This is a genomic window from Microbulbifer maximicatervae (SeqCode) (assembly GCF_052468155.1).
This window is the reverse complement of the sequence record NZ_CP174335.1, coordinates 115,343-230,685: the sequence shown is the minus strand read 5'-3', so window position 1 is coordinate 230,685 and position 115,343 is coordinate 115,343. Positions and strand designations below refer to the sequence as shown.

Sequence of the window (115,343 nt, the reverse complement as noted above, 5' to 3'; positions counted from 1 at the left end):
TAGTCTTCCAGGGACAGGTCCTCACGGGGGTCGGTGTGCAGGCTGCGGGGGCGCGGGATGCCGTCGGTCTCTTCGATCGGCACCAGGTCCAGATCGATATCCAGGGTTTTGTGGTCGATCTCGCGGCTGTTCTTATCCGTCAGGATTACAGCGCGCTGGATGGCGTTCTCCAATTCGCGCACGTTACCGGGCCAGGTGTAGGTGGTAACAGCCTGGATGGCCTCCGGTGACAGGCGCAATAAGGGGCGCTCGATCTTAGTGCAGAACTTTTCCAACAGGTGCTCTGCCAGTGCTAGGACGTCTCTGCCTCGCTCGCGCAAGGGGGCAAGCGTCATTTGCACCACATTGATGCGGTAGTAGAGGTCTTCCCGGAATTTACGCTCCGCTGACAGCTGGCGCAGGTTGCGGTGGGTGGCTGTTACCAGGCGCACATCCACTTTGCGGGATTCGATCGAGCCGATTGGCCGCACTTCGCCCTCTTGCAGCACACGCAGCAGGCGGGCCTGTGCCTCCAGGGGCAGCTCACCAATTTCGTCGAGGAACAGGGTTCCTCCATCGGCTGCCGCTACCAGTCCCTCGCGGGAACTCTGGGCACCGGTAAATGCACCTTTCTCGTAGCCGAACAGCTCAGATTCAATCAGTGTATCGGGAATCGCGGCGCAGTTGACGGAGATCAGCGGTTTGTTGGCCCGGCGGCTCTCCTCGTGAATAGCCCGGGCGACCAGTTCCTTACCGGTGCCGGTTTCACCGTGCACCAGGACGGTGGCGTCTGTGGGGGCAACTTTATGGATGCGACCATAGAGCTCCCTCATCACTGGGCTGCTGCCAATCATGCCGGCGATAGTGCCGGTATTCTCTTTCTCGTTGATGGGCTGGGCGCGATTCTGCTCCGCTTTGCCTATGACCCGGCGGACGGTTGCGAGCATTTCGTCGTGGTCAAAGGGCTTGGCGATATAGTCTGCGGCCCCCATACGCATGGAGTCCACCGCGGAGCGGAGGCTGGCGTAACTGGTCATGATCAGTACCGGAATATCACCGGCGTGCTTGAGCAGGTCGGTGCCCGGTGCGCCGGGCAGGCGCAAATCGGAAATAACCAGGTCAACTTCATTGAGGCGGTACTTGGTGAGCGCCTCCTTTACCGAACCCGCTTCACTGATTTTGTAGCGGTGCCGCTCTAAAAGCTTGCGCAGCGCCGTTCGGATAATGGCTTCATCTTCGACGATGAGGATGTGGCTCATATGTTACGCCTGGTTACAAAATGCTCAGTAAGCGCCTAGTTTTACCCGGGCGCCGTTTCGATGCAACTCAAAAACGGTTAATCGGGTTATTTTTGCACAAATAATGATCGATATGGGTGTCCAGCCATCTCAGTCGCCCAGGGGGAGTTGCACAATAAAGCGGGCGCCAGTCCCGGTTTCCGGGTTGGCGGGACTGACCAATTCCAGCTGGCCGCCGTGCTCCTCGACAATGCTGTAAACCATTGCCAGGCCCAGTCCTGTACCCTCGCCGGGCTCTTTCGTTGTGAAGAAGGGCTCCAGAATCCGTTCACGATGCTGAGCTGAAATTCCCGGTCCGCTGTCGGTGACAGAGACACAGGCGCTGCCGCTCTTGCGATAGCCCTCAATTAGAATCTGGCCGCCATCGGGGCTGGCATCGCGGGCATTGCTGAGCAGGTTGATAAACACCTGGATCAGGCGCTGGTTGTCTCCCGGGGCGATCAGGTCTTCGGGTACCCGATTCTCAAACTGGACCTCGGTCTTATCCCGTTGCAGGGACAGCAGGTTGACCGCCTCCTGCACACAGGCATAGAGATCTACCGGGGCCCGCTCGCTGTCTTCTTGGTTGCCGCTGTGAGAGAAGTTGACCAGGGAGTGGACGATACGGCTGATGCGCTGGGTCTGGCTCAAGATCTGGTCGGCGGTTTCCAGGACCTCCGGGTTGTCACAGTCGTACTGGAGGTTTTGTGCCAGGCAGGCGATTCCCGTTACCGGGTTACCCACTTCATGGGCTACGCCGGCGGCCAGGCGACCCACAGAGGCCAGGCGCTCGCTGTGGATAAGTTCCTGTTCCAAGACCTGTGTTTCGGTAATGTCCTCCAGCAACAACATTTGTGCATCGCCGCGCTCGTCGCGGGAGCGGTCGCTGCGGCTGCGTTTTTGCCGTGCCTTGTGCAGGTTGAGCCAGTGGCTATTGCCGTCGAGGCTCACCTGTTGCTTAAAGCGGCTGGCATCAGTGGATAGGGCGAATTCCCCCAGCAGGCTGCGCCAGGGTTCCGCCAAGTATTCCAGTTTCGAGCCGATTACCTCGCTGGCACTGATACCGGTGAGGTCCTGCATGGCGTAGTTCCACAGCAGGACTTCTCCGTCGCGCCCCAGGGAGCAAGCGGCCATCGGCAGCTCTTCCAGCATTTGGCGGTGATACAGACGCAGGTTATTGAGTTCTGCGGCCAGGCCAGTGAGCTGGTGCTTATAACGGCCCAACCGGGTCTCGATCAGGTGAATGTCCTTGTTTGCCGGCTGATCGCTGTTCTGGAACGGGAAGTGTCGATCAATAATTTGCACCGCCAGAACACGCCCCAGCAGGCCGGAGAGATTGGACTCCAGCTTGTTGCGCAGTTGACGCAGGGCGTAGGGGCGGCGCTCGTTGTCCGGCAGATTGAGAGCGGCGAGAGCGCGTTTAACTTCTTTATTCGCAGTAGCGGCTCCGAGGCTTTCAGCCAAGCGCAGGCGAAAATCTGCGGCGGATTCCACATCCAGTCCCAAGCGCAGAGCCTGGGCGATGGTGTCGTCGCTACACAGGTCAGCGGCGTACTGCTCCAGGCTGCTGGTGCGGGTGAACAGAGACAGGCCGACAAATAACAGGACATTGACCCCCAGTGACAGGGTGGTGATCTGTGTCCAGATAGACATTCCCAGGGGAATTTGGAGGGAAGTGCCGGGCAGGGTGATGCCGGTAATCCCAAAAATTGACGGAATTAACAGGCCGCCCCCCCAAAGCAGCATGCCCGCCAGCAGGCCACCGACAAATCCGCGTCGATTACCTCGCGGCCAGTGGATTACAGCAAAAATCCCAGGCAGAAATTGGAGTGATCCGATAAATGCCAGCAGGGCCAGGTCCGACAGGGAGAGTCGGTTGTTGAGTAACAGGTAAAAGGCAAAGCCGGCAATAAATAGAGCGGCGATCAGCGCGCGGCGCAGCCACACCAGCTGCCGGTACATATTGTCCTCAGAGTGCCAGCGGGTGCCGGGTAGCAGCCAGTGGTTCATCACCATGGTGGCGAGGGCCAGGGTAATCATAATCAGTGCGCCAGTGGCTGCCGACAGGCCGCCGATAAAGGCCAGGGTGGTGAGCAGTGCTGAGCCACTGGCGCGGGGAACCGCCAGGGAGAAGTACTGCACCGGGCCGGCCACATCCAGGGCAAAGCCTGCCCACATGATGGGGAAGATGGGCAGGGCCATCAGCAGCAGGAACAGGGGGAAGCCCCAGCTGGCGGTGCGCATTGCCTGTCCAGTGGGGCGCTCGGCAATACTCAGGTAAAAAATATGTGGCATAGCCACGGCAGTGGCGACAAACACCAGTAGCAGGGTATGGGATGAGCCCTGCTTGATGGGGGTGTAGAGCAGCTGGTGCATATCGGGGTTCTCCAGCAGCCACTCATCCAGGCCGGAAAATCCACCGAAGACGCCGTAAATGGCATAGCCGCCCACTGCGGTGAGCGCCACCAGTTTTACCAGGGACTCCAGGGCCATGGCGCTGGCCAGGCCCTCGCCACGCTCGCGGGTAGCGCCGTACATACTGGTGAATACCGCCAGCAGCACGCAGTAGAAAAATGCGATTAAATTTTTGCTCGATACACCGCTGTCCGGCAGTGCCAGGGCAGCCACACTATCCCGCGACAAAAGGGCCAGGGTCTCAGATACCGCCTGGATTTGCAGGGCGATCAGGGGGAGCAGCGCCAACAGCATAAACAGAGTGGCGAGAGTCCCCGCCTGGCGGCTGTGATAGCGGAACACCAGAAGATCTGCCGGGGAGTAAAGCTGGTAGCGCTGTGCCAGGCGCGCCAGTGGCTCCAGGGCTACTGGCGCAAACAGGAACATGGCGCCGGTGCCCAGATAGTAGGCGAGTACCCCGTAACCATATTGCCAGGCCAGGTCGACGATACCGTAGAAGGTCCAGGCCGATAGCGATACGCCCAGGGAGAGCACATAAACCAGTGGATGCCGCACCCAGCGGGAAGGCAGCCAGCCCTTGGAGGTGGCGAAGGCGACAAAAAACAGGGTGGCGATATAGGCCACTCCCACCAGGGCAATGTGGGCAATATCAAAGCTCATTCGATTTGCGCCTCCACTGGATAAAAATCGCCAGTAGGATCAGCACGAACCAGAGGATAAAAGGCCGGTACCAGGCGCCGACGGGATTGATCATCCAGGTAAAGATGGTGGGGGAGAATACATAACCCACCAGCACCAGCAGAATTAATAGTGTGCGGTTACTCATAGATCGCCTTGGAAACCCGCTAGAGAAATTTGTTGCCCGCGCACTGTACCGGTGAGAAGTCATCCCTGTGTAATCGTCAACGCGGGTTATCAGCCGGACCCCTAAGGACGGCTGGCGCGGAAATGGTAAGTGCAGCTTGGAATCAGTGCAATTGGCGGTTGCGCATATCTATCTGATGGCGGCGCCAGCGCGCGGTAGCCCACTTGAGAATATGCTCGGGGGATTCTGTTGGGGCAGTGTTTGGCAGTTTGAAGCCGAGGAACTGTAAAGCCTTACACAGGTTACCGGAAGCCATGTTGTCGTCGATAGCCGGCGCGTGATTTTGTTTGCTGAGTTTTTGCCTGTCGTCAGGGCCCATCACCAGCGGCAGATGGCCGAACTGGGGCGGGGTGGCGCCGAGGATTTTAAATAGGCGCTGTTGTGCACCAGTGGTATCCAATAGATCTGAGCCGCGTACCACCTGGTTGATCTGTTGATCGATATCGTCGACAACGACTGCCAGTTGGTAGGCATAGAGGCCGTCGCGGCGCTTGAGAATCGTGTCTTCGCGGATGAATTGCCGTTGCTCTCCGTGCCAAATATCCACAAAGCCTTCCTCGCCGCCTGCGCATTGCAACCGCAGCGCTGAGGGTTCGCTCACATCGTATTTAAGGCGACAGAAGTCGTTCGCATGTCCACCATTTTTCTTAATCTGGCTGCGTGAGCAGTCGCAGGGGTAAATCAGTTGCCGTTGGCGTAGTGTGGACAGGGTTTCCTCGTAGAGTGCGTAGCGCTTGCTCTGCCATTCGACGGGGCCGTGCCAGTGCAGTCCGTGGGCTTCCAGGGATTTCAGAATGCGGATTGCCGCGCCGGGCTCTTCCCGGGGAGGGTCGAGGTCTTCCATGCGCAGGAGCCAGTGTCCGCCATGTGCGAGGGCGTCAAGGTAGCTGCCGACGGCGCACACCAGTGAGCCGAAGTGGAGCGGTCCACTCGGGGAGGGTGCGAAGCGACCAATATAGGGAGTTGTGCTGTTCAAAATGAATAGGGGCGATACATTGATCGCCCCCTCCGAGCAGGGCGATCGCAAGCGAACGCCGTGCCGCTATCGGTTGTGGATCAGCCGGAGATCTGCCGTTCCTTGATTTCCGCGAGGGTTTTGCAGTCCACGCACAGAGTGGCGGTTGGACGGGCTTCCAGGCGGCGAATGCCGATATCAACACCACAGGCTTCGCAGAAACCGTAGTCATCCTGGTCGATAAGCTCCAGGGTGGCATCGATCTTCTTGATCAGCTTGCGCTCGCGATCGCGGGTGCGCAATTCCAGGCTAAATTCTTCTTCCTGGCTGGCGCGGTCTGCGGGATCGGGGAAGTTTGCGGCCTCGTCTTTCATGTGGGAAACGGTGCGGTCCACTTCCGCCATCAGCTCGGCCTTCCAGGCCAACAGCAAGTTGCGGAAATGCTCCTGCTGCTTCTCATTCATGTACTCTTCGCCCTGCGTCTCCTTGTAGGGCTCAAAGCCGTGCAGAGATTCGGTGCTCGCAGCAGTTTTGGGCATAGTCGTTGCCTCTCTTTCTATACGGGCCCCCCTTTATGGGGGCGATACCACCAAATTCAATCTAGCCTAGACCGGAATCTTTCTAAGTGATGCTTTTTTCACCTATCAAATTCGCTGCGGTGTCAGGCTAATCCTGTTCTCGGTACCGATACCCCTGGCGACCGAGAGCGAGGAAGCTATCAAATCTGCGCGATTCGCGCCACAAATAGTTGTCTGCTATTTTGTGGCGCCTGAAATTACAGCCAAGTGGTCCAGCCCGTGAAATTTACCCCTCCGTTGCAAAAGGCAACACTTTTGCGCCGATACAAGCGCTTTCTCGCCGATGTGGAATCTGCCAGTGGCGAAGTGTTTACCATCCACTGCCCAAATACGGGGTCTATGAAGAATTGTTGGGTGGAGGGGGGAGACTGCTGGTACTCCGATTCTGGCAACCCCAAGCGCAAGTATCGCCACACTCTGGAAATCTGTACGACCCCGGATGGAGCCCTGGCGGGGGTGAACACAGGCCGCGCCAATGCTCTGGTTGAAGAGGCCATTCTGTCTGGCGTAGTCAGCGAGTTACAGGGCTATGAATCCCTGCGCAGGGAAGTGCGCTACGGCGAGGAAAACAGCCGTATCGATCTGTTGTTGTCCGGCGCCGATGGGGACTGCTACGTGGAAGTGAAAAATGTGACCCTGGCAGATGGGGCACAGGGTTACTTCCCTGATGCGGTAAGTGCCCGGGGCGCCAAGCACCTGCGCGAGCTGCAAAAGCTGGCTGAGAGCGGTGTGCGGGCGGTACTTTTTTACTGCGTTCAACACAGCGGTATCGAGACGGTGCAGGCGGCGCGGGAAATTGATCCCGCTTATGCTGAGGCCCTGGATTCCGCTGTCGATGCTGGTGTGCAAGTGCTCGCATACCGCGCAAAGCTCGGTGCTGAAGGCGTCGAGCTGGTGGAGGCCCTGCCTTTTCTCCCGTAAGGGAAAGGCAGGGGGCTGTCAGTCGGCCAGTAATGCGTAGAGACCGTCCTGCGCATATTCCACCGGTACTGGCGTAAGGGCATCACCAGTACAGGGCCCGGCGATACACTCCCCAGATTCAATCAGGAATAGCGCGCCGTGGGAGGCGCACTGAATAAGTGCGCCATCGGGATCGAGGAACTGGTCTTCCTGCCAGTCCAGATTGATGCCCCGGTGAGGGCAGGTGTTTTTGTAGGCGTAGACCTCGCCATCTTTCATCACAGCAAACACATTGTCAGTGCCGGCGGCAGTGTCTCCGAGGGAGAACCCTTTGGATCGACCTTCGCTTAATTCGTCATAGCGACACAGGAAGTACTTCTGCATAGGTTTTCGGCTCCCGGCCTAATTCTTGTTCAGGGCGCAAGCGCCTGCTTATTCGGGTGCCGCGAGTCTAATGGACGTGTAGCGAATTGTCCCGTCACGCAGTATGCCGATAGTGATTTCGTCACCGGCTCTGTGTTTTTCCAGGGCATTGAGCAGATCGTCGTAGCTGCGAATCGGCTGCTGTTCTATTTCTACAATCACATCGCCCAATTCCCAGCCTCCACCCCGGGTGCGGTGGATACCGCGCAAGCCGGCTTTCTCTGCGGGAAGCCCGGGAGCGGTACGCAATACGGCGACCCCTTCAAAGCCGTAGCGGCTACTCCACTGGTCCGGGGCGGATTCGATACCAATAATCGGGCGTACCAGGCGGCCGTGATTGATCAGTTCCGGCACAATTTTTTTGACCGTATCCACTGGAATCGCAAAGCCAATACCGACACTGGCGCCACTGGGACTGTAAATTGCGGTGTTGACCCCGATTAAACGCGCCTGGGAATCCAGCAACGGGCCGCCGGAGTTACCTGGATTAATAGCCGCATCTGTTTGGATAACATTGCGAATGGTGCGGTTGTTGGCGGCTTCAATTTCCCGCCCCAGGGCGCTGACCACCCCGGTGGTGAGAGTGGTATCTAGGCCGAACGGGTTGCCGATAGCCAGTACTTTACGGCCTACCGCGAGATTGCTGGAGGTGCCCACAACCAGCGGTTTTAGCAACTCCCTGGGAGCGTTAATTTTCAGAACTGCCAGATCTTTTTCCGGCGCAGATCCCACCAGTTCGGCCGGCCACTCGCTGCGATCCTGCAAAGTAATAGTGATTTGCCGCGCACCCTCAATAACGTGAAAATTGGTGACAATATGGCCCTGAGTGTCCCAGATAAATCCGCTGCCGGCGCCTTTGGGCACTGAGTGGAGGCGCAGGGTCCTGCGATCCCGCACCAGGGTTTCATTGGTGACATAGACCACTGACGGACTGGCAAAATTGAACACCTGCATGGTGTTGCGCTCGTCGTCGGTGGCAAAGGTTTCCGCCTGTGCAGATATTGCCGGGGTAAGTAGTAAAAAGACTGAGATGAAGCTGGCGCGTAGAGTTTTAAGTAGAGTCATTAATACAATCCTCCCTTTGAACTGCCGGATTGGAAGAGACATCTGTAATTGTCGCCTTCCTTTTTGTTTGTTGCTGTTTTGAAAGTGTATCTTATTTGCAATCGTTATGCGGTGTTGGCTGTTTATTGGGGGCTGCGGGCGAGATTTAAAGTGGAGGTAGTTTAGTCGTACAACATCAGCGGCCCGGCAACCACTGTTTGCTAGATTGCTCCGGTGTGAATAAGGCAATTAAAAAATACAAGATTGTGTACTGATGTTCTTTTCTTGTAATAGCGGTTATTTGATAGTCCTCGAGGCTTTGTCCTGTTTTTAGTGTGTTAAGCCTAAGTCGAGGTGATTCTCAACTGAGGCCATAGTCTTTATCGAGTTATTCACTTGTGTTGATGATCGCTTCACCGTTGAGGGCACATCGATTACACCAGGACTAGTTATCCTGAGAGCTAGCTTTGCTAATTGAGGAAGTCTCATTGATGCAGAATTGCATTGGTCGGGTTAACTCTGATATCCAGAACCACTGGGTGAATACAAGCCCAATTTCTGTTTCTGAGAATATGATGTAAAGCCCCGAAATCGAAAGCTACCCCGGGACTTTGTGTAAGGAGTAGCCAGTTTGGAATTGCTGTATAGGAGACACTCTTGTCTAGTCTCGATATATTTAACTCCGTTTTTGATTATGGTGTGGTTGTCAGTCGAGGGTTTTGCGAGTCCTCCTGACGTTTTCCTGACTCGAGTGACGTCAACATCTTTTTTAAGAGCTGCATAGTTACTTCATCTCCGGGTCTTACTTCCAAAGCCTTTTCCAAGTATGCCCTTGCAATTTCTTGATTTAAAGGTTCAATTAGTTTGGCACTAAGTTTATATGCTGTAAAACTAATCCCTCGAGATACCTGTGCCCACTGCTCTATCACTGCCATTGCATTTTCAAGGTTACCCTGATCAATATGAATTGAAATCAGTTCCTTCCAGATTGAGTGGTTACGTAGCTTTGGCTCAATAAAGGGCTCCAGTATCTCTCTGGCCTTTTCAAACTGTCTTAATCCGCGCAACGCTTGCGCTTTAATAGCTGCGGTATTTGCATCTGTTTTAACGACACTTAATGCTTTATCAGCCTCTTCGTAATTTCCGGTTTTATTCAGGTATCGAGCAAACTGTAGTGCAAAGTCGGGGAACTCTTTATACATTGAGCGATACTTGGAAAAGAGAGCTTCTTTGGCGGACATTGGTGTTGATGGTGTACGAAGTTGTTCTAATACGCTCTCTCTTGATAAATCTCCTACAGGTTGGCAATACTTATCAATAAGCCTGGAAACCTGAATTCGTACCATTTCATCTCGCACGTGTACTTGATCATCCATCCAGGCGATACTACGATCTGTCAATAATATCGATTCATAGCTGGGATAATAGAAAACATTAGAATTTGAGTACACCAGTGCTTCAGCAGCAGCTCTCAATACGGACTTTGAATACGAATTTGAAATAGAGATATCTTGATTTCTGTATGTAAGCGACATCGGGACGGGTGAAATTGTGATCAGTATATTCTGCTGAACTTTCGCATTGGCTTTCAACAGCTGTATGGTTTTGTCGAGATGATCATAGACTTCATTATAATTTAATACATGAAGCTCAAATCTTCCGGGCCACAATTCTATAACTTTTTGCAGTGGTACTGTGTTTAGATATAAGTTGGTTTTTTTGTCGAACCAGACTTCCGACAACCCTAGGGTAATAATAATTGTCTCGGCTTTTTGGACCGATTTATAAAATCTAGTAATGGCCTCTCTTCTTGTCTTTACTGTCTCTAGTGAGGCGGGGCGTATAGAGGATAATACATTTAGGTCGCAATATTTTCCTTCGTTCACCTCAACAATGCACTCTTCTGGCATCCCGCTATTTTCATCCAGTGCCCATTTGAATTCATTGTAGATGGATGCAACTCCAAAGTTAGTGATTGAATCTAGTTTGGGGTCTTCAAATTCTGGCAATTCAAATATCTCACTCGATGGAATGTGAAAGCCAAGTTCAATCAGTTTGGTTTCGACATTTCGGGCGAAGCAGGAACCAACCGAAAAAACACATGATCCAGGTCGAAATTGAAAGCCAGCCATAAAGTCAGGTCTTGCGATAGGTTCATACCTGTTGTCCGCTGAACGATTAGGCCAGTGTCCGGCACGATTATTTTTCTTAATATTGACAGCCTCTTTATCAGATAAGATTTGTATAGGCATAATCGACTCCGAATTGATTTCAGCTTATGAGTTAAAGTTCGCTAATGTTTTTGGCGGGCTGCTAGAATAAGGCCAAAAAATTACCGTAAATATTGGGAGAGGGGTTCCTGAGGTCTTTGTTATTTAGTCCATACTAGACTGTTTTCAATAAGTAATCGCTATATCTATGAGAAAATCTCATGTTTGGCGTCCTTATCCACTTGGTGGGTAAGTTTATTTATAAATTGTTAATTCAGGATGGGTTTTTCCTGAAGTTATAAATTTAAAAGCAATGTCCCATTGGTATGGCTTGTAAAGTATGGATATGTAATGACGGGTTATTATTTTGTAATAGGCATTTGGGATCGTTTGGATTGTGTGAGGTGCAGCGCCCGAGTCGCTGAGAGGATCTGCTAATCCTCTGGTGCTATAAATAGATTGGGTGCTGTTTCTCTCTTGATGATTTATGTGAATTGACGTATTGCATTATTAATTTAATTGTTGAGGGCTCCGTTTTGATTTTCCCCAAGTGGCTACTTTCGTTTTATTGCTACAGGGCGCCTGTTGGCTCTTGGGTCTAAAGTGGTGGTTGATTAAAGAGTATCATTTCTATTTTTCTTACAAAAAAAATTATACTAATCAATGCATTTTCTCCCTGGGTTCTCTATTGGATTTGTGGGTTGAAAATTTTTCTATGAAGCCCCTGAATCAGGAGCTTTAGCGGCGTTGTAATGCTTTTTTAGAAGTCTAGGGTTGTTCGGTTGCCTCGCCACGGGCCTGGTGATTAAAAAACAGTACCAGGTTCCGGACCGTTGTTACCTTGCCAAAATAGGGGTTGCTTTGATAGTCCTCAAGGGTTCGCCCGGTTCTTTGTGCGATCTCCTCAATTAAGTCCAGATAGAGATCATCTTCATCCAGTTTTAGGGTCTTAAAGAAATCATCTGATGTTTGAATTGGAACCAGTTGTTTGGTGGGAAGTGCCGCTTGTAGTTGCTCATACACCGCTCAAATAATCCATGTGTCTACAATTTTGCGATCAAACTCCCGGGAAAATTCACAAATGGATAAACCTTTGCGTTTGTCACATAGTCGTTGGAAATGCCTGTCAATTTTGCGCTGTTCGACAGTGCCCCAAATTATGGCCAATAATGCTAAGCCAGCTAAAGATAAAAAGAACATTGGCTGGTAAATAAGGGGAGCTAACATTGCTGCGAGAAAACAAACAACGTAGCTTTACTTGCCTTTTCAGTTTTGTATTTAGGCATAAATCTTGATGCTTTTCTCATGTTTTTATTATTGCTCCAGTTTTGGTAGTTGTAGCTTTTGTTCCAATTGAACAAAGGTCTTTTCTGTGTAGGGGCCAAAAACAAACTCGGAAGAATCTGCAAATTTGTGGTCTTTAAGTCGATCTATGTAATAGTAAGCGCAGGCACCCTCAGGGCAAGCGTAGACTGAGACGAACATCTCGTTTGCACTGATATGATGTGGTTCATCGATACGGCGTATATAGGCATCGTCCCCCAAATTAAAACCAAGGGCTTTTTCGCCATCTATCCAATAAATCTCGTAAGGGCCATCACTCCATGAAGGAGAACACCCAATTAAAAATATGGCGATGAGTAGTGGGATGTACTTCAGGACACTTCTTTGCATAAATGCTTTTACTTTGCATCTGTCCACATAGAAAGTAACTACGTTTTAGTGGCAGCTCTGTGAGAAATTGAAACTACAGCTCTGATCACTTATCTATCCAATTAGACACTAATTACGGAAGTTTTGCAGGGCGAGAATACGATCATCCAGTGGTGGGTGCGTGGCCATAAGTGCTCCCATACTGCCGAATATACCGAAGGCTTTCATATTGCCGGGTAGGGGTTCCTCGTGGCCGCGATCGGACTCCACCTTGAGCCGTTGCAGCGCGGCAATCATGGATTGGGGGCTGGCCAGTGTGGCGCCGGCATGGTCGGCCCGATATTCACGGCGGCGACTGAACCAGGCGACAATCATCATGGCAAAGAAGCCGAATATGATGTCCATAACAATGGATGTGACAAAATAGCCGATGCCCAACCCCTCTTCGTTGCGCAAGATAACCCGGTCTACGAAGAACCCAACCAAGCGGGCGAGGAACATCACAAAGGTATTTACCACGCCCTGGATCAGTGCCAGCGTTACCATATCGCCATTGGCCACGTGACCAATTTCATGGCCAATTACGGCGCGGGCTTCCTCTCGGCTGAAGCGCTGCAACAGACCGGCACTGACAGAGACCAGAGCGCTGTTGCGATTCCAGCCTGTGGCGAAGGCATTCGCCTGGGGCATTGGAAATATCCCCACATCTGGCATACCGATGCCCGCTTTGCGGGAGAGTTCCCGTACGGTTTCTACCAGCCACTGTTCATCAGCACTGCGGGGTTGCTCGATAATTTGTGTGCGGGTACTGACCCGTGCGATGGTTTTCGATAAGAGCAGGGAAATAAAAGATCCGCCAAAACCAAAAATTGCGCACATCAGCAACAAGGCGCCGAGGTTGAGATCGACACCGTTTGCCTGAAGGATTCCCCCAATTCCAAAAATATTGAAAATAATGCCAACCAATACAAGGACAGCAAGGTTGGTCAGCAGGAATAGCCCAATGCGCAACATCGGATCTCTCCTTTGAGTGAGTGTCTTTACGGAATTATTCCGCGGCTCCACCGGTAAGTTTAGATAGGGTTGGCGCAACTTGCCTTACTGTAGATCGGCACAGCTTGGCCTGCTGTGCCGAGTCCGTCGAGTGCGCGTGTCTGCGACTCTTTCCGTGGTGCTTGAGGGGAATTACTAGTCAGAGTTTTGGGTGGCAAGGAGGCGGTCGACCTCGCTGGTGAGGTGTTGTTTCAGCTCCGGCTCTAGGTCGTTCCAGTGCACATCCATCAGGGCGCCCTGGAGAGCGTAGAGCATTACTTTGGAGGCGTTAATCCCCCGGTTGCGAATACTGATAAAGGCCTCGACAGGCCCAACCCTGCGCAGGTCATCGTGGGAGCGAATGCCAATAGAGTGGAGAATATTGACCGAGGCCAGGCCCAGGTTTTTTAGTTTTAATAGTTCTGATTGACTCGGGTGCATTCGGTTTTCCCTACCAGTTTGAGCGTCCGTTGTCGCAGCCAACCCCTCGACTGCGGCTTTGAACTTAACATAAATTAACAGGTGGCTAACAAACATTACCGCCAGATTATTGTGCGGCGCGCCTGCTTTTGGTGCCCCTGCTTTGGTGCCATAGTTAAGGGCGACTGTCTGCGCTCTGTTAAAGTAGGCATAGCCTGTTGAATAATTTAGCCTGCCCTTTGGAGTTCGCCTAATAATGAGATGCAAATGTTATCGACACCGCTGAAGAGTATGTTATTTGGACTCGGCGATGAGCATGTCATTGTCGACCCTGCTTCTGACCAGCTTTTACATCCCGAGGCACTGATCGCCTTCCAGCGCTTGAGTCGGGATGCCCGTGAAGAGGGGTTTGCCCCTAAAATCGTGTCCGGTTTTCGCGCCTTTGATCGACAACTGTTGATTTGGAATGCCAAAGCACAGGGTCACCGCCCGGTTCTCGATAGTCACGGTACTCCCCTGGATATTGAACAGTTAAGCGAGCGGGAGCTGATCTTCGCCATTCTGCGCTGGTCTGCATTGCCGGGAGCATCCCGTCACCACTGGGGTACCGATTTCGATATTATCGATGCGGCGGCAGTCCCCGCTGACTATGCAGTCCAGCTCACACCCCAGGAGGTGGCGGACGACGGAGTTTTTGGCGCCTTCCACCGCTGGCTGGATAACCAAATCAGCACGGGTAATGGTTATGGGCTGTTCCGACCCTATGCAGAGGATCGCGGCGGAGTCGCACCGGAACGCTGGCACCTGAGCTATGCCCCCAGGGCCCGAGAGCTTCAGGAACTTCTCAGCGTGGAGCGCCTGTCCGAGTTGCTGCAGGAGTCAGAACTATCCCTGGGCACTGCGGTTTGCGAGCACCTTCAGGAGATCTATACGTGCTATATCTGGGTTCCGGATCACTGCTACCCCCCATTTAATGGGCAACTATAGCGGCCTGTTGAGATAGGTTGGTTACAGTTCATTACCACCTCAATGGGGGGTGGCAAGAAAGCTACTTTGCGATGGAGGCTTCCTCTTGAAAGGGGCTAGTGATCCTGCCAAGCTGCGCCGCAGTGAATGCCCTGGGGAATATAAGGGAGATGAATTATGGGTGAGGAAGCGGCCGTTCAAGGGCAGCGGGATATTTGGCAGGCGATGCGGGCTGAAGCCTCAGAGGCGGCTGCTGGCGAACCTATCCTGGCAAGTTATTTCCACAATACCATTTTGCGCCACAAGTCTCTGGGTGATGCTATGGCGGATCACCTGGCTTCGGTGTTGGAGCACAATGCCCTCACGGCAACCGCACTTCAGGAAGTGATTGCCACGGCTCTGGCTAATGATCCGAGTATTTCCCACTGTATGAGCGAGGATATTTGCGCTTGGTATGACCGGGACCCGGCTTGCGACCAGTACCTGACGCCTTTCCTGTATTTTAAGGGTTTTCACGCCCTGCAATCCCACCGGATAGCGCACTGGTTGTGGAATCAAGGCCGCCATACCTTGGCGCTCTATTTCCAGAGCCAGGTATCGGAACAGTTCTCGGTGGATATCCACCCAGCAGCGCGATTTGGCTGCGGGATTATGATCGATCACGCCACTGGATTAGTGGTGGGGGAGACCTGTGTGGTTGAGGACAATGTCTCGATTCTCCACTCGGTGACATTGGGTGGCAGTGGCTGCGGCAGTGGCGATCGCCATCCGAAAATTGGCCCCGGAGTGATGATTGGCGCCGGTGCTAAAGTATTGGGTCCGGTTAAGGTGGGAGAGGACGTCAAAATTGCCGCCGGTAGCCTGGTCTTGCACGATGTGCCGGCCCATACAACCGTCGCCGGTGTTCCCGCCCGCCAGGTAGGAGGGCGTGTAGAAGGGGCTCCGGCTTATACCATGGACCAGACTCTGGATTCGGAAGAGTAACTCAGGGAAATATTATTGATGTCGCAATCTGCCTACAGTTTGGTTTTTCGCGGTGATTTGGTGGCGGGTTTTACCGCCGGTGATGTAAAGGCCAGTATGGTGCGCCTGTTTAAAAGCAATCCCCAGGCGATAGAGAAATTATTCAGTGGGCGCCCGCTGGTACTGAAGAAAGGGTTATCTCTGCCCCAGGCACAGCAGTTTCGTGCAAACCTGGCCAAAATAGGCGCACAGGTCACTATTAAGGACGAAAGCAGCGGCGCAGCTGTTGCTGAGCAAACCAAGCCCAAGATGGAAGCTGCGGCTAGCCCGAAGTGGACCTTGGCGCCCATGGAGGGAAACTTGGTTAAGGAGCACGAACGCAAGTCGGTGGAACCGGTCAGCGTTGAGGTAGAGCACCTCAGTTTGCGTGCAGCGGAAGGCCAGCTTCTGGATGAGAGTGAGCGCAAAGGGGAGGAGCTATCTCCTGTCTCTGTTCCCAATTGGGAAGTTAACTGACAGGGTCTCTCCTAACAGGCAGTAAAAAACCGGCACTAGGCCGGTTTTTTATTGCTCAGAGTCTGCTGAAAGAAGAGGGGATTAGCCTTCTTCTTTCAGGTAGCGCTCGCGGGAAGCCATAACTTCTTTGCGTGCAGCTTCGGCGTCAGCCCAGCCTTCTACTTTAACCCACTTGCCCGCTTCCAGGGCTTTGTAGTTTTCGAAGTAGTGCTCGATCTGCTTGATCAGCAGCTCGGGCAGGTCGCTGATTTCTTCAACGTGATCGTACAGCTTGGTCAGCTTGGTGTGCGGTACGGCCAGCAGTTTGGCATCAACACCGGATTCGTCGGTCATGTTCAGAACGCCAACAACACGAGAGCGGATTACAGAACCAACCATTACCGGGTAAGGCGCTACAACCAGCACGTCCAGGGGGTCACCGTCTTCAGACAGAGTCTGGGGCACGTAGCCGTAGTTTGCTGGGTAGAACATCGGAGTGGCAACGAAGCGATCCACAAATACTGCGTCAGAGTCCTTGTCCACTTCGTATTTGATCGGGTCGTGGTTGGCAGGGATCTCGATGATTACGTTGATATCGTTGGGCAGTTCTTTACCTGCCGGGATCTTTTCGAAGCTCATTGCTGGTCCTGAATGAATAGATAACTGAAAATCTGGAGCGCGGATTATATATGCTGAGGGGCTCGGCTGAAAGTCACGCCTGCGCCGGGTTTATGGCGTCGAAGCTCGTCTGGCGGGTCTATCCTGTAACTCGGAGATAACAACAACGGGGCAGGACCAGTCATGGTAAAGGCACGGGAGGTAAAAACCGCTCACGAGGCCCGCGCAATTGTCGAAGAACGAGGCCTCAGTCATGTCAAAGTGGGCTTATTCGATACCGATGGTGTAATGCGTGGCAAATATATGAGCCGCGCCAAATTCCTCTCATCCCTGGAAAAGGGCTTCTCGTTTTGCGATGTGGTCCTGGGCTGGGATGTTAAGGATCAGCTCTACGACAACACTCGATATACCGGTTGGCATACCGGATATCCAGACGCCCCGGTACGCATACTCCCCGATAGCTGCCGTGATGTGCCTTTTGAAGGCGATATGTTGTTGTTTCTCGCGGAGTTTGATGGTCGAGCCCAGGCGCTGTGCCCCCGCGCAGTTCTGCGCAGGGTGATCGAACGCTGTCGCTCATTGGGATTTGATCCCTGTGCCGCCCTGGAGTACGAATTTTTCCTGTTTGACGAAACGCCCGATTCAGTGCGGAACAAGGGTTTCCGCAATTTAAAGCCTTTTACCCCCGATGTGTTTGGCTATTCCATACTGCGAAATTCCGTACACGGAGAGCTGTATCGGGAAATCCTGGAGCTGAGTGAGCGCATGGATTTCCCCTTGGAGGGCTTACACACAGAAACAGGCCCGGGAGTTTTAGAGGCGGCTATTGCAGTGGATGGTGCTGAGGCCGCTGGAGACAAAGCTGCCCTGTTTAAAACCTTTATAAAAGTGCTGGCACAGCGGATGGGTTTGATGGCTACTTTTATGTCCCGCTGGTCCAGTGAGTACCCGGGGCAAAGTGGACATATTCATTTGTCACTGCGCAATAGTGGCAGCGGTGATTCCGCCTTTCTCGATTCGAGCCAGCCAGATGGTATCAGCCAGATAATGCGTCAGTTCATAACTGGGCAGCAAAGGTTGATGCCGCAATTCCTTGCCCTGATGGCTCCGACCGTTAACAGTTATCGCCGCCTGGTACCAGGTTTTTGGGCGCCGACGGGAGCCAATTGGGGGGTGGAAAACCGCACAACGGCACTGCGTGCTATCCCCGGCGGCGACACTTCCCAGCGCGTCGAATATCGCTTGGGGGCCGCCGATGCAAACCCCTATTTAGCACTGGCAGCAGCTTTGGGCTCGGGTCTTTACGGTGTTATGCAGCAGTGGCAGCCCAGTGAGCCTGTTGCCGGTAATGCTTACTCGCTGGAGTTGGAAAACGAACAAGTGCTGCCGGGCACACTGTGGGAATCCACGCAGCAATTTAAGGCATCAGAAGCAGCACAGGAATTATTTGGCAGCGACTTTGTTGAACACTTTTCTGCCAGTCGCGAGTGGGAGGAGCGGGAATATCGCCGCCATGTGAGTGACTGGGAGTTGGAGCGGTACTTCGAAATTATTTAATTGGGAGTATCGACGCCGATGAAGACTACAAAAATCATGCACCACCTTCAGTGTATTTCTCCTATTGATAACAGTGTTTATGTAGAGCGCGCTCTGGCGGGAGAGGTGGAAATCCGTGTAGTGCTGGATCGGGCCAGTAAAGCACAAAAAGCATGGAGGCGAACTCCCCTCAATGAGCGCATCGCTATTATCGAGCGGGCTGTGGAAATATTTGCCGTTAAGAAAGAGCGTTTGGGGCGGGAGCTGTGTTGGATGATGGGGCGTCCAATCCGTTATGCAGGAGGAGAAATTAACGGGTTTATGGATCGTGCGCAGACCATGGCACAGCTTGCTACTGAAGCCCTCGCTGACATTCAGTTACCTGAGAAGCCGGGTTTTACCCGGTTTATCCGCCGCGAGCCCTTAGGGGTCTCCCTGGTAATTGCCCCGTGGAATTACCCTTACCTAACGGCGGTTAATGCAGTGGTACCGGCACTGCTATCGGGCAATGCAGTGATTTTAAAACACTCGGCGCAGACACCGCTGTGTGCTGAGCGAATGGTGGAGATTTTTCGCGAGGCGGGACTGCCCTACGGTGTTTTTCAGTTTCTTCATTTAAATCATGCTTATACCCAGCGATTAGCTTGTGCGGGGGAAATCCAGCATGTTGCCTTCACCGGCTCGGTTGGCGCTGGCGCGAACCTAGAACGCACAGTTGCCGGTCGATTTATTCAAGTGGGACTTGAACTGGGGGGAAAAGATCCAGCTTATGTCCGCGCCGACGCCGATATTAACCAAGCTGTGGCTGCGGTAGTCGACGGCGCCTATTTTAATTCCGGGCAGTCCTGTTGCGGTATTGAGCGGGCCTATGTGCATGAAGATATTTTTTCTGAGTTTATTTCCCAAGCGGTCGACTTACTGCGTGACTATCGACTGGGGCGCCCGGATCAAGTGGAAACCACTTTGGGGCCTTTGGTGCGTGCGGAAGCTGCAGACCGGGCTCGCGCACAGGTGGATGAAGCGATAGCGGAGGGCGCAAAGGTCCACTTGGATGTGAATGAATTCCCAATGGACAAGCGGGGTACCCAATATATGGCACCGCAACTGTTAACCCGGGTGCGACACCACATGCGAGTGATGCGCGAGGAGACTTTTGGGCCGGTGCTGGGGGTGCAGAAAGTGCACGATGATGGCGAAGCTCTAGAATTTATGAATAACAGCCCATTTGGTCTCACTGCGGCTATTTTTACCCGCGATGAAGATGTTGCAATGGAGATGGGAGGGTATTTAGAGGCCGGCACTGTTTTTTTAAATCGTTGTGATTACCTGGATCCGGAATTGGCCTGGACGGGTGTTAAGCAATCTGGTCGTGGATGTACGCTTTCTAAAATTGGATTTGAGAATTTAACCCGCCCCAAGTCATTTCATTTTAAATATGATGGTTAGCGGGAACGATTGCCGGATGCAGAAAGTGAAATTGTCTGCCTGTTTTCCGAAAGGTCACAGCCTATTTTGAATATGCAAAAGTGACAGAGCGTCAGAGAGGAAATTGTGGATAAATACCATGTCAACTGGAATTATCCCACGACCGTTTGGGTTGGCCCCGGTCGCATTACTGAATTGGCTGAAGCTTGCCTGGAGCTGAATATTCACAAGCCTCTGTTAGTTACTGATCCTACAGTCGCCGCATTGCCACTGGTCGATAGTGCGATTAACCCATGCCAACAGGTGGGTCTGGAAGTTAGCGTTTTTTCCAAAATCAAAGGTAATCCCAATGAGATAAATATCGCCGATGGGGTGGCCAAGCTGCGTGAGCAGAAGTGCGATGGGGTTATTGCCTTGGGCGGGGGCTCAGCCCTGGATGCGGGCAAAGCCATTGCCCTTATGGCGGGACAGCAGCACAGTATTTGGGATTTTGAGGATATTGGCGACAACTACAGGCGTGTGGACCCAGAGGGTATTTTACCGTTGATTGCCATTCCCACGACGGCTGGCACAGGTTCTGAAGTTGGTCGGGTTGCGGTAATTACCGATGAGAAAGCACAGGTTAAGAGGCTGATTTTCCATCCGCGCATGATGCCGGATATCGTTATTCTCGATGCTCAATTGACTATGGGGTTGCCCCCAGACCTCACCGCAGCGACGGGAATGGATGCGCTGTCACACAATCTGGAGTCTTTTTACTCCCCTCAATACCATCCTATGGCCGAGGGAATTGCCCTAGAGGGGATGCGCCTGATCAAGGAGTATTTGCCTCGAGCTTATGCTATAGGCGCAGAACTCGAGGCGCGCCAGCAAATGTTGGTAGCTTCCTGTATGGGGGCTACAGCTTTCCAGCGGGGCTTGGGCGCTATCCACGCCCTGGCACATCCATTGGGGGCCCTGTATGACAAGCACCATGGTTTGTTAAATGCGATATTGATGCCCTACGTTCTGATCGCCAACCGTCCAGCCATCCAGGTGCCTATGGGGCATCTGGCACTTTATCTACAACTGGCCGGTAATGAGATGTTTGATAGCGGATTTGATGCGGTACTCAACTGGTTGCTCGGATTGCGCAAACAGCTGGGGATTCCCCACAGCCTGTCGGAGATTGGAATTGATGACACTGATGCCGACAGAGTTGGGAAAATGGCATCGGTGGAGCCTTCCGCTAGTACTAACCCGATGCGTTTTAACGGGATAGAGTATCGGGATATTTTCTTGCGCGCCTGTGAAGGTACCGTCACCCTGTAATAAATTCCTGCGAATAGACGACAGAAGAGAATGTGTTCCATCGACAATCGGTAAAGGACTGAATGATGCGCAGTATTATTGCTCTCTTGTTCCTCTCATTGGCCAGTATTTCCCTGGCTCAGGATTCATCGAATATTCGCACGGCTATTTTTGCAGGAGGGTGTTTCTGGTGCATGGAGCTGCCATTTGACAAGGTCGATGGCGTCCTGGAAACCACCTCAGGATACAGCGGTGGCCATGTCAAAAACCCGACCTATGAACAGGTATCTTCCGGTGGTACGGGGCATGCGGAAGTTGTTCAGGTAAAGTACGATGCGAATAAAGTCAGCTATTCCGACTTACTGAATATTTTTTGGCACAACGTTGACCCTTTTGATTCCGGTGGTCAATTTTGCGATCGCGGTGATCAGTACCGAGCCGAGATTTTTTACGGCAGTCAAGAAGAAAAGGTGTTAGCAGAGGAGAGCAAGAAAAAGGTAGAAGCGGAGTTGGGTAAAAAGGTGGTGACACAAATAAAACCCGCTGCAACCTTTTATCCCGCAGAGGCCTACCATCAGGACTATTACCAACGTAATCCTCTGCGTTACAAGTATTATCGCTACCGCTGTGGGCGTGATAAGCGCTTAGAGGAGGTCTGGGGGAAAGCGCCAAGTTAACGGATTGCCTCTCCGCAGGGTGAATATGGCACCGAGTCCCACTTTGTTTGACGGGGAAGTCCTGGAAACAATCAATGATTTTCCAGTGCTTTACCGTTATATACCGGCGGTTAGTACCAGTCCGCTAATGGTATTTATTCCAGGCACAGCACATCTAGCGCGTATTTTCTACGGCTATCCCGGTGGCCGCCCAGATGATTTTATAAGTCACTGGGTCAATCTAGCGGGTTTTCCCTTCCTTGCTATTTCTTACCCTATGGAAAATGCGGTTTTTTGCAGTACTCACCCGGAGTTTACAATTCAAGATTGGGGAGATCAGGCTGCAGAAATTATTGCCAAGATTTTGTCTGAATATAACCTTCCAAATTCGGTAGTGGTGTGCGGCTGGAGTATGGGAGGGAAAATCGCTGGGGCTCTAGCGAGGGCAGCGAAAGCCTTGAATTTTTCGATTGAATGCTTTGTGGCTATGGCCGCAGAACCCGCGTTGCCGGGCTTTCTTCCCGAAGCTAATGCCAAGGCCATCGAAATGACAGTTGATGGGATGGCCAGTCGAAAGGGCATATATCCTGCCTTTTTGGCCGCGCTTGATGAGCAGAACACCTTGAACCAACACACAATTATCCCCAAAGATATCTATCTGGAGGCGTTCCTTGGAGCAATTCCCATCGCGCTTATTGGCACTGGATTAATGTATGATGGGCAAGGGTTTAAGGAAGATCTTTCCAGGGCATTGAAAACGGCAAACACTTTTGACTTCTGGGACTATCCAATTCCTGTTGTTATTCAGAGTGATTCAATGGGGGATTTGGAAAATGTGCTGTGCAATATTGATGATTGGGCATTTATTCGCAATCGAGTTCTTGCCAGTAAACTTTTAAAGGGTGCATCTCCAGAGCAGATTCCAAGGGAAAGATGGGAGCTAGTACAGCTTATAATCCGCTCGTCTTCCGCTTATTTTTCACAGACCGTTATAGGTAACCATTTCTTCTTTGTTGGCGCTATTGGGGCGCGCACCACTGTTGATAGTATCGAAAAGCTTTTGGCCAGAGTGAGAAGTATCCAGTCCTAATAAAGCACTTCTTAATAGCCACATGGTGCTCTGGTTAAGCCGTCAGAGATTTTTAAATTAACATTTTGGTTACTTTACGATCCGCTCTACTTGTTTAAGACTTACTACTGGGGTGGAGGGAAAGAATACACTGCACTCGAGGCTCACTGCGAATACATCCCTGTAAGCTCCTAATCGGCATTCATGCCTCATAGGGTCCAAGCGCGGTGTATTCTTCCCTTCTCCCTTTTTAGTAGGCTATGCGGGTTGTAAGGCTTTTTCATGCTGATATTGGGTGAAATAGAGTTTCTCAGAAAGCTCGGTAATGAAATCGATGTTTTCGACCTTGTCGGCCATGCTTTCCATTCGGTCTTCTCCATTTAATGCCCCCCAGATGCTAGCAGCCATGGCACCCAAGGTATCTGTGTCACCACCTAGAGAAAAAATATTAGCTAATACAGACGTTAAAGGAGAGTTTCGATACTTAAGTCCAAAGTAAATGGCGGTGATACAGGACTCTGGCGCGGTAATGCCATTACCTAGCCATTGCTTGATTTGCTGCGGATGTGGGATTTTCTGGTTAAACAGTAGAGTCGCACACTTTTCCAGTTTGTAGCGATATATTTCGGACTTACAACTTACTTCAAGTTTGTTCAATATCTCTCTGTTTGAATGGTCTTGCAGGGATTCACAGATGGCGATAGCGATCAAGTATGCTCCCTCGACAGCAACTGGATGGGCGTGGGTGATTTCAGACACCGATTGTACATATTGCTTGAGGCGGTAGTCATTTTGGGGATGGCAGAGGGCAATAATAGGTGCCCTCATGGCGGCCCCATTGCCGATAGAACCGTGCTTAAATTTTTTTCGGTTTAAATCTTGCCAGCGTTTACCGTCCCTGACGCCTTTTAGTAGTTTCGCTGCACTGGGACCATATCCTCTGCTCCAGCGATAACTTTGGGCAAATTTTTTGGCTATGTGATCTTGATCAAGGTAATTATGTTCAAGAAAGGAGGTCGCAATATCAATAGACATTTGCGTGTCATCGGTGTAGCGCTTTTTACCCTGTTCGGTTTTCCCGATAATTTTCCAGAGTTGTCTTTCTAGAATGCCGCCCTCGTACGGGGCGCCAAATGAATCGCCGATGGCTATTCCTTTAAAGCAACCTCTGTATTTATTGAGCTTTATCATTTATTGATTTTTATACCTTATTCTCAGGGGAAGTTGCTACTAGCTATGAGGACCACTATTAATTGCTGTTATAAGTAACAATTTTATTCTAGAAAACACTTATTGGTAGTTAATGGCCCGCGAGGGGAAGGGTTTTGTTTAAGGTGAGAGCGAGCCGATATTTAAAACTAATCGGCTCGCCGCTAAAGTCGCTATATCATTTAATTAATACAGGCATCGTTAGCACTTCCAAAAGTATTTCTAATCCATACATTGCCAGTGCAAGCAGGGTGGTTGTGGTCAGCAAGATCTGCACCGGCATTATTTTCTGCGGTATTGCCAATGATCAAGTATCCGACTTGACCCAATCCCAACATCATAATGCCGTTAACGCCGTTATTATCTGATAGATTATTGGCAACAATGCCGCCATCCCCACTATCAATTACAATCCCACTCGATGTATTGAGAATCGTCTCATTGAATCTGATGAGAGTATTGTCACCAACGATCTTTATTCCTTGGAGACCGTTACTTGATGCATAAGAGTATCTCACACGATTACCGTCACCCATAACGCGTATACCCATTCCCCCATTGCCGCTAGCATCGGTGGCTTCAACTGTATTACCTGAACTCCAAAGTGCGATTCCTGCAATAGAGTTTGATGAAGTAGTGATATCAAAGATTTGATGGCTGCCATCACCTTCGGCTGATACGCCATTGTTACAGTTTGTGATAGTGCTTCCACCAACAGTATCCTCAAGGACTCTATCACTGTCTTTCAATTGAATGCCAATTCCGCTGCCATCGCAACTGAGGTGGTAACCCGCCATATCGAGTGATCCGCCAGCATCTATCACGAGTGCAGGATGGCTTGCGCAGCCAAGAATATCACCGGTGAGTACTTCTGCTGTTGTAATGGTATCTCCACAGCTGACAGCTGAAGCGACGGCGGAGAGCGATAGTGCTGCAATACCGGATACAGCGAGCAATGATGCTTTTATAGAATTCATATTTCTATTTTTCATATCAAATTTCCCTAATTATCTGAGTAATTAAAAAAGAGAGTGAACACCCAAAGCCATGGAGATTGTGACCTAGGTTTGAGAAAGAGCCATAGGAAATTCTTCCTAATTTATTGGGTTTTATTTGATATTTTGGTGATAATAGACTGTTTTTATTCTATTAAAATATTTACTTTTTTATTTTAGGTGGAGGTGCTTAATGCTGGTGCGAAAAATGAAGAAACCTGCATTATAAAAATAAGCGTTGTTTAGGTGTGTTATGGCTACTTTTTAAGATTTTTTGCGAGAATCTTTACGCAATCTGCCCTCTGTTCGAAAGTTGTATTGGCAAATCCGAGCACCAACCCTGAATCTTCATTTTTATTGGAATAGAAGAGCGATATTGGTGTGCTGCCAAATCCGTATTCACGTAGTTTCTTTGAAAGGGTGATGTCGTCGTGTCCCGGCGTGGATATAACCAAGTGCATACCAGCGCTATTGGCAATTAGTCCGGCTGGAGGTGGTATTTCTTCCCGAATAAGCTGACAGAGATGTTCCCATTTCTTCATATAACTAGCGCGCATTTTGCGAAGATGTCGCACAAAATGCCCCTCATCGAGAAAGTCTGCCACGACAGCTTGTGTGATTAAGGGGGAGTGGCCAGATAACATTTCTTTTGCTTGGGTAAATGCCGCTACGGTAGATTTAGGCACCACTAAATAGCCTAATCGTAGGCTGGGTAGCAAGGTCTTACTAAAGCTCCCCATGTAGAGTACAGGTGTATTTTCTCCCATCCCCTGGAGCGCCGCGACGGGTTTATGTTGGAATGAAAATTCACTGTCGTAATCATCTTCAATTATCCAGCAGTTCGCCTGTGTCGCCCAATCCAGCAGTTTAATCCGTTCACCTGCGGGCATAACACCACCCATTGGGTACTGATGTGTTGGCGTGGTAAAAAGTAACTTGGCTTCGGTTGTACTATTGACCAGCTTATCAACATCCAAGTACTTATCTTTCAGGTTCGCTGGTACGAGCTTTGCTCCAACAGATTGGAAAGCTACTCGAGCACGGCGATATCCCGGATTTTCTATATAAACTTTGTCTCCCTGGTTAATCGCGACTAGTGCACATAAATTCAGGGCCTCCTGAGCTCCATTGGTAATAATAATTTGTTCAGCATTACAGCGAACTCCCCGGGAGTTGCGTAAGTATTCAGTAAGTGCCATACGCAAAGGTAAATAACCTTGGCTTTGCCCGTAACCTGTGAGAGCTAACCTGGATTGGTGGCGGCGGTATAATTTGTTCCAAATAGTGAATGGAAATGCGCTTAGATCCGGTAGGCCGGGGGTGAAAGGAAGAGATTGATCTTCACTATTCTTATCCCAAGATAAAGTCTGTGCAAAATCACCATAGTGAGAAAGTGATGGTAAGTACCTATTCCTCTGTGCTTGCCAACCTTGCCTGTGTGTTTTATTTGTGTAGGCCGGCAATTCGGGAGATACAAATATGCCTTTCCCTGGATGGCTAGTAAGGAAGCCCTCCGCTTTCAGCTGGTCCAGAACTAATGTCACTGTATTGCGGCTGATAGAGAGGGATTCAGCCAACCGGCGCGAGGAGGGGAGCTTGGTACCAGCAGCCAGCCGGCCGTTGCAGATCCAATCTACCAATTGTCGATACAACTGTTCCTGTAGCGGCTGGCCTGATTCGAGAGTTAGGTCTGTAAGCTCGGCGGCACTCAAAACTGGCACCATGAAATAGTTAAAACTGGCGCTTATCAGCGTACCAGTAATATCCTACATTGGCGATATCTATTTCATACCAGAGTGAATTAAAGGAGGTTTTATGAATTTACATTCGCCAATCTCTGATGAATTGCCAACCTCAGCGAAGAGTCGTGTACGTCGTGCCCCGAAACGTGCCAGTTATCGGCGAGAGGATGTTTATAAGCTTGTCGATGAGCTAAAACTGGGCCATGTCGGTTTTATTGAAGACGGCGAAGTCATCATTATTCCCTTAACCATTTGGCGCCTGGGAGAGTTTTTGTATTTTCACCTGGCAAACAAGAGCCGGCTACAAAAACTATTGGAGGTAGGAGAACAGGTCTGTATTTCATTTGCCCGCTGCGATGAGTGGGTACTGGCAAAGTCAGCTTATCATCACAGTGCTAATTATCGCTCCGCGGTATTGTTTTGCCGAGGTGAGAGGGTCAAAGAGCAGCGGGAATTTGATGCGGTTTTTAAAGCGATTATTGACGATATAGAGCCGGGGCGCTGGGATCAGGTGCGCCTCCCCAGCCTACAGGAGCGCAAGGGAACAGCTTTGATGCGCCTGACCATAGTGGAGGGGGCTTTCAAAAGCCGAACTGGCGCACCATCAGATAATAAAGAGGACTTGGCTCTGCCTGTATGGAGTGGGGTCAAGCCTGTGTGCCCGTTTCGCTAGTGTTCAATTTAGCAAAGTAAAGGGAGCCTTATAGGGCCTCTGCCACTACTTTTAATGCGATTTGAATGATCTCCTGTTGGCCGGCTTCAATATCGGGGATCACACCCTGTCCTTCCCAGTTGGGGCGGCTGCCGGCAATCGTAGAAACCGGGCGTTTATCTGGGATACCGATTTCAAAGCCATAGGGGAGGGGTTGGGGAGACTCCATCATATGTGCCCCACCGGCGCTGGCATTACCGACAATCGTGGCTCGGCCCAGCTGTTGTAGTGCGAAGGCGGTACTCTCAGATGCAGAGAAGGATCTCCCATCAATCAGAATGACCATTGGTCTGTCACTCCCATAGCTGGGCCAGGGTTGAGGTGAAATACGTTTCGGTATTTCTCTCCCCTTGCGGCTTTCAATAACAAAGGGAAAGGGAGAATGGGGATCAATAAATGACTGCAGAACAGCATTGGCGGTTTCTTCGTCTCCGCCGCCATTACTGCGTAAATCGAGTATTAGGCCCTCGCTGTGGCGAAGCAGAGTGAAAGCAGCAGCGAGGGTATGGCGAGCATTTTCAAAGGTGTGGAAGGAGGAGAGGGAAAGGTAGCCAATGTTACCGGGAAGAATTTCAATTTTCTTAACGCCGTAGTTATTGCTGGGCGCTTCAGCCTGCCACTGTTCAATCCAATTATGGGCTTCTTTTTGGTTATCTATATGCTCTATATAGAAATGCTTATCACCGGAAAGGGTGCGAATTTCTTTGGTAAGTGCGCTGGCTAATTGTTGGTAGTCACTACAAAGATGATTAAAGTGTTTGGATTCTGCCAGTCTATTGAGTTGAGCGGATAGCGCCTGTCCTTTTTCCTCCAATATATAGTGCTTCTGAATAGCTACTGCAGCAGCTTTAATAACCGGGCCTGTCTCAAACTGGCAGGAACTCATTGCGCCGGAACTTGCCGCGAGAGAGATGGAAAAAAAACTGATTAATACCGCTAAACTCATCTTGAGTTGGCGTTTCATATTTATGTAGCCTCTATTGATAGATTTTCTTGTATCCGCTCTAAATAAGGACGTTTCTCTAAAGCTTGAATTGTTTGATTGAGCAGCTCTGATAGTTCTGTCGGTAATTCGCTATTGAGGGACTGCTCAGCTTCCAGAGTTGCTATCCACTGCTGTTTTAACTTGGGTATCAACGCACTGCCTTTGCGGGTCAAGCGTATTTTGCGCTGGCGAGCATCTTCTCCAGAAGAGGTCTGTACCAGCCCTTGTTTAATCATGTCTTTTACAGTTTGACTCACTGCGGGCTGGGAAATGTGGGTGCTCGCTACCACCTCACTAATGGTGATATCTCTCTTGTGGATAAGTGCACGCATTATCGGGGTGTAGCGGGGTTTGTAATTCTCCAGGCCACAGGCCCTATAGCTCTCTGCTACATCGCCATCCAGTAATTCCAGAATGTGACGAAGCTGAGTCCCCAGTTGGCTGTATTTCATAAAAGCTGCTCCATAAGCACTTATATAAGTGACTATATAATTTTTGGCGAACTTTTCAAGCTTCTTTGCCGCTATTCATCACCCCGCACAAATTCTTTGGCGCTTTTTTTGCATTGTGTGGCGAGTTTGGCGGGTTTTGTGTGAAATGGATTTTTGAACAAAGAGCTGAAATTTAAATTTCATATTTCATTCATCGAACTTTAGGAATTAACCGCCAATCTTTGCGCCGCGTGATCTGTGTCAGGTACGAGTGAAGAGAACCTTATGAAAGAGATTGGCTTGGCTGCCCTTGCAGCCCTGGGGTTACCATTTTTGGCTGAAGAGGTCCAAGCCAGCGACCTCATTATTTCTGAATATATCGAGGGCAGTAGCAATAATAAGGCCCTTGAAATTTACAATGGCACGGGTGCAGCGGTTGACCTCAGTAGCTACAGCATTGAACTTTACTTCAATGGCTCCTCTGCGGCGGCTTCAACCATCGCCCTAAGTGGCAGCTTGGCAGACGGCGATGTTTACGTATTCGCCCACGCTAGTGCTGATTCCTCAATCCTGTCAGTAGCCGATCAGATTTATACCAGCGGCCTGTTTAACGGGGATGATGCGGTTGCCCTGAGTGGCCCCAATGGATATGTGGATGTTATCGGCCAGATCGGTGTTGATCCCGGTAGCCAATGGGGCGATAGTGGCCTGGGCACCCAAAATCAAACCTTAATCCGCGACTGGGGTGTGAGCGAAGGCCGTGTTGATGGCAGCACGGATTTTGACCCAGGCTCAGAGTGGTCTAGCCTGGGGCAGGATGACTTTTCCAACCTCGGCTGGCACAGCGAAGACGGCACTGGTGGTGGAGATGACGGCGGTGATGACGATGTTGTTCTCGGCGATTGTGGAGATGTTTCTACATTAATCAGCCAGATTCAGGGTGATGAGTTTGAAAGCGCTCTGGAGAATGAGCGCCACGAAATTGAAGCCGTTGTTGTTGGTGATTTCCAAGATACCAGCACCGGCCTTTCCGGCTTCTTCCTGCAAGAGGAAGACAGTGATCAGGATGGCCAGATCAATACCTCTGAGGGACTGTTTGTACACGACAAAGGCTTCGGTGTAGATGTGCAAGTCGGGGATTTGGTTCGTGTCGGTGGTGTGGTTACTGAATACTATGACTTTACCGAGTTAGATGAGGTAGATGGCGTTACGGTTTGCGGTAGCGGCTACAGTGTGACTGCCGAGGAAGTCTCCCTGCCGTTTAGTTCTGCTGAAGAGCAGGAGCAATACGAGGGGATGTTGGTTGAGTTCCCGCAAGCCCTGATGGTGAATGACCACTATAACCTGGGGCGCTATGGTGAAGTCACCCTGGCCAATGGCCGTCTCTATATTCCCACCCACAACAATGAGCCTGGGGTTGCAGCCGTAGCACAGGAAAGTGCAAACGATCTTAACAGGATTGTGTTGGACGATGGTTCCAGTGTGCAGAACCCGGAAGCGGTGCCATACCCGGTCTCTGGCCTCAGTGCCAGTAATACCTTACGCAATGGCGATACGGTAGAGGGATTGCGCGGTGTAATGGGGTATAGCTACAGCGCCTACCGAGTACATCCCGTGGAGGCGCCAGAATTTGTTGCTGCCAACCTGCGTGAAAGCGCTCCACAATTACCGGGTAAGGGCAGTTTAAAGATCGCCAGCTTTAATGTTCTGAATTATTTTAATGGCGATGGTTATGGCGGCGGTTTCCCTACTTCCCGTGGGGCTGATACTGAAGAAGAATTCCTGCGCCAGAGAAATAAAATTATCTCCGCTATTTTAGACCTGGATGCCGATGTAGTTGGCTTAATGGAAATTGAGAACGATGGCTACGGTTCAGAAAGTGCTATTCAGGATTTAATTAATGGCCTTAACACGGCTACTGGCAGTGAAAACTATCAATTTATTAATCCAGACCTGACTCAACTGGGCACCGATGAAATTTCTGTGGGGCTGATTTATCGCAGCGATCGGGTAATGCCTGTAGGCGCTGCTGCGACAACTGATAGCTATCCCTTTGATGACGGTAACCGCCAACCACTGCTACAAGCTTTTGCCGAACTATCAAGTGGTGAAGAGCTGGCCGTGGTGGTCAATCACTTCAAATCAAAGGGAAGTTGTCCTGACGATGGCAGTTTGAACGATGATCTGGGTGATGGACAGGGCTGCTGGAACTCGCTGCGCACCGAAGCCGCAGATGCCCTGGTTTCATGGATTGATTCTGACCCGACAGGTAGCGGCACCGATCGTGTTCTGGTGCTCGGTGACCTCAATAGCTATGCCCGCGAAAACCCAATTAGCACTCTAAAGGACGCTGGCTACGCTGATTTGTTGGAGGTTTTCGGTGAAGGAGAAGCCTACTCCTATGTTTACAGCGGTGAGTCCGGCTACTTGGATCACGCTCTCGCCAGTGAATCACTGGCTCCTCTGGTAACAGGTGCGGCCGATTGGCATATCAATGCCGATGAGCCTCGGGTGCTGGATTACAACATCGAGAATAAAACCGATGAGCAGGTGGAGAGTTTCTACTCGACTGATGCATTCCGCGCTTCAGATCACGATCCGCTTGTGGTTGAGTTGGACCTGGGGGCAGATAACCAGGAGCCGGTTGCCGGGTTTGAGTGGGGTGTTGAAGGCTTCGAAGTGAACTACTTCGACAGCAGCGTCGATACCGATGGCACTATCGTTAGCTGGGCCTGGGATTTTGGTGATGGCACTACCAGTACTGAGCAAAACCCCAGTCATAGCTACGATGCAGCAGGCACTTATTCTGTAATTCTCCAGGTTGAGGACGACCGGGGAGCGATCTCCACCGTTGAGCAGCTTGTACAGGTTGATGAAGTTGTTGAGCTTCAGGCTGACTTTAAAGTGCACAGTTTCCTGCGCTGGGTGTGGGTTGAAGAGCGCAGTAGTTACGATGGTGACGGTAACCTGAGCTATGAGTGGGACTTTGGTGATGGCACCAGCCGCTCCGGCCCCATGGCACTGCATCGCTATGCCACCGGTGGTAGTTATGAAATTACCCTGACTGTGAAAGACGATTTCGGTAATGAAGATAAAGCCTACCGTGAAATTGAGATTCGCAAGCCGTTTTGGCACTGAGATGGATATCAACAACAATAAATAATTAACTCCACATATTGAACGGTCGGATATTAAGGCAAGAGATATTCGGCCGTTTTCTTTCCTCCCCGCGTTAATTGCGTATTTTTCTTCTTTACCTTCGTGGGTATATGCCCGAGTGTTTCACTTCCTCGTTTTCATATTGGTAGCCCGGCAAGGCTCCATTGCGAGTCATTAAAATCTTTTTTATATGGACCATTGGAGGGGAAAGTGTTTGTGCGTGCCCGATCCCTGAATTGGAAAAAGACTTGAGCAAAGTGCCTAAGATGTCTTTCTGGAGTATTGAGGTATCATTGGGGACTATCGGAGACGTATCAAAATAGATAAATATTTAATGCAAGGAGTGTCGTTTTCAGTCAGCGTGTGTTTTATTGCTTCAGGTAAATCAGTTACTAGTGATCGGCGAAGCTATTAAACCACTGGGGGAGACATAGTTTGCAGGCATTTAAGACATTGGAAGGTTTAAGCCTGGAATGGACCGGCACACACTATTCAAAACAAGGTGATTTCCCCGACCTTTCTACCCACACGGTAACCTATGAAACCGCGACACATTGTTATGTTACGACGTCGGGAGAGTTAGTTGGGGAGGCTTCATATACCTATGAAGCCATGGACGATAGGATGGCGGCGTTGATTTATCGGCCTGATATATATCAGGGGCGAAAAGGTGTGATCCTTTATGCGATGCTCGATTTTGTACAGATGATGGATCGCGCCATTATTCTCTATCAGGATCGGCCACTAGCGCTGGCAAATGGCAGTTTTCGGGTGGTGAATACCCCTGTGCGACCTACAGCCTGAAAATTGAAAAATAAGGAAAATGGTGAGCTTATGAGAGAGTGCGAGAAAATTAATTATATTGAGTTGCCCTCCAGGGATTTGGGTAAGACAAAAGCATTCTTTACCGAGGCTTTTAATTGGACTTTTACCGATTACGGTCCGGAGTACACCGCTTTTTCAAATGCTGGATTGGATGGTGGCTTTTTCAAGGCAGAGTTGCAGAGCACTACTGAAAATGGATCTGCATTAGTGGTGTTATACAGCCGCGACCTGGAGGGTACCCTGGAGAAGGTCACGCGATGCGGAGCCGAAATAGCCAAGCCAATTTTCCCGTTTCCCGGTGGCAGGCGCTTCCATTTTAGGGAACCTTGCGGCAATGAATTTGCGGTTTGGTCTGATGTGGAGTCTGCGTAGAGGCGTTTACAGAAAAAAGCCCCCGATTTTACTCGGAGGCTTTTGGGAGACTGGCAACCGTTTCTATTAAGCTTCGAAATCAGTACCCAGCTTCTTTTCCACCAGCTGCTTTTTCAGGGTGGCGTACTGGGGAATGCCATTTTTGTAGGGAGGGTAATCCTCGCCTTGAATTAATGGCAGCAGGTACTTGCGTCCCTCTTCAGTAATTCCAAAGCCATCTTCGCTGATATATTCGCGCGGCATAAATTTTTCTACGTTGGCGACTTCAGACAGTGGCGCCTCTGCGATGGACCAGCTGTACTCTTCACCTTCTGCGCGAATAATGGCTGGCATAATGGCATTTTTGCCTGCTACAGCCATTTCCACTGCGGCGCGACCTACGGCGTAGGCTTGCTCAACGTCGGTAGCAGAAGCGATATGGCGGGCGGCGCGCTGGAGGTAATCTGCCAGGGCCCAGTGGTACTTCAGGCCGAGTTCGCTTTTGACCATGTTGGCCAGGGTCGGTGCAACACCGCCCAACTGCTTGTGGCCAAAGGCGTCGGTGGTGCCGGCATCGGCGAGGAAGGTGCCGTCGCCGTACTGGGCGCCTTCGGAGGCGACGATAACGCAGTAGCCTTTCTCGTCTACGGTCTTTTGTACCTTGGCGAGGAACTTCTCTTTATCGAAAGCGATTTCCGGGAACAGGATAATGTGGGGTGCATCGCCTTCCTGTTCTTGGGCCAGAGCGCCGGCAGCGGCAATCCAGCCCGCGTGACGGCCCATCACCTCGAGAATAAATACCTTGGTGGAAGTAGCGCACATGGAGGCCACGTCCATGGCCGCTTCCTTGGTGGAAACGGCAACATATTTGGCAACGGAGCCAAAGCCCGGGCAGTTGTCGGTCAGGGGCAGGTCGTTATCCACAGTTTTGGGAATATGGATGGCCTGGATTGGATAACCCATGGTCTCGGACAGTTGGGATACTTTCAGGCAGGTGTCTGCGGAGTCTCCACCACCGTTGTAAAAGAAGTAGCCAATATTGTGCGCTTTGAAGACTTCGATCAGGCGCTCGTATTCTGCGCGGTTCTCTTCCAGGCTCTTCAGTTTATAGCGGCAGGAACCAAAGGCACCGGAAGGGGTGTGGCGCAGTGCAGCAATATCCTCTGCGCTCTCTTGGCTCACGTCGATCAGCTCCTCGCGCAGCGCGCCGAGAATACCGTTTAGCCCTGCGTAGACATTGCCAATCTGGTCCGGGTTTTCACGCGCAGCTTCAATTACGCCGCAGGCGGATGCGTTGATCACGGCGGTAACGCCACCGGACTGCGCATAAAAGGCGTTCTTTTTCGACATGGTTATCCTGTGCTTATAGAGATATAGAGAAGTATCCCGATCCGGTAGTCCGCCTCGCATCTAGTTTTAAACATTTGTGCCAGTGGGGATAACCGGGAGCTCGTATCGGGTGTCGACCCTTTCGGGAAAATTCCTACCACCGTACCGGGGATGAGGCCGACCAATGCGGGGGCGGAGTCTAATGGAATAGCGAGTAAATTGCATGGTAACTGGGGTATTTGGCAATTACTGGCCCGAATTGCCGTGTTAAGCTTGCGCCGCGACCCGTAGGAGTACATTTTTCCGCTATGCATATTCATATTCTAGGTATTTGCGGCACATTTATGGGCAGTTTGGCCCAACTGGCGGTGGCGGAAGGGCACCGCGTAACCGGCAGTGACGCCAATGTTTATCCACCTATGAGCACCCAGTTGCAACAGGCGGGTATCCAAATTACCGAGGGCTATGATCCCGCACAGCTGGAGCCCGCCCCGGACCTGGTGATTATTGGCAATGCCATGTCCCGGGGGAATCCGGCAGTAGAGGCGGTGCTGGAAAAAGGGTTGGCTTACACCTCTGGCGCCCAGTGGTTGTGCGATCACTTCCTGGGTGGCCGCTGGGTATTGGCGGTTTCCGGAACCCACGGTAAAACCACCACCGCCAGTATGCTGGCCTGGATTCTGGAAGCGGCAGATATGCAGCCCGGCTTCCTGATCGGTGGGGTCCCGGCTAATTTTGGTGTCTCTGCTCGTTTGGGAGAGTCTCCCTTCTTTATTGTTGAGGCGGATGAGTATGACACTGCCTTTTTCGACAAGCGTTCCAAGTTTGTGCACTACCGCCCGCGCACGGTGATTATCAACAATCTCGAATTTGACCACGCAGATATCTTTGAGGACCTGGCGGCAATCCAGAAACAATTCCATCACCTGGTACGAACTGTGCCTGCTAGCGGCCTGATAGTGGCCTCTGCCGAAGAGAATGTAGAGCAGGTACTTGATAAAGGCTGCTGGAGTGAAGTGCAGCGGGTTGGTAGCGAGTCTGCCGAAGGTGTGCGAGTGGGTGATTGGTGCGCAGTGGATATTGCCGCCGATGGCAGCAGTTTTACGGTTCAGTTTGAAGGCGAAGTCGTGGCGCGGGTCGAGTGGGACCTGACCGGGCAGCACAATGTGCAAAATGGCCTTGCGGCTATGGCTGCGGCGCGGCATGTGGGTGTCACCCCAGATTTGAGTGCGGCAGCTCTGGCACGCTTCCAGGGGGTTAAACGTCGTATGGAGTGCCTGGGAGAAGTGGCCGGCATCCGTGTTTACGATGATTTTGCCCATCACCCTACCGCGATTGAATCCACCCTCAATGGCCTGCGGGCGAAGGTTGGGGAGGATAAAATCATTGCCCTGATTGAACCGCGCTCCAATACCATGCGTATGGGAGTGCATCAGGGCAAGCTGGCCGATTCTTGCTCCGGGGCCGATATGGTGCTCTGGTATCAGCCTGAGGGAGTTAACTGGTCCCTGGAAGACGTTGCCCACCACTCATCGGTGCCGGCCAAAACTTTTGATTCGATTGAAGATGGTGTGGAATCTGTGTTGCAGCTAGCCGATTCCGGTAGCCATATCGTAGTGATGAGCAACGGCGGCTTTGGCGGTATCCACCAGCGCCTTATCGGTGCCCTGGAACAGAAATACGATCTCTAAGTCAGAAGACTAATGTTTCCTGCGCAGTCCTATGCTCGCAGGGCTTAATAAGGTATCGACTTTGCATCAATCTCCTTTCGAGAAGACCGTGACCCTGGCTATGACCGGGGCTTCCGGTGCCCAGTATGGTTTGCGCCTGCTTCAGTGCCTGCTGGCTTCGAATGTGCGCGTATGGCTGCTGCTGTCCGAGGCGGCTCAGGTGGTCATCAACACCGAAACTGATATGCAGTTGCCGGAGGGCGATGAGCGCGAGTTGCAGAATTTCCTCGCCGATCGTTTTGCCGCGCAGGAAGGCCAGCTGACCCTTTTCAGCAAGCGTGATTGGTTTTCCCCGGTGGCTTCTGGAACCGGGGCGCCAGCCAGTATGGTGATCTGCCCGGCAAGTGGTGGCACCTTGTCTGCGGTGGCCTGTGGAGCATCGAACAACCTGATTGAGCGGGCTGCGGATGTAGCCCTGAAAGAGCGCCGCCAGCTCATTCTGGTTCCCCGCGAGGCACCTTACTCCGAGATTCACCTGGAAAATATGCTGAAACTCACCCGCATGGGGGCCATGATCCTGCCGGCCAGCCCTGGTTTTTACCAGAGGCCCAGTTCGGTGGAAGATATTGTGGACTTCGTGGTGGCGCGGTTGCTCGACCAGTTGGGCATCGAGCAGAAGCTGTTGCCCAGCTGGGGAGAGCAGGATGGGCAATGAGATAAAACCGAGTATTACGATTCACTACTGTGTGCAGTGCAACTGGATGTTGCGAGCCACCTGGATGGCCCAGGAATTGCTGCACACTTTCGCCGATGACCTCAATCAGGTTGCATTGCAACCGGGTACTGGGGGAGTATTCGAGATTCGGATTGGCGAAATTTTGATCTGGGAGCGCAAGCGTGACGGCGGCTTTCCCGGTGCCAAGGAGCTCAAACGTCGCGTCAGGGACACCCTGTTTCCCGAACGCGACTTGGGGCATATCGACAATCCCTGAAAAAAGTTCCAATAAAACGGTGCGGTGGCAAATTTAAGGTTTGCTAATTCATCGCATAGGCGAACAATATGCGCGCCGCAATGCGGCCAGTTTTTAGTTTGGAAAGAAGCGGAAATTTATGCTGTCAGCTTTACAGAAGTCTTATGAATACTTGGTGACCAAGCGGCCCGCTGCGGTGTTGGTGGTTATTGGCCTGTTAACCCTGCTGGCAGCCCTCGGATTGTCCCGCCTGAAGATCGACGCCTCCGCCGATTCCCTCACTCTGGAAGCTGATAAGTCCCTGGATTATTTCCGCGAGATTTCCGAGCGCTATGCCAGTGGTGACTTCCTGGTCGTCACTTACCGCTCCAAGACTGGGGACCTGTTCAGTGATGAGTCCCTGGAAACCCTGGGCAAGTTGCGGGATGAATTGGCCAAGGTAGATGGTGTGTCCAGTGTGCAGAGCATTCTCGATGTCCCACTGCTGTATAGCCCCAAGCTGGTTCTCACTGATATCAGCGATGAGGTGCGTACGCTCGCCAGGCCCGATGTCGACCGGGATATGGCCCGGCAAGAGTTCCTCTCAAGCCCGATTTATCGGGAGTTGATTCTGAGCCCGGACGGGCAGACGACGGCCATACTGGCGAACCTGAAACTGGATAGCCGCGGCATCGAGATGGTGCGCGAGCGGGATGCTTTACGCAGCAAGCGCAATACAGAGGGGCTGACTCCAGAAGAGGCCGTTCGCCTTGAGGAGATCAGCGCGGTCTATCTGGCCCACCGTACTGAGCAAGAGAAAATTGCCCACCAGCGCGTCGATACCGTGCGCGCAATTCTGGCTGGCTACAACGGCGAAGCTGAGCTGTTCCTCGGTGGTGTCACCATGATTACCGCCGATATGATTTCGTTTATTAAAAGCGACCTGCTGGTATTCGGTGTGGGGATCCTCGCTTTTATTGTGATTACCCTGTTGCTGATTTTCCGTCAGCCGCGCTGGGTGCTGTTGCCGCTGATGACTTGTGTTACCACTGCGGTGGTGATGCTGGGGCTACTCGGCTGGCTGGATTGGCGACTGACAGTGATCTCAGCCAACTTTGTCGCACTGCTGTTAATTATAACCTTGGCAATTACCATCCACCTGGCGGTGCGCTACAGGGAATATATTGCCCAGAACCCGGATTGGGATCTTGAAAAGCTGGTATTGCAGACAGTGCGCTTTATGGCCAAGCCCTGCCTGTATACCGCACTAACCACCATCGTGGCTTTTGTGTCTCTGGTGGTGAGCGGCATTCGCCCGGTTATCGATTTTGGCTGGATGATGACGATGGGTGTGACTGTGGCTCTGCTGCTGTCGTTCCTGATTATTCCCAGTTTCCTGATGGTGCTGCCGAAGCGTGTGGGCAGTGTGAGTGCAGATAACTCCCACGCATTTACCCTGCAGTTTTCCCGCTTTGCCGAGCGCCACAAGTTTGTGGTGCTAGGTATTTCACTGCTGGCAGCCGTCGTGAGTGTGGTGGGCATATCCCAGCTGAAAGTGGAAAACCGCTTTATCGATTACTTCGATGATTCCACGGAAATTTATCAGGGCATGCTGGTGATTGACCGCCGCCTGGGTGGCACTGTGACCCTGGATATTATCTTGGATCAGCCCGAGGAGCAGGAGGCAGCTTTCGAGGGAGAAGAAGATCCGTTTGCGATGGAAGCAGAGGAAGATCCCTTCGCTGTAGAAGAGGACCCCTTTGCCTCCGATGATCCATTTGGCGGTGAAGAGGAGTCAGTGGAGCAGAGCTACTGGTTTACGGTTGCCGGTTTGGCAAAGCTGGAGCAGCTGCATGATTACCTGGAGGAGCAGCCGGAGATAGGCAAGGTTCAATCTCTGGCGACCCTGTATAAAGTTGCCGTGGATCTGAATGGCGGTCCCCTCAATGACTTTGAGCTGGCGGTGGCCAATACCAGCCTGCCGGCCGAAATTCGCTCCGTTTTGGTAGCCCCCTATTTATCTGTGGAGAACAACCAGGCTCGTATCACCCTGCGAGTGATGGAGACAGACCCCACCCTGCGTCGCGATGAGCTGATCCAGCGTATCTACAACTACGCTCACAATGAGATGGGCATAGCTCCAGAGAATGTTCATCAGACCGGCCTGTTGGTGCTGTACAACAATATGTTACAGAGCCTGTTTAAGTCCCAGATCCTGACCCTGGGTGCCGTCTTTGTCGGAATCCTGCTGATGTTCCTGGTGCTATTCCGCTCTCTGTGGATTGCTCTGATTGCACTGGTGCCAAATATGCTGGCGGCCTGTGTGGTACTTGGTGGTATGGGGCTCGCGGGTATTCCGCTGGATATGATGACCATCACTATCGCCGCGATTACCGTGGGTATCGGGGTGGACCATGCGATTCACTACCTGTATCGCTTCCGCGCGGAGTTTGCTAAAGATGGCAATTATCTGGCGACCATGCATCGCAGCCATGCGACGATTGGTCGTGCCATGTTCTACACGGCGATCACGATTATTGTCGGTTTCTCAATTTTGGCGCTGTCGAAGTTTGTTCCGTCGATCTATTTCGGTCTCCTCACCGCGCTGGCGATGTCCGCCGCACTGTTGGGTTCCCTGACACTTCTGCCCCTGTTGCTGGTGATGTTCAAGCCCCTCGGTCGTCAAAGGCAAGCTGATAAAGTTGAGCCCGAGGCACCGATGCAGGAGGCGCCCAGCGCCTGAATCGAAGAAATTTGAAATATAAAAAAGCCGGGATAACCCCGGCTTTTTTTATGTCTGCTCAACAGTCGGGACTCAGTCCTGGCGGCTGGTAATTTCCAGCAGGTGGTAGCCAAACTGGGTTTTGACTGGGCCATGCACCTTGTGCAGCTCTTCGGAAAATACGACCTTGTCAAATTCGGGAACCATCATTCCCTTGCTGAAAGAGCCCAGGTCACCGCCGGAACGGCTAGAGGGGCACTGGGAGTACTGCTCGGCAATTTTACCGAAGTCAGCGCCGTTCTCGATTTGCTGTTTCAGGTCCTGGCACTGCTGTTCATTTTCAACCAGGATATGGCGAGCGGTTGCTGTAGGCATGAAAAATCTCCGTTTGGTCAATTTACCGCAGCAGCTTAAAGGCTGGGTGTTGGGCTTGCCAGCGACAATTACCGCAAAGTGGAAAAACTTGCTCCCAATCCAACCGGTTGGCGGTAAAAAGTCTCTTAACCTGCCGCAGAGTTCCCTAGGGCGATGTTATCTTTAGGGTACACAAAAAATAATGAGTGATGACTTTGCAACAGATACCCCTTTTTCCCCTGAGTGTCCCTCTATACCCCGGCGTGACTTTGCCCCTGCGGATTTTTGAGCAGCGCTATATTCACCTTGTCAGTGAGTCCATGAAAACCAATAGCGGCTTCGGCATTGTTTTGATTCGCTCCGGGGGCGAAGTGGGGCGCGCTTCAGTATGGCCTCTCGGTGTTTATGTCGACATCGTGGATTGGGGGCAGGGTGAGGGAGGGCTGCTAAATGTGGAGGTTAAAGGTCGGCGTCGCTTTCGCATTGTCCACACCCGTCGCGCAGAAGATGACCTGCTTCTGGGGGAGGTGGAATGGATACCAGATGAAGATGAAAAGCCGATTCCGGCGGATTGCGATGGTCTTCTGTCGGTATTGGAGGAGTTGAAGGAGCGGGCACAGACGCTATCACTTAAATTTGAGCCGGTGGAGTCTGCGGACTCACTTTCCTGGCAATTGGCTCAGCTTCTGCCATTGGAGGATAAGGTTCGCACCGATCTGCTGGCGGTAGAAGATCCTCTTATGCGACTTGCTACTATCGCCGAGAACCTGGACCGTTGGACGCGGGAATAGCTAGATACAAAGCTGTGCGGCCCGGTAATCGGCACTTTAAACCGGGTCTCGCTGGGTTATACTGCGCGGCCGACCGGATTTTGCACGGAGAGCCAAGTGACCGCCACAGACACCGCTGATCAGCAATCCACTCGCGCCAAGCTCGAACAAATGGGGCGCGCCGCCCGTACCGCCGCCAAACAGATAGCTGCCGCGGATACCTCCACCAAGAATAATGCTCTCAAAGCCATCGCTGCCCAACTGGAGACTCAGCGGGTGTCTCTACTGAAGGCCAATGCATTGGATATGCAGGCGGGTCGCGAGCGCGGCTTAGATGCGGCTCTTCTGGATCGTCTGGAGCTTAACGATGCCCGCATCGATGGCATGATCGAGGGCTTGGTGCAGGTGGCAGAGCTGCCCGACCCGGTGGGAGAAGTTGAAGATTTACGCTATCGCCCCAGCGGTATTCAAGTGGGCAAAATGCGTGTGCCCCTAGGGGTGGTGGGCATTATTTATGAGTCCAGGCCCAATGTGACCATTGATGCAGCGAGCCTGTGCTTAAAATCCGGCAATGCCACAATTTTGCGTGGAGGCAGTGAAGCGCTGCACTCGAACAAGGCAATTGCCACCTGTATTACCGCTGGCTTGCGAGAAGCGGGTTTACCGGAAACGGCGGTGCAGGTTGTCGATACCACCGATCGAGCAGCGGTGGGTGCCCTGATTACTATGCCGGAATATGTGGATGTGATTGTACCCAGGGGTGGAACCGGCCTGATTGAAAGGGTCAGTCGCGAAGCCCGGGTGCCGGTGATCAAACACCTACACGGTGTTTGTCATGTGTATATCGATGATCGGGCTGACCTGGACAAAGCTTTCGATATCGCCCTCAATGCCAAGACCCATCGCTATGGTGTTTGTAACGCCATCGAAACACTTTTAGTTGCCGAGATGGTTGCGGCGGATATACTGCCGCGCTTGGCTGGTGCCTACGAAGACAAAGGGGTTGAATTGCGCGGTTGTGACCGGACCCGTGAAATCATTGCTCACTGTGTAGCGGCGACAGAAGATGACTGGAGTGAGGAATACCTTGCCCCGGTTCTCGCTGTGCGTGTTGTTGCGGATATGGAAGCGGCTATGGACCATATTGCCTGTTACGGATCCGGCCACACCGAGGCAATTGTCACCCAGGATTACAGTCGCAGCCGCCGTTTTATGAGTGCTGTGGATGCCAGCTCAGTGATGATTAATGCCTCAACCCGCTTTGCTGACGGTTTCGAGTACGGCTTGGGGGCGGAAATTGGTATCAGTACTGATAAAATCCACGCCCGCGGCCCGGTTGGCCTGGAAGGGCTCACTTCGCAAAAATGGATTGTGTTCGGAGATGGCCATATCCGGCAATAAGCACTTTTCCCTTTGGGGCAGCGAGTGCGGGGGGTACGAGAAATAATTGTGGCGAGCAAAAGGCATAAGTTGGCCCTGTTTGGCGGAACCTTTGATCCGATTCATCTCGGCCATTTGCGCATGGCGCTGGAGCTGCGCCAGGTGCTCGAATTTGATGAAATGCGCCTGCTACCCAGCCACCAGCCTGCCCACCGGCAGACGCCAGGTGTATCGTCCCGCCAGCGTAGCGAAATGCTGGCTCTGGCGCTTGAGGGGTGTGATGAGCTCACCCTGGATGAGCGAGAACTCCATCGTGGCGGAGCTACTTATACGGTAGATACCCTGGAGGAGCTGCGCAGTGAACTGGGAGGTGAAGCCTCCATCAGTTTCTGCATGGGATTGGACTCCCTATTGAGTCTGCACCGCTGGCACCGCTGGGAGCGCCTCTTGGAGCTGGCACATCTGGTGGTGGTAACACGGCCGGGCTGGCACCTGCCAGATCGCGATAGCGAAGAGCATGGCCCTCTGGCAGAACTGCTGGAGAATCATCGGGGCACGGTTGCAGACTTGCATACACGAGCATGTGGTTGCCTGCTGTTGCGGGAGCAGACCATGTTGCCGATTTCCGCGACGCAAATTCGCGAATTAATTAAAAGTGGCCAGTCGCCACGCTATTTGCTGCCCGCAACTGTGTTGCAGTACATAGAAGATCATCGACTTTATACAGAGGTTGCTTCAGGCGACCCGCAATGAATCAAGGTGTTATGACAAATATTAAAGATATCGCTCTCAATGCGCTGGAAGATTTGAAAGGTAAGGATATTGTTTCCCTGGATGTTTCCGGGCTTTCAGATGTAATGGACAATCTGCTGATCTGTACTGGTACTTCCAGCCGCCAGGTTAAGTCTCTGGCAGAGAACGTTGTAGACGAGCTGAAAAAAGAAGGTATTCGTCCCATTGGTGTTGAAGGTGTCGACCAGGGCGAGTGGGTATTAGTCGACTACGGTGACTTGGTTGTTCACGTGATGCTCGCAGATGTTCGCGGTTTCTACGACCTGGAAAAACTCTGGTCTATGACTCCGAATACCCGTGACGATGCCGATGGCAGTGATCCGCACCAGGGTTAATTGCTGTGAAAATCCGCATTCTTGCCGCCGGTGGAAAAATGCCGGCTTGGGTGCAGGAGGGCTACGCCGAGTACGCTAAGCGCCTGCCCCGGGAAATTGCTCTGGAAATGGTGGAAATTCCACTCGGCCAACGAGGCCAAAAGAGCTCTGCTGCCCTGATTGAAAAAGCGCGAAAAAAAGAGGGCGAGGCGATGCTCGCCGCTTTGGGACCGCGGGATCACGTGGTAGCGCTCGATGTGAAAGGCAAGCCCTGGAGTACTGAGCAGTTGTCGGCGCAATTAAGTGATTGGCAAATGCTCGGGGAAAATATCAGCCTGTTAATTGGCGGGCCCGACGGTTTATCCGAAGATTGCCTCGCCCGTGCACGCCAGCGCTGGTCTCTGTCCCCACTGACCTTGCCGCACCCGCTGGTGAGGGTGGTTCTGGCTGAACAAATTTATCGCGCCTGGACATTATTGGCCGGCCATCCCTACCACAAATAAAATATTTGCGATAAGTCGCGGAGAGATTTGCCGACTCGGTTCTCTCTCCTGACTCGCCCTGTGTTAATGTAGGGAATTAGATTTTTTGCACGCCAGTCAAAAACCATCGAATAAATTCTGATGCCGCACGATTACCATCTCAAGGACCCCCATACCGAGCAGCGATTGTTTCGCAATCGTATGTTGGTGGCGCTTGTGGGGGTTATCTTTTTATTGGGTGTTCTCGTTGCGCGTTTCTACAACCTCCAGGTGGTTAATTACGAAGACTACCGCACTCAATCTGATGAGAACCGTATCCAGGTGCGCCCGGTCGCGCCGACCCGCGGATTGATCTATGACCGCAACGGCATTTTGCTAGCCGATAACCGCGCCAGTTATAACTTGTCGATTGTTCGCGAGCGCGTTCGCGATATGGATGCCACGTTAGAGCTGATCGGTAACCTGGTGCGACTCGATGAAAATGATGTCACCAAATTCCAGAAACGCCTCAAGCGCCGGCGCCCCTATGAGCCAGTGCCTCTCCGATTTCGATTGAACGAAGATGAAATCGCACGGATCAGTGTTAATCAATTCCGTATGCCTGGGGTGTCAGTGGAGGCGGAGTTAGTGCGTTACTACTCCCTCGGGGATCTATTTGCCCACAGTGTGGGCTATGTGGGGCGAATCAGTGACCGCGACCTGAGTAACTTTACCGAGGATGATGTGCGCCGCTATCGCGGTACCCGCAGCATCGGTAAGGTCGGGTTGGAACGCTCCTACGAGGATCTCCTGCTCGGAGAGGTCGGTTATGAAAATGTCGAAATTAATGCTCGTGGCCGGGTTTTACGAGTACTGGAGCGCCGGGACCCCAAACCGGGCTCGGATCTGGTGCTCAACCTGGATGCTCAGCTGCAACAAGTCGCCTCTGATGCCCTGGGAGATCGCCGCGGTGCAGTAGTTGCGATCGATGTAAATAGCGGTGGTGTGTTGGCGTTTGTCAGCAAGCCGTCCTTCGACCCCAACTTGTTTGTGACCGGCATCAGCTTTGCCGACTATCGCGCCCTCAGCGATTCTCTCGATGTGCCCCTGTTTAATCGGGCGGTGCAGGGGCAGTATCCACCGGGCTCGACTCTAAAGCCGTTGATGGGGCTGGGTGGACTCCAGGCGGGCATTATTACCCGAGAGAGTACAGTCAAGGACCCCGGCTTTTACAAGCTGCCCAACGATCCGCGCATCTACCGCGACCACGTGCGCTGGGGGCACGGTGAGAAAGTGGATCTGATACAGGCCATGGCGCAGAGCTGTGACGTCTACTTTTGGGATATGGCGCACCGCTGGGATATCGATGATATGCACAGCATCGCCTCTCATTTTGGCTTGGGCAGCAAGACAGGGATTGATCTGCCCATGGAGCGCTCTGGACTATTTCCTTCCCGAGACTGGAAGCGCGGCGCCCGCGGAATGCCCTGGTTCCCCGGTGACAGTTTGAATGCGGTGCTGGGGCAGGGCTTTGTGTTGGCGACGCCACTGCAGCTTGCAGTAATGACTGCCACGATTGCCAATCGCGGTACCCACTACCGCCCGCAGATGGTCAAGTCGATCAACGGGGTGGAACAACCTCCCGAGATACTGCACAACCTCGAGGCCCGCCCTGATCACTGGGATTTGGTATTCGAGGGAATGGAGGCTGTAGTCAACCACCGTACCGGTACCGGGAAACGGGCAGGTAAAGATCTGGACTTCCGCGTGGCGGGTAAGTCCGGTACCGCTCAGGTGGTCGGTATTGCCCAGGGGGAGCGCTATGACTCAGAGGCCCTGCAAGAGCGCCACCGAGACCACGCCCTGTTTGTGGCCTTCGCGCCTGTGGATAACCCCCGTATCGCTGTTTCGGTATTAGTCGAAAATGGTGAGGGCGGCGGCAAGGTCGCTGCTCCGGTGGCAAGAGAGCTATTTGCGGAGTGGATGTCACGCCCGCAGTTGGAACCGCAGAAGACGGCGGATACCACTTATTTGAGCGAGGGGGCTGGCAATGGCTAGTCGCGATTTCTCCCACCGTTTGTCAGATGCCCACGGCAGTCTGCGCAAGCCGGTCAGTCTCTCACGCCGCCTGCATATTGATATACCGCTACTGGTACTGTTGTTGGTGTTGGCCGCTGTAGGACTTGGAGTGCTGTACAGCGCTTCTGGCGGTGATATGAACTATGTGCGGCGCCAGTCAATTTTTATGTGCGTGGCCTTTGTGGGCATGTTTATCGTTGCGCAAATCCCCCTGGATTTTTATCGGCGCTGGTCCCCCTGGGCCTATTTGGCCGGTTGTGCGCTATTGGTTGGGGTATTGTTCTTTGGCACCAAGGCGATGGGGGCGCAGCGCTGGTTGGAGATAGGCGGGTTTCGCTTCCAGCCATCGGAAGTGATGAAGCTCGGTGTCCCCATGGCAGTGGCAGCTTACCTGCATCAACGCCGTTTGCCGCCATCACTGACCACAGTGATTGGAGCTTTGGCAATTGTGGCGATTCCCGCAGCTCTTATCGTACGGCAACCGGATTTGGGGACTTCGATCCTGATTGCGGCGTCCGGTCTTTTTGCCCTGTATCTAGCGGGGTTGAGTTGGAAGATGATCAGTGCCGCGGCAATGGCGCTGTTGGTTGCTGCCTATCCAATTTGGCACTGGGGGCTCCACGATTACCAGCGGCAGCGAATTTTGACCCTGCTCAACCCAGATGATGACCGTTTTGGTGCTGGTTGGAATATATTTAACTCCAAAGCGGCTATCGGCTCCGGTGGTGTTTACGGCAAAGGCTACCTGCAGGGAACCCAGTCACAGCTCGATTTCCTGCCGGAGAGCCATACCGATTTTATTATCGCGGTACTGTCGGAGGAGTGGGGCATGCGCGGCGCCCTGTTGCTGCTTTTGCTATATGTACTGATTATCGCCCGTGGCATTTACATCAGCTTTATGGCCCAGCACGTATTTGGCCGATTGTTGGCGGGGAGTATTACCCTCACTTTTTTTGTCTATGTATTTGTAAACATTGGTATGGTTACAGGATTGTTGCCGGTAGTTGGGGTGCCTTTGCCTGTGATTAGTTACGGCGGGACATCCTTGATTACATTGATGGCCGGATTTGGCTTGTTGATGGCTGTTGGCACTGAGCGGCGCAGAGTTCACTTTTGAGGAACACTGCATAGGGACAATAACCGGATTTAGAGACGCGAGATGAAGACAGGAGCGGTCGTTTTGAAGTGGACCTCGGGATTATTAATCGGGATGGGACTGGCCCTCGCCGCCTGTGCGCAGGAACCGGGTCACGGAAATAATAAACAAGCGCAAGAATTCGTAGATTATATGGTGGAAGAGCACGATTTTAATCGCGAAGAAATGCAGACTCTGATGCGTGAGGCCAAGCGCAAAGATTCCATCCTAAAGGCGATCAAACGGCCAGCTGAGAAAGCCAAGCCCTGGCACGAATATCGCAAAATGTTTCTCACCCCGCAGAGCATTGCCGGTGGGGTAGACTTTTGGGATCAAAATGCCGAGGCCCTGGCTGAGGCTGAAAAGAAATACGGTGTACCGGCAGAGATGATTGTTGCCATCATCGGAATTGAAACCCGATACGGCGGTAATATGGGCGGCTACCGGGTTTTGGATGCACTTTCCACGCTGGCATTTAACTACCCCCGTCGCTCTGCGTTTTTTACCAAAGAGTTAGAAAACTACCTTCTGCTGACTCGTGAGCAGGATATGGACCCCTTGGCTCTCAAGGGCTCTTATGCTGGGGCTATGGGCTACGGCCAATTCATGCCTTCAAGCTACCGCTCTTATGCGGTGGACTTCAGCGACGATGGCAAGGCGGATATATGGAACAACCCTACCGATGCGATCGGCAGTGTGGCTAACTATTTCGTTAAACATGGATGGAAGCCCGGTGAACCGGTCGCGGTACTGGCCAGCCCCCGCCCGAATGCGGACATGACAATCGTCAACGATACTCTGCAGCCGCAGTGGACCGTTGGAGAATTGGCGGACAAAGGCTTTAACGCTACTAGCCAGGTGGCTCCGGAAATGCCGGCCAACGTATTCTCCCTGCAAACTGAGCAGGGAAAACAGTATTGGCTCGGTTTGAATAATTTCGCGACTATCACCCGCTATAACCGCAGTCGCCTTTACGCTATGGCCGTCAATGACCTGGCCCAAGAGATTGTTAAAGCGAGAGGCGGCAAGTCTTAAGGCGGCTTCAGTCCCGCAGCTAAATTTAACCCAAATGGAGGGAACCATTTGGGTTTTTAGTGTTCATATTTTTCTATTTTATTTAGCAGTTCCAGATAATAGCGGCTTGGAGACGGCAGCAATAAGTTGTCGCGCGCCGGGGGGATTATGTTTCAGTGCAAAGCGCGTTGGGGAGTGGCCCTGGCGGTCCTGATATTAGCGGCCTGTAGTGGCCCGCAGCCAAAACCACAGAAAACCGAAAACACCAAGCAACCGGACTTTAATAGCATCAAGGATAGTGGCCCTGCTGCTCCGGTAAATATGCAAGCAGCCCCTGAGCCGATCCCTGTCCGCGAGCCGATCGGCGACGCCGGCAATAAATCCCCTTATAAGGTCAACGGTGTCACGTATCGTGTACGCAATGACGTCAAGGGCTATAAAGAGGTGGGGCAGGCTTCCTGGTATGGAACAAAATTCCACGGCCGACGCACTGCAAATGGCGAGGTCTACAATATGTATGCCATGTCTGCTGCCCATAAAACGCTACCACTGCCCAGCTATGCCAAGGTCACCAATCTCGACAATGGCCGCAGTATTATCGTGCGGGTAAACGATCGGGGGCCCTTTGTGCACGGGCGCATCATCGACCTCAGTTATACTGCTGCGCAAAAGCTCGGATACATTGATAAAGGCATTGCTCGGGTTGAGGTAGAGGCTCTGGACCCGGCCGCGTTGCCGGCCGCCAATGAAGTGCTGGCCAATAGTGATGGCACCGCTGGTTTGGCGGAAGATACAACTATCAAGTTGCCCGACAATACCTATCTGCAAGTTGGTGCTTATAGCAGTTCCGCGCAGGCCCAGGAAATTCGCACCCAATTGGCAGCGGCCATTGACTATCCTGTTGCTGTTAGTTCTGTTCAGAGTGGCGGCAAGACTTATTATCGAGTTCGAATTGGCCCACTCACCCAGCAGAGAGCTTTGGCAACAGCGCGGGAAACTGTTGAGCAAAAGCAATTTGGACAGCCACAAGTAGTTTACGAATAGTGTTGTGGGCTTTTGGGTATCAATAGGGAAAGGTGATATCTGCCTTAAATGATTGTGACTGATGCTATCGGTGTCAGTCATTTGAATACCCGTTCACAAAATAGTGCGCATTGACGCGTTTTTTCTTGTATTTTGTAATTTTGTAATGATAGGCGGCGTTTGGTGACAAGCTCTAGTGCCGCTGATTAACCTTGTAGATTTCGTTGCAGGTTAAGCCAACGAAAACGAGGAATGACGAGACATATACCTATGATCACACGGATTATCGCCTGTTCTTTCCTGTTGTTATGTGCGGGCCTGGCCCAGGCGCAATCTCTTATCCCTGCACCGCCTCAATTGGCGGCGAAGTCTTACCTGCTCTTAGATGCCAATACCGGTCAGGTCCTGGTTGAGCACGAGGCGGATACTCCGGTACCGCCGGCAAGCCTTACCAAGATGATGACGGCTTATATCGTTTCTGAGGAGATCCTTAAGGGGAGCATCAAAGAAAACGATATGGTTCGTATCTCTGAAAAGGCCTGGCGCAAGGGTGGCTCCAAGATGTTTGTCAAAGTGGGTGACCAGGTGCCGGTTATCGACTTGATGCGCGGTGTGATTATTCAATCCGGTAACGATGCGAGTATTGCCCTTGCAGAACACGTCTCCGGTAGTGAAGAGGTCTTTGCCGAAGTTATGAACCAGCAGGCAGAGCTGCTGGGAATGGAAGATACTAACTTCGTCAACGCCACCGGCTGGCCTGCAGAGGGGCATGTAACGACTGCCCATGACCTGGGTGTACTGGCGCGCGCGCTGATAATGGACCACCCAGAGCATTACGATATTTATTCCGAGAAGTATTTCAGCTACTCCGGCATTAACCAGCCCAACCGCAATCGTTTGCTGTGGCGCGATTCCTCTGTAGACGGAATTAAGACCGGCCATACGGAAGAAGCAGGGTACTGCCTGGTAGCTTCTGCAATGAAGCGCGGCATGCGCCTGGTTGCTATTGTTGTCGGCACCGACAGTGATGAGAAACGCGCCTCTGAGACCCAAAAACTGCTCGCCTACGGCTTCCGCTACTACCAAACCCATAAGGTATATGGTCAGGGTGAAGAGTTGCAGACGGAGCGTGTCTGGGGTGGTGAAGAGCCCAGCGTGGGTATTGCCGTAGCTAAAGATGTATTCGTTACCATCCCCCGAGGCGGTGAGGAAGGCATTAAGGCCGACCTGATTGTGGATGGCGAGCTGGAAGCGCCTGTGCAGAAGGGCCAGCCAGTGGGTAAAGTTGTTGTGACCCTGGATGGTGAGACTGTCGCCGATGTTAAAGCCGTTGCTGCCGAAGATGTGGAGCGTGCCGGTTTCTTCAAACGCATGTGGGACTCCATCAAGCGCTTTGTAATGGGCTTTTTTAGCTAATTGCTGATTTAGGGGTGGGAATGATTCCCATCCCTGTCCATCCCTCCCCACTCTCTGTCCACTTCCCCTTTTGCTCACTGTCCACTGCTGTTTAGCCGCTGTATAATCGCCGCCCGGCTGTGCCTAAGCTTTTCTCAATATCTAACAGCCCGGCCCCGGAGAGTGGTATGAGTCAAGATCCCAATCAAAAAGCCCCGAAAATTGAATTTCCCTGCGAAGACTACATGGTCAAGGTCGTGCGTGATGCCAATGATGAGGCGCACGAATTTGTACTGAATGTGATGCGTCGCCATGCCCCCGGCCTGGATGAAGAGCGCGTTACCTTGCGTGACAGTAGTACTGGTAAATTCACCTCAATGACTTTCTTTATCCTCGCCACTGGTGAGGAGCAGCTCAAAGCATTATTTGAAGAACTGAAACAGCACCCCGCTGTGCATATGGTGCTCTGATGACCATTGTTCGCGATCTTGCGCGGCGAGATTACAAGAGTGTCTGGCAGGCTATGTCGCGCTATACCGATAGTCGCGATGGCGAAAGTGTCGACGAGATCTGGTGTGTAGAGCACGAACCGGTTTTCACCCAGGGGCAGGCAGGCAAAGCCGAGCACCTGCTGAATACCGGTGATATACCCGTGGTTCAGGTGGATCGTGGGGGACAGGTGACTTATCACGGCCCCGGCCAGTTGGTGGTGTACCCATTGCTGGACCTGCGTAGAGCAAAAATCGGCGTGCGTGATCTGGTCACTGCCCTGGAGACTGCCACGGTGGCAATGCTGGAAACTTTTGGTGTTGCAGCGGCACCCAGGGGCGATGCGCCGGGGGTCTACCTCACTGAAGGCCCACGTGCGGGAAGTAAGATTGCCTCTATCGGATTGCGAGTTCGGCGGGGGTGCAGTTTCCACGGTATCGCCATCAATATCGATATGGATCTGGCTCCATTCCTGCGGATCAACCCCTGTGGCTATGCGGGGATGCAGATGGTGCAGATGGCAGAAATATTGGAACCAACCCCGAGTTGGAGCCAGGTCGCCGAGATTTTTGTACGCGAGCTGCTCCACACTCTTCAGTTGCCCGACGCCCAGTGGCAACCCATTGATGAAAAAGTATTTGCGCAGCTGAGCGCAGAACAGCAGGAATTAAGTAATGGCTGATAAACCCGACCTGGTGCCCGTTAAGCGCACTCGCCGCCTCCAGCAGGGGGAGAAACTTCGCGATGGCGATAAGGTAGAGCGTATCCCGGTGAAGGTAATTGCCAGCGATAACCTGCTGCGTAAGCCTGACTGGATTCGCGTAAAGGTTCCCGCTTCAAAAGAAGTGGATCGCATCAAAAATATTCTCCGCTCACAAAAACTGTCAACGGTTTGTGAAGAGGCGAGCTGCCCTAATTTGGGAGAGTGCTTTAGTGGCGGTACCGCGACATTTATGATCATGGGTGAAATCTGTACCCGTCGCTGTCCTTTCTGCGACGTAGGCCACGGTAAGCCCAATCCACTGGACCCGGAAGAGCCTAAGAACCTGGCGGATGCCATTGCTGCAATGAGTTTGCGCTATGTGGTAATCACCTCTGTTGACCGGGATGACTTGCGCGATGGTGGCGCCGAGCATTTTGCCAATTGTATTCGTGAATCGAGAGCGCAATCCCCGAACCTGCAAGTGGAAATTCTCACTCCGGATTTCCGCGGCCGTATGGATGTAGCGCTGGACATTCTGGAGAAAGAAGCTCCGGATGTGTTTAACCACAATTTGGAAACTGTGCCACGCCTGTATAAAGAGTCTCGTCCCGGTGCCAATTACAAGTGGTCTTTAAAGCTGCTGCAGGAATACAAAAAGCGTCGCCCTGACGTACTGACCAAGTCCGGGTTGATGGTTGGCCTGGGTGAGGAGAAAGAGGAAATTTTCCAGGTAATGGACGATATGCGCGAGCATGATATCGATATGCTTACGATCGGCCAGTATCTGCAACCGAGTAAAGAACACTTGCCGGTGCAGCGCTACGTCCACCCGGATGAGTTTGAAGAGTATCGCCGCTACGCTGAGCAAATCGGCTTTAAACACGCGGCCTGTGGTCCCTTAGTACGTTCTTCTTACCATGCTGATAAGCAGGCTCATGGAGAGAAAGTGGGTTAAGCCGGCGGAATAAGTTGATTTGTTAAGGGTGCTTTCAAGCACCCTTTTTTGTCATTCTCCCCAGATCATATGTAAATACGAACCCGAACTGCCCGCTCGTAAAGATATTCAGTTGCTAATCGCTGGGGCTAATGTCAGCCCAACCCTAGGAGAGTGTGTGATGAAAGCTCCTAGCTAGACTCTAGAGATGCTGCGAAAAATCATATACTGAAAAATTCTGGTGATACATGGATCTCGTTGTATTCTTCACAAGATCCCAAATTACTCCAAACAAAATTTATATTCTTTTGGGCTATTTTAGCTGTAAGCAAAGTTGAGTAGGCCCGAGTTACTTGGATTTCGTCAGGGAAATCAACTTTGCACCAATTTTGGGAGCAGGTCTTATTTGTTTGAAAGTATACACCTCCATTTTTATGGGTTATCAATCGTGTAACTTGCTCGGTACAGTTAATTGCGGCATTTCCAGTTAGAGAAAGTAAGCCAAGCACAATGATTAAGGTGAATTTATAAAAGGTTAGAGTTTTCATGGGGAATATACTCATTTTTTATAATGTTAATTTAAGTGGGCGGAGCTTTGAGGTGTGAAAGCTATTATTTAAATCCAGCCCCCTTTAAATGTGTGTTGTGTTATGACTTGCCCTTGGGTGTTTTTCGGAAGCCTAGCATGGTTTCCTTGGGTAATTAAATCAATATATCAATCTGTATTGTGGATAGGGGAGTTGCTGTTTTATAAAAATGTAATTTGTACTATAGATCCAGTATTCATCCTTATTCGTGATGACTGTCATAATCTGAGATGGGATCCTAGTTGGTAGAAGTGTTTGCTTAATTACCGCTAACTTTAAGTTAGTTTCGAGTAACCTTTTGGGATGTTGGTAATCTCTGTATAGGGAGTAAGTAAGTTCGGTGATGGATACCGGTAAACCTATTTTTTCCATATTGAGACTCCGTTTAAAAGTACTGAGTATTCTTTAAGCCGCAAAGTGATCTGCTCGCCTGCTAGCTCTCAGATTGCTGTGGGGGCTAGGATTCTACTGCTTACAGGATCTTCGATCCGAGCATCTGGTCTATGTAATGACGTTAAGGGGTGGGAGGGTATCCGGGGTGGCCCTGCTACTATCGCAAAGGTGTTCTTTGTGCAGCTGAAAAGCGAATAGTTCCTGAGAGACTCTAATATAAAGAGCTGTATATATCATTAGCGTCTCCTTTTCTGATATTTTCGGGAATTCTGCATCAAAGCTTGCATCTCGTGCGATCATTCCGGAAGTAGATATCGTCGGGTTCAATAAAATCGGGCAGCTTGGACTGGTAATCCGGTTCTATTGTTTTCCATCGGGATTTCTGTTTTCTTCGTTAGTCATATTGAAATGAATGCCTAGATGAAAGTAGGCTCCATGCAAAAATGCTACGAATCTATTGATGGGCGGAAGTTCTGTGAAGTAAAAAGTCTTGTGAGGGGTAATCGGCGCTTTGTTTTGATTTGTGCATTGTTACTTCATTTTGCGGTGGGTTAGGTTGTAATATTTGACGTGCACATACTAAAGGTAGAAAAACCAGTGAGTCAGCGCCATGGGTGTAGGGAGTTGAAGTGCGAATCATACTGTGTTGCCTCACATATTAACGGAGCTTTTATATTTACATTCTGATGAATATTTCTTAGCAAGGAGGGGACGATTTTGGGAGGCTCAGAGCGTGAAAACACCCCTTGTTTAGGGTGCTTGTAATGGTTAAAAAATATCTGGGCTTGAACAAGATTAAGGCGTATGGTAATTTCCCGAAAAATTTACGTCTCGATTTTGTTGTATTTCATGGCTAAGGGATAGGAATTGGATAAATTCCCCTCCAAAAACGGAGGTTCGGCCATGATAAGGATTTAACAATGGTTGTGCTCTCTTCTAAAGTCCTGAGGTTATTTGGGGCTTTTTCCGTTCGAGTTTCCCTGTTTTTTGTACTCCCTATTTTGGCAGCCTCGACGCTTGCAGAAGACAGTGCCAGCCTTGTCTTTGATTCACCAAGTGATGATGAATATGTATCTAGCCGATTTCCTGTATTTAAGTTAAGGCTTGAAAACGCTGGTGATCTTGATGATTTATCCGTTGTTTTTGGGGATAAATCCTTGCCTACAAATGTATGCACCTTTGAGAAGTCTAGTGGTATAGCTTACTGCACGCTATCCGTGAGTCTAGATAATGGTTGGCAAGAGGTTTCGGCGCTTCTTTACAGTGGTAATTCTCTTGTCGCTCAAGCAAGTATATCTGTAGCGGTTGATTTAGATGAAGATGGAATCCCTGATCACCTGGATCAGTGTGGAAATACAGTAGAAAAAGAAAAAGTAAATCTTAATGGATGCTCCCCTATTCAGCTGGATAGCGATGGTGATGGAGTCTCCAATGTTGACGAGTTCTTACAAATTCTTCCAGCGATAAATATGCTTCTGTCCTCTTCTCCGGCAGTTGTTATTGAAGAGCCTCAACCTTTGGATAGTGCAATTGAGGATGGGCTTACATTTGAATCTCCCGCACATAAATCCCTAGTAAAAAGTGGCAAGCCTTCTGTCCGTCTACGTGCAAATATTTCAGAGAGCACTGCTGGCGCTCACCTCTCTATATTGGTAGATGGTGTAGATACAGGAAGTTGTAACTTTGATGATGTTACTGCGTTAGGAACTTGTGAGCTCTCACAGCCTTTGCTAGAGGGTTGGCATCGTCTAGATGCGCACCTTTTACGTGGTGACAGTAAGCTTGCTAGTGCTGCTATATCAATAGCATTGGACACTGATGAAGACGGAATACCTAATCATGAAGATTATTGTTCAAATACCCCTCTAAGTGAAACTGTAGATGGCTCGGGGTGTGGGGCATCACAAATTGATTCAGATTCAGATGGTATTGTAGATGTTATTGAGCTAGAAGCTGGCAGTAACCCTTATAGTCGCCACAGTTACCCGGCGGTAATTATCCAATCATTTTCAACGCTACCTGAACAAATTTCTAGGGCTGGAGATAGTGCAGGCCTCAGTTGGTCCGTTAGTGGTGCAACAAGTGTTGTATTAAGAAATAGTGCTGATGATACTACGATAAACCGCTTACCATTAATTGGAACTGCAAGAGTTTCTCCACAGGCTGCGACTACTTACACCCTGAAGGCAATAGGCCCGGGGGGAACCAAAAGCTCTCAAGTGGAGATCTCTATTGTTTCCGATAAGCGAGAAAATCAATGGGGAATTTCACCTCTAGATCAAATTGGTGAGGCTGTCAGTTCTTCCCTCACTCTAACTGATGATGGTGGTGTTTTCCTTGGTGCATTTGACGGAAACTACTACCGATTCACCTCTAGTGGCAATCTTGCCTGGGTGATGGAAGATGTTGGTATTGTGATGAATAAAGCAGCTGTTTCCGATAGCACAGTATATATCGGAACTAACAGTGCTTCTGGGGGTAGAGTTTTGGCGTTAAGCTCTAAAAAGGAAGTACTTTGGGATGAGATGACTCAAGCCGGTGTTGTTGCCAGTCCTGTATTAAACCAAACCAAAAGTATTTTATATGTTGCCACTTATAATGGCACTATCTTAGGTTTCAATACCGAAAATGGGACTTTGATTTGGAGCTTTAAACTTCCAGAGGGTGAAACTATTAGTGCAACACCCATGCTAACCAGTAATGATGAAATACTTTACATCCATAGTAATAGTCACAAGATATTTGCTGTTCGCGTGAAACCTGAGAATGGAAGTCAGTCAGACGATACCCAGCAGATAATACTTGAACCAAACGATGGTACTAATAGTGGTGCTCCTCTCCTTTGGGAGAGCGATATAAGTTCTCCATCGAATTAACGATATTTCTTCTACCGAATAATCGTATCCCGATAATAAATAATTTCGCTGGTATATGTTTATATGCTAGCGAATCTCCCAGTGGAATAAGAACGCAAAACGATGTTAATGAAATTTCTTATAGGTTTTTCAGTAAGGATGTTGAAAGTCTACTTTTCTTTGCTCGTGCTTACATTGGGAGCGTATTCACAGGGGGCATGGTCTAGTTATCTTACCGTCTCTCCGTCTACAAGTAAGACGGGTGATCTGGAAGTGAGAGTAAATTATTATTCGGAACCCTGTAGTGGAAATTGTGTTGCGGTTATACACAATCTAACTGTTTATCATGATGGTAAGTACAAGGGAACTCTCGATAGTTTAGCAACTAGAACAGCGAGTAATGTGTATTCATTAAAAGTAGCTGAGGCTGGTTCGTGGAAGGTTAGATATGATTATTCCCAAAAAATCGGAGAAGAAGAATATCCTTGTGGTGGTGTGATAAATTATGATCTTGGTGGTACTCCAAACTTAATGCTCGGAGTACCAATGGCCAGTGCGCTTGTAAGTTCAAGAAGATGTTTCGCCACCTATTACACAACAAAGAAACTTATTCAAACTAAGACTGCTACAGTATCTGACCCTATAAGTAAGCCAGTATTTAAAAATCTACCAAATCAGGATGAGGCGGCAAATGGTGAATATAGTATATATTGGACGTATCCATCAAATACCTCAAAAATTGAACTTTGGGAAGGTGTTAATAGTAAAACTAAACTAAAGTCGGTTTCTCTCTCAAGTAACAAAGCAAGTAATCATCCATTTAAAAATAAACCGGTAGGTACATATTATTATCGGTTGCAGGCGTGTAATAAGTTAAATCAGTGTAGTGGGCTTACTGATTTTGCATCTGTGACCGTGCGAAAAAATGACCTTCCGCAGTTAAAGTTTCTCGCTTTTCCAATGCAGAATGCTTTTAGGCCAAAAAGCAATTTAACATTATATGCTCAGTCTTCTGATCGCGATGGTATTTCAAAAGTTACCTTCTACTATAGCTATAGCGATGGAATAAAAAGACTTATCGGTGATGGTGAAACGGCAACAAATGTTCCTGAAATGAACCAGTGCGATGGGTGTTACAGAAAAAACTGGACTCTCCCATCTCTTGAAGATGAAGATCAAATAAAAAACATCCAGGTCTGGGTAGAAGCTATTGATAAGATCAATGGAAAGACCGAGCTGGTTGCTCCAGGAATTATCAAACTTTCAAATAACCAACAGCCTACAGTTAGTGTTAGTGCATCACCGAGTACTATAATCGAGGGCGAAAGTGTTACTTTGAGTGCTAATGCTTCTGACCCGGATGGTAGCGTTAAATCCGTTGTCTTCTATGTCGGGGGGGCACCTTATAAAACGGATTCGACTTCTCCTTATCAGGTTCAATGGAGCACGAATTCCGCCGGTACATATTCTATCTATGCGAAAGTCACTGATAATGAAGGTCTTGAAAAGAAATCAAATAATATAAGTGTAAAAGTCTCCCCAAAGGCCCCACCACCTGCTCCCTCCTATTTAAATTTAGTTAATTCTTCGCGTGTCAACATAACTGGCGATTTTGAGCTTGCCTGGGATGCTGTAGGCGAGGTGACCTACAAGGTGGAAAAACTTGAAGTCGGCGTAAATGCTGATTTTGTCCCGGATACGACTTATACAAATAATAAAGTACCTGGACATGAAATATTTGATCAAAGAGCGGGAGATTATCGCTACCGGGTTTTTGCTTGCAATAGTGTTGGCTGTAGTGAAAAACCTAGCCCAGAAGTTTCAATTACTGTGGTTAGGGAAAAGCCCAACGCACCCAAAGGACTTGTTGCCAACCCGGATAAAGGCGCTCAGTTATTTACTGGTAATTACAAATTAACTTGGAATCCCTACAATTCTTCACTCGATGGCGTGAAACCTGAATTCTATAAGTTACAAGAGAAAACTGGAGGGGTAGAGAGCAGTTCTAAGTGGAGTACTCTACCTACAAGCAGCTTAACTACAAATTACACGGCTTCGAATAAGCAGCCCGGAAACTATAGCTACCAGGTTCTAGCATGCAATGCACTGGGATGCAGCACTCCTGGTGAGATAGTTAATGTTACGGTTTTACCTCCCTATTTGAATACTGCTGCTCTATCGTGTGACGGAGGATGCATCCGTTTATCGGGTTCAGGTTTTGATCCTGAATCATCTATAAGTCTCAAGGCAATTCATAGTCCAAGTACTAAAAAATCACTGCGATTTTCTGAGGCTGTTCAGGCAAATTCAACTGAAATCGAGTTTCCGATAAGCAAGCAAGCAGCGATTTATGATGCCCTATTTGAATTAGGGGTCCGTATTACAGTTACCAATCCGAATAGTGCTCAGGGTGGTATTACCCTTTACGGAGATCGAGCTACAGAAATAATAGGTGAAACCCAGTCTACTCCTGCATTAAGCATGGATGGCTCCACTCTCTATGTGGGAGCAGAAAACCAACTCTATGCCCTGGATACGAAGAATAGCGGCGCTGTGTCTTGGCGTTTTGCAACAGATGGGGTTATCAAGGCTAGTCCTAGGGTAGATAGCATTGATGGGACCATCTATGTAGGGTCACTCGATCATCATTTCTATGCAGTTACCCCTCATGCTGTAGAAAAGTGGAGGTTAAAGACTGGTGGAGAGATTGTTTCTTCTGCGATATTAGATGAAGATCGAACGCTCTATTTTGGTTCAATGGATAGAAATCTCTACGCCGTAGATCCTATTGAAGGCGCAGTGAAGTGGACTTACCCAGCCGATGGAGGGATTGCTGAAACGCCTGTATTAGCTGGTAATGATATTCTCTATTTTACTACGGTAGAAAGTAATCAAGTTCATGCTATATCTCGAAAAAACCGCGGACCGGGCAAATTGGTATGGGAAAGCGTAGATGATTCCTTGTTGTGGGGGGAAATTGGAAACTGGATTCCAGAGCCCTCAATGGAGCCCGAATTTCAATCGATAGCCCGACTTTATCGTGGTTTATTGCAGCCTCCATTAGCATTAAATCGAAAGGTTCTTACTTTCTGGACTTATCAGCGCGTAGCAGGCCTAGTTAGCGACGCAGATATAGCTCGGGCATTTCTTGAGTCTGACACCGGGCGCATAAATTTTTCCTCAACTTTAAGTAATAGTGACTTCGTCGATACGTTGTATGAGCGGATTTTCCCAGGGCAGGGCTATCCTGATATCTCCGTCGGTGGGGATACGTACAGTCGTGCGGCGTTGATCGGCCTTTTAGATGGAGGCTATGCGAGAGCTAATGTAGCTTTACTGTTCACTCAGTCCCTGGAATATACCGCTTCAACGAATAGTCTACTTAGACTTGCTTTTGATTATTTGTATGACCAGGACTTCAGTTGGGCAGTAACAACTTGTAATACCGGCGATGAATACACCCGCGATTGTGATGGCGATAATTTGCCCGATTGGTGGGAAATCCTTTTCTTTGGCCATACCGACTACGGTTGGGAGGATGATCCAGATGAAGACGGAAAACCTAATGGTCAAGCTTTTATGGAAAGTATTAGCCCCTGTCAGGCAGGTTGTTATAACGGTATAACAGAAAAACCCCCGGCACCTGCCGAGGCCCCACAAGTGAATTTGGGGGATCTCAGCATCTCTGAATCTATTGGCGCTTTACCTGGTGAATTTCGCGTAAATGAAGCTGGAGCCGCAACATATTCAATACCACTGAGTTTGCCGCCTGGAACCGCAGGGGTAACACCTGAACTTGCGTTGGCTTATACCAGCACAGCGGGCAATGGCATTATGGGTAAAGGGTGGACCTTAAGTGGCTTATCGGGGATAAGCCGTTGCCGACAAACAACTGGACGCGACGGCAAAGGCGAAGCCATTACTTGGGGTGAGGGGGACCGTTTTTGCCTGGATGGACAACGGTTGCTATTGGTAAGTAATGGCCATTATGGTGACTCTGGGTCACAGTATCGTACCGAGGTAGATAGCTTTGCGTTAGTTACAGCTCACGGTGGGTCTCGTGGTAAGCCAGACTTCTTCACCGTTGAAAGAAAAGATGGATCCATTAGCTATTACGGTGATGGCAATAAATCGCAGCTGGCGTTTTCCGGATATGGCACCCTGAACTGGATGTTAAGCAGCTTCGAAGATAGTGCCGGCAATGAAATTAATTATATCTACACCCAAGAAGGTGGCCACCGCATCCGGGAAATTCAATATGCCTATGGTGATAGTGGAAATGCCGCTGCACGGGTGACTTTTGAATATGAAGATCGGATGGATGTAATTAATGGTTATTCCGCCGGGGCCTTCCTGTCTACCAAAAAACGTATGACAGAAATTAAGGTCCTCGGTGAAGATTACACTGTTCTTCGACGTTACGAACTCGATTACCTCAATACAGGGTACGACCATTTAAGTAGAGTTGAGCGTATTCGGGAATGTGTAGCTGATAGTTGTCGTCCTGATACCGTATTTAAGTGGCGCTTGCCAGCGGCTTTCCTTGCAGTAAATGCCGATTCCGGGGTGGGACTAAGTCGCCAGCTTGATCGGGCTAATCTGGCTCCGCGTCCCGCAGATATCAATGGTGATGGTCTTTTAGACTTGATCTGGGTAGAGACTGATTGGGATGATGATGAGAGGATTCATGACCAGTACTTTAAGTATGTATTGGCGAATGGGGATGGTTTTGATTCCGAGCAACTTGTATTCAGGTATCAGGAAGATGTGCGTGTACCTTATTCCTGGAGCATGATTGACTATAATGCGGATGGTCGTGCGGACTTGGTCGTTTATGTTCGCGAGCGTGGCGTATGGGTAGTGCACAAATCGATCCCTAACCCTAGTGATGGCACATGGTCTATTAGCACATCTTCTGCAGCAACACTGAAAGAGTTGCCCATCACAAAAGAAGATACACGTTTCGTTGATATTAATGGCGATGGTTTAGTAGATGCTGTTTCGGCAACTGGTTATCAGCTATTAGAAAAGAGACCAGATGCTACTCCGGTTTCTAGTGATTTTTACCAATTTGGTAAGGTTAACCCCTGGACCATCAGTGGTTTAGAGTCTTGGGGTCATATAGACAGTGACGACGAAAGTGCTTTCCAATATTTAGATCCACAAGCAATTGGCGATTTTAATCATGATGGCCAAGTTGATTTGGTTTTGGTTGATAGCAAGGTGTGGTGGGATAGAGATCCACTAAACCCTTATCCAATTGAGTTATCAAAACCAGATTTAGATAAGCAGCATACCAAAGCATATTTAATGCAAGTTCAAGGCAATAAATTAATTGCTAAGGAAAAACTGCTCGACTTCATGCAGGTCGATGGCTTTAAAGGTGACAGCAGAGACTATGCTGCCACGGTATTAGAACGCCACGGAACACTCAAAGAGTCCTTACAAACGGTTGATATTAACAGCGATGGCTTGGTTGATATTATTACCCGGGAAAGAGAAGGTAATAAATATCGCTACCGTATAAATACTGGAGATGGTTTCCTGGATGACGTTTCTCTGGGGGCTTTTCCGGATAACGTACACCTGAACTGGTTCGACTATGAACTAGATGGTGATCTGGATATGTTATGGCGAAAGCAGGATGGAGAACTGGAAAAACTAGTCTTCCGTCGCTGGCAGGCGCGTACACAGTCCTTTGGCGAAGAAGAGCATTTCCGCACAGTAATTTCCAGTCGCAAAGGTGGAGGAGACACTTTTGTGGATATGGACGGTGACGGCCAGACTGATTATTTGGAATTCCATGGCGATCATCTATCCGTATATAAGGCGGGAGATAGGAAAGTAGCTCCCAATGTGATTGAGAAAATCACAAATGGTTTGGGTACTGAAACTATAATCAGTTATGGCTCCACCTCCTCTTCTGGACATTTTGCGCGGCCAGGGTTTGGCTCGGCAATGGATACATACTGTGCCAAGGTAGCCAATGGTGATAGCGGTATTGAAAGCTGGTGCCTGGAGTATAAAGAACCTTCGTACTATAGCCTCTATAACTCAATCAATGAAGATTGGCGCAAGTTTGAAACAGTAGACAATATCAGTTATCAGACTTTGGGCAAGACAAGCCCGATTTTAGATGTATACACTACTCAATTCTTAGTAACACGAGTTCAAAGTAGTGCGCCCGCAGCAGCTGAGTACCCAGGGTCGGTAAACAGTGATGCACTAGTTGGGGTGAGCTATTTCTATGGTCGCGCGCGCTTACAGGCAGGAGGGCGTGGCTACCTGGGCTTTGAAAAAATCCGCACCTTGGATGAACAAACAGGTGTTGCTACTACTACAACTTATCGCCAAGACTTTCCATTCAATGGATTGCCGTTGAGGACCGAACAGCGTACTGCCTCAGGTAAATTACTGAGTGAGTCTGGTAATTATTGGGCTCTTAAGGGATGGCAATCTGAATGGTCTGAAAAGGCGAGGTCTCAGGGCACTTCTTCACTAGGACCTTTACAGCCCTATGTTTGGGAGAGTGTCGAAAAAGCCTATGACTTGACCGTCAATGGAGAGGTTCAAGGTAACTTACTGAAAACTATCACCAGTAAGACAGAGCAGGATCTGGATGGTAATACCACGCGTGTATACGTAGTTACTGAAACACCGAACGGGGATAGTTTCGCTACAGAAACCATTAATGAATATGGAACAGGAGAGCGTGTTTCCTTTAGCAACTCCGATCATAACTTCTCAAGCTATACCGAGTTGGGTCGTTTGACGTTGACGAGAGTTATTCATTCTCGCAAGCAAGATGGGATAGAGGAGTTGGCTGAGCGTAAAAGTGCTTTTACTTATTATCAAACCGGTAACAAAGCCGGCCTTCTGAAAGAAGAGATACTAGAGCCTGAAAATGGCGGCCTGAACTTGGTGGATGGTGAATTACGGCTGCGTACGTTCTATGATTATGATCACTTTGGCAATAAAGTCTCAGTAGAACAGTTTGCTGATCTGGATAAATCGCGTCTGCAGCGCTGGATTTATGATCCAAGAGGCCGTTTTGTTGATCGTGAAGAAAATAGTTACGGCCAGACCGTGAGCCAGGTTCTTGAGCGCGATCAATATGGCCAGGCAACCTTAATTGAAGATACGGCCGGGGTACGGGCATCCATCGGTTACGATGTCTTTGGGCGAAAGGTGCTTGAATACACTGAGACCGGGGCCGGTAAAGTAGCCTTGCTTGATCACCCCGGCAGTCATTGTGCTGCGGGTACGATCTATCAGATGGTTGAGAATATATCGGGGGGTATAGAGAGCATAACTTGTTTTGATGTACTTACCCGTGAGATACGTAAGGCATCTCGAGCATTTGATGGCAATTGGAATTATGTGGACACTGAATACGATAGCTATGGACGTGTAAAACATAAGTCTGAGCCGTACCGAGCTGATCAAAGTTCCTATTGGACAACTCAATACTACGACCTGATCGGCAGAGTAATAGGTACTGACCTGCCTGGCATTGAAGGTATTAATGGCAGCGGACGTGATATGTTAATCGTTTACTCTGGCTATACTACAACCGCCACTAATCCCAAAGGGCAAGTGCATTTGGAAACTGTTAATGCACTGGGAGATAAGATACGGGTTGAAGATAATCTGGGTAATGTGCAGGAGTTTAAATACGATGCTCAGGGCAACCTGAGGTTTGTAATTAACCGTGGTGATGGTTCCCGTAATCTTATAACAGAGATGGAATACGATTTACTTGGTCGTAAGATAATGATGTCTGACCCTGATAAAGGCCAGTGGCGCTATCGTTATAACGCCTTTGGCGAGATGGTTAAGCAGACTGATGCCAAGGGACAAAGAGTGGAAAATCAATATGATCGTGCCGGTCGTCTGGAAGAGCGCAGCGATTACAATAGTGAGAGTGAAATTGTAGAAACCACTCTCTGGGGTTATAACAATGGGCTGACGAGGGACCAATACGGTACTCCGCCCGCAGCCCTTCGCGAAGTGGTAGCGGTTGATTCCGGTTATATCAAAATCCATGGCTATGATGATTTTGGCCGCCCCAGCGAAACCATGACCAGTTTTGCCGAAGGGGATAATCACTATGAAAAAAGTAATTACGATCAATATGGCCGCCCCTTCCAGGTATTTGACGCCGGTGGCGATGGCAGCTGGCAAAGCAGTGCTATCCAGCATAAATACAATCAGTATGGTTATCTGGAGAAAGTGGTTGATGCGGAGAAATTGAACTTGGCAACTGCTGAGGAGTTCTATTCTGTACTGAAGATGGATGCCCGGGGCAATGTCACCGAGTATAAAACTGGTAATGGGGTCATCACTTATAAACACTTTGAACCTGCCACTGGTCGCCTGCTGACACAGCAAGCGCAGGCCAGCGGTATTCAAGGGGTCACTGATGTTCAGGACTTGAGCTATCACTGGGACTTGTTGGGCAACTTGGAGTATCGCGAGGACCGCAGTGGTGATAAGAATCTGCGCGAGGATTTTACCTACGATGGCTTGAATCGCCTGGAGACCGCACAGATTCAGGGGCGTGAAGCGCTGGTAATGCGCTATGACGACCTGGGTAATATCACTTATAAATCTGATGTGGGCGAGTATCGCTATGGTAGCCAATGTAGCAAAGGGTTTGGTCCCCATGCTTTGTGTGAGACCAGTGACGGTGTGAGTTATCAATATGACCTAAACGGTAGTATGGAAAGTGACTCCAGCGGCAGACTGCTCAAGTACACGACATTTGATAAACCTTCAGAAATCACTAAAGACGGACACAAAACCGAGTTCCTGTATGGACCTGAGCGCAAGCGCTATTTCCGCAAGGATACCGCCAGCAATGGCCAAGTCAGCGAGACCCGCTATATAGGCAATGTGGAAAAAGTCACACGTGGTGAAACTACAGAGATCAAACGCTATCTCCCTGGAGGAGCGTTAATCACGGTGAAGAAAGGTGAACGCCGAAGCCAGTATATGCACAAGGATCACCTGGGTTCCCTAGATGTGATTACTAGCGTAAATGGCGAAATCGCGACAGACACAAATGGCAACCAGCAAGTATTTAGTTTTGATGCCTGGGGGCAGCGCCGCAATGCGCTGGATTGGAGCGTTCTGCTGGATAAACAACTGACTGGCTTTGCAACCGGGTTGACCACACGTGGCTATACTGGCCATGAAATGCTGGATCAGGTTGGCTTAATTCATATGAATGGTCGAGTCTATGACCCACGTCTAGCCAGGTTTCTGCAAGCCGATCCGCTTGTACAGGCGCCTGATTATAGTCAGTCGCATAATCGCTACGCTTATGTGTGGAACAATCCGTTAAATGCAACCGATCCGAGTGGCTACTCTGTTACCTTGATTGCAGCATTTGCCTTAGCTGTAATGAAGGTGAAGGCTGTCTGGGTTGTTATGGCGGTTATGGCGGCAGCAGGCTTTGTTGACGCGCTTTTACAAGGGGCTAGTTTCGGTGAGGCTTTCCAAAATGGATTGATCCAGGGGGTTTCAGCTGCAGCTTTTGCCAGCGTTGGGCAGGCTGGAGTCGGTGCTAGTGTTACTGCCAACCAAGTGCTTGCGATTAAAGGAGCAGTTTTAGGGCTTTTAGGTGGAATTACTTCAGAATTACAAGGCGGGGAGTTTGGTCATGGTTTCGCATCGTCTGGACTAGGAGCCTTTGCCAATGGACTTTTTCCTACTGATAATTTTGTTGTTGGGATCATTGTTGGCGGAACTATATCAAGACTTTCTGGCGGAAAATTTGCAAATGGAGCTGTGACTGCGGCTCTTCAAATCATCCTAGCTAAAGGTTCTGTTAAAGCTATCGAGATAGAACTTGATCGTAACGGGCATCCTATACCTGATGGCCCCTATGATATTGCAGAAGATACTGGATATGGGCTTGAGCTCATTGATGGAAAGTTATCTGGGGAGATACGCTTTGGTTGTAATCCTAATGAAATGACTATTTGTACAAAGGCAGTAGAATATATGGATCAGATGGTCTCTGAAAATGATTTTCTTGAGATTAAAAATGTTCTGGTAACGGATAAATCGTTTGAGGTCTTTATTGCTTCAGATCCTGATGTAGGAACAGCGCACTATAATTCAGGATTTGACTCAATTAGATTTAATCCTAGCAAAGTAAAAATGAGTGGAGCTTTATTTAAGCGAGTGTTCCAACATGAATATGGTCATGTTATTGGTTTGGAACACAAGTATAATGTGACTAAAAATTTTATGAGCTATTATGGGCTTGGTGTGGGCGATGATTGGAGGGATGTAGAAGCTACTTTGTCCAGCGGACAAATACAAAAATTAAGTAATGCGTATGAGCCATGGTATCAGGTATGGTGAATTAATGATTAAAGTTATATTCATTTTTACTATATTGTTTTTTGCATCAGCTTGTTCGCATGCATCAATATTAGTTCCTATGTATTGTCAGAAGTATAGCGGGGAGCTTTTTTCGGATATATATTCTAAAAAGGATTTCCCTGTTGTGGAGAAATGTATATTTGCAGAAGAATTTATGTATCGATTTAGATCAATCCCCGAAAAGAATAGATATGGATTCTGTAGAGCCTATGCAGTTTATATTTATTCAACAGGTGAAGTAGAAGAGGCGATTTTGCTATCTCGAACAAAATATACTAAAAGTTGTAAGGCGGAATACAATAAGTATATTTCCTTTAAGAAGGATAATGGAGAGCAGGAAAAAATATATCATGATATATGGTTGGCGTTAAACGATGCATCAGATATGAGGGTGTTTTCATTAAATAGATTTTCTTTTTGGGATCGGTTGTTTTCACCTGCTCTTAACAGCTTTCTTAGAGCCATCGGCACTTGTAAAGCGAATCTTGATTGTGTTGAGTTGAGTTCGGTTTACCAAAAGATAGATTTATGGAGTGCTACTGTTTCTGTCGGGGGGGAGGCATGGATAGTTCTTCTAGGTTATGATGGTGATAAGATGAGAATATATGAAGTAAGTAGCTTATCCTAGGCGGATTGATAGCTCTCCGTGTAGGTTGATATTTTTTGTATCTTTTATTGGGTTTATAGGAGGTGAAATCTAAAATGTGAGCTCATGTGTTTTTGGCTTATTGATGATAACTGTATTTCTTAAAAGGGGTTTTAGCTATTGTGGGGACAGAAGAAACAGGCTGTCTACCCGTTTTCTTATATAAGTTACCGTTTGAAAACCTGGTTGTTATGTTTTATTAGGGTGGCTGTATTTATGAAAATAATATATTGCTGTGGTTGACCTCAAGCGGCAATAGGTGAATTTCTTAAGCTCTATAGGAGTTCTATCCCCTTTGTTTTATTTGTTCCGGATAAGTTACCAATAATCACGGTAGTCTATTACATCACTATCGTACCCCATCTAGGCTAGGAATTTTCTGTTAATCACTATGACCTCAGGTGAAAAATATATTTACATTCGTCAGGTTGTCCCTGCGAGTTTTCTTACGTTCCATTAAACACAGTTTTTCATGTTGCCCTACTAGTTCTTGGTGAATTTCTAATATGTCGGGGCCTCCTATTAGAGTTATGCAGGGGCGTGGTGTAAATTGGTATGTTTCTTCAGTGCATAAATTACCAAGTCTATTTTCATTTGGTTATCCGATGCTAATCAATGAATTGTAAAAGTGGAGATCAGTAACTATGATCTATGGTACAGACCGATATCTAGATATCTGCAATAAGGCCCATAGGGTGTTCAGGCGATACTTGTTGTTTAACGACACTGTCGCTTGATATTTCTGTTCTGGCATTGATACTTTATGATCATCTCATAAAAACAATCCTTGATGATATCTTCCTCCTCCGTTGGCGGTTGGCTTTAAATCACAGTTTTTGCTACTTGCTCGGCCCATGTTCGCGTAATGGCAAAAGCAATGCCCTTTAATGCCTCCAGGATAGATTACGTTGCCCTGAATCATAATGGGTATGAGCTTTGGTGGTATAGGCCCTCTGTTGCTGAGATAGTTTGTGTGCCTACCCTCTCGATAGTATTTTCTAAGGGATTCTGACTCTAACAGTGAAGCAGATAAACTTATTCAATTATGTAATGAAGTAGATTACGGGTGAGTAGAAGTATCATAAAACAAGTTTTTCATGCGAGACTATACAATCTACTTAGGAAGCAGATTGATTACAATTATTACTTAAAATAAAGAAGGTGGGGTTGACTTTTGGTTTGAGTGGCACTCTGATAATGGTGTCGAATTCTGAGGTCTACAAAAGGAATATATGATGTTTAAAAAAGTATTGGCTATTTTGTATTTTTTAGCGCCAGCGAGTATTTTGGCTCATTCAAGTACAGGAAGTATATCTATTGCTAAATTACAAAGCTGGAATGGGGTGGAATTTTTATTAAAACGGATGAGTTGGAGATAAGTAATCCCGCAGGGTGCGCTATTACTGATTAATATGTCCTATCCCCAAATGCATCTGAAATGTCACAGTCTATGCGACTTAGCTCATATATTGCTGGGCAAAAACTGAATCTAATAGTGTATGGTGATGGCTGTGAAAATGATAGACCTATGATAGTTGCGGTTACATTTCATAAATAAAGTAAGAAGTAGCTCGGCGATATTTGTCATCGGCACCTTTTGTGTTGCCTGGTGGCAATATTTATTTCTGGCAGTTGTCTATTTTGTACCAGGTTTGTCAGTAAGTCGTTTTTTTCTTGAAGATGAAAAAAAATTCTGTGAAAATGCTCACGAATAAGGAAGTGGTTTTTTCTGTAGTTGGTTGTTGCAGTTTTTGGTCGGGATGCTAAAAGTGTAATCTTTCGATTCGCGAAAAATCTGGCCATCATCAAGGATGAAAAAATGGTTGGATCGCTCGCTGAGCCTCTTCATAAAATGGAAGCTAAGGTAGTTTCTATTTTCTTCTCTTTCTTCATTGTGTTTTCTACCTGCTCTGTTGTTGCAGCCACAACTGCATCTGTATCAATAGATGCTCCAGGTAATGATACGCTAGTTCCAGGTAGGTTTCCTGATGTCGAAGTTTCTCTTGCTAACGTTCAAAATCTAACAAATCTTGAGCTTAAAATAAGCCAGGGGAGTGGAGTAGAGAACTTATGTCTGATCGATTTGAATGAAAATATAGCGCTTTGTTCACTCGCAGTAAGTCTTGACGATGGCTGGCAGGCTATTGATGTGAGTTTGTATAGTGATGGAGGCCTGGTTTCCAAAGCAGCAATATCTGTTGCCGTAGACGAAGACCGTGATGGTATTGCAGATCATTTAGATAAATGTAAGAACACTATTGATACTGAGGCCGTAGATGTCGATGGTTGTAGCCCCGTGCAGTTGGATAGCGATAATGATGGAATTTCAAATGTAGATGAATTTCTACTTATTTTACCTGCGATTAACATGCTACTTGACTCTCCTTATGAGCCCGTAGAAGAACCTAAACCACTAGAAAACGCTATCGAAGATGGTTTGTTTTTCGAATCCCCAGCCCATAAAGCTCTGGTTGTAACCGATAAGCCCTCTTTGCGGTTGAGAGCTAACTCAAGTCTAGATTTAACTGGTGCAAAATTAACAGTCAGCATTGGTAACGGAAGTACAGAGTCTTGTAGCTTCGATCCTGATACAAAGGTTGGTAAGTGCGATTTAACAAAGCCGATAGGACATGAATGGACAGATATAGAGGCTGTCCTTTTTAAGTCTGATACACAGCTTGCTCGAAGTGTTATCTCAGTGGCGCTGGATAGCGATGAAGATGGAATCGCTAATTTTGAAGATTTCTGTTCTTCAACTTCCCTAGATGATACCGCGAATAGTTTAGGGTGTGCTCCATCTCAAATTGATTCTGATTTTGATGGTATCAGTGACATTGATGAGATAGCAGCTGGTAGTAATCCATTTAGCGGAAAAAGTTATCCAGCTGTTAAAATTAGTGCATTTACGGCATTGCCTGAAAAAATCTCTCGTGCTGGTGATGGTGTGGGGTTGAGCTGGATAACATCCGGTGCTACATCAGTTAGTCTTACTAACAATGCTGATGACTTTTCTTTTTCCCGATTACCTGCTGAGGGTAATGCGAGGGTGGCGCCAAACTTCTCGACTACCTATACCGTAGTGGCTACGGGGCCCGGAGGTAAGTCAAGTGCAAATGTTCAAGTTAAAGTAGGTGCATTTACGCCACAAAACCAGTGGGGAGAATCTCCTCTTGATCAGGTAGCTGAAGCGATTAGTGCTTCACTCACTGTTTCAGAAAGTGGAGCTATTTTTTTGGGGGCCTTTGATAATAATTATTATCGTTTCTCACCTAAAGGTGACCTTGATTGGACGCTGAAAGATGTCGGGGTGGTGATGAATAAGGGCGCTATACAAGGAAGTACCATATTTATAGGCACCAGCAATTCAACTGGGGGAACTGTAGCAGCTCTTGATGGAGATAAAACCACCCGGTGGATATCAAGGACTGAGTCAGCAGTTATTGGGGGGCCGGTTCTTAATTCCATAGGTACAGTTGTATATGCTGCGACATATGATGGCTCGGTATATGGATTTAATACTGTAGATGGTCAAGAGCAGTGGAGTTATCAGTTGCCCGAAGGTGAGACTGTAAGTGCAACACCTGCCTTGAGTCTGGATGGTGCGACTCTCTATGTGCACAGCAACTCCCATAATGTATATGCTCTGAGTTTACTGCCATCGCCCCTGTTAATGATGCGTAGTTCTCAGTCGTTATCCGGGCAGAGCCCTTCAAATATTGCGCAATCTCAGACTAATGGCACTTTACTTTGGAAAAGTGATATTGGTAAAGAGGAATAAGAAAGTCGAGAAATGGCTTTAACCACTGTCTTCAACGTAATGGATGGTGGACGTGGTGAATTATTTATAATGAACGATAGTGCAATGTAGTCTGCCAGTCGTCTTGCATATGGAACGGTTTGTTATGTTTTTTTGGGGATTACTCTGTAGAGTTAGATCAATAGTTAGCTCTATATTTCTCGCTTTATTATTCCTTTCTTGTTCAGCTAAAGTTTGGGCGGTACAGTGGTTTTCAAATGACTACCGTGATTATTTTGAAAATATAGATGTGACTTTTAGTGTCACTCCGAACTCTATAAGCAAAGATGGGAAAATTAAACTTAAAGTTGTAACAGAATCCAATGGTTACTCCTCTGGTTCATTCACTTGGCCAAGTTTGCGAGATGATGGAAAAATAATTTCTACTCCCTGTATGATCTACCAAAGTACGGACGGAGGAAGCAGCTGGAGTCGGATACCGGAGAACTTCTCTTTTTTTACTGGTTTGGAAGGATTTCTTCCAGAAATTGACTGTAACCCGAACACCTTTGGTAGAGCGGGTAAACAGACCATTTTGTCTGCCACCATAACCCGGAATGTTAATAAAACTTATAAATTTAAGTTCAGAATGGCGACTGGTCCGGGTATAGGAGCAGATCCGGTAGACTATTGGACAACTCCCGTTGAAGCTGTAACAGTTGATATCCCGGAAAGACCAGGGAAAGTAAGAATTACCTCAGCTACTGGTGAAAAAGGGGCTGCCGATGGTGTATTCACTATTGAATGGGCTAAACCCTCTGGGGATGTTAATACTTATAAAATACAGGAGTACTATAAACGAGATGGTGTTACTTCCAAACCAAAATATATAACGATAAACAAAGATATTTACAGTTATACTCCGCCTAAAAAATCAGCTTCAACTACTTATTACTATAAAATAAAGGGGTGTAATGAGCTCAATCAATGTAGTAATGAGTGGAGTGATCCACGGGCCGTAAAAGTAAGAACTAATGAGAAGCCGACGGTTAGGTTACAGGCTCCAACTCATGGCAAGACCTATCGGCCAGGTGATATTAAAACCATTTACGCCACTGCATCAGACTATAACGGTATTAACCAGGTAGAGTTTTTTCGTAGTGCGAGCAGTTCCGGTAGCAACCCAGTTTCATTGGGATATAGTACTTCTGATAATGGTGATTGTAATGGATGTTATCGTATTAATTGGCCGGCAAACTCCATTTTAGGAGAAAAAATCTACATTTGGGCTGTAGCTAAAGATACCCTTGGGCTGAAAAATTCGATAAACGATACGAATACAGTAAAAATATCTATTCTAGATAATGAACAGCCTGTTGGCTGGCTAAATAGTCTGCCATCCTCTATTACTCAATATGATAACGTTGTATTAACTGCAACTGCCTCTGACAATGATGGAAGTGTGGCATCAGTTGAGTTTTTTGTCGGCGGATCCAGTTTAGGTATTGATAGAACTTCACCATATACGGCTAATTGGAATGATGTGCCAGATGGGAATCATTTACTATCGATAGTTGTTACGGATAATGAGGGATTGTCTAAGACTTCCAATCCAGTAACCGCTAGTGTAAAAGCACTAGACCCGCCAGCTCCGCCCAACAGTTTAACTATTGATGGATATACTGCTCCAGTTCCAGAAAATACTACAGGGTCTTACACCGTCAATTGGAGCGACGCTGGTGAATATTATGTTCTTGAACAATTAAAGGTAGGGGTTGACGGCGTATTCAAGTCAATTCCTTTGGCGAACAATAAAACTACCGGGCAATACATGCCCAATCAAGGTGCGGGCACTTATAAGTATCGAGTATATGCTTGCAATAGGGCTGGTTGTAGCTCTCAACCTAGCCCAGAAACATCAATAGAAGTAGTTAAAGAAAGTCCTAAATCCCCCCAAAAACTTGTAGCTGTCCCTGCGGGAAATGAAGCTCTCTTCACAAGTAACTACCAGTTACAATGGGACGCGTTTAACCAACAGGAAGGGGGCGCAAGGCCTACTTATTATGTATTACAGGAAAAATCAGGAGGGCTAGAGACCTCTGGAAAATGGACTGTGCTTTCCTCCAATAGCCTTTCCAACAGTTTTTCTGTAGAGCGTAAGAGCCCAGGAGTTTATAGCTATCAAGTTATGGCATGTAATGTCATAGGGTGTAGCGAACCAGGGGAGATAGTCACATTAACAGTAGTTCCACCCTATTTTTCAGCGGCAGCTGTCTCCTGCGACGGTCAATGTATCTCACTTTCTGTTAACGGGCTGGACCCGGAGGGCTCGATCCTGTTGAGCGCGATACACTCCAAGCTATTTGACTTATCTATTTCTGCTAAAGATCTCAACTGGCAATCCTCTACAGAGTTTGAGCTTGCAATAGTTCCTGAGATGGAGCTTTATAAAGGCCTGTTCGAGCTTGGCGTCCGAGTAACAGCTGTTAACCCTAATAGTGCCAAAGGGGGTATAACTGTTTATGGAGATAAAGCTACAGAGATTATTGGTGAGAGTCAGTCGGCCCCAACCCTTTCCCCGGATGGCACCCTATATGTCGGTGCGGATGAAAAGCTATATGCCTTGAACACTGAGGACGGCTCCGTTCTTCCAGAGTGGCCTTTTACTACTGGAGGAATTATTAAAGCGAGCCCACGGATTGATGGAACGGATGGAACGATTTATGTTGGATCTTTAGACCACAGTCTCTATGCGGTAACTCCTTGGGCTATTCAAAAGTGGCGCTTAGAAACGGGGGGAGAGATCGTCTCCTCTGTTGTGATTGATGATAGCCGCGTGCTTTACTTTGGTTCTATGGATGGTGTGCTCTATGCCGTGAATGCACCTAATGGGAGCATAAAATGGACGTTCCCTGCTGATGGCGGCATTGCGGAAACGCCAGTCCTTGCCGGCAATGATACTCTGTACTTCACCACAGTAGACAGTAATCAAGTTTTTGCAATTCCTCGCAGTAACCAGGGGCCCGGAAAGCTGGTCTGGGATAGCGTTGATGACTCTTTGATATGGGAAGAGATCGGCAATTGGAATCCAAATATCGCCCAATTGCCTGAATTTCTTACCGTTGCAAGACTTTATCGAGGCCTTTTACAGCCACCACTAGCAATGAATAGAAAGGTACTAACTTTCTGGACTTATCAGCTATTGAGTGGCGACTATACGCAAGTCGACATTGCCAGAGCTTTTCTTAATTCGGATACGGGTCGTAGTATTTATGCTCCAGCATTAAGTAACACTAAATTTATAGACACTCTATATGAAAGAATTTTTCCCGGTCAGGGAGCTCCGCAGATAACCTGGGGTGGGGTAACGTATAGCCGTGCGATGCTGTTGGATATGTTATCTGGTGGCTATTCTCGTGAGCAAATAGCGGTGCTATTAACGCAGTCTCTTGAATTTAGTTATGCTACCAATACCCTTTTAAACTATAGCTTTGATTACCTTTATGAACAGGATTACAGCTGGGCAGTAACAACCTGTGACGAAGGAGATGAATATACTCGCGATTGCGACTCGGACGGGCTCCCTGACTGGTGGGAAATACTCTTTCTCGGGAGTACGGATTACGATAGCTCCGATGACCCAGATGGCGATGGAATTACTAATGGCGAAGCATTTGTAGGTAATCTGAGTCCATGTGATGCTGGTTGTTACAATGGAATCGTTGATCAACCACCGATCCCGGCAGGAATTCCTCAATTATCTGCAAGCGAGATAAAGACATCAGAATCAATAGGTGCATTATCTGGTAACTTTAGGGTCAATGAGGCAGGCGCTGCGACTTATTCTATTCCCCTAAGTGTTCCTGTGGGCACCGCCGGTGTCGCGCCAGAGCTTGCTCTAAGCTACTCCAGTCGATCAGGCAATGGGCTTTTAGGGCAGGGGTGGAGCTTATCAGGGCTTTCTTCTATTAGTCGGTGTAATAAAACCCTGGACCAGGATGGTAAGGGTGCAGCGGTTTCGTGGAGCAAAGATGATCGATTCTGCTTGAATGGGCGCCGCCTGGTATTGGTTGAGGGAAGTTATGGAAAACCTGGATCACAGTACCGAACTGAAATAGATACCTATGTTTTAGTTACCGCTAAAGGAGGGACAGCAGGCCACCCCAGCTACTTTACGGTTGAAAGCAAAGACGGATCGATAAGTTATTTCGGTGACGGCAATAAATCACAACAAACTATTTCTGGAAAAGGTACTTCAACTTGGGCAATTAGCCGTACGGAAGATAGTGCGGGTAATGGTATAAATTATATTTATGCAAATGATGGTGGTCATCGTATACGGGAGATACGCTATGCCTATGGAGCGGGAGCAGTAGCTGAGGCCCGAGTCTCTTTTACCTATGATGATCGTATGGACGTGATCAACGGCTATTTTTCTGGCTCCCTGCTATCAGTTAAAAAGCGAATGACCGGCATTGAAATATTTGGTAGCGAAAGTGATGCCTTGCGTCGGTATGAGATTGATTATCTAGACAGTGGTTATGATCACCTGAGTCGAATTGAGTATATACGGGAATGTGCAGGCAATATTTGTAGGCCGGATACAGCCTTTGAATGGCATCTGCCTTCCATTATGCATAATCCTCAGTACTCAGACACGCTGCAGCTGAGCAAACAATTAGATCGCGCAGCGATTTCTCCCCGACCGGCGGATATCAATGGAGATGGTTTACTGGATATCATTTGGCTGGAACCAGATTGGGATCCCGATGGAAGGATCCATGATCAATATTTCAAGTATGTACTAGCTTCTGGTGATTCATTTACAAGAGAAAGATTAGCCTATAAGTACCAAGAGGATGTTGATACGCCTTATCAGTGGAGCATGATTGACTATAATGCGGACGGGCGCTCCGATTTGGCTATCTATGTGAGAGAGCGTGGCCACTGGGTAGTTCACCAGTCTCAACCGAGTTCGGCTGGAGTTTGGAACCTTCCTTCATCCAGTATTCCGCCTATCGACTTGCCTGTTTATGAAGAGGATGCGCGCTTCATAGATATCAATGGCGATGGACTTGCCGATGCGGTATCTGCCACTGGATATCAGTTACTCGAGCCCGATAGCTCCAAATCTACTTCCTCAGCCAATTACTATAAGTATGGTAATAAAAGGAGCTGGACGATTAGTGGACTACCGTCTTGGGGTGAACTTGACAGTAAATACGAAAGTACAGAGTTGTATCTGGATCCAGGTGCAGTAGGAGATTTCAATAATGATGGTCGGGTAGACCTTGTTTTTGTTGATACTAAGCAGACTTGGGAAGTTGATTTAACTAATTTCGACTTTTCTTCAGGTAGAGATGAAACCCTCATTTTGTCCAATCAACATACTCGGGTTTACTATGCATCCATTGATGGGGATAACCTGTTTATTGATGGTAAATTGTTGGATTTCGTGCAGGCGTCCTGGCCAGATAAAGAAAATAAAGAATATGAAACCACAGCACTTGAAAGACATGGGAGCCTTAAGCAGTCGCTACAGGTGGTCGATGTTAATAGTGATGGCTTGCTAGACTTAATTACACGAAATGGAGAAAACTATAAATATCGAATAAATACTGGCGATGGTTTCAATTCGGAGGTTAACCTCGGTACATTAAATAAAAAGTTATCGTTCAGCTGGTTTGATTACGAAGGTGATGGTGACCTTGATGTGCTTTGGCGAGAGGAAGATGGGGCTAGTGAAAAGTTAGTTTTCCGTCGCTGGCAAAGCCGTACCAATAACTTCTCTGAGCCTGAAACTTTCAAGCGTGTGAATAGTTCCCGGGTTGGTGGTAAGGATATATTCCTAGATATGAATGGGGATGGGAGGACAGATTATCTCGAATTCCATGATGATTACCTCTATATCTATCATGCTGAGGAGCGCCAGGTTGCCCCTAATGTTATTTCTAAGATAACTAATGGTCTTGGGGCTGAAACTTATATTACCTACAGTGCAACAAATACCTCTGGCCACTACGCCCAGCTGGGAATCGGTGTAGCCCTTTCTGGTTATTGTTCTCGAGTTTCAAATTCTGACAGTAATGTAGAGGACTGGTGTTTAACTAATAAGGTTGCTAGTAGCAGCGAGTTCTATCAAGCCCTTAATTCTGATTGGCAACACTCTTTAACCCTTGGGAAAACCAATGTCGTTATGCCGTTATTGGGTAACCAATTCCTGGTGACTCGCATTGAAAGTTCGACTCCCGCTGCGGGTCACCAACCCGGTACGGTTGACAATCTTGCAACGAGTGGAATTCGCTATTTCTACGGAAATGCTCTTCTACAAGCGGGCGGAAGGGGCCACCTGGGGTTTGAGTCTATCCAGACTTTAGATGAACAAACCGGCGTAACCACGACTACCACCTATAGGCAGGACTTTCCCTTCATTGGTATGCCTCTACGTACAGAGCAGCGTACTGGTGATGGCGCTCTACTAAGTGAAGCGGATAATACCTGGGATATTCTGGGTATGGAGGATTCTTGGCCTGGGACTGCTAGAAGCGAAGGAACTGTCTCTTTAGGCTCGTTAAAACCTTATATTTCCCAAACTATCGAATCCAGTTACGCCTTAAGAGCGAACGGTCAAGCTCAGGGGGAACATCTCAAAACTGTTACCACCCATACGGAGCAGGACATGCATGGTAATGCCACCAGGCTTACGGTAAATACCAAGGCCGCTAATGGTGATAACTACATTACCGACACCGAAAATGATTATGGTTCTGGTCGGCGAGTCAACTTCGTTAACCCTGATCACCAATTGAATGAGTATGAGGAACTAGGGCGCCTTGTCTCTGCCAGAGTCACTCATAATCGTTTTGAGGGAGGAGAGAATGATTCTGCGGTTCGATATAGCGAATTTAGTTACTATGAAAATGGGTTTAAAGCAGGGCTCTTAAAAGAGGAGATCATCGAGCCGCTCTCCGATGACTTGCGATTCACTACTCTCTATGATTATGACCAGTTCGGTAACAAAATATTCGCGCAGCAGTCTGCTGCGAATGAAGAGAGCCGTTTCCAGCACTGGATTTACGATGTCAGTGGGCGCTTCGTAGATAGGGAAGAAAATGTTTATGGGCAAACCACATCCCTAGTATTGGAGCGTAATGAATATGGTCAGCCGACTCTGGTTGAGAACATTTCGGGTGTGCCTACATCATTCCGTTACGATAGGTTTGGCCAGCAATTACTAGAATATAGTGCTACAGGCTCACACAAAATAGTAATGCTGGGCCATGCCGGTGCTCAGTGCCCTGCATCTGCTGTTTACCAAGTTACCGAACGCGTCGGCGGCGGTGGTGAATCTGTTACTTGCTTCGATATGCTGGCGCGGAAAATTCGTACCGCCGGGCGCGCTTTTGATGGAGGGTGGAACATTGTCGATATTCAGTATGACCAGCTGGGGCGGGTAAAGCATCAAAGCCAGCCTTATTCCCAGGGGCGTTCTCGTTACTGGACTACACAATATTACGACTTAATTGGGCGTATCGTCGGAACCGACTTACCCGGAGTTTCAGGGGTTAATGGCACTGGCTACGATGTTGCTGTGGAGTATGATGGTTATACGAGCTCATCTATAAATGCTAAAGGCCAGGTTCACCGGTCAACAAAAAATGCGTTGGGTGATCAGGTACGAGTCCAGGATAATTTGGGCAATGTGCAGGAGTTCCAATACGATGCCCAGGGTAACCTCCGATTCGTATTTAATCGTGGCGATGGCAGTCGCAACATTGTGACAGGTATGGAGTATGACCTGCTGGGACGTAAAACAAAGATGTCCGATCCCGACAAGGGGGAATGGGGTTACAAGTACACAGCTTATGGCGAGCTGTTCGAACAGACTGATGCCAATGGCCAAGTAGTAATTAATCGTTATGACCGCCTTGGTCGCTTAAAGGAGCGTACGGATAAAGATAGCTCTGGTGTAATTGTTGAGACTACGCAGTGGGGTTATAACAACGAGGTATCCTCGGATATTTATGGCACACCTGCGGGGGCCCTGCGTGAAGTGGTAGCCTTGGATAGTGGTTATATCCGCTTGCATGGTTACGATACTTTAGGCCGCCCACAAGAGACGATCACCAGTTTTGCTGATGGTGATGATCATTACGAGAGAAGTAATTACGACCAATACGGCCGCGTGTTCCAGGTGTTTGATGCGGGTGGTGATGGCAGCTGGGAGAGCAGTGCGATCCAGCATAAGTACAATGAGTATGGTTATTTAGAGCAAGTTATCGATGCCGAACAACTCAACCTTGCCACTGCGGAACAGTTTTATACTGTTATTCGCATGGATGCTCGCGGTAATGTCACTGAATATTTGAACGGGAATGGGATAACAACCCAAAAATTCATTGACCCCGCCACTGGTCGTCTTACTGGTAAAGTCGCCCATGTACTCGGGCTTGGGAATATTCAGGAGCTAAGTTACCAATGGGATGATGCGGGTAACCTGGAGTACCGGGAAGATCGCAGTGGTGACAAGGATGTTCATGAAAGCTTCAGTTACGATGGTTTGAATCGACTAGAGCGATCGCAAATCCAAGGACGCGATGCTCAAGATGTGCACTACGATGATTTGGGTAATATTACCTTCAAATCAGATGTTGGCACTTATAAATATGCTGAACAGTGCAGTAACGGCGCGGGCCCTCATGCGGTGTGTGAAACCAGTGATGGTGTCAGCTACCAATACGATGACAATGGCAATATGACCTCTGATTCCAGTGGCCGCTCATTGCTGTATAGCACTTTCGATAAGCCTACTGAAATTACTAAAGATGGCCATAAAACCGAATTCCTTTATGGTCCAGAGCGCAAGCGTTTTCTTCGCAGAGATACGGCTACTGATGGTCAGGTAACTGAAACTCGTTATATTGGGAATGTGGAAAAAGTCACCACTGATGGTAATACCGAAGTGAAGCGGTATTTACCCGGTGGAGCTTTGGTGATTATTTCTGCTGGGCAGCGCAAGAGCCGTTATATGCATACGGATCACTTGGGCTCATTGGATGTCATAACCGAAATTAGTGGAGAAATTGCTAAAGACAGCAATGGAAATCAACAGGTCTTTAGCTTTGATGCCTGGGGACAAAGGCGCAACGCTGTAGACTGGAGTGCTTTATTGGGTGATGAACTTACAGGCTTTTCATCCAGCTTAACTAGCCGCGGCTATACCGGCCACGAGATGTTGGATCAGGTTGGACTGGTCCATATGAACGGGCGCATCTACGATCCCCGCCTGGCGCGCTTCCTTCAGGCTGACCCCTATGTGCAGTCGCCGGATTACAGTCAGTCTCATAATCGCTATGCGTATATATGGAATAACCCACTGAATTCCACCGATCCCAGTGGTTACTTCAGGCTTAGAGACTGGGTGGGAGTCATTGTTGCTGTAGTTGGTGCATGGATCTGTGGCAGCCCTTGTGCAGAATTTGGGTGGGAGATGGTCGCCCTTGGAGCCGCTTCTGGTGCAGCAAGTGCTGCCGCTAATGGAGGGAATGTTCTCGAAGGGGCTTTAATTGGGGGCATAAGTGCTGCTGCTTATGGAGCGGTAGGGCAAATGGACTTTGGTGGGCTGGGCTCGTTTGCAGGCGTTGCTGAATTCTCTGCTTATGGTATAGCTGGTGGTATTACCAGTGTGCTAAGAGGTGGAAAATTTGGGCATGGGTTTGTTTCCGCCGGTGTGAATTGGAGTGTTTCCGGGAAAGTTGATGGTGTTGGAGGTTCTGGGCCTACTGGAATTGCGATAAGAACAGTAATTCGTGCTGTAATTGGTGGAACGTTGTCTGAAGCTACTGGTGGTAAATTCGCCAATGGGGCCGCTACTGCGGCTTTTGCTTCGCTGGTGAATTCGATAGGTGACAGTGACGATGTTTTAGTTACTGGTGAACGTGGTGGGGATACTCCGCCAACTGATGCGAGTGATCCTAGGGTTGTTCGACCAGAAATAAATTTTGAAGAAGCCTTTTTGGATTCTGGATCAGCTAGAGAAGCATTGAATACAGATATTATGATCGCAAAAGATGAAGGTAATCCTAAGTTGGAGTACGGAGGGATAACTGTTTCAAAAACAGTTGACGGTCAAACTTTATATTACAATTCAAACATTGTGACTAGCGGTAGTTCTAGTTGGATTGCGTGGAGCAAAACGCATCTATTAAATTTGAACGCAAATACACCTTTGATTGCGTTAGACCATTTCCATCCTTTGATTAGTAGTGGCCGCGGGATAAATCGTGTCAAAGCGGTACCGAGAGCATTTTCAGATGGAGATATGGCAACCTACCGAGGACTTGTAGCTGGAGGTGCAACTCAATTTCAAGGTGTTTATATGTTTGATAAATACGGCTCTCGCATTTATTCAGGAGGTCGTAGTTATCGTGGTAATGAGTGCAAGAGTATAGGTTTATGCTGATTAAATTTATTTTGATGAGTGCAGCATCAATTGGCTTAATTATTTTTAGTGTGGTCGGTTCTGCGAATGAAAATTCATTAGCGCCTGTTATCTTGAGCGAAGATAAGCTTTTGGAAAGTTATTTTTCAGCAGATATGATTCCTCATTGTGCAGTGGAGCTTTCAACTTTGTATAAGGAGGATGAATGCTACATGAGCCAAGGAGAAGAGAGGGGTGTCGAGCTTAAAATTATTCACCGAAGATTTTTAAAGAATATTGTAAGACTTGAAGAAAATGGAGGGGAATACAAAAAGCTTCCTGAAGATAGTTATGCTTTATATAGTGAAGCTATTTGTTCATTAGGTATTGTTCGTAGTTGTGCTTTAGATGAAATCTTGAGAGGGGATGGAGTTGATGTTTCTGCACGCTCTGTTATTTACTTAATGTCTGGTGAGGCTCAGGAGTACTACGAAGAATTGGATGGGGTTTATCCTAAAAATTATGATCCTAAAAATTACGAGCATTTTAATAAGGTTGTGAATTCAGGGCTTAAGATATTAAGTCTAAAGGCAGAAAATAGCGACAAGTAATTCTTAAAGTGAGATTTACCAATGGGGCTGCTACTAAAGTCTTTCGATCTATAGTGTCCGAATGGACACCAGAATCTGAGATTTTTAGTCTTCCTGCTGAGGGGGTTAGGTTTTCTGAAGACGTAGCTTATGATGAGAAGGTAATACAAGCTGATTTGAATACCGAAATTAGATCGCTAAGATATGATATATATAAGAGTCGACAGGAGGTATTGGAATGTTCACACAAAAATGTACATGCACTTTTTCTCAGGCATGGTTTTGAAGTCTGTTAGTGATGGTTGGTAAACTTAGATTTTTCAGGTATACATCCAGATGCTCTATGCATAATTTAAATTCTATTTCTTTGTTTGGGCGGGATGATGTTCTGTGTAATAAAAATAATTTTTGAAACCCTGAAGTTAAGATTTTGGTTGTAAGGATTGCCATATGCTTCTGTAGGGCTTGCAGGAGGGGGGTATTAGTTGTTTATGAATGATTAGTGGTTACTATTGGCTTAGGGGGATATTATGTTCCGTTCTATTTTTTTGTTTTTTTGTTTTCTTGTTTTTTCATGTGGTGCCTCTGCTGCCTCCACAATGTGCTCCCAATATGGCAATAAATTGGATGGGCTGGTCGGACCTGATTCGGGAACAGGCGATAGAGTATTTTCATCGCTTAAGTCAGAAGGTAATGAGTGTGGCTGTACATTTGTACGGTTTATTGAGGGCACAGCCGATGTCAATAAAGTTCTTTCGGTACTTATGGCAGCAAAAGTAAGTGGGAATACTGTCAGAGTGGACTTTGCTGAGCCGGATAATTGCAATAGTGGAGTTAGAGTTTATCTTGAATGATAGACTGTTAGTTAGTTTTCAATGAATTTTCACTTTTAGGGCTGGATTTTTCAAATGAAGAGTAAGTGCTTAATATTAGTAGCCAGTATCCTTGGTTTTACACAAAGTGCATTCGCAATGTGTACTCAAAATGGTAACAGCTTGAATGGGTTAGTAGGGTTGGGCAGTAGCGGAACACTGGTTTACGCAGACGTGAATTCCGCATCCAATGAGTGTGGTTGCGATCGTTTTAGATTTCAGTCTGAGAATACCGATATTAAAATTGCTTTGAGTGTTCTTCTATCTGCCAAGATAGCGGATAAAAAAGTGAGAATTGATATTAAAGAACCAGGTAATTGTAATACGGCAACTAATGTCTACCTTCAATATTGAAACTACCAGTCTGTCCAGAAAATGGATAACGTCCTAGAGTCTATTTATACCCTCACGAATAAGCAAAGTCAGTACATTCAATATTAAGGTTTGCACTTTTACGAAGACTTAATATTTAGTATATTCTGAATCTGTACAGCATTCTGTCCCTCCCTCGCAATTTATATATTGGGCCTTTGATGCAAGCCTAATTTATCCTGGTAACATTTTGACTATTCAGTCCCTTTTGCACTGAAGAATAATCTAAAGTAAGTTTATCCATTAAGAATAACAATAAATTCAGGCTGCCATTCAAGTTGCAGTTACTGCCAGTAGAGCCACTGTGCCACTTTATTGATGGTGTAGAAGGTTACAATCTTACTGAGGATTTTTTGAGGATATTTTCACTAATAAAGCCTGCTACTTAGTACCCAAATTACAAAAAACACAATAATGAGAGAGGACAAGCGATGACCCCGGAAGAAAAGTACGAGATGGTGAAGGACCTGCAACCCCTGGAGCTTCTATATCAAAGGGAGTTGCAACAGGCGGATACGGTCTTTCTTCGGCAGATGCAGCAGCGTCAATGGCGGGATTATACCTGGGGTGAGGTCATGGATCGGGCTCGCAGGATCGCTGGGTACTTACGGGCCCAGTATGAGCCCGGTGATCGCATCGCTATTCACGGTAAAAACTGTGCGGACTGGATCATCGTGGACGTGGGTATCATGTTAGCGGGAATGATCAGCGTGCCACTTTACCCTGGCCAATCTGTCTCCTCAATGACCTATGTTTTGCAGCACTCTGAATCGAAAATGCTTTTCTGTGGGGCCACCGATAATAATGCCGCTCTACAGGAAGTTTCTGACATGCTGCCCTCGGTCGCTATCCAGCGCTGTGAGATTCGTTGCGATCAGGACCTGGAAGCTCTCATTAAAGGTAGTGAGCGCTTTGAGGAGAAGCCGATCTTTAATCTGGATGATATTTTTACAATCATGTATACCTCCGGGACCACGGGTAATCCAAAAGGGGTTATGCATAGCTGGTCTTCAGTGGTTTTTGTCTCCCCAAATATGATTCGCGGTTATGGCATGGATGAAAATGACCGTGTTCTTTCCTATCTGCCCCTGGCCCATGCGGCAGAGCGAATATTGGTTGAATTCCACTGCTTGTATTCTGGTACCCCAATTCACTTCCCCGAGTCTTTGGATACTTTCTTAGAAGATCTAAAGCGCACGCGCCCGACGATGTTCTTCTCGGTTCCTCGCCTTTGGACCAAATTTAAAGAGGGCATTGATGAAAAAATCCCGCCGTCACTGCAAGAAGTGCTGTTGCGCATTCCTGGAATCAATACCTGGCTGAGAAAGAAAGTTCGAAATGGTCTGGGGTTGGATGATGCAGAAATATTGGTTAGCGGCGCGTCCCCTATTTCCATTGAACTACTGCGCTGGTACCACCGTATGGGAATGAAGGTGGCTGATGGTTATGGTATGACGGAGAACTTTATCTATGGCTGCTTTGCTCCACCGGGGGAAGATCCTGTACCGGGGACGGTTGGTAAGCCTTATCACGGCTGTGAAGTTAAGATTTCTGAGGAAGGGGAGATACTCTTTAAGAGCGGTTCCTTGATGAAGGGATACTATCTTGAACCGGAAAAAACCGCGGAGGTAATACGGGACGGTTATTACCACACGGGTGATTCTGGATTTATTGATAAGGACGGTCTGGTACATATTACTGGGCGTATTTCAGAAACCTTCAAGACCAGTAAAGGCAAGTTTATTCAGCCCAGCCGACTCGAAGGATTTTTTGGTAATGAGACAATGTTGGCCCAGCTCTGTGTTCTGGGACACGGTATGGATCAGCCAGTAATGCTGGTGACTATCTCCGAGTCCGCTGAAAAATTACCACGTGGGGAAGTTAATGAGCATTTGCAGAAGCTACTGACTTCAGTGAATGATAAGTTACCGCAACATGAGCGAATTAAGACTATCTTTATCACCAAGGAAGAGTGGACACCTCTTAATGAATTCCTCACGCCGACTTTGAAGATTAAGCGAAAGGTACTCGAAGCGCATTATCAACCTTTATTTAAACAGCACGTGGATACCAAGGGAGTTGTATGGGAGCCGCGAGCCTCTGTTGGCGAAAGCTCAAAAGAGGCCTCATTAGAGCCTGTGAATTAATTGCCTTTCAATTAATAAAAAAGCCCGGCAAATATTGAACCGGGCTTTTTTATTGGGTCTCTAGCGGACTACTAATGGGTGTAACTCTGGCAGTGTTGGGACTTGCCTATCAGTCCAATTTGAATGCTCTCTGCTGAACACTCGAAGTCATCATTAAATTTACAGTCTTCCATTTTACAGGCTCCAACACCGGCGGTACGGGAGCTGCTTGTATGACGGGAGTTGGTGAAGAAAGTATCACAGTCGGGATCGGCACCGTCACCAATGGTAATTGCCCTGGCGTGGCAAGCATCGTTGGCGTTGTAAGCACATTGGCTGGCGGCACATCGACTGACTTCTGGCATATCGGTTGCGATAATCATGGCAGTCCTCTCCTTAATAGTAAGTTGGAGACTAGACCAGCATGGTTGCATGTCAATGAAAAACCACAGGGTCTGTGTGGTATTTTTATTTTGTTAGAACAGGCAAAGCTGTTATCGCAAATAGTTTTTGGGTGGATAACCTTTATTCCGAATAGAAATTTTTCTCCATTACTTCTTGCTGCCAAGCCAGTAACAATACTGTTTTCGTTTCACCGGGCAGCACAATTTCTTTTTCAGCACTTAAGCCCAGCTTCTTTAATAACTTAATTGAGGGCGTGTTACTGGGTTGTGCAATGGCCAGAATGCGTCGTAGGCCCAACTCCTCTCTCGCGTATTGCATGACAGCTTGTGCCGATTCCAGAGCGAAGCCCCGGCCGCGAAAATCAGGTAAAAAGGCAAAACCGATATCGATACCATCCAGTCCTGCGCGTTTGACTAATCCGCAGATTCCTATAGCAGTGCTATCTTTCAAGGACACCTTGTACATACCAAAGCCGTGTTCCCGATACATGGCAACGGGGCCGTTCAGGATAAACTGGTAGGCATCTTCCTTAGTACGCACGCCACGATCGCCAATATTTTGTAGGAACGCAGAGTCGTTGAGCAGTGATAGAATTAGGGTACTGTCTTGTTCTGCATTTATCTCTTGGATAATAAGATTGTCAGTCTCCAGCTTAAACATATGAGAATCCCTGTTCTTCCAACGCCAAAGTGGAGTGGGAAAGTTTTGGTGTTTGCAGATCAATAAGAAGGGGGGAGACTGTGCCCCCTGAAAGGGGGCACAGTGTTGCTTAGAAGCGGTAAGTCAAATTGACAGAGGCAGATTCAGTCGTTGGGCGGGAAGCGACAGTTGCGCTAACAGCGATAGCGTCAGCTGCTTGCCAGCGAATACCGGCAATCATACCCATGCCACCGTTGAAGATGCCCTCATCGACACTGGCGTAGCTTGGCATGGCATTCATATTGCCTTCCATGGATTTCACGCCAACCTCAATGGTGTCTTCTTCTGTGCCGTTATTATCTTCGTACCAGATTTCGGCGTAAGCGTTAATGGTATCCCAGCTCTTATTAGCGAAGGCACCAAAACGCATATTTCTAATACGGCGTTCTTGGTCGCCGTAGTGCATGCCGAGAGGGTCGAGCTCATTACCGCTCAAGTCGGTATAAGTGAAGCCCTCGATAGCGTCTTCGGTGTAGCCGTCTACATCAGTAGTGACCTTGGTAAAGCTTACAAATGGACCGAACTGGAAGGTATCACTACTGAGTAGGTTGGCACCGGCTGTAATTCCCAGGGACAAGCTCTCGCCAGACGTATTGCCAGTCAGGTTGCCGTTGTAAGTGTCACCCAGAGCGACAGCGCGGCTGACGTCATCGTAATCTACATCGGTCAGGGTCGCGTTACTTTCGACAAAGAAAATGTCGTAGTGCATACGGCCAAAGACGCTGTAGTTGGTTGAAGTGGAGTCAATAGCAAGCTGTGAATTATCCACATCAATATTGGAGCGGCTCACTGCAAAACCGATTTCCGCATTGTCGCGCACGGCGTAAGTCAGGCCGAGAATATTGGAATAGCCATCTCCCCTGACATTGGCGGTGTAATCGGTATCGTAGTCGACGTTACCCAGGGAGCTACCGGCGAAAACGCCAGTCTGAGCGGTGCGGTAACGAACACTAGCCAAGCTCTCGTCAAGGCTGTTGGTGTGGGTGCGAGTAGCCTGGATTGCGATATCCGGCAGCTGACCGGCAACCTGAGCAGCATTCACGATTGCGGTGTAGTAGTCACCGAGGATTTCCTGACCAATTTGAGTGGGGTGAACACTGTCGTTGAAGATCAGCTTGTCTGCATCGGGGTCGGTGCCGTTAATGCCATAAACGGAATGCTCAATACAGTCGTTGCCACTGCCGTCGTAACAAAACAGTTGGTTCTCTGAGGAGGATAAACCAAAGATGGTCGGGTTATTGAGGGCGACTTTCAGGATACCTGCCTGGTCAACCATCAGAACGCCGTCGATATCCTTGGCCTTAGCTAACAGTGCTGAGTTGAAGGTTTCAGAAGTGCTACTTGCTTCGAAAAGTATCTCTTCGAAGGCGGTGGCCAGCTGGGCATCCGCATCTTCCTGGGTCATCAGTCCAGCATCAACCGCGGCTTGCAGAGCCTCTGCATTGTCGCTGGAGTAAACGGCTTCATATGCAGCAGCGTAAACGCCAGGAGTTTTGCTGACATCGGGTACATTGGATACGAGGATGTAATTGGCACCTGCATCGGACAGGGCGCCAGCTGCGCTTGCCAGCATAGTTGACGCAACGTCTAGGTCCGCAGTGACTTCTTCGATGGTTGAGGTGCCAGCGACGACATCTTCGAAACCGCTGAGCAAGTCGTTACCACCGCCGTTTACCCAATAAAGAGCGTTGTGATCAGCACTTCCCAGAGTGCTTTCCAGGTAGCCCATTCCCAGTGGGTGTGGGTTACCCGAGGTTCCAGATGTGGCGATAAGACCAGCAAAGGTGCCTTCGATGGCATCGCTCATAGCGGCGGCCTGGGTCATCAGCTCGGCATAAGTAGCCATATCTCCCTCAGCCTTAGCTGCTTCAGCTTCAGCTACTAGTTGGGCTGCTGTGGCCTGTTGTACTAGCAATTGGCCCAACAGTTGGGAGTCTGGATAGCTGGGCGTTAAGCCCTCGTCGCCAGTGGTTGGCATCAGGGCGCTTAACAGGTTATGACGGCTCGGGTCAGCTTCCAGGCCATATGCTTGCAGGTAGGCCGCATAGTTGTCGGGGCCGATGATGTTCATCAGAACATCAGCAGCTTTATGTCCACCTACGGCCCAGCCTGTACCAGCATTGCTCAAGCCAGCAGCAATCTGAGCAGTAACGGAAGCTTCAAGATCCTCTGCACTCAGTGAGGGGTCTACGGTGGGTAGGCAAAAGGAAGATTGCATACCTGCACAAGACGGTGTAACTGCACCCAAGCCGAGATTCTGGGATAAAAGACTAATGGCTACTTCACGATCGTCGCCACCATTGGTGAACACATCGTAGTTGCCAACATCAGTCAGACTGTCACCAAAGGCGATAACTTGGGAAAAGGCGGTGTCTTTAGCAAAAGCTGCTGAGCTTGTCATTGTTGCGAGTGCAATGGCCGCTGCGAGGCTACGCTTGGCGTTGTGCATGGTTTTCTCCTTGTCGCGGTAATCTCACACCCGCGGAGACATCGGGAGCAGTCCAGAGGAAACTACAGGGCGCGAGTCTTTATTGTTCTTTGCTCCAGTACTTCGAGGAAGCTGGGCAATGTTAGCGGATTTGACTGAGACTTGAAAATAAGTCACAAATCATCCCGCGTATTCTGGTCGGCCCTCAGGCCGCTTCACTAGCTTTTATTTGGCTGGCGCAATATTACTTAATGAGGGTTTCCCGGTAAATGAGGTTTACCCCCTGATATCCTCACTTTATAGAAAGCATTTTTCGGTATATTGATTTCTGTCAATGGCGAATTGTATCTGTGTAGTGGGACTGGTTAATAGCTGCACTATTTGGGCAAAATAGTCATAGAGTTTTGTATTTTTAGTAAAACGATGTAGCTCAGGCTTTGGATATTTATGGTTTGTGGAAAAGGTAGGATATCGGTTTCTCAAGATGAGATTGAAATGAGTGCGATACGCGCTCAAGGCGCCGGTGGCCAAAATGTAAATAAAGTTTCCAGTGCAATTCACCTGCGCTTTGATATTCAGGCTTCTTCACTTCCTCAGCTAATTAAAGATGGCCTTTTGAAGCTCAAAGATCGGCGTATTTCTTCAGATGGAGTGGTGATTATCAAGGCCCAGAGGTTTAGGACCCAGGAAAAAAACCGCGCAGATGCCCTAGAGCGATTACAGGAGCTGGTGGATAAAGCCGCATTCAGGCCAAAGTTTCGTGTGGCTACCAAGCCCAGTCGAGGTGCCAAGGAGCGCCGTTTACAAGCAAAAAATCGTCGTTCTCAGGTGAAATCAATGAGGGGTAAGGTAAAAGATCAGCACTAATACAGTTCCCTAGAAAAGGGAAAAATTTTCTCAAAGCTTTACTACCACCCGGCTCCTTAGTACGGATGTTCTAGTTGGTGGGTAGGGCGATATCTCAACTCTAGTGTAATCGAATCATTTGTAGAGCCGACCTATTTTTCTTTTCTCATATGAATTCCTAAGCTACTCACAGAGGGTGGCGTAAACCTGGGAAGGGTGTGTGCTGGTTGAAATAAGCTATATAGGTGTTAACCCCTGCGGACTAGAGTGACCGCAGAGGTATCCTCGATGGGGTAGAGATCTATAGGTAAGGAGAGCGGGCGAGGGCTTGCTGGTACTCTGCCTCCCGTTGCATTAGTTCGTATTGTAAGTCCGCTATTTCCATTCCTAGCTCAGAGTGCCTAACCTTTAGGCGAGCGACGTCAGCGATAAGTGTTACTCGTTCGGAATTGTCGATTGCTTCATCGACCAACAGTGCACCAATTTCTGTCATGTCATCGAGAATATGTTCTCTCTCCAACTCCAAGTTGTGAATTGCCGACACAATTTCCTCAACGGCTGACTTGGCAAGAAAAATATCCTGGCCTGAATTGTACCCCCGCAGGAATAACCCTTCGAGGTCCGCGGGGCAGACACCGTTATAGTGGTTACCGGAGCGCCCTTGGTCAAATCCGCGCAGCTCGGTACAAAAAAGCTCCAGCCCCTCACCTCGCCCATCCCGGTAAGCATTAGTATTGACCGTTACGCCATATTTTGCACAGGATTCGCGGCGTCTCCCCAGGTAGGATAAGTCCCTGCCCGCTGCGCCATCCTCATACCCGATTGCCTGCCAATCTGCGACATAACATTCATCTTCACTCATGGTGGCACACCCTGAGATCGAGGTTGCTAAAAATATGAGGAGGGCAATTGTAGAAGTAGACTTCACGGTGGTTTTCCATCTCATTAGTTTTGCTACAGCCTACTCAAGTGATCCTGACTGACAGCTGAAGCGCTAGTTTCATATGGCCATTATGTTAACAAATTGCTACCAACAGTGGCGCCGATAATTTTCCGCTGACGACTAATCTGATGGTGTTAGGGGGCCGGTAATTGTGAGCTTGGGTCAATGAGCGATTTCGTTGGGATGACTGCTCTCGAGTTGTTACGCGGATACAGGGCGAAGTGTTTTTCGCCGGTTGAGGTTGTCGAGGGGCTACTCAATCAAATTGAGAAGCTAAATAGGCATGTCAGTGCTTTTTGTCTGATAGACAGGAAGACCAGCATTGCCTACGCACGGGACTCTGAGCGCCGCTATATGTCTGGTACTGTCAAAGGGTTGCTTGACGGAGTGCCGGTGGCAATAAAAGACGTTTTTTACATGCCGATGTGGCCGACAGTTTTCGGTTCCCAAATTATTGACCCAGAGACAACATTGGGTTGTGCGGCCCCTTGCATTGCGGCTTTGCAACGCCATGGGTACATACCAATAGGGAAAACCACGACACCGGAGTTTGGTTGGAAGGCGGTGACGGATAATGCCATAGACGGTATTACGAGAAACCCCTGGGATAGGGATAAGACATCGGGTGGTTCGAGTGGCGGGGCCGCTGTTGCAGTATCACTGGGATTGAGCCCTCTGGCTGTGGGGGCTGATGGTGGTGGATCTATCCGGATTCCTGCTAGCTTTTGCGGCACAGTTGGGTTCAAACCGAGTTTTGGGCAGGTTCCCCATTGGCCATTAGGTACCTTCTCCTCCCTAGTGCATGTGGGGGCCTTAGCATCGACGGTGGAAGACTGTGCACTGATGATGAATGTAATCAGTGAACCGGATCATCGGGATATCCGCGCAATACCACGTCGGAACATTGATTTCCTTGCAGCTACAGAGGGAAGGTTGATTGAAAGAACAGGAAAGTTGCGTATTGCTTACAGCCCTAGTCTTGGTTACGTAGAACCTGATCCCATGGTGGTGAGCAACGTTTCTGCTAGTGTAATGCACTTCCAGGAATTGGGTGCTGAAGTTGTAGAGGTTGACCCAAGTATTGATGATGCTAGTGCAGCTTTTGGCTGTCTATTTTGCGCGGGAATAGCGAGTATCTTTAGGGCGATGGATAGTACCAGGCGCCAACTGGTGGAGTCCCAATTGTTAGAGGTCGCAGAACAAGCGGACAAATTATCCTTACCTGATTATCTCGACGCGCTGAAGTGGCGAGATAACTTTGTCGAGCGATTACAGGAATTTTTTCTGAAATATGATCTGTTAGTGACCCCAACTTTACCTATTACCGCATTTAGTGCAGGGGTCAATGTGCCGGATAATAATCCAGGCTCTCTATGGTATTCCTGGACACCTTATACCTACCCCTTCAATTTATCAGGCCATCCGGCAATATCAATCAATTGCGGTTTTTCAGCGAGTGGTCTGCCTGTAGGCTTGCAAATAGTAGGCAGAAAATATGCTGATGAGACCGTTTTATGTGCAGCCGCTGCTTTACAAAACCAGCAGGGATTAAAAAAGAGGCTTCCTGGTTGGGTAGATTCCTTGTGAGTTGTAATCTTCAAATTATTCTTGTAGATCTAATTAAAATAAAGGGCTGAAAAACCCTTTAGTTCAGAAATTATTCCTAGTTCTATTTGCTATTAATAGTGTTTTTATATTCTATGTTTTTTGTGTATTTGTGATCCACTTAAAGTTTATTGCGGCTCTTACGTTGAAAGATGCCAAATTGTTTTAGTATTTATTTGAATGTGCTAGCTTTTCCTTGCCGGATTGGTCAATCCGGTTTTGTTTGTTCTCTCTGCGCTTTTCGAAATTCGAATAATAAAAATATTTCTGGATTGTCCGCGATTGTTTATAGGTATGGCCTGTAGTTCCATCCTCATTGGTTTTTGTATTATTTGAATATTATTGAGATTCAAAACTGCTGTTTGTGCAGGCTTCTTGCATGTGTGTTTATTGCCTGCCTGTGTTTTTGAAATATTAGGAATTCGCAGGGGGCTAACTTAATGTGGAGAAGATAATGAAAAAAATTATTAGTAGGTCTTTAGTTGGGGTTCTTGCACTCCCCGGCGCTGTTGTGGCAGAAGAGCTGTGGATAACTATAGGTAGTGATGGTTATAAAACCTTAAAGCAAAACAGTAGCCTGGTTGCCAAGCAACCACTCTCGATTCAAGGTGAGGAACGTAACGGAGTCACTATTCTAAAAGTTAATGAAAAGAATCTTTCCGAAATATCGACTCTGATGCATATCAACCATAACCGTTGTGGCGGCTTTATGGTGCATGACTCATTGGAGGAAGCAGAAGCTGCCCAGATTTCATCGCTGACGACAACAGTGAATAACGTGATCGCTTACTCTATTGATAATGCAGATGTGGTTAACGCCCTGCAGGCAGAGATCTCAGAGTCTAATATACGGTCAACTATTCAAAGTTTGTCGAATTTTACTAATCGCTATTACACCACTTCAACCGGCGTGGATGGTGCTGAGTGGATAAGGGATGAGTGGCAGGCATTAACGAATTCACGAAGTGATGCCTCTGTCGAACTTTATAGCCATAGTTGGGCGCAACCCTCTGTAATTTTGACGATTCAGGGGCAAACTGACCCGGATGAAATTATCGTGCTGGGGGCGCACCTGGATTCTACGGTCGGTTTTGGCACTGGTGAAGGTACGAGAGCGCCGGGGGCTGACGATGATGCGTCTGGCATAGCAACATTGACTGATGTCATTAATGCAATTGTCGCTACAGACTATAAGCCGGATAAAACGCTGGCTTTTATGGGGTACGCTGCTGAGGAAGTGGGGCTGCGGGGGTCAGATGATATTGCTAGCGATTACAAATCACAGAATAAAAATGTGATAGGTGCCTTGCAGTTGGATATGACTAATTACTATGGCTCAAATAGTGATATCTATATTATTGGAGATTACACCAATAGTGCCCAGAATAGCTTTCTTGAGGATCTGGCCCAGACCTACCTGAGCGGCCTCACTGTTGGAACAACTTATTGTGGTTATGCGTGTTCTGATCACGCATCTTGGTATAACCAGGGTTATCCGGTTTCCTTTCCTTTTGAGGCGACTTTTAATGGCTCAAACCCTTATATCCACACTTCAAGTGATACCCTCGCTAATAGTGGTGGAGATGCCAGTCATGCGGTGAAGTTTGGAAAGCTTGCTGCTGCCTATGTCGCTGAATTGGCCAAGGGTTATATAGGGGATGATCCGGGCCCAGACCCCGATCCGGACCCCGATCCCGACCCCGGTGAGGAACAAACAGAAACCTTTAGTGGTGATGTGGGGCGAGGTTCGGAGGATCACTATGGACCTCTCAGTGTAACGCCCGGTACAGATTTTATCGCGGATATGACCGGTACTAATGATGCCGATCTATATGTCCGTTTTGGTGCGGCACCTACTTGGCGCTATTACGATTGCCGTCCCTATGAGGGAGATAGCTCTGAGAACTGTTCCTTAACCGTGCCAAGTGGTGAGATTGAAGCCTATTTTATGGTGCGGGGCTACAGTCGCCTGGGATCGGATTATGAGGTTGACGTTACTTATACACCTCAATAGACGGTGCTGATTTCACCTATTTATTTTTTTAAGTGAACTCATTGCTGTTACTTTTGCTTCAGCCTTTCTAAAAGTCACGTTTGGCAGTTTTTGGCACTTGCTAAACGTGTACCCCCTCCTTTTAAAATAAATATCGCGACATTAATTTTTTGATTTGTTGGAAGTTGACATTTAATCGCGTAAAAGATCTACCCTAGGCGTGCACTAATTTCTGGCATGGATGCAATTAGACGGAACGTCAGTATGCCGCTTTTTTTGTTTAACCCCTGCACGGATCTAATTTGATGTGCATTGCTTTGATGAATTATCCGGTGATGTTCTGTTTGATGTTAATAATGAGAAGAGAGGGTGGTGAATATGAAGCGTTACTTGTTGAGACCTTTGTCATTGGCGGTGGCAGTTGCAATTTTTAACTCTGGTGGGTATGCGATTGCTGAGGAAAAGGAAGAGGGTGCCTCTAATACTGCTGATCGGGCAATGGAGGAAGTGATAACCACAGGTACACGCAAAGAGGGTGTATCTCCCACCGAGACTCTTTCTCCAGTAGATGTGGTTGGCGGAGAGGACATTGCGGATCAAGCGAGCTTTGATCTTACTGAGTCCCTGGCAAAAATTGCCCCTTCATTTAATACGCAGAGATTTCCAATTGCTGATGGTACCGCTTTTATCCGCCCGGTAACTTTACGTAATTTATCTCCAGATCAAACTTTGGTACTGGTCAATGGAACTCGCCGCCATCGCTCTGCGCTGGTTAATTTGCAGCTTGCCCCCCTGGGCACAGTTAACCAGGGTGCCCAAGCCGTCGACTTTTCGGCGCTACCCTCTATGGCTATAGAGCGAGTTGAGGTTTTGCGTGATGGCGCTTCAGCACAATATGGCTCCGATGCGATTGCCGGTGTCGTTAACATTATCCTGAAGGATGATGCAGAGGGATTTAGCTTATCAGCTCAGACAGGGGAGTATTTTGAAGGGGATGGAACCCGGATGAGTATTGCCGCAAATACGGGATTTGCGCTGGGTAATGCAGGATTTATTAATGGCACCGTTGAATTTTCCCGCGCAGATAAAACCTGGCGTAGCGAAGCGCGGCCAGATGCGCAGCAGGTAGGATCAGTTGTGGGAAATAATTTAGTACCACTGGATGGCTTGGGTCAGAGATGGGGTGATCCTGATGTTGAGTCCCTGAAGTTTTTTATTAACAGCGGCCTGGAGATCTCTGATTCGGTAGAGCTCTATGGAAATTTCGGTTATTCACAAAATGAAACAATTTCTGACTTTTTCTATCGTGGACCGGTGCTCGACCCAGAACACCAGTTTACTGCGAGAGGTACCCTGCAAGTAGACAGCCCTAATGATCCCCTTGATCCGAATAGTATCGACTATATGCCCGACCCAGCTCCCCAGTCTTTAGTGGATTCTATTTTGGCGCAAGGCCTAAACCCCTCGGATTACCTGGTAGCAGATACTTCTAGCGACAGTGGGTACGTGTTGCGAAACCCAATTTATACTCAGTTCCCCGGCGGCTACAACCCTGAATTTGGTGCAGATATTTATGATATCGCTGCTGTATTCGGGGCGCGTGGAGAGCTTGCTAATGGTCTCTCCTGGGATCTACGCGGACGTTTGGCTGAAAATGAAGTGGACTATGTCCTGAAAAATTCCATCAATCCAAGCTTGGGTATTTTGTCTCCTACTTCCTTCAAGCCGGGAACCCTCACGCAGGAAGAGTCCAGCCTCAATGCGGATTTTGTCTACCCCATTGATGTCATGGCTTTTGCTTCGCCATTGAACCTTGCATTCGGCGCTGAGTGGCGTGAAGAGACTTATTCAATTGGTAGGGGGGATGCAGCGTCCACTGAGGTAGGTCCAACTGCTGCGTATTTTGGTGTGGGTTCAGATGGTTTTCAGGGGTTCCCGATTGAAGCGCTGGGTAGTTTCAGTAGTGAGAGTATTGCAGCTTACATTGACCTTGAAGCCGATGTGACTGAGGCTCTGACTTTGGGAGCGGCTTTACGGTTAGAGGAATATGATGAGTTTGGCTCGACATCGGATTGGAAATTGTCAGCACGGTATGATGTGAATGAACAACTGGCATTTCGAGCGACGGTAAATACTGGTTTCAGGGCGCCAACACCCGGACAGGTGAATACCTTAAATGTTACTACTACGACGGACTCCAGTGGCAACCTGATACCCAATGGAACCTATCCTGTGGCTCATCCGGTAGCGTCAGCGCTCGGAGCCGTTGAGCTGGAGCCGGAGGAATCCACCAGTTTTACCCTGGGTGCAGTTTTTGCTCCACTGGACAATACCAGTGTGACAATAGATTACTACAACATCGACATCGAGGATCGCCTGGCTCTGCGCAACAATGCCATCGGAGATGACGAAGTGATTCTGTTGCAAAATGCCGGTATAGAAAATGCAGCACTACTCAACGGCAGCAATGCAAACTATTTCGTCAATGCTTATGACTCGGAAGTGTCTGGTATAGATCTGGCAGTTACCAGTGATTTCGAGATTTTTGAAAGTTTATTGGTGGTGGATTTACGCCACAATCACAATCGCCAGGAAGTTACCAGTGTTACGCCAAATACCATCAATGCCTCACGGGTATTTGACCTGGAAAACCAAGTTCCCAGTGATCGAACGACTTTAACTTTTGATCTGGATACGGGTGATTTATTTGCAGGGTACCTGCGTTTTAATCGCTATGGCAGTTGGGAATCAACAGGCGGGTTGTTTGGTGCTGGGGATGCCAGTGATACCTATAGTTATGGCAGTGAAATTCTCGTTGATATCGAAGCGACGTTTACGCTGTATGAAAATTATAAATTGTCGTTGGGGGGCGAGAATATCTTTGACGTAATGCCTGATGATGAGCAGGAGCCCACATTGCGATATCTCGGGGTACGTCATGCCCTCACATCACCATTTGGTTTTAATGGTGGTTATTGGTATTTACGTGCTAGCGCAGAGTTTTAAGTTGTATAAATAGGGGGGACTATTTAGCCTCGAGTCTTTTCCTGCTTTAACTCACAGCAGTAGCCCGGTAATTGTCCCGGGTTACTGTCTGTTCTCTTAGTTGGTGAAGGAGATCTTCTCCAACGTCTAAGTGCCAGTTTTTGTGAATTCAATACGGGCATTAAAATCGGATACGATTTGAGGTTCATCAGTGAAAACCCCATCAATACCTTGAGCTGCCAACAGTATCAAATCGTTGGGGTCGTTGACGGTAAATACGTAGTTCTTAAGCCCGCGCTGTTTTGCATCGGCTATTAAATCTGCATTTATAAAATCTACGTTCGTATGTAATGAATAGGCCTTTAATGGAGCAGAGCAGGCTGCAAGATCGAGGGGAACACCGGAAACCAGAACTCCCCGCCGAACTTCAGGAGCTAATTGCAGGCACTGGTACAACTGGCGGTGATCAAAAGAGGAGACGATGTATTGCTCGTAGCTTGCACCAGTATCCTGCGTAAAGGTGTGGATTTCATCCGCGAAAAGGGCTGCACAGTTAGGCCCTTTCAGCTCGATATTGAGTTGGGCACTATTTCCCACAAGTTCCAGGACTTCCCTTAATGTAGGGACCTTATTCCCGCAAGGGAGAGGTCTCTCTTTCAGGGCATCGGGATGCATTTCAGTGATGAGTTCAGAGCCCGCGATTAGGCGTCCGAGTCGCCGGTCATGCTTGACCAGAAGCTGCCCACCAATATTCCACACATCAATTTCGATACCCCCGACGTTGAGTTCCAACGCATGCCCGATTGCTTGGAGAGTGTTTTCACTGGCTCGCTGTTGATAGCCCCGGTGGGCGAAACAGAAGAGCGTAGTTGAAGTCATGGCTTATCAGTCCATTTTCATGGTTTGCTTCAGACTGCCCTTGAATTATTACGAGGTCACTAATGCAACACCAAAGTTTCTGCCAAATACTGGTTAATTGGCATTAAAAAATTATTTTTATAGCCTTTGGGTAGTGATTAGGCTCCAAAAAGTGAGCTGCTACTCTCCAGCCAATGCACGATAACAGCCTTGATGAAAGACCAGGGGTTCACCACCAAAAGCGGCAAATTCCAGCACCTCTCCAAGCAATATTGTGTGATCTCCACCATCAATGCACTGCGCGCGGCGGCAATGGAAATAGGCTGCACACTCCTCTAGGCGAGGTATACCATTGGGGCCTTCATACCAGTTGACCTGTCCAAACTTGTCTGCCCCTCGACCAGCAAATAGGTTTGAGACATGTTGTTGGTCTGCTCGCAGGATATGCACGGCAAAGTGCTCCCGAGTGGTAAATGCTTTATAGCCCATGGACTGTTTATCGATACTCCATAGAACCAGGGCGGGGTCGAGGGAAACGGAATTAAAGCTGTTAGCCGTCATGCCGGCAGGTTGGCCATTGGTATCCTGAGTGGTAATGACAGTTACACCGGTAGCAAAGTGGCCGAGGGTGTCCCGCAGTAGCCGGCTTTGTTCGGGTGACGGGGAAATCGTACGGCTTTTCTCTGTCGTCATACTAAGGCTACTTGTACCAAAACTTTGAAGGGCCGCCATTTTAAGGCAAAAGTTAACGGTTTGCGCGCTTTACCTCGAATAGCTATTAAAATAAGTATGATTATCAGTCATTTTTTGACTGATCGTTCATAATTGGCTGACACTCTTGGCTGAGCCTTTCCCGGAGGGCGATCGCGCTACCGGTAAGGACAAAACCGAGTAGATTGCCCTTTTCGTCGCGAAATTCGGCGCAAACCCCTGAATCTTCTTTGTTGATTTGCCAAGTCCCCTTGGTATCAGGGCTTGGTGGGCAAACGGTAGTTGGGTGCAGGGTTGTCTTTACGGCCACAGGAATAACGCCAAAGCAAACGGGAGTCAGATTTCCTGACAGAGTTTGTGCCAGACTCTTCGCACAGCTGATTAGGGGGGCGACAAAGAGTAACTGATGGCCGTCTATTTCTGCGCAATCCCCCAAGGCGTAGATATCGGGATCGCTTGTTTGCATATACCGATCTACAGTAATACCTCTTTGCACGGCTATACCGGCCATGGAGGCTAAGCCGGTGTTAGCCTCAAGTCCGAGTGCGGCGAGAACGACATCCGCTTCTATTAGCTCTCCATTACTCAGCTGGGCCCGGAAACCGGTGCTCAATTTCTCGATACGCTTTAATGATGAGCCCCCATGGAAGCGAACGCCATAGTCTTCCAGGGCTCTCTGCAGATCGCGTCCGGCGACTTCCGGCAGCAGTGTCGCCAGTGGCCATTGCTCCATGTCAACCAGATCCACTGCGAAGCCGGTCTGTACCAGATCGTTGGCAAATTCACAGCCAATCAAACCAGCGCCCAGGAGTAGTATGCGCTTGCGCCCCACCACGGCAGTGCGAAAACGGTGGTAGTCTCTGAGATTATTTATGCGAAAGATATGTGATTGGGCATCCCCCTCATAGTGGGGAAGTTTGCGGCACTTGGCCCCGGTTGCCAGAACTAGCTTTCCATAGGGAATCTTGGATACATGCTCTGCACCATCCTGCTGAATCGTCAGAGTTCTATTTTGGCGATCTATATGTATTACCCGCGTGTGAACCAGAATTTGTGCATTGAGTTCGCGAGCCATATCTTCAGCACTGGAAGTGCTGAGCTGCTGTGCAGTCTTGCCGTGAGAGAAAGAGGCTGACAGCAAAGGCTTGGAGTAAAAAGTTCCATCATCGGCAGTGATTAACAGGAGGGGGGACCGGGGGGTAAGTTTGCGAAACTCTCGCGCCAGATTATACCCGGCTAGCCCTGTGCCAATAATAACTAAAGGTGCTGAGGTTGTAGTGGTTGTGTTTTGGTTGGCTGAAGGGGACGGGGCGATGGGGGCTTGGCCTACAAGAACCATATCAAATTCTTGTTTACTAACGCCGCATTGAGGGCAATTCCATTCGTCGGGAATATCCTCCCAACGAGTACCGGGAGCAATGCCATCTTGTGGACATCCCTCGGCCTCATTGTATGTCCAGCCACATACCATACACTCCCAGATTCGAAAGCCTTCATTGTTAGCTAAGCTGGCTTGAGTGGTATCGGCGCCAATCTCCAGCATGGAGAAATCTTGTTTGGCTGCACCACACTCCGGGCAGTACCAGTCTTCAGGTATATCTTCCCAGCGAGTACCGGGAAGAATTCCATCCTCGGGCCAACCTTTGGACTCATCGTATATCCAGCCGCAGTTCTGGCACTGCCACTTTTTGTATGCCGACATGTTTTTTCACCAAACAGAGCTGAGCTCGGTAGCTAAAACTACCGGGTTAACCCCATTTATAGTGGTAAAAACGAAGGCAGTCGGGCAATAGTATTATTCGGTGCTGCGCTGAGAGATTTTACTAAGGGCACCTTGATAAATATCAGCAATTTCCCCCGGGTGCTTAATTGAAATACCCAAATCATGTACCAGGCCATCTTTTAGGCCGTAAACCCAACCGTTGACGGTGAGTTCTTGACCCGCACGCCAGGCATCGCGAACGATCGTTGTTTGACACACGTGTATCACCTGTTCCAGGACATTTAATTCACACAACAGATCTGTACGCTGCTGTTGTTGAAAAATATCGATCAAAGTGTGATGTTTATCCCTAACGTCTTGGATATGTCGCAACCAGTTATCAATTAAGCCCAGCTGATCATTGTTGAGGGCTGCCTGGACGCCGCCACAACCGTAATGACCACAGACAATAATATGTTTTACTTTCAGGATCTCCACAGCATATTGGAGTACTGATAGGCAATTCAGGTCTGAGTGAACGACTACATTGGCAACATTTCTGTGAACAAAAAGCTCGCCGGGTAAAAGGCCGACGATCTCATTGGCGGGAACGCGGCTATCTGCACAGCCAATCCACAGGTATTCAGGGCTTTGCTGTTCAGATAATTGAAGGAAAAAGTCCGGCTCTTCTTGACGGGTAGCCTCGGACCAATGTTGGTTATTTTGTAATAAGTGGTTAAGCGGGTGCAATGCGATTGTATCCTGAAGTGACCATTTGGACATGTAGACAGCAGAATAGCGGCTTTGCTCGTGTGCGCCAAGTAAACTTGGTCTAGTCTTAAATGTGACTATCAGCTCAAACTTGGTCTAATAAGGATTTCAGGATCATGGGAAGAAAAAAAAGCTCAGTCCCCGGCAGGCGGCAAAGAGTCACTCGACACTCTAAGACGGCAGGTCGACATCGCCTCAGGGTGCGCCAGTTATTGGCGAGACGAACCCGGTTACGCAGTTACTTACAGTACTTTGTGAGTGATGACAAAGTTGATTTTAAAGAGACTTTAGAAACAGCGAATGCAGAGCTTACTGATTGAGTTTACTATTTTTCCCTGGGATCGCTACAGGTTATTATTTTGGTATGCTCTCCAACAGCTCTTACTTATCAGACGCCTGTAAAGGCATTTTTTCGCTGTAATTGCGGAGGTAGGAAAAAATATTTATGGTTTTATCAGATTGTGAAGCTGGTACCGCATTAAAGATTGATTTGGCGAATTACGACGACTCGCAACATGCAAGTGATATCTTGGCTTTGATGGATGAATATGCCCGAGATCCATTTGGCGGTGGTGAGTCTCTAAGTGATCACTGCCGCTCTAGTTTATTGCCGGCATTAAGAGATTTTCCTGGGGCTTTTAGTGTTCTTGCTTATCGAGGGGAGCGTGCGGTAGGGCTCATTAATTGCTTTACTGGCTTTTCTACTTTTTTATGTAAGCCGCTGGTTAATATCCACGATGTTATTGTCAGTGAAACTGCTCGAAGTCTGGGGGTGTGCACTGCCATGCTCGACTTTCTGGCGAAAGAGGCAAAAAAGAGGGGCTGTTGCAAACTTACCCTGGAAGTTCTGCAAAAAAATTATACAGCTCAGGCGGCTTATCTTAAGACCGGCTTTAAGCCATACACATTGGATGAAGAACAGGGGCAAGCTGAGTTTTGGCAGCGCTACCTTTAACTTTGTAGGGTGAGCACTCGGATCCCCCACTCAGACAGCAATTACCCGTTTAGTCAGGTAATTGCTGAGCTATCTTCCCAGGAGTTAGGTTGCGCTCACTTTAGGCGCTTTTTTCCAAGAAATGGCCAGGCTGATTAATGTGAGAACTGCAATTAGGCTAACACTAAGTAGCATCCCTGCCAGAGGTTGCGAAGGGCTTTTTTCGTAGAGCCATCCGCCCATTGCAAAGCCAATTGTGTAGCCTCCGGTATGCATCAGTGACAAAAGGCCAAACAAGCGGCCGTTGCGCTGTTGCCCTTGACTTAATAGGGCACTGTAGCCAGGGACTAAGAAGGCGATACCAATAACAAATAGAATCAAGCCTAGCACCGCAAGGGAGCTGCCTAGAGCGAGTGATAGTGATGTAGTGCCCAGGCATATACACAGAACCCCAATTACAAAGCTGATTAGTGGGCGCGCTATTTTTCTAACTAACAGTATCTGGACAAAGAATCCGCAAATGGCGACAGCAGCAAGAAGAATGGCGGTTGTCGATGATGCCCCCAATGCACTTAATCCGTATAAGTCTTGTAGTACTGGCCCCATAACAACTTGTAGCTGCCCGATGCTTACTGTGCCCAGCAGTGCTATCGCGAAAAGCCCAATAGTTGTAGTGGGAAAGTGAGTTTTTTCGACTTTCTTTTCAGCTATTGTGCAGCCCGGAACTCGAGGTAAAAAAAGCGTTAAGGTTAGGGCGGAAAAGGGCAGGAGGACCAGCCAAAGTAAGGGCCAAAGACTACCCACTAGAAGGGTCGGTAAGGCAAGTAAGGGGCCTAATCCTCGCCCTAAATTTGCAGCAGCGCTGATCCCTGAGAGAATTGACAGTTGTTGGTTTTTCTCTCCCAGCTCTAGGGCCCAAGCTTGGCAGCAAGGAAAAATTGCGGCGGCGTTTAATCCATAAAGGATTCTGCTGGCAACCAGGGCCACAAGCGCTGTATCTGTTTCCAAGTACCCTTGAGCCAGGGCGACGAGCAGGGCAACGAACAGGATCTGGGATAGTAGTGCCCCACTGAGCCCAGCTAGCAGAATTGGCTTCCGTCCAATTTTATCGCCTAGCTCTCCCCAGATTGGGCCCGCAATCATCAGGCAAAAAGTACTGACTGCAACTAGTGCGCCGAGAGTGGCTAAATCCAGCCCGCAATACTCAATGATTAATGGAATCTGGGTCAGCAATATGACCTGGGCCGCACCCTGGCTCGCAACAATCCAGTTTATTTTTTGGAAGTGAAGGGATTTCCGCATTCGGGCTCCAGAGGGATAAAACTAGGGACAATTGTCAAATTTGTCCTAAACAATGGTTCTCAGCCGAATAATTTCCCTATTAAAAAGCTTGATGTGTACCAAATTTCACGACATGATAATAAAAATACAAATCATTCGCATTACAATTCTGTAAAAGAACCTTACTCATGAATAATCCAGATCTCGACGGGACTTTGCCGGGCGTCTCCGCAGGAGCTTCTGATGCTCAAGGATTGAGCCTGACCACCTCTGAACAGTTGGTCAATATGACTGTAGAAGATCAAAAGGTCAAATGTGCCGGCGAAAGGTTGTCGGCTAATTGCTTTTTTAATGCGCTATTGCGTGAGACCGAATGTGGTCAATGGTACGAGCAGAGCGGTGTGTCACTCCCCCAAGGCATAAGGGTTCCCGCAGTTTGTGTGCCATTACCGAGCACTGGCGCTGAGCTTTGGCTCAATCTAATCTACCGAAGCGAGTGTGGCAGGCATCAATTTGAGCTGCCAATGGTTTGGCGGCAGACCTCAGGGAAAAGCCAAGAAGTATCAATGGCTGAGTGTGCCCGTTTGATCGCCGACGAGTCAGCTTTTTTCCCCGGCGCTGGAGAAGAATCACGACAGGTATTTGTGGAGCGTGTGCAATCTAGCGTTCGCAATATGACCCAAGCCCTACAGGCGCGCAACAAAGATATGGAGCGTTTGTTTGGTGATGTGTTGTCTTTTGGTGAGTCAGAACAAGCTCTACTCTGTGGTCACTCTATTCACCCTACCCCAAAGAGTAGGGAACCCTTTACCGATCAAGATGCTGAGTGCTTTGCGCCGGAATTTGGCAACAGCTTTTCTCTGATGTGGTTAGGGGTAGATCCCAAGTTTTTATCTGGTGCTAGCGGAGCGCGAGTCTCAGAAGGTCAGCTAGCGGGTTTGGTGCGAGTAACTGATGGTGCTCCCCTGCCGCCGGAGGGCTTTGTAGCTGTGCCCGCTCACCCTTGGCAGTGGCGTCAATTACAGAGTGACCAAAGAATTGCCAAATTACTTTCAACTGGCAGTGTTGTTGAGCTGGGTGTTGGCTCGGGCGCTTGGCGGGCGACGTCATCTTTGCGTGCAGTGTACAGCGCTGAGAGCCCCTATATGTTGAAGTTTTCTCTCAGCTTGCGCCTGACTAACTCGGTGCGCACCCTGCAGCCGAAGGAGATGGTGAGGGGACTGGAGGTCTTGAAAGTACGAGACACGCCAATTGGGCAAGACTTTGCACGCCGTTACCCAAATTTCCAGGTTTTAGCTGAACCCGCCTACTTGATGTTAGCGGATGAGTCAGGAAACCCGGTGATCGAGAGTTTGGTGATGTTCCGTGAGAACCCATTCATCGGTGAGGCAGCAGAAAACACCTGTTTGTTGGCAACTTTAACTCAAGACCATCCAGACGCTGATTTCTGTCGCGCAGCTCAACTTATCTCTCAGTTGGCAATGGAACAAAACCTATCTTCTGCCATTGCTGCAAAACGATGGTTTAATGCTTTTCTCGATGCGGTGATAGAGCCACTGTTAATTGCTCAAGCTGATTTTGGAATTTTATTTGGGGCTCATCAACAAAACTTAATTTTGCGTTTTGATGGTTCCATGCCTATCGCTGGTTATTTCCGCGACTGTCAAGGTAGCGGTTATAGTCATCTCGGTGAAGAGCTATTGAAGCCCTATTTACCAAATCTTGCTCAAAATAGTGAAAATGTTATTAATGAGGAAATGGCTAATCGTCTATTCGCCTATTACCTTATTGTGAATAGTTGTTTTGGACTAATTTCCGCCATCGCTGCTGCCGGACTTGTAAGCGAAAGTGCTTTGTTAAGTGAACTTCGTGAACGCTTGCAGCTTCTTTATGACGGTCAGCGACGAGATCGTAGCTGTTTAGAATATTTACTCCAATCTGCTCAGATCTGGTCAAAGGGTAACTTTCAATGTGCAGTTATTGGTATGAACGAAACAACGAGTGAAGACCCTTTATCAATTTACCACTCAATGGATAACCCACTGAAGATAGCTGACAAGCTTTTTGCCGCAGAGCCTGGTAGCTCGGCCCTTGTAGAGCAATAAGGATCGAATGATGAATAACGCAGAGATTGTTTCTGAAAAACAAGGCATCAAAAAAGGTGCATTACCTGATGGACGGCTGTGGACACTTGATAGTGAGGGTTACCAGTGTCAGTTGGAGTTAGATAATTTTTTTAAAGTGCGGCACAGAATAACTAGTGATTTTGCACAGGTACATATTTCTAGTCATGAGGCTGAATCAACCGGATTAAATAATTGGTTGGATTGGGTATTTGGCACTCACGGAGATATTAAGCTTGTTGAAATAATTAGTTTAGGTGGAAAAAAGATAAATGAAATACTCAAATCTGATTTCTATCAGCGTAAGGACCTTTGGTATCGAGGCAATAATGGTGGGAATTTTCCCCTAAGATGGGTGGAAAATGAGCAAGGCGTAAAGCATCCACTTCGAGCAAAACCTGTGGAGGGGGAAGTATATCGTCGTCACTTTTATTCCCTGGAAATGGACCTTAGTCTTCGTCACTTGGATCCAGATAGCGATCTTGAGCTTTTTACAAGCTGGATGAACATGGGGCGTGTAGCGAAGTTTTGGGAAGAGGAAGGGGGAATGGATAAACAACGGAAATTTATCCAAGATGTTATTCAAGACCCTCATAAATACCCACTAATCGCCTGCTTCGATGATGTGCCCTTTGCTTACTTTGAGGTTTACTGGGCACTTGAGGATCGTATAGCCCCTTACTACAACTGCCAACCCTTTGATCGTGGAGCCCATATGCTGGTAGGCAACAGTCGTTTTTTGGGTAGACGCTATGCTCAAGCTTGGTTTAATGCAGTATCTCATTTTATGTTTCTAGATGACTGTCGAACTCAGACTTTGGTTGGAGAGCCAAGAGCTGATAACGGGCCACTATTAAAGTACATTGATGGAACTTTTGGTTGGAAAAAAATAAAAGAATTTGATTTTCCGCATAAACGAGCTGCGTTGGTTACCTGCGACAGAGGTGAATTCTTTGAGAGTATGGGGGAGATATGAGCCAAAGTTATTATTGGGAGCAGGCTAATCGGAAAATACTTGCCAAGTCTTTATCTGAACTCTGCTATGAGCAAGCTTTGAGCGCCCGTCAAGAGCTAGATAAATCTTACGTTGTTAAGCTCAAGTCTGGGGTGAGTTATGAATTTACTGCGCGTTTGACTATCTGGGATTGGCTTCAAATTGATGAGGATACAATTCAAAGAAATCAAGGTGATGAAGAATTAGTTGCTGACGATGCAGCTCAGTTCTTTATTGATGCTGCTGAAGATCTGAAAATAACTGCCAGCACACTGGGTAATTTATTGCATGAATTGGCGAATACCATCGCTAGCGATGTGGCCATACTTGAAAAACGTGAAGATCAAGCAGCGGAAACTATGGCCAAGTTTACCGATGAGCAATTACAGTGCTATTTAGATGGGCATCCTAAAGCGATTGTCAATAAGGGGCGTATTGGCTGGGGCGCGCAAGAGTTCAAGGCCTATGGCACTGAATCGGGTGAATATGTGCGCTTCTTATGGTTGGCAGTTCGGCGTGATCTGACTGTCAATGGACATAGTGAGGATTGGAATTGGCAGCAGTTACTTGAGGAAAGCCTCTCCACTAATCAAAAGCAGTCATTGGAAGCTATCTGCCGGGATAAAAAGATAAACTGGCGGGAGTTTGTTCCTCTGCCAGTTCATCCATGGCAGTGGCAGCACCATATTCGTCAGCATTATGCGCAGCTACTAAGTCGCGGGGATATCATTTTATTGGGTGAGTTCGGTGATGAGTACTTGCCACAAGTCTCGTTGCGTACTTTCTCAAATCGGTCTCGCCCACAAGCCTTGCATATTAAATTACCTTTAACAGTGTTAAATACTTCGTGCTACCGTGGAATTCCCGGAAAATACATGCAATGTGGGCCGTCTTTATCACAGTGGATGCAGGAGCTCTGTGATAGAGATGAAAATTTATCGGCTCGCGGTACGGGTATTCTTCAGGAAGTTGCTGGATTACATGTTCCTCATCTCCATCACGAACAGGTAAAAGGGACACCTTACCGATACCGAGAGATGCTAGGGGCGACTTGGCGCCAAAGTCCTGCAAGTCATTGTTCAGAGGGTGAGCGCCACCTTTTAATGGCTGCGCTATTGCAGAAAGATTCCAGTGGGAAATCCATTGCAGCCGCATTAATTGATAGCTCGGGGCTTTCGATTGAAAAGTGGTTGGAATATCTTTTTGATTCAACAGTTGTGCCCTTGTACCACCTGCTTAGCCGCTACGGAATTGGTTTAGTTGCACATTCTCAAAACTTAACTTTGGTACTAAAGGAAGACCGAGTAACTCGTGTTCTGTTAAAGGATTTTCAGGGTGATTTACGTCTCGCGAAAGGAGATTTTCCTGAACGGAGTGATATTCCATCCTCGGCTTTGGCTGTGTTGGATCAGTTGCCTCCAAATTACATTATTCATGATCTTTTTACTGGACATTTTGTGACGGTCTTGCGTTATCTTTCATCCCAGTTGATGTTGGAGCTTAATTTTTCTGAGACTAAATTTTATAGTGTATTGGCTCAAGTTTTACGTTCTTATCAGAAAAAAGTTATGAAAGAAAACGCGAAAATGGCTGAGCGTTTTCAGTGTTTTGATGTTTTTCGAGCCCATATAGAGAGAGTTTGTATTAACCGGGTGCGGTTATCTCAAGGTTATGATGATAGTGCTGAAAGGCCGGTGCCTATAGTTGGAGGTGATCTGGAGAACCCCCTTTGGTTATCAGAACAGAAGCCAACTAAAGACGAATCAAAAAATCATACAATTTCCCCCGTCGAGGTATAATGATGAGTAATATATTAGATCTAGCTGGTATTGGCGCCGGTCCGTTTAACCTAGCTGTTGCCTCCCTGATGTGGGATAAGTCTCTAACCCACCGTTTTTTTGAAGCAAAAGCGGAATTTTCATGGCATCCGGGATTGATGTTGCCCGGAGCCATGATGCAAACCTCCTATTTAAAAGACCTGGTAACACCGGTCGATCCAACTAATCCATATAGTTTCCTGGCATATCTTGTCGAGAAAAAGCGTTTCTACGATTTTTTACATGCCGAGCAACGCACGGTTACCCGCAGAGAATTTGCTGATTATTTGGCGTGGGCTGCAAAGCGTTTAAGTTCAGTAGAAATGGGGAGCCGAGTGCAAAGTGTCTTAGATAAGGGAAGCTATTTTGAACTGGATGTCCACGGTTCTCAAGGTCAAGAAATAGTCAAAGCGAAAAATATCTGTGTTGCAGGTGGTAAGAAACCCAATATCCCAGAGTTTTGTCGTTCTCAACTATCTGAATCCTGTTTCCACGCCTTGGAAATTGCTTTGCGCAATCCTGATGTCCATGGTAAACGGGTTGCTGTAATAGGAGGTGGCCAGACTGGAGCTGAGGTGGTTATCAACCTACTTAATAAAGAGTGGGGAAAACCGGAACAAATCACCTGGGTTTCCCGTCGGAGTAATTATCTCCCCTTGGATGAAACCCCATTTACTAATGACTGGTTTACACCTGAATATGTAGATGTGTTCCGTCAGCTATCCCAGCACCGTAGGGAAGAAGTCGTGGCGGAGCAGAAGCTAGCCTCGGATGGGATTTCACCGGATACTTTAAAAGAGCTGTACCAGCTTTTTTATCGATTGGTACACCTTGATGGTGACACGAATCGTGTGGTGCTAATGCCCAATCGTGAAATGGTGGATATGTCTAGTTGTGGCAGTTATCGAATTCAACTGCAAAATCATCTAGTTGGTGGAGCAAATGGGCAAGAGTGGTTAGACGCGGATATTGTCATTCTGTGCACAGGGCTATGTGAAGCACTGCCTCCTTGTATTGCGCCCCTACAGGATCGTATAGCCAGAGATGGGGAGGGGCGTATACTTCTGGATGACGCTTTTGCAACCCAATTAAATGGTGATGAAAGTGATCGTCGGCTCTATTTTTTGGGGACTGGACGCTTTAGCCATGGTATTGCAGAGCCACAGCTAAGCCTCTCTGCCTGGAGGGCTGCACAGGTTGTTAATGATTTGCACAGTGATCTGGTATACAACAACCAGCAGTCAAGCAACTATATGAATTGGATTACTCCCAAGAAGGTTCAAGAGGCTGCTGTAGCCTAATTCTTTAGCTAATCAGTGGTTGAGTACTTTAATTCAACCACTGATTGTTTAATTCCCCACATCCAAGTCGTAAAAAGCCTTGCTTACTTGGTGACACTTATAAAGATTCCCATATGGTCAGTTACCGCTGCTGACATGCTCGCATCGTTCACTGCAACTGGGGTACTCTGTGAGAGATAACCTACTTGATTAACACGAATTGTACTTGTGTTGTAAATCGCCACATCATACTTCTTACTCGCGGTGCTGTTTGTGCCCGAAAAACTGCGTTCATAAGAATCTGAAGGCTGTATGCTAGCGCTAATATGTGCGTCAGAAAAGGTCGACCCAGTGGCCCCGCTAAGAACATCTTCGGTGAAGCTATCAGTCCCTTGATTGGTATCGCCCATCACAAGATCAATGGTGCCATAACCTCCGTGTATCACCTGGTTGTTAATAAAGCGATAGAAGGAGATTGCATCACTTTGTTTTTTGGCAATACTATTGGGAACGTGTACAAAAACGACATTGATATTGCCTGATCTCACTGCAGTCCAACCCATGCCTGAACCGAGGATTGTGTGCTGGGTGGTATTGGCCGCATGAATACTAAAACTGTTACAGGCTTTTCCTGTTGTGTTTGAGCCGACCAGATTTCCTGCATGCTGTTGCATAGAACTCCATTCACTATTGCTACCATCCATTTCTCCGTACACCAATAAATCACAGGTTTGACCCAGCGAGCGATACAGATGTTGATGTGTCTGGCGGGCCTTCCCTTCTATCATGTTCAAAAACTGGGCATCGCTATGCTGATTTTTACCCATAAACCCTTGTGGCGCCTGTGCCACTAGTTGGGCCGGGCCATGGATTGGAATTTGTGGTCTTAATCCATCTGCAGTTGGCATAACCAGGTGCCAGCGGTCCTGGTTAGATGCCTGATGATTATGCGTCATACGGGTGAAATATTGGCTATTGGACGCACCAATTCCGCAATTGGTGCTAGCGTTCGAATTTATTGATTGGTAAGCGAAAGTTGGCATAGAGGATCATCATCCTTGATTCGGGTATTGAATGTCATTTCTTTTAAAACTAAATTCCATGAGTTTTACAGCGGGTAAGCCGCGATCTTATGTAGAACTCAATGTGAATAGCGCTGCTTTGAAATGATCTCACTAAAGACAGTGAGTTTAAATTTTGATGAACAAGAATAAAAGAGGAATATGTAAGCACTTTTACAGACATCGAATTACCCGATAGTTAAATATAGGCCACATTCTCAGGGTTAACTAGGGTATTTTTGTTGTTGTGATTTTACTTTGTAGGGTGTTGAAATTGTTCTGGGCATGCAGGTTAGCGAGGGATATACATTATTAGTGTTCTGGCCTAGAAAATTTCCCGTTGCCCCAATTAGATAGCTCATATTAAAAGTACAGGGGCAATTTTATCGTATCGAGCTATTTATAAGTTCTGAGGTCAAATATTGCGATTTTAAAATTTAAATTAAAGGAGGCGCGAAAAACGAGGTCAGACTCCTTCCGTGTGCAATACTTTTTGGGTACTGGACCACCGGTCTAGTGCGCGGTGAGCAAGGAGGGAACCTGCGATGCGATTGAATTCAACTTTGGCTCAGGGGCGCTATCACTATAGTTGTGATGGCAGGGAAATGCCTGTGCAAGATAGTTGGCAGTTAGGGAATGATGAGCAGGGGCGACGCTCGCTTGTCAGTCGGCGCTTAGTCGGGGACCAGGGGTTTGGGATCGAAGTATTTGCTCTTTTGGAAGGGGGGCTAGTGAGTGAGTGTGTTGTGCATTGGCGAGATGAAGTTGATGAGGTGAGCGCCCACTACAAGTTAATTCCAGAGGAGGGAAAAAGTCCTGCGATAGGTGATGACATTCAAGCCAGCTGGACAGGTCCCAATGGCCCTCAGCAACTCAATATAGAAGGGGACGAGCGGCTTTTGTTTCCACTGATGCGGGTTTTTATGGGGCCTGTCTTGTCGAGGTTGGTACAACATGAAAATGGCCTGGAAGTTGTGTCCCCTGATATCGTCGATCCATCTCAGCGAGGTAAGTTGCTCTCTCCTAGGGTGAGCCATCGCACGGCAAGATCAATGGCGGGGGATGTTTCGAGCCAGAAGGCTCAGGAACTGGGTTCCGATATTATTGCTTACATTTACCAGGGCGATGAAGCTGAAAGAGATGCCCATTGCTATGTTGATAGTCGGAGCCTGTTAGTGGGGTACGATTGGCCATCTAGTACTGGCCGCCTGTGGCAGGTTCGGCTGAGGGACTTGGAGTGGTCGTCGAGCTTAAAAGGACTACTTTAGTCCAGCTTGAGGAAACTTTATAACCACTATTGGTCACACAAATAGGCTTAAATGGAGATTCCTGTTTCTATTCCTGTCACTATTTAGTTTTCTGTTCTATCTAAGCTGAAATTAGAGCTTCGCTAGCCTGATTGGCTATCTTGTCACGATAATCGCAAAATTATGTAGTGGGACTTGTAATCCTCTCCAGTGTAAGCTTGCATCACGATTGCAATAAATGACTGGGGGAAAGCGTTTTGTCCTACTATCGAAGAAGGGTTTTTGCCGGGCTCACATTACTTTCTTCTGTTGGGTTAGTTGCACAGTTGCCAACAGCTTTAGCTGAAGAGGCGCCAGAATCAACTTTTTCTATGGATGTGGGAGAAAACCTGCAGACCCACCATAAGCGCTGCTTGAACGAGCAAATACTTGTTTCGGATGCCGATGTCACGATAAGGGAAATTCGACGTGTCTGCGCTGAAAGAGTTAGAGCTGAACTGACCCTTGAAGAAGATCCGGTGATAGCAGACTTTATTGTCGACGAGTATGAGGAAGACCTTCCGACAGATGAAGTATTGTTAGGGGGCAGAGCTCAGGCTATCAGGGATGCCGCCAATAACCCCTTTACTTTAGCTTCCCATAAAACTAACTACGTGCTGCCAATGGTCTACAACCCAGCCCCTGAAGAGGGAGGGGTGGCAGATATTGAAGGACCAGATAAAGCTGAGGATTTGGATAACGTCGAAGTACAGTTCCAGCTCTCTGTGCAAGTGCCTATTTGGCGGGGTTTTTTGGGGCAGGCTTCTGTACTGAGTGTCGCCTATACAAATCGTAGCTTTTGGCAGGCATACAACTCTGATAACTCCTCTCCCTTTCGTGAAACAAATCACGAGCCGGAATTGATTCTGAGTTGGCTCAATGATTGGAGCCTATTTGGCTGGAATAATGTAGCTAATCAGGTGGCGATTAACCACCAGTCAAATGGGCGCAGTGAACCCTATTCCCGCAGCTGGAATAGAATTTACGCCAATTTTGTTTTTGAGCGGGATAATTATTCAATCAGCCTAAAGCCCTGGTACAGGGTCCCTGAAGATAAGGATGATGATGATAATCCGGATATTGAGCACTACCTGGGGCATTTTGAACTAGGTGGGCGATACCGCGATGGAGATCACACGGTTTCACTGATGTTACGTAACAATTTGCGCTCAGATAATCGTGGTGCAGTGGAGCTGACCTGGGGCTTCCCTCTCGGGAAACGCGTCGATGGATATATCCGCTATTTCAATGGTTACGGCGAGAGCCTCCTTGATTATGATGAATCAGTGCAAACTTTAGGATTTGGATTTGTATTAGCCCAGGGGTTTTAACCTTAACGACGAGGGCGTACTCGCAATGAATAGGCTCTCGTTTTTCCCTTCTTAACCTGACTTGTTATCAGGGTTTGTTCATGGCCTTTGATGATAGTTACCGATTGAGTGCCCATGCGGTAATCACGAATACTGGCGGAGAAGTACTGCAGCTGAAAGCGACTTATGCTGAGCGTAGCTGGGGCTTGCCTGGCGGAGCATTAGACCCGGGTGAAACTGCCCATGAGGCATTGGTGCGGGAGTGCCATGAGGAGCTTGGACGAGAAGTGCGAATAGAGTATCTCAGTGGCATCTACTACCACAACGCTTTCAATTCACATGTTTTTATTTTTCGAGCCCATTTTATTAAAGAGGGTGACTACATTCTCTCTGATGAACATTCCCAATGGGCTTACTTTCCGCTTCACCAATTATCCCTGGTACAACGTCACAGGGTCGAGGATTGCCTCATGTTTAATGGTATTGTGCGTAGCGCAAAGTTCTAACTTTATTATCTTCCTTGGCAATAGATCTGGTATGCCTGGGTACATTTGGCGAAAATCGCCAAATGCAATGTAGTCGCAGAATTCCCCTCCCTCCTACATTAGTATTTGCCCCCTGGTGTTTATTGCCCTGGAATTCCAGAGCCACCGCAACTCGCGGGGGCCTTATAAAAGTTAATAAAATCAAATAGTTGAATAATTGATACAGCAAGTTGTACTCACCTGCAAGCTATGCTGATGGATAAGAATTATGGGTTTGGAATTGAAGATGCCTGAGTTGGGCAACCTAAACGAAAACAGCCTTGAATTAGAGTGCCGGGTCGCTCTGGTCAGTTCTGATAGCAAATTGGCCAATGAGTGGATTACCGCTCTCAATAATACGGCAGCAGTACACGACAATCCTTTTGGCCTTCACTTTGAAGCCGTAACGCCCGCAGATGCTGAAAGGTTGGCAAAAGAAGAGGATTCACTGCAAGCGGTCATTGTCGATGGTGGCAGTGACGGGCAGGGGTTGGATGCTGCAGATGACATCGCTGACCGAATTCACGCTTTGCGTTCCCAGCTTAATATCTTCCTCGTAGCCCACAGTGGTTTTGCTGGAACAACCTCCAAGCCGGGCAAATCCGGTTCAAAATCCCTGGCAAATTTGCGTCGCCGCTTCGATGAGTTGTTCGATCGTCGTGAGGGCAATTTCAACCATATGTTCCGCTTGGTGCAGGCGTTTATTGCTCGAAGAGCTTCGACTCCTTTTGCCGACACTCTGAAAGAATACGTATTCTCAGCTCGGGATGCGTGGCATACACCTGGCCATTCTGGTGGTGACAGTTTGCGCAATAGTCCCTGGGTGGGGGATTTTTATCGCTTTATGGGTGAACATATCTTCAATACAGACTTGTCTGTTTCTGTTCAAGTTTTAGATAGTTTACTCGAGCCCCACTCGGTTATTCAGGAGGCGCAGGATCTAGCAGCTCAGGCTTTTGGAGCTCGCCATACCTTTTTCCTGACCAACGGCACCTCTACCGCAAATAAAGTGGTTATTCAGCAAATTCTTGGTGGTGGCGGAAAAATTATCGTTGACCAAGCGTGTCATAAATCAGTTCACCATGCGATTGTGATGAATCGCT

General features: G+C 48.4%; 83 protein-coding genes (2 of these 83 running past the window's edge). 53 read left to right on the top strand and 30 right to left on the bottom strand.

All coding sequences use genetic code 11. The annotated features are described in order from the left end of the window. From ACJJIY_RS00955 to dksA, 5 genes are all read right to left on the bottom strand, one after another. A protein-coding gene (locus ACJJIY_RS00955; protein WP_444896210.1) for a sigma-54-dependent transcriptional regulator crosses the window boundary here: on the bottom strand, positions 1-1,238 show its 5' portion. The gene continues 154 nt to the left of window position 1, outside the view; 1,238 of the gene's 1,392 nt are visible here — the first part of the coding sequence; it begins with the start codon at positions 1,236-1,238; the stop codon falls past the left edge of the window. A 129-nt stretch (positions 1,239-1,367) separates the two neighbouring features. Further along, on the bottom strand, positions 1,368-4,331 hold the full coding sequence (locus ACJJIY_RS00950; RefSeq protein ID WP_444896211.1) for an ATP-binding protein: 2,964 nt from the start codon (positions 4,329-4,331) through the stop codon (positions 1,368-1,370). Next, positions 4,321-4,497, bottom strand: a complete 177-nt coding sequence (locus ACJJIY_RS00945) for a hypothetical protein (protein WP_169337099.1) — start codon at positions 4,495-4,497, stop codon at positions 4,321-4,323. The genes ACJJIY_RS00950 and ACJJIY_RS00945 overlap by 11 nt, the downstream gene beginning before the upstream one ends. A gap of 142 nt (positions 4,498-4,639) precedes the next feature. Further along, positions 4,640-5,512, bottom strand: coding sequence for a tRNA glutamyl-Q(34) synthetase GluQRS (gluQRS, locus tag ACJJIY_RS00940; protein WP_445358912.1), 873 nt, complete (start codon positions 5,510-5,512; stop codon positions 4,640-4,642). A gap of 80 nt (positions 5,513-5,592) precedes the next feature. Continuing rightward, a complete protein-coding gene (gene dksA / locus ACJJIY_RS00935; RefSeq protein ID WP_108734345.1) occupies positions 5,593-6,030 on the bottom strand; it encodes an RNA polymerase-binding protein DksA in 438 nt (145 codons plus the stop codon). A gap of 258 nt (positions 6,031-6,288) precedes the next feature. Between dksA and sfsA the strand changes: the two genes are divergently transcribed. Next, complete coding sequence (sfsA, locus tag ACJJIY_RS00930) at positions 6,289-6,990, top strand: DNA/RNA nuclease SfsA (RefSeq protein ID WP_444896213.1); 702 nt, start codon at positions 6,289-6,291, stop codon at positions 6,988-6,990. A gap of 18 nt (positions 6,991-7,008) precedes the next feature. On the opposite strand, the gene ACJJIY_RS00925 is transcribed toward sfsA, so the two are convergent. The 7 genes from ACJJIY_RS00925 to ACJJIY_RS00895 all read right to left on the bottom strand — a co-directional run bounded on the left by ACJJIY_RS00925 (position 7,009) and on the right by ACJJIY_RS00895 (position 13,772). Continuing rightward, positions 7,009-7,353: a Rieske (2Fe-2S) protein gene (locus ACJJIY_RS00925; RefSeq protein WP_444896214.1), complete on the bottom strand. Its 345-nt coding sequence runs from the start codon at positions 7,351-7,353 to the stop codon at positions 7,009-7,011. Positions 7,354-7,401: 48 nt separating this feature from the next. Continuing rightward, a complete protein-coding gene (locus ACJJIY_RS00920) occupies positions 7,402-8,457 on the bottom strand; it encodes a S1C family serine protease (protein WP_444896215.1) in 1,056 nt (351 codons plus the stop codon). Positions 8,458-9,128: 671 nt separating this feature from the next. Continuing rightward, positions 9,129-10,688: a GSCFA domain-containing protein gene (locus ACJJIY_RS00915; protein ID WP_444896216.1), complete on the bottom strand. Its 1,560-nt coding sequence runs from the start codon at positions 10,686-10,688 to the stop codon at positions 9,129-9,131. A gap of 726 nt (positions 10,689-11,414) precedes the next feature. After that, complete coding sequence (locus ACJJIY_RS00910; protein ID WP_444896217.1) at positions 11,415-11,669, bottom strand: hypothetical protein; 255 nt, start codon at positions 11,667-11,669, stop codon at positions 11,415-11,417. A gap of 291 nt (positions 11,670-11,960) precedes the next feature. Further along, positions 11,961-12,320, bottom strand: a complete 360-nt coding sequence (locus ACJJIY_RS00905; RefSeq protein ID WP_444896218.1) for a hypothetical protein — start codon at positions 12,318-12,320, stop codon at positions 11,961-11,963. Between the two features lie 108 nt (positions 12,321-12,428). Beyond that, positions 12,429-13,313 (bottom strand): protease HtpX, encoded by an 885-nt coding sequence (gene htpX, locus ACJJIY_RS00900; RefSeq protein WP_282931439.1) that lies wholly within the window; start codon positions 13,311-13,313, stop codon positions 12,429-12,431. Between the two features lie 174 nt (positions 13,314-13,487). After that, a complete protein-coding gene (locus tag ACJJIY_RS00895; RefSeq protein ID WP_108735343.1) occupies positions 13,488-13,772 on the bottom strand; it encodes a TfoX/Sxy family protein in 285 nt (94 codons plus the stop codon). 246 nt (positions 13,773-14,018) lie between these two features. On the opposite strand from ACJJIY_RS00895, the gene ACJJIY_RS00890 reads away from it, so the two are divergent. The 3 genes from ACJJIY_RS00890 (at position 14,019) to ACJJIY_RS00880 (ending at position 16,196) form a co-directional block, all read left to right on the top strand. Then, positions 14,019-14,738: a M15 family metallopeptidase gene (locus ACJJIY_RS00890; protein ID WP_444896219.1), complete on the top strand. Its 720-nt coding sequence runs from the start codon at positions 14,019-14,021 to the stop codon at positions 14,736-14,738. A 156-nt stretch (positions 14,739-14,894) separates the two neighbouring features. After that, the gene (gene cysE, locus ACJJIY_RS00885; protein ID WP_444896220.1) at positions 14,895-15,701 is read left to right on the top strand and encodes a serine O-acetyltransferase; all 807 of its coding nucleotides are present in this window, start codon (positions 14,895-14,897) and stop codon (positions 15,699-15,701) included. Between the two features lie 18 nt (positions 15,702-15,719). Next, on the top strand, positions 15,720-16,196 hold the full coding sequence (locus ACJJIY_RS00880) for a hypothetical protein (RefSeq protein ID WP_445358911.1): 477 nt from the start codon (positions 15,720-15,722) through the stop codon (positions 16,194-16,196). A gap of 81 nt (positions 16,197-16,277) precedes the next feature. Here ACJJIY_RS00880 and ppa read toward each other — a convergent pair whose 3' ends face one another. After that, positions 16,278-16,814 (bottom strand): inorganic diphosphatase, encoded by a 537-nt coding sequence (gene ppa / locus ACJJIY_RS00875; RefSeq protein WP_282931443.1) that lies wholly within the window; start codon positions 16,812-16,814, stop codon positions 16,278-16,280. Between the two features lie 162 nt (positions 16,815-16,976). Between ppa and ACJJIY_RS00870 the strand changes: the two genes are divergently transcribed. From ACJJIY_RS00870 to ACJJIY_RS00850, 5 genes are all read left to right on the top strand, one after another. Continuing rightward, a complete protein-coding gene (locus tag ACJJIY_RS00870) occupies positions 16,977-18,350 on the top strand; it encodes a glutamine synthetase family protein (protein ID WP_445358910.1) in 1,374 nt (457 codons plus the stop codon). Between the two features lie 18 nt (positions 18,351-18,368). Further along, entirely contained in the window at positions 18,369-19,775 is a 1,407-nt protein-coding gene (locus ACJJIY_RS00865) for an aldehyde dehydrogenase family protein (RefSeq protein WP_445358909.1), read from the top strand. Between the two features lie 105 nt (positions 19,776-19,880). Then, positions 19,881-21,065 carry an iron-containing alcohol dehydrogenase gene (locus ACJJIY_RS00860; protein WP_444915641.1) on the top strand — a complete coding sequence of 395 codons (1,185 nt, stop codon included), beginning with the start codon at positions 19,881-19,883 and terminating at the stop codon, positions 21,063-21,065. Between the two features lie 62 nt (positions 21,066-21,127). Further along, positions 21,128-21,721, top strand: a complete 594-nt coding sequence (gene msrA / locus ACJJIY_RS00855) for a peptide-methionine (S)-S-oxide reductase MsrA (protein WP_445358908.1) — start codon at positions 21,128-21,130, stop codon at positions 21,719-21,721. A gap of 25 nt (positions 21,722-21,746) precedes the next feature. After that, positions 21,747-22,790, top strand: coding sequence for an alpha/beta fold hydrolase (locus ACJJIY_RS00850; RefSeq protein WP_445358907.1), 1,044 nt, complete (start codon positions 21,747-21,749; stop codon positions 22,788-22,790). Between the two features lie 237 nt (positions 22,791-23,027). Here the strand turns inward: ACJJIY_RS00850 and ACJJIY_RS00845 are convergent, their stop codons facing one another. The 3 genes from ACJJIY_RS00845 to pdxR all read right to left on the bottom strand — a co-directional run bounded on the left by ACJJIY_RS00845 (position 23,028) and on the right by pdxR (position 26,685). Then, positions 23,028-23,960, bottom strand: coding sequence for an ADP-ribosylglycohydrolase family protein (locus ACJJIY_RS00845; protein ID WP_445358906.1), 933 nt, complete (start codon positions 23,958-23,960; stop codon positions 23,028-23,030). Between the two features lie 200 nt (positions 23,961-24,160). Then, positions 24,161-24,970, bottom strand: a complete 810-nt coding sequence (locus ACJJIY_RS00840) for a right-handed parallel beta-helix repeat-containing protein (protein WP_445358905.1) — start codon at positions 24,968-24,970, stop codon at positions 24,161-24,163. A gap of 260 nt (positions 24,971-25,230) precedes the next feature. Then, complete coding sequence (gene pdxR, locus ACJJIY_RS00835; RefSeq protein WP_444896229.1) at positions 25,231-26,685, bottom strand: MocR-like pyridoxine biosynthesis transcription factor PdxR; 1,455 nt, start codon at positions 26,683-26,685, stop codon at positions 25,231-25,233. 103 nt (positions 26,686-26,788) lie between these two features. Between pdxR and ACJJIY_RS00830 the strand changes: the two genes are divergently transcribed. Continuing rightward, the gene (locus ACJJIY_RS00830; protein WP_444896230.1) at positions 26,789-27,388 is read left to right on the top strand and encodes a pyridoxamine 5'-phosphate oxidase family protein; all 600 of its coding nucleotides are present in this window, start codon (positions 26,789-26,791) and stop codon (positions 27,386-27,388) included. A gap of 28 nt (positions 27,389-27,416) precedes the next feature. Here the strand turns inward: ACJJIY_RS00830 and ACJJIY_RS00825 are convergent, their stop codons facing one another. Continuing rightward, on the bottom strand, positions 27,417-28,391 hold the full coding sequence (locus ACJJIY_RS00825) for a S41 family peptidase (RefSeq protein WP_444896231.1): 975 nt from the start codon (positions 28,389-28,391) through the stop codon (positions 27,417-27,419). Positions 28,392-28,393: 2 nt separating this feature from the next. After that, a complete protein-coding gene (locus tag ACJJIY_RS00820) occupies positions 28,394-28,864 on the bottom strand; it encodes a MarR family winged helix-turn-helix transcriptional regulator (RefSeq protein ID WP_444896232.1) in 471 nt (156 codons plus the stop codon). 264 nt (positions 28,865-29,128) lie between these two features. Here ACJJIY_RS00820 and ACJJIY_RS00815 point away from each other — a divergent pair, with 264 nt between their 5' ends. The 3 genes from ACJJIY_RS00815 to ACJJIY_RS00805 all read left to right on the top strand — a co-directional run bounded on the left by ACJJIY_RS00815 (position 29,129) and on the right by ACJJIY_RS00805 (position 33,199). Further along, positions 29,129-31,981, top strand: a complete 2,853-nt coding sequence (locus ACJJIY_RS00815) for an ExeM/NucH family extracellular endonuclease (protein ID WP_445358904.1) — start codon at positions 29,129-29,131, stop codon at positions 31,979-31,981. A gap of 456 nt (positions 31,982-32,437) precedes the next feature. Then, positions 32,438-32,806 (top strand): hypothetical protein, encoded by a 369-nt coding sequence (locus ACJJIY_RS00810; RefSeq protein ID WP_445358903.1) that lies wholly within the window; start codon positions 32,438-32,440, stop codon positions 32,804-32,806. Between the two features lie 30 nt (positions 32,807-32,836). Continuing rightward, positions 32,837-33,199, top strand: a complete 363-nt coding sequence (locus tag ACJJIY_RS00805) for a VOC family protein (RefSeq protein ID WP_413663152.1) — start codon at positions 32,837-32,839, stop codon at positions 33,197-33,199. A gap of 66 nt (positions 33,200-33,265) precedes the next feature. On the opposite strand, the gene ACJJIY_RS00800 is transcribed toward ACJJIY_RS00805, so the two are convergent. Next, on the bottom strand, positions 33,266-34,528 hold the full coding sequence (locus ACJJIY_RS00800) for a 6-phosphofructokinase (RefSeq protein ID WP_282931458.1): 1,263 nt from the start codon (positions 34,526-34,528) through the stop codon (positions 33,266-33,268). 287 nt (positions 34,529-34,815) lie between these two features. Here ACJJIY_RS00800 and mpl point away from each other — a divergent pair, with 287 nt between their 5' ends. The 4 genes from mpl (at position 34,816) to ACJJIY_RS00780 (ending at position 39,870) form a co-directional block, all read left to right on the top strand. Beyond that, complete coding sequence (mpl, locus tag ACJJIY_RS00795; protein WP_445358902.1) at positions 34,816-36,198, top strand: UDP-N-acetylmuramate:L-alanyl-gamma-D-glutamyl-meso-diaminopimelate ligase; 1,383 nt, start codon at positions 34,816-34,818, stop codon at positions 36,196-36,198. A 31-nt stretch (positions 36,199-36,229) separates the two neighbouring features. Next, positions 36,230-36,892, top strand: a complete 663-nt coding sequence (locus tag ACJJIY_RS00790; protein WP_444911420.1) for a flavin prenyltransferase UbiX — start codon at positions 36,230-36,232, stop codon at positions 36,890-36,892. After that, positions 36,882-37,169: an Rdx family protein gene (locus tag ACJJIY_RS00785; RefSeq protein WP_282931461.1), complete on the top strand. Its 288-nt coding sequence runs from the start codon at positions 36,882-36,884 to the stop codon at positions 37,167-37,169. Before ACJJIY_RS00790 ends, ACJJIY_RS00785 begins: the two co-directional genes overlap by 11 nt. A 118-nt stretch (positions 37,170-37,287) precedes the next feature. Then, positions 37,288-39,870 (top strand): efflux RND transporter permease subunit, encoded by a 2,583-nt coding sequence (locus ACJJIY_RS00780; protein WP_445358901.1) that lies wholly within the window; start codon positions 37,288-37,290, stop codon positions 39,868-39,870. 72 nt (positions 39,871-39,942) lie between these two features. Here ACJJIY_RS00780 and ACJJIY_RS00775 read toward each other — a convergent pair whose 3' ends face one another. Next, positions 39,943-40,224, bottom strand: a complete 282-nt coding sequence (locus ACJJIY_RS00775; RefSeq protein WP_282931463.1) for a peptidylprolyl isomerase — start codon at positions 40,222-40,224, stop codon at positions 39,943-39,945. A 194-nt stretch (positions 40,225-40,418) separates the two neighbouring features. On the opposite strand from ACJJIY_RS00775, the gene ACJJIY_RS00770 reads away from it, so the two are divergent. The 22 genes from ACJJIY_RS00770 to ACJJIY_RS00665 all read left to right on the top strand — a co-directional run bounded on the left by ACJJIY_RS00770 (position 40,419) and on the right by ACJJIY_RS00665 (position 85,705). Next, positions 40,419-40,994: an LON peptidase substrate-binding domain-containing protein gene (locus ACJJIY_RS00770; protein ID WP_445358900.1), complete on the top strand. Its 576-nt coding sequence runs from the start codon at positions 40,419-40,421 to the stop codon at positions 40,992-40,994. A 150-nt stretch (positions 40,995-41,144) separates the two neighbouring features. After that, positions 41,145-42,374 carry a glutamate-5-semialdehyde dehydrogenase gene (locus ACJJIY_RS00765; protein ID WP_445359685.1) on the top strand — a complete coding sequence of 410 codons (1,230 nt, stop codon included), beginning with the start codon at positions 41,145-41,147 and terminating at the stop codon, positions 42,372-42,374. 48 nt (positions 42,375-42,422) lie between these two features. Then, complete coding sequence (nadD, locus tag ACJJIY_RS00760; RefSeq protein ID WP_445358899.1) at positions 42,423-43,106, top strand: nicotinate-nucleotide adenylyltransferase; 684 nt, start codon at positions 42,423-42,425, stop codon at positions 43,104-43,106. Further along, on the top strand, positions 43,103-43,480 hold the full coding sequence (gene rsfS, locus ACJJIY_RS00755; RefSeq protein ID WP_413663146.1) for a ribosome silencing factor: 378 nt from the start codon (positions 43,103-43,105) through the stop codon (positions 43,478-43,480). The genes nadD and rsfS overlap by 4 nt, the downstream gene beginning before the upstream one ends. A 5-nt stretch (positions 43,481-43,485) precedes the next feature. After that, entirely contained in the window at positions 43,486-43,962 is a 477-nt protein-coding gene (rlmH, locus tag ACJJIY_RS00750) for a 23S rRNA (pseudouridine(1915)-N(3))-methyltransferase RlmH (protein WP_444896240.1), read from the top strand. Positions 43,963-44,082: 120 nt separating this feature from the next. Continuing rightward, positions 44,083-45,978, top strand: coding sequence for a penicillin-binding protein 2 (mrdA, locus tag ACJJIY_RS00745; RefSeq protein ID WP_413663144.1), 1,896 nt, complete (start codon positions 44,083-44,085; stop codon positions 45,976-45,978). Beyond that, positions 45,971-47,116 carry a rod shape-determining protein RodA gene (gene rodA / locus ACJJIY_RS00740; RefSeq protein ID WP_413663143.1) on the top strand — a complete coding sequence of 382 codons (1,146 nt, stop codon included), beginning with the start codon at positions 45,971-45,973 and terminating at the stop codon, positions 47,114-47,116. Before mrdA ends, rodA begins: the two co-directional genes overlap by 8 nt. Positions 47,117-47,158: 42 nt before the next feature. Next, on the top strand, positions 47,159-48,169 hold the full coding sequence (gene mltB, locus ACJJIY_RS00735) for a lytic murein transglycosylase B (protein ID WP_413663142.1): 1,011 nt from the start codon (positions 47,159-47,161) through the stop codon (positions 48,167-48,169). Positions 48,170-48,316: 147 nt separating this feature from the next. Next, the gene (locus ACJJIY_RS00730; protein ID WP_282931471.1) at positions 48,317-49,192 is read left to right on the top strand and encodes a septal ring lytic transglycosylase RlpA family protein; all 876 of its coding nucleotides are present in this window, start codon (positions 48,317-48,319) and stop codon (positions 49,190-49,192) included. A 249-nt stretch (positions 49,193-49,441) separates the two neighbouring features. Next, a complete protein-coding gene (locus ACJJIY_RS00725) occupies positions 49,442-50,587 on the top strand; it encodes a D-alanyl-D-alanine carboxypeptidase family protein (RefSeq protein WP_445355782.1) in 1,146 nt (381 codons plus the stop codon). A gap of 167 nt (positions 50,588-50,754) precedes the next feature. Then, positions 50,755-51,036 (top strand): HP0495 family protein, encoded by a 282-nt coding sequence (locus ACJJIY_RS00720; RefSeq protein WP_444896242.1) that lies wholly within the window; start codon positions 50,755-50,757, stop codon positions 51,034-51,036. Beyond that, entirely contained in the window at positions 51,036-51,737 is a 702-nt protein-coding gene (gene lipB / locus ACJJIY_RS00715; protein ID WP_444896243.1) for a lipoyl(octanoyl) transferase LipB, read from the top strand. The genes ACJJIY_RS00720 and lipB overlap by 1 nt, the downstream gene beginning before the upstream one ends. Then, positions 51,730-52,713: a lipoyl synthase gene (gene lipA / locus ACJJIY_RS00710; protein ID WP_282931475.1), complete on the top strand. Its 984-nt coding sequence runs from the start codon at positions 51,730-51,732 to the stop codon at positions 52,711-52,713. The genes lipB and lipA overlap by 8 nt, the downstream gene beginning before the upstream one ends. Positions 52,714-54,592: 1,879 nt before the next feature. Then, the gene (locus ACJJIY_RS00705; RefSeq protein ID WP_445358898.1) at positions 54,593-56,548 is read left to right on the top strand and encodes a BamB-related PQQ repeat family beta-propellar protein; all 1,956 of its coding nucleotides are present in this window, start codon (positions 54,593-54,595) and stop codon (positions 56,546-56,548) included. Between the two features lie 888 nt (positions 56,549-57,436). After that, on the top strand, positions 57,437-66,901 hold the full coding sequence (locus ACJJIY_RS00700) for an RHS repeat-associated core domain-containing protein (protein WP_445358897.1): 9,465 nt from the start codon (positions 57,437-57,439) through the stop codon (positions 66,899-66,901). Between the two features lie 4 nt (positions 66,902-66,905). Continuing rightward, on the top strand, positions 66,906-67,550 hold the full coding sequence (locus ACJJIY_RS00695; RefSeq protein ID WP_445358896.1) for a hypothetical protein: 645 nt from the start codon (positions 66,906-66,908) through the stop codon (positions 67,548-67,550). A gap of 1,253 nt (positions 67,551-68,803) precedes the next feature. Beyond that, positions 68,804-68,947, top strand: coding sequence for a hypothetical protein (locus ACJJIY_RS00690; protein ID WP_445358895.1), 144 nt, complete (start codon positions 68,804-68,806; stop codon positions 68,945-68,947). Positions 68,948-69,303: 356 nt separating this feature from the next. After that, the gene (locus ACJJIY_RS00685) at positions 69,304-71,346 is read left to right on the top strand and encodes a BamB-related PQQ repeat family beta-propellar protein (protein WP_445358894.1); all 2,043 of its coding nucleotides are present in this window, start codon (positions 69,304-69,306) and stop codon (positions 71,344-71,346) included. Positions 71,347-71,953: 607 nt separating this feature from the next. Further along, positions 71,954-81,766, top strand: a complete 9,813-nt coding sequence (locus ACJJIY_RS00680; protein ID WP_445358893.1) for an Ig-like domain-containing protein — start codon at positions 71,954-71,956, stop codon at positions 81,764-81,766. After that, on the top strand, positions 81,760-82,335 hold the full coding sequence (locus ACJJIY_RS00675; RefSeq protein WP_445358892.1) for a hypothetical protein: 576 nt from the start codon (positions 81,760-81,762) through the stop codon (positions 82,333-82,335). Before ACJJIY_RS00680 ends, ACJJIY_RS00675 begins: the two co-directional genes overlap by 7 nt. Positions 82,336-82,844: 509 nt before the next feature. Then, positions 82,845-83,168, top strand: a complete 324-nt coding sequence (locus ACJJIY_RS00670) for a hypothetical protein (RefSeq protein WP_444896251.1) — start codon at positions 82,845-82,847, stop codon at positions 83,166-83,168. A gap of 821 nt (positions 83,169-83,989) precedes the next feature. Continuing rightward, positions 83,990-85,705: an AMP-binding protein gene (locus ACJJIY_RS00665; protein ID WP_444896252.1), complete on the top strand. Its 1,716-nt coding sequence runs from the start codon at positions 83,990-83,992 to the stop codon at positions 85,703-85,705. 71 nt (positions 85,706-85,776) lie between these two features. On the opposite strand, the gene ACJJIY_RS00660 is transcribed toward ACJJIY_RS00665, so the two are convergent. From ACJJIY_RS00660 to ACJJIY_RS00650, 3 genes are all read right to left on the bottom strand, one after another. Beyond that, a complete protein-coding gene (locus ACJJIY_RS00660) occupies positions 85,777-86,067 on the bottom strand; it encodes a DUF1540 domain-containing protein (protein WP_444896253.1) in 291 nt (96 codons plus the stop codon). 142 nt (positions 86,068-86,209) lie between these two features. After that, positions 86,210-86,749, bottom strand: coding sequence for a GNAT family N-acetyltransferase (locus ACJJIY_RS00655; protein WP_444896254.1), 540 nt, complete (start codon positions 86,747-86,749; stop codon positions 86,210-86,212). Positions 86,750-86,858: 109 nt separating this feature from the next. Beyond that, positions 86,859-89,237 (bottom strand): autotransporter domain-containing protein, encoded by a 2,379-nt coding sequence (locus ACJJIY_RS00650; RefSeq protein WP_445358891.1) that lies wholly within the window; start codon positions 89,235-89,237, stop codon positions 86,859-86,861. A gap of 474 nt (positions 89,238-89,711) precedes the next feature. Between ACJJIY_RS00650 and arfB the strand changes: the two genes are divergently transcribed. Beyond that, positions 89,712-90,083: an alternative ribosome rescue aminoacyl-tRNA hydrolase ArfB gene (gene arfB, locus ACJJIY_RS00645; protein WP_445358890.1), complete on the top strand. Its 372-nt coding sequence runs from the start codon at positions 89,712-89,714 to the stop codon at positions 90,081-90,083. 280 nt (positions 90,084-90,363) lie between these two features. Here the strand turns inward: arfB and ACJJIY_RS00640 are convergent, their stop codons facing one another. Continuing rightward, positions 90,364-90,924: a DUF2799 domain-containing protein gene (locus tag ACJJIY_RS00640; protein ID WP_444915661.1), complete on the bottom strand. Its 561-nt coding sequence runs from the start codon at positions 90,922-90,924 to the stop codon at positions 90,364-90,366. 246 nt (positions 90,925-91,170) lie between these two features. On the opposite strand from ACJJIY_RS00640, the gene ACJJIY_RS00635 reads away from it, so the two are divergent. From ACJJIY_RS00635 to ACJJIY_RS00625, 3 genes are all read left to right on the top strand, one after another. Beyond that, positions 91,171-92,592 carry an amidase gene (locus tag ACJJIY_RS00635; RefSeq protein WP_445358889.1) on the top strand — a complete coding sequence of 474 codons (1,422 nt, stop codon included), beginning with the start codon at positions 91,171-91,173 and terminating at the stop codon, positions 92,590-92,592. Positions 92,593-93,064: 472 nt separating this feature from the next. After that, positions 93,065-94,624 (top strand): M28 family peptidase, encoded by a 1,560-nt coding sequence (locus ACJJIY_RS00630; RefSeq protein WP_445358888.1) that lies wholly within the window; start codon positions 93,065-93,067, stop codon positions 94,622-94,624. 357 nt (positions 94,625-94,981) lie between these two features. After that, a complete protein-coding gene (locus ACJJIY_RS00625) occupies positions 94,982-97,609 on the top strand; it encodes a TonB-dependent receptor plug domain-containing protein (RefSeq protein WP_444925769.1) in 2,628 nt (875 codons plus the stop codon). Between the two features lie 126 nt (positions 97,610-97,735). Here the strand turns inward: ACJJIY_RS00625 and ACJJIY_RS00620 are convergent, their stop codons facing one another. The 4 genes from ACJJIY_RS00620 to can form a co-directional block, all read right to left on the bottom strand. Next, the gene (locus ACJJIY_RS00620) at positions 97,736-98,467 is read right to left on the bottom strand and encodes a glycerophosphodiester phosphodiesterase (protein WP_445358887.1); all 732 of its coding nucleotides are present in this window, start codon (positions 98,465-98,467) and stop codon (positions 97,736-97,738) included. A 159-nt stretch (positions 98,468-98,626) separates the two neighbouring features. Beyond that, on the bottom strand, positions 98,627-99,139 hold the full coding sequence (locus tag ACJJIY_RS00615; RefSeq protein WP_413663130.1) for a flavin reductase family protein: 513 nt from the start codon (positions 99,137-99,139) through the stop codon (positions 98,627-98,629). A gap of 103 nt (positions 99,140-99,242) precedes the next feature. Beyond that, on the bottom strand, positions 99,243-100,859 hold the full coding sequence (locus tag ACJJIY_RS00610; protein WP_445358886.1) for an FAD-dependent oxidoreductase: 1,617 nt from the start codon (positions 100,857-100,859) through the stop codon (positions 99,243-99,245). 93 nt (positions 100,860-100,952) lie between these two features. Next, entirely contained in the window at positions 100,953-101,609 is a 657-nt protein-coding gene (can, locus tag ACJJIY_RS00605) for a carbonate dehydratase (protein ID WP_444898283.1), read from the bottom strand. A 137-nt stretch (positions 101,610-101,746) separates the two neighbouring features. Here can and ACJJIY_RS00600 point away from each other — a divergent pair, with 137 nt between their 5' ends. Together ACJJIY_RS00600 and ACJJIY_RS00595 are read left to right on the top strand one after the other, a co-directional pair. Continuing rightward, entirely contained in the window at positions 101,747-101,950 is a 204-nt protein-coding gene (locus ACJJIY_RS00600; RefSeq protein WP_444896263.1) for a hypothetical protein, read from the top strand. A gap of 125 nt (positions 101,951-102,075) precedes the next feature. After that, on the top strand, positions 102,076-102,585 hold the full coding sequence (locus tag ACJJIY_RS00595; RefSeq protein ID WP_444896264.1) for a GNAT family N-acetyltransferase: 510 nt from the start codon (positions 102,076-102,078) through the stop codon (positions 102,583-102,585). Between the two features lie 84 nt (positions 102,586-102,669). On the opposite strand, the gene ACJJIY_RS00590 is transcribed toward ACJJIY_RS00595, so the two are convergent. Further along, positions 102,670-103,866, bottom strand: a complete 1,197-nt coding sequence (locus tag ACJJIY_RS00590) for an MFS transporter (RefSeq protein ID WP_445358885.1) — start codon at positions 103,864-103,866, stop codon at positions 102,670-102,672. A 167-nt stretch (positions 103,867-104,033) separates the two neighbouring features. Here ACJJIY_RS00590 and ACJJIY_RS00585 point away from each other — a divergent pair, with 167 nt between their 5' ends. From ACJJIY_RS00585 to ACJJIY_RS00570, 4 genes are read left to right on the top strand one after another with little or no spacing between them, the layout of a single operon-like run. Continuing rightward, complete coding sequence (locus tag ACJJIY_RS00585) at positions 104,034-105,950, top strand: IucA/IucC family protein (RefSeq protein ID WP_445358884.1); 1,917 nt, start codon at positions 104,034-104,036, stop codon at positions 105,948-105,950. 10 nt (positions 105,951-105,960) lie between these two features. Then, entirely contained in the window at positions 105,961-106,944 is a 984-nt protein-coding gene (locus tag ACJJIY_RS00580; RefSeq protein WP_445358883.1) for a GNAT family N-acetyltransferase, read from the top strand. Next, positions 106,941-108,761, top strand: a complete 1,821-nt coding sequence (locus ACJJIY_RS00575; protein WP_445358882.1) for an IucA/IucC family protein — start codon at positions 106,941-106,943, stop codon at positions 108,759-108,761. Before ACJJIY_RS00580 ends, ACJJIY_RS00575 begins: the two co-directional genes overlap by 4 nt. A gap of 2 nt (positions 108,762-108,763) precedes the next feature. Then, positions 108,764-110,080, top strand: a complete 1,317-nt coding sequence (locus ACJJIY_RS00570; protein ID WP_444896269.1) for a lysine N(6)-hydroxylase/L-ornithine N(5)-oxygenase family protein — start codon at positions 108,764-108,766, stop codon at positions 110,078-110,080. Between the two features lie 83 nt (positions 110,081-110,163). Here ACJJIY_RS00570 and ACJJIY_RS00565 read toward each other — a convergent pair whose 3' ends face one another. After that, complete coding sequence (locus tag ACJJIY_RS00565; RefSeq protein WP_445358881.1) at positions 110,164-111,015, bottom strand: hypothetical protein; 852 nt, start codon at positions 111,013-111,015, stop codon at positions 110,164-110,166. Between the two features lie 650 nt (positions 111,016-111,665). Between ACJJIY_RS00565 and ACJJIY_RS00560 the strand changes: the two genes are divergently transcribed. The 4 genes from ACJJIY_RS00560 to ACJJIY_RS00545 form a co-directional block, all read left to right on the top strand. Beyond that, positions 111,666-112,388 (top strand): hypothetical protein, encoded by a 723-nt coding sequence (locus ACJJIY_RS00560; RefSeq protein ID WP_444896271.1) that lies wholly within the window; start codon positions 111,666-111,668, stop codon positions 112,386-112,388. Positions 112,389-112,624: 236 nt separating this feature from the next. After that, the gene (locus ACJJIY_RS00555; protein ID WP_445358880.1) at positions 112,625-113,737 is read left to right on the top strand and encodes a phospholipase A; all 1,113 of its coding nucleotides are present in this window, start codon (positions 112,625-112,627) and stop codon (positions 113,735-113,737) included. 80 nt (positions 113,738-113,817) lie between these two features. Beyond that, positions 113,818-114,222, top strand: coding sequence for an NUDIX hydrolase (locus ACJJIY_RS00550; RefSeq protein WP_444896273.1), 405 nt, complete (start codon positions 113,818-113,820; stop codon positions 114,220-114,222). Between the two features lie 247 nt (positions 114,223-114,469). Then, positions 114,470-115,343: the beginning of an aminotransferase class I/II-fold pyridoxal phosphate-dependent enzyme gene (locus tag ACJJIY_RS00545; protein WP_445358879.1), read on the top strand. It continues 1,145 nt past the right edge of the window; only the first 874 of its 2,019 coding nucleotides appear in the window; it begins with the start codon at positions 114,470-114,472; the stop codon falls past the right edge of the window.

What these genes read in the sequence shown, in the direction of transcription:
- ACJJIY_RS00580 (WP_445358883.1), top strand. Translation starts at nt 105,961, where the DNA reads ATGAATAACGCAGAGATTGTTTCTGAAAAACAAGGCATCAAAAAAGGT.
- rodA (WP_413663143.1), top strand. Translation starts at nt 45,971, where the DNA reads ATGGCTAGTCGCGATTTCTCCCACCGTTTGTCAGATGCCCACGGCAGT.
- arfB (WP_445358890.1), top strand. Translation starts at nt 89,712, where the DNA reads ATGAGTGCGATACGCGCTCAAGGCGCCGGTGGCCAAAATGTAAATAAA.
- ACJJIY_RS00920 (WP_444896215.1), bottom strand. Translation starts at nt 8,457, where the DNA reads ATGACTCTACTTAAAACTCTACGCGCCAGCTTCATCTCAGTCTTTTTA.
- ACJJIY_RS00925 (WP_444896214.1), bottom strand. Translation starts at nt 7,353, where the DNA reads ATGCAGAAGTACTTCCTGTGTCGCTATGACGAATTAAGCGAAGGTCGA.
- mrdA (WP_413663144.1), top strand. Translation starts at nt 44,083, where the DNA reads ATGCCGCACGATTACCATCTCAAGGACCCCCATACCGAGCAGCGATTG.
- ACJJIY_RS00830 (WP_444896230.1), top strand. Translation starts at nt 26,789, where the DNA reads ATGAATTTACATTCGCCAATCTCTGATGAATTGCCAACCTCAGCGAAG.
- ACJJIY_RS00665 (WP_444896252.1), top strand. Translation starts at nt 83,990, where the DNA reads ATGACCCCGGAAGAAAAGTACGAGATGGTGAAGGACCTGCAACCCCTG.
- ACJJIY_RS00775 (WP_282931463.1), bottom strand. Translation starts at nt 40,224, where the DNA reads ATGCCTACAGCAACCGCTCGCCATATCCTGGTTGAAAATGAACAGCAG.
- ACJJIY_RS00815 (WP_445358904.1), top strand. Translation starts at nt 29,129, where the DNA reads ATGAAAGAGATTGGCTTGGCTGCCCTTGCAGCCCTGGGGTTACCATTT.
- ACJJIY_RS00820 (WP_444896232.1), bottom strand. Translation starts at nt 28,864, where the DNA reads ATGAAATACAGCCAACTGGGGACTCAGCTTCGTCACATTCTGGAATTA.
- htpX (WP_282931439.1), bottom strand. Translation starts at nt 13,313, where the DNA reads ATGTTGCGCATTGGGCTATTCCTGCTGACCAACCTTGCTGTCCTTGTA.
- ACJJIY_RS00615 (WP_413663130.1), bottom strand. Translation starts at nt 99,139, where the DNA reads ATGACGACAGAGAAAAGCCGTACGATTTCCCCGTCACCCGAACAAAGC.
- ACJJIY_RS00565 (WP_445358881.1), bottom strand. Translation starts at nt 111,015, where the DNA reads ATGACGCATAATCATCAGGCATCTAACCAGGACCGCTGGCACCTGGTT.
- ACJJIY_RS00585 (WP_445358884.1), top strand. Translation starts at nt 104,034, where the DNA reads ATGAATAATCCAGATCTCGACGGGACTTTGCCGGGCGTCTCCGCAGGA.
- ACJJIY_RS00610 (WP_445358886.1), bottom strand. Translation starts at nt 100,859, where the DNA reads ATGTCGGCATACAAAAAGTGGCAGTGCCAGAACTGCGGCTGGATATAC.
- ACJJIY_RS00640 (WP_444915661.1), bottom strand. Translation starts at nt 90,924, where the DNA reads ATGAGTGAAGATGAATGTTATGTCGCAGATTGGCAGGCAATCGGGTAT.
- ACJJIY_RS00850 (WP_445358907.1), top strand. Translation starts at nt 21,747, where the DNA reads ATGGCACCGAGTCCCACTTTGTTTGACGGGGAAGTCCTGGAAACAATC.
- ACJJIY_RS00560 (WP_444896271.1), top strand. Translation starts at nt 111,666, where the DNA reads ATGCGATTGAATTCAACTTTGGCTCAGGGGCGCTATCACTATAGTTGT.
- ACJJIY_RS00725 (WP_445355782.1), top strand. Translation starts at nt 49,442, where the DNA reads ATGATCACACGGATTATCGCCTGTTCTTTCCTGTTGTTATGTGCGGGC.
- ACJJIY_RS00680 (WP_445358893.1), top strand. Translation starts at nt 71,954, where the DNA reads ATGGCGACTGGTCCGGGTATAGGAGCAGATCCGGTAGACTATTGGACA.
- ACJJIY_RS00730 (WP_282931471.1), top strand. Translation starts at nt 48,317, where the DNA reads ATGTTTCAGTGCAAAGCGCGTTGGGGAGTGGCCCTGGCGGTCCTGATA.
- mltB (WP_413663142.1), top strand. Translation starts at nt 47,159, where the DNA reads ATGAAGACAGGAGCGGTCGTTTTGAAGTGGACCTCGGGATTATTAATC.
- ACJJIY_RS00650 (WP_445358891.1), bottom strand. Translation starts at nt 89,237, where the DNA reads ATGCACAACGCCAAGCGTAGCCTCGCAGCGGCCATTGCACTCGCAACA.
- ACJJIY_RS00705 (WP_445358898.1), top strand. Translation starts at nt 54,593, where the DNA reads ATGGTTGTGCTCTCTTCTAAAGTCCTGAGGTTATTTGGGGCTTTTTCC.
- ACJJIY_RS00805 (WP_413663152.1), top strand. Translation starts at nt 32,837, where the DNA reads ATGAGAGAGTGCGAGAAAATTAATTATATTGAGTTGCCCTCCAGGGAT.
- ACJJIY_RS00550 (WP_444896273.1), top strand. Translation starts at nt 113,818, where the DNA reads ATGGCCTTTGATGATAGTTACCGATTGAGTGCCCATGCGGTAATCACG.
- ACJJIY_RS00575 (WP_445358882.1), top strand. Translation starts at nt 106,941, where the DNA reads ATGAGCCAAAGTTATTATTGGGAGCAGGCTAATCGGAAAATACTTGCC.
- msrA (WP_445358908.1), top strand. Translation starts at nt 21,128, where the DNA reads ATGATGCGCAGTATTATTGCTCTCTTGTTCCTCTCATTGGCCAGTATT.
- ACJJIY_RS00895 (WP_108735343.1), bottom strand. Translation starts at nt 13,772, where the DNA reads ATGCACCCGAGTCAATCAGAACTATTAAAACTAAAAAACCTGGGCCTG.
- ACJJIY_RS00780 (WP_445358901.1), top strand. Translation starts at nt 37,288, where the DNA reads ATGCTGTCAGCTTTACAGAAGTCTTATGAATACTTGGTGACCAAGCGG.
- ACJJIY_RS00620 (WP_445358887.1), bottom strand. Translation starts at nt 98,467, where the DNA reads ATGACTTCAACTACGCTCTTCTGTTTCGCCCACCGGGGCTATCAACAG.
- cysE (WP_444896220.1), top strand. Translation starts at nt 14,895, where the DNA reads ATGGGTGAGGAAGCGGCCGTTCAAGGGCAGCGGGATATTTGGCAGGCG.
- ACJJIY_RS00690 (WP_445358895.1), top strand. Translation starts at nt 68,804, where the DNA reads ATGTTTAAAAAAGTATTGGCTATTTTGTATTTTTTAGCGCCAGCGAGT.
- ACJJIY_RS00865 (WP_445358909.1), top strand. Translation starts at nt 18,369, where the DNA reads ATGAAGACTACAAAAATCATGCACCACCTTCAGTGTATTTCTCCTATT.
- ACJJIY_RS00600 (WP_444896263.1), top strand. Translation starts at nt 101,747, where the DNA reads ATGGGAAGAAAAAAAAGCTCAGTCCCCGGCAGGCGGCAAAGAGTCACT.
- ACJJIY_RS00595 (WP_444896264.1), top strand. Translation starts at nt 102,076, where the DNA reads ATGGTTTTATCAGATTGTGAAGCTGGTACCGCATTAAAGATTGATTTG.
- ACJJIY_RS00890 (WP_444896219.1), top strand. Translation starts at nt 14,019, where the DNA reads ATGTTATCGACACCGCTGAAGAGTATGTTATTTGGACTCGGCGATGAG.
- ACJJIY_RS00635 (WP_445358889.1), top strand. Translation starts at nt 91,171, where the DNA reads ATGAGCGATTTCGTTGGGATGACTGCTCTCGAGTTGTTACGCGGATAC.
- ACJJIY_RS00880 (WP_445358911.1), top strand. Translation starts at nt 15,720, where the DNA reads ATGTCGCAATCTGCCTACAGTTTGGTTTTTCGCGGTGATTTGGTGGCG.
- ACJJIY_RS00945 (WP_169337099.1), bottom strand. Translation starts at nt 4,497, where the DNA reads ATGAGTAACCGCACACTATTAATTCTGCTGGTGCTGGTGGGTTATGTA.
- ACJJIY_RS00800 (WP_282931458.1), bottom strand. Translation starts at nt 34,528, where the DNA reads ATGTCGAAAAAGAACGCCTTTTATGCGCAGTCCGGTGGCGTTACCGCC.
- ACJJIY_RS00905 (WP_444896218.1), bottom strand. Translation starts at nt 12,320, where the DNA reads ATGCAAAGAAGTGTCCTGAAGTACATCCCACTACTCATCGCCATATTT.
- ACJJIY_RS00625 (WP_444925769.1), top strand. Translation starts at nt 94,982, where the DNA reads ATGAAGCGTTACTTGTTGAGACCTTTGTCATTGGCGGTGGCAGTTGCA.
- ACJJIY_RS00695 (WP_445358896.1), top strand. Translation starts at nt 66,906, where the DNA reads ATGATTAAAGTTATATTCATTTTTACTATATTGTTTTTTGCATCAGCT.
- ACJJIY_RS00790 (WP_444911420.1), top strand. Translation starts at nt 36,230, where the DNA reads ATGCTCGCAGGGCTTAATAAGGTATCGACTTTGCATCAATCTCCTTTC.
- lipA (WP_282931475.1), top strand. Translation starts at nt 51,730, where the DNA reads ATGGCTGATAAACCCGACCTGGTGCCCGTTAAGCGCACTCGCCGCCTC.
- ACJJIY_RS00660 (WP_444896253.1), bottom strand. Translation starts at nt 86,067, where the DNA reads ATGATTATCGCAACCGATATGCCAGAAGTCAGTCGATGTGCCGCCAGC.
- ACJJIY_RS00630 (WP_445358888.1), top strand. Translation starts at nt 93,065, where the DNA reads ATGAAAAAAATTATTAGTAGGTCTTTAGTTGGGGTTCTTGCACTCCCC.
- ACJJIY_RS00840 (WP_445358905.1), bottom strand. Translation starts at nt 24,970, where the DNA reads ATGAAAAATAGAAATATGAATTCTATAAAAGCATCATTGCTCGCTGTA.
- ACJJIY_RS00670 (WP_444896251.1), top strand. Translation starts at nt 82,845, where the DNA reads ATGTTCCGTTCTATTTTTTTGTTTTTTTGTTTTCTTGTTTTTTCATGT.
- ACJJIY_RS00950 (WP_444896211.1), bottom strand. Translation starts at nt 4,331, where the DNA reads ATGAGCTTTGATATTGCCCACATTGCCCTGGTGGGAGTGGCCTATATC.
- mpl (WP_445358902.1), top strand. Translation starts at nt 34,816, where the DNA reads ATGCATATTCATATTCTAGGTATTTGCGGCACATTTATGGGCAGTTTG.
- ppa (WP_282931443.1), bottom strand. Translation starts at nt 16,814, where the DNA reads ATGAGCTTCGAAAAGATCCCGGCAGGTAAAGAACTGCCCAACGATATC.
- lipB (WP_444896243.1), top strand. Translation starts at nt 51,036, where the DNA reads ATGACCATTGTTCGCGATCTTGCGCGGCGAGATTACAAGAGTGTCTGG.
- ACJJIY_RS00720 (WP_444896242.1), top strand. Translation starts at nt 50,755, where the DNA reads ATGAGTCAAGATCCCAATCAAAAAGCCCCGAAAATTGAATTTCCCTGC.
- ACJJIY_RS00570 (WP_444896269.1), top strand. Translation starts at nt 108,764, where the DNA reads ATGAGTAATATATTAGATCTAGCTGGTATTGGCGCCGGTCCGTTTAAC.
- rsfS (WP_413663146.1), top strand. Translation starts at nt 43,103, where the DNA reads ATGAATCAAGGTGTTATGACAAATATTAAAGATATCGCTCTCAATGCG.
- ACJJIY_RS00590 (WP_445358885.1), bottom strand. Translation starts at nt 103,866, where the DNA reads ATGCGGAAATCCCTTCACTTCCAAAAAATAAACTGGATTGTTGCGAGC.
- ACJJIY_RS00825 (WP_444896231.1), bottom strand. Translation starts at nt 28,391, where the DNA reads ATGAAACGCCAACTCAAGATGAGTTTAGCGGTATTAATCAGTTTTTTT.
- ACJJIY_RS00675 (WP_445358892.1), top strand. Translation starts at nt 81,760, where the DNA reads ATGCTGATTAAATTTATTTTGATGAGTGCAGCATCAATTGGCTTAATT.
- dksA (WP_108734345.1), bottom strand. Translation starts at nt 6,030, where the DNA reads ATGCCCAAAACTGCTGCGAGCACCGAATCTCTGCACGGCTTTGAGCCC.
- ACJJIY_RS00915 (WP_444896216.1), bottom strand. Translation starts at nt 10,688, where the DNA reads ATGCCTATACAAATCTTATCTGATAAAGAGGCTGTCAATATTAAGAAA.
- ACJJIY_RS00785 (WP_282931461.1), top strand. Translation starts at nt 36,882, where the DNA reads ATGGGCAATGAGATAAAACCGAGTATTACGATTCACTACTGTGTGCAG.
- ACJJIY_RS00655 (WP_444896254.1), bottom strand. Translation starts at nt 86,749, where the DNA reads ATGTTTAAGCTGGAGACTGACAATCTTATTATCCAAGAGATAAATGCA.
- ACJJIY_RS00765 (WP_445359685.1), top strand. Translation starts at nt 41,145, where the DNA reads ATGGGGCGCGCCGCCCGTACCGCCGCCAAACAGATAGCTGCCGCGGAT.
- ACJJIY_RS00845 (WP_445358906.1), bottom strand. Translation starts at nt 23,960, where the DNA reads ATGATAAAGCTCAATAAATACAGAGGTTGCTTTAAAGGAATAGCCATC.
- ACJJIY_RS00870 (WP_445358910.1), top strand. Translation starts at nt 16,977, where the DNA reads ATGGTAAAGGCACGGGAGGTAAAAACCGCTCACGAGGCCCGCGCAATT.